We start from the raw sequence: 115343 nt of genomic DNA on the forward strand, positions 1-115343 counted from the left end.
GCTGCGCCGCCTGGCCGGCGAGCAGACCGGTTCCGCGGTGCAGTGGTTCAACTTCGACCAGCTCGACGACAAGGACGGCCAACCCGGCCTGATCGCGCGCCGCAAGGCCTTCCTGACCGATTACCAGGACGCCGCTTACGCGTCGCGCTACGAGGCGCTGGTGCAGCGCGTGCGAGCCGCCGAGTCCGCACTGGGCGACGCCGGCAAGGGTCTGCGCCTGACCAAGGCCGTCGCGCGCTATTACGCCAAGCTGCTCGCCATCAAGGACGAGTACGAGGTCGCCCGCCTCTACACCGACGGCAAGTTCGAGGCCGCGCTGAAGGCGCAGTTCGAGGACTGGGATCACTTGAGCTTCCACATGGCCCCGCCGCTGCTGTCCAAGCCGGGCGCCGACGGCCGCGCGAAGAAGGTCGAGCTCGGCTCGTGGACCTTCAAGGCGCTGAAGACGCTGGCGAAGTTCAAAGGCCTGCGCGGCGGTGCGCTCGACATCTTCGGCAAGACCGAGGAGCGCCGCATCGAGCGCCAACTGGTGCGCGACTACGAAGCGCTCGTCGACGAGCTGCTCGCGCACCTGAGCGCGGAGAAGCTCGACGTCGCCATCAAGCTCGCGCGCCTGCCCGAAGGCATCCGCGGCTACGGCCACGTGAAGCTGGCGAACGTCGTCACCGTGCGCGCGCAGTGGAAGGATCTGCTGGACCGCTTCCACGGTCGCGCGGTCGAAGCGCCCATCGCCGCCGTGCCGCTGACGAAGGCCCCCGAACGGGTGAAGGGCGTCGCCGAACTCTGAGGGCGGGCGTGCCGGCGCGTCGGCGCGTCGGCGCGTCGGCGCGTCGGCGGAACGGGGCGCTACAACTGTGAAGTAGCGCAAAGGCCACTGGACATGGCCGACATCGGGGCGGCATGCTTGTCGCATGTCTGCCCCGACCTCCGCACTCAGTCGCCGCTCGCTGCTGCTAGGCGCGACGGCCTCCGCCGCGCTCGCCGCATGCGGCGGGCTGCCCTCCGCACCTGATATTCCGATGGACGCGTCGCAGCGCCTGCGCGCGGCCAATCGCATCGGTTGGGGCGCGACGCAATCGCAGCTGGACGAGATCGAGCGCGTCGGCTGGGGCCGTTATGTCGAACGCCAGATCAAGGCCGACCCGAAGGCGACGATGCCCGCGCCCGTCCAGGCCCGCATCGATGCGATGGGCATCAGCCAGGGCAACCTGCCGTCGCGCGTGTGGGCGGCGGAATCGTTCCGGCGCAACGGCGACAACAAGGTCGCGACGGAGGAAGAACGCATCGCCGCGCGCAAGGCCTACCAGGACGCGCAGGGCCTCGCGGCGCGCGAGACCGGCGAGCGGCAGCTGCTGCGCGAGCTCTACGCCGAACAGCAGCTCCTTGAACAGCTGTCGTGGTTCTGGTTCAACCACTTCAACGTGCACCAGGGCAAGCGCGACATCCGCCTGCTGCTCGCGGACTACCAGGACCGCGCGCTGCGCCCGCACGCGCTGGGATCGTTCCGGACGATGCTGGGCGCGGTCGCGCGGCACCCGGCGATGCTGCGCTACCTGGACAACGATCAGAACGCCGTGCGCGCGCTCAACGAGAACTACGCGCGTGAGCTCCTCGAGCTCCACACCCTCGGTGTCGACGGCGGGTACACGCAGCGCGACGTGCAGGAACTGGCGCGCGTGCTGACGGGCTTCGGCGTGCGCGTCGATCCCGAGCCGGCGAAGATCGCGCCGCGCTTCGAGGCGCTCTACAAGCGCGACGGCCTGTTCGAGTTCCACCCTGCCCGTCACGACTTCGGCGACAAGCAGCTGCTGGGCCGCACGATCAAGGGCCGCGGCGCCGATGAACTCGACGAGGTGCTGGACCTGCTGGTCGCGCAACCCGCGACCGCGCGTTTCGTCTGCGGCAAGCTGGCGGTGTTCTTCCTCGGCGAGCAGCCGCCGCGCGACGTGGTCGACGCGATGGCGGCGGCCTTCCTGAGAACGAAGGGCGACCTGCCCGCGACGCTGCGTCCGATGCTGTACGCGCCGCAGTTCGCCTCGGCGGAGGCGCCAAGGTTCAAGGATCCGCACGTCTACCTGCTGTCCAGCCTGCGCGCGGGTTTCGAACAGCGCGAGCTGCAGAACGCTCAGCCCTTGCAGAACTGGCTGCGACGCCTCGGACAGGGGCTCTACGACAAGCAGACGCCGGACGGTTATCCGCTGACCGCGGATGCGTGGAACAGCCCGGGGCAGATGACCTTGAGATTCGAGGTCGCGCGTCAGATCGGCGGCGGCGCGGTGGCGCTGTACCGGCCGGAGGGCACGAACACGCCGGTGCCGCTGCCGGACTTGAAGCCGCTGCGCACGCGCGTCGAGCCGACGCTCGCACCGGCGACGCGCACGGCGCTCGCGCAGACGACGACGCCGCAGCAATGGCTGACGCTGTGGCTCTCCAGTCCTGACTTCATGTATCGCTGACCGGAACCGCAGACCATGCAACGACGCCACCTCCTGCAATCGCTCGCCGCGGCACCGTTGGCGATGTCCGGCGCGCGACTGTTCGCAGCGGGCGCGGACAGGCCGCGTTTCCTGCTTGTCTTCCTGCGCGGCGGCTACGACGCGACCAACCTGTTGATCCCCACGAGCAGCAGCTTCTACTACGAGCAGCGGCCGCGCATCGCGATCGCCAGGCCCTCGCCGACGGACAACGCCTCGGCGCTGCCGCTCACTGCCGACTGGGGCCTGCACCCGGCCCTGCGCGCGAGCCTGTTCCCGCTGGTGCAGGCGGGACAGGCGCGCTTCCTCCCGTTCGCCGGGACGGAGGACCTCTCGCGCAGCCATTTCGAGACGCAGGACAGCATCGAACTGGGCCAGCCGGTGGGTGGCTCCCGCGACTACAACTCGGGCTTCCTGAACCGGCTGGCGGCGGAGCTCGACGCGCAGCAGGCGCTGTCGTTCACCGACCAGTTGCCGATCGCGTTCCGCGGCCCGGTCCGGATCGCCAACGCCGGTTTGCGCGAGACCGCGAGACCTGCCGTGGACGCGAAGAACCGCGCCTTGATCGCGAGCATGTACCAGGGCCAGAGCCTGGGCGCGTCGGTCGAGGAAGGCCTCGCGCTGCGCGAGGAACTGGCGCGCGACCTCTCGCCCGATCGCATGAAGACGATGACCGACGCTGCCGGCCGCAATGCGATTCCCGCCAAAGGCTTCGAGCTGGAGGCACGCCGCATCGCGACGCTGATGCGCGGACGCTTCAACCTGGGCTTCATCGACGTGGGCGGCTGGGACACGCACGTCAACCAGGGCGGCGCGACCGGCCAGCTGGCCAACCGCTTCGAGGAAGTCGGCCGAGGCCTGGCGGGCATCGCGGACGAGCTCGGACCCGATCTCTGGCGACAGACCACCGTGATGGTGATCAGCGAATTCGGCCGCACCTTCCGCGAGAACGGCAACCGCGGCACCGACCACGGTCACGGCAGCGTGTACTGGCTGCTGGGCGGCGGCCTCGCGTCCGGCGGTCCGGTCGCCGGCGACCAGATCGCGCTGACGGCGACCTCGCTGTTCCAGAACCGCGACTACCCCGTCCTCAACGACTACCGCGCCGTGCTGGGCGGGCTGTGGCAACGCCAGTTCGGCTTGTCCAACGACGCCGTCGCCCGCGTCTTCCCCGGCGTCCGGCCCAAGGACCTTCGCCTGGTCTGACGCCGCTTCGCCCAAAGCCCCCAGGCACTGCAAGCGCTTGCAGACGGGAGGCTTGCAGATGAGAGCAATTCTCATCTAGGATAGTCCTCAAACGAGAAGACTCCTGCGGGTTCCGACCCCGCGCGACCAATGCAAATTGCAGAGAGGTTGCGCCGCGATCCGATTCGGCATCGTTTCGCGGCTCGACCTCTCTTTTCTTTTTGCCTTTGCGTCGGGCGCCGGTCTTGCCGGATCCCGCTTCCCGTTCCGCCACAGCAAGCGTCCCTGCCAGCCCGTGTCCGCCGGATCCACCGGTTCACGCCTCGATCGTCAGGAGTCGCCATGCCCTTGCTGCCCTCTCGCATGCCCGTGCCGCGCGGCCCGTCCGTGACCGCATCCGCCTCCGCATCGGGTCTCCCTCGCGCGGGGGAGACGCGCGCCGCGCCGATGGCAGTCGACGGGGGATGCGCCGCCGCCGATCATCCGGGCGTCGAATGCCTGCGCTGGATGGCGCTGAAGATCACCTGCGGCCTCGCGCCCGATGAGCCGGCGCTGCTGCGGCAGCATCAGCTGGCGCTGGAGCAGCTGGTCGACGCCGGCGTCCTCGCCGCGATCCCCGCCCACGAACAGGCCCTCCGGCTGCTGTACGGCGCCGCTCACAACACGCTGCTACCCTGGCATTGGCGATGTGCCTGCCTGGATCAGCTCAACCGTCCGCTCGCGGCGTTGCACCGGCTGGCCGACGCCCAGGGCGACGCCGCCCTCGTCGCGCGCCTGCAGCGCTTCCATTGGCGCCTGAGCCGCAGCCCCCTCCAGGAATGATCAGGAAAGAAGCATCCCCATGACCAAGGCCACCCGCATCGAACGCGACTCCATGGGCGAAGTCGCCGTCCCCGTCGACGCGCTGTACGGCGCGCAGACGCAACGCGCGGTCGAGAACTTCGCCATCAGCCGCCAGCCCATGCCCGAGCGCTTCGTGCGCGCGCTGGTGCTGCAGAAGGCCGCCGCGGCGCGCGCCAACATCGCGCTCGAGCAGGTGCCGGCCGACATCGGCCAGGCCATCGACCGCGCCGCGACGCAGCTGCTGCAGGACCCGGCGCTGATGAGCCACTTCCCGGTGGAGATCTTCCAGACCGGCTCGGGCACCAGCTCGAACATGAACGCGAACGAGGTGATCGCCACGGTCGCCACGCGGCTGATCGGCAGCGGCGCGGCGAACCCGGTCACGGTGAATCCCAACGACCACGTCAACGCGGGCCAGAGCAGCAACGACTCGATCCCGACGGTGCTGCACATCAGCGCCGCGCAGGCGCTGCAAGGCGAGCTGCTGCCGGCGCTGGACCTGCTGGTGCAGACGCTGCAGGACAAGATCCAGAGCGACGGGCATCACGTGAAGACCGGCCGCACCCACCTGATGGACGCGATGCCGCTGCGACTGGGACAGGAGCTCGGCGGCTGGTGCGCGCAGATCGAGGCGCGCCGCGCGCAGCTGCGCGCGCTGCTGCCGTCGGTGTGCGAGCTCGCGCAGGGCGGCACCGCGGTGGGCACCGGCATCAACGCGCATCCGGACTTCGCGCAGCGCTTCGCCGAGGAACTCTCCAAGTTGACTGGCCTGAGCTTCCGCCCGGCGCCGGACTTCTTCGCCGCGCTGTCGGCGCAGGACACGGCGGTCGCCTTGTCAGGCGCGCTGAAGGGTCTGGCGGTCGCGCTGATGAAGATCGCCAACGACCTGCGCTGGATGAACTCCGGCCCGCTGGCCGGCCTCGCGGAGATCGAGCTGCACGCGCTGCAGCCCGGCTCGTCGATCATGCCGGGCAAGGTCAATCCGGTGATCCCGGAAGCGGTGACCATGGTCTGCGCGCAGGTCATCGGCCACGACGCGGCGATCACGATCGCGGGCCAGTCGGGCAACTTCCAGCTCAACGTGATGCTGCCGCTGATCGCGACCAACCTGCTGGACAGCCTGGCGCTGCTGGCGGCGGCGACCAAGGCGCTGGCCGAGCAGGCGATCCGCGACTTCAAGGTCAACAAGGAGGGGTTGCAGCACGCGCTGGCGCGCAACCCGATCCTGGTCACCGCGCTGAACCGCGAGATCGGCTACCTGAAGGCCGCGGCGATCGCCAAGCGCGCCTATGCGGAGAAGCGGCCCATCGTCGAGGTGGCCGAGGAGATGACCGACTTCGACCGCGCCACCCTCCAGCAGATGCTGGATCCCGGGAAGCTGACCGATGGCGGACTCTGACGCGATCCCCCGCGACGACCGCACGCTGGCGCGCCGGCATCGGCTGCGCCAGGCCTTCGGCTTCGCGATCCTGCTGATCGGCGCGGTGCTGCTGTTGCAGCAGGGCTGGCTGTGGATCAGGCCGGCCGGCGGCGTCGGTCACGGCTCGGTGATCGCGATGGCGCTGCAGGCGGGCCTGCTCGCCGCGGCGGCGACGGCCTTCGGCACGCTGCCCGCGCTGGGCACGCGCAGCCTGTCCGCGCGCGGGCAGGACGCGCTGATGGGCTTCGGCGCCGGCGTGATGCTGGCGGCCTGCTCCTTCTCGCTGATCATTCCCGGTCTCGAGGCCGCGCGCGTGCATTCGACGCCCACGGGCGCCGCGACGCAGGTCGCGCTGGCCGTGCTGCTCGGCGCGTGGTCGCTGATGGCGCTCGATCGCTGGCTCCCGCACGAGCACTTCATCAAGGGCCGCGAGGGCATGGACCCCACGCGGCTGCGGCGCACGACGCTGTTCGTGATCGCGGTCACGCTGCACAACCTGCCGGAGGGCCTGGCGATCGGCGTGGCCTTCGCGGCCAACGATCCGGTGGCGGCGGCCAGCCTCAGCCTGGCCATCGCGATCCAGGACCTGCCCGAAGGCTTCGTCATCGCGGTGGCGCTGATGGCGGTGGGCTACTCGCGGCGCAAGTCGCTGCTGCTGGGCGCGGCGTCAGGGCTGGTCGAGCCGGTGGGCGCGGTGCTCGGTGCGTGGGTGGTCTCCGCATGGCCGCTGCTGCTGCCGTGGGGACTGGGCTTCGCGGCGGGCGCGATGCTGTTCGTCATCAGCCACGAGATCATTCCGGAGTCGCACCGCAAGGGCCACGAGCGCTGGGCGACGCAGGGGCTGATGCTCGGCTTCGCGTTGATGATGGTGCTGGACACGGCGCTGGGCTGAGCCGACCTGAGCGCCCGGCGCCTGCCGCACGGCGTCCGGTTTACAACTCGCCGCTTTCAAGCGGCAGCCTTTCACGCGGCCCCGGCTCGCGCGCGGAACCGGCCGCCCACAAGCGCCGCACGCCCCTTCACCATCGGTGTTCTGCCTCCTCAACCGCAGGACCCGAGCCGTGATGAAGAAGTTTTTCGCCGCGCTTGCCGCGCTCGCCGCCGCCCACGCCGTCTTCTCGACGACCGCGCACGCCGCCGGTCTGACATCGCTGGAACAGCGATGGATCGCGGGCATGACGCCGGTGCTCCAGCACGCGAAGACCTCGGGCATGCCGGTCGACGTCGTGGTCCAACCGCAGGACGCGCCCGACGCCGCACCGCTGGCGCTGGGCTTCAAGGACGGCCGCTGCAAGCTGGTGCTCAGCCTGCGCGGCAACCCCGAGGGCGAGGCGACGATGCGGCGCCTGCCGGCGGGCCTGGAAGACAGCGCGCTCGAACTGATGGCGGCGCATGAACTCGGCCATTGCCGCCGTTACCTGGACGGCGCCTGGTTCAACCTGCCGACGGGCTTCTCGGCCACGCCGGTGCCCGAAGGCCTGAGCCCGGACCTGCAGCGGGCCTACCTGTCGATGAAATCCGCGCGGCGCGAGGAGGGTTTCGGCGATCTCGTCGGGCTGGGCTGGACTGCGCAGCGCCACCCCGAACAGTACGCCGCGCTGCACGCGTGGCTGATGCAGGAACGCAGCCGCGACCTGCTGCCGGGCAGCCACCACGACACCCTGGCGTGGATCCGGCTGGCCCGCGATCCGAAAGCGCTGGGAAGCGCGCCGTCGATGTTCGAAGCCGCCGCGCCGCTCTGGGCGCAGGCGCTCGACAGCGACGAGTGATCGCTGCGCCCCGTCGGGCGCAGCGTCCACCTGGCGATCAACGCAGGTTGAATGCCTTCAGGGTCGTCAGCGTCTGCGAGCTTTCGCCCTGGGACAGCACCACCAGCACGCCCTCGCGGGTCACGCCCAGCGAGCCGCCGCTCGGCGTGCGCCACGCCACCTGCCGGGTCGTCAGGTCCAGCGCCAGCGTCTGCTTGTCGGTCGAAACGAACAGGTGACTGTCGGTCAGCACCATCTGGCGCTGCCAGTAGTTGTCGCCCGCGTCCATCGGCCAGGACCAGAGCACCGCGCCGTCGGTCATCCGACGGGCCTCCACCGCCTTGGTCAGCTGGTTGGACGCGTACACCACGCCATGCGCCGACACCGGAAGGTCCATGAACTGGCCCTCGACGTACCAGCGCTGCGCGCCGCTGGCACGCTCCACCACGGTCAGGCGATTGCCGATGGCCGAGCCCGGCAGGATGTCGCGATGGCTCAGCAGGATCGCGCTGACGCCGTCGTCGGGCAGCACCGGCGCCTGGTAGGTCGTCATCTGCGTGAAGGTGCCGTCTTCACGGGTCGGCACCTGCGCCTCGGCCAGGATGGCGCCGTCGCTCAGGCGGAGCACCCGGTACACCCCTCCCGCGTCGACGTAGACACGATCAGCCGCCGTGTCGGCGGTCGGCCCCCAGGACCGGTAGTTGACGTTGGCCACCCGGTCGGAGAGTTCCGTGGTCCAGCGCGTGACGAGGTCCGCGCTGCCGATCGCCGTCAGGTTGTTGACCTGGGGGTCGACCGGAATCAGCAGCCGGTCTCCCGCGACGGTCCAGCCCGGATCCGCGGTGGTGATGCCCAGGCTCGCGTGCTCGCCGACGACAGTGCCGCCGGTGCTCGCCGTGACCATCACACGACCGCGCGGCGTGCTCCAGAAGAGGCGGTCGCCGGCGGCGATCACCTGCGAGGGCACAGCGGGCAGCGTCGCCGACCAGACCTCCTTGCCGTCCTGCAGGTCCAGCACGGACGCGTTGGTCTGGGTGGCGTTGTCGGGCCGCAGGCCGGGCACGGCGATGCGTCCCAGGCCGAGCGTCAGGCCCTCGCCGCGCACGTCGGCCGTCTTGTAGAGCCACCGCGCCCAACGGGCGCTGAACTTCGACGCATCCAGCGTCACCGGCACGTAGCCCGTGCGCGCGGGCGTGCCGCCGAAACTCGTCCAGTCGGCCTGGCCCGGGATCGCCGCCGGCAGCGTCGTCAGCGTCGGCGTGACGCCCGTGCCGATCTCCAGTCGATAGCGGATCCTGTCCGGCACGTAGGTGGTGAAGATCTCGAGGGAGATGATGTTGATCTCGATCGTGCCGGTGTAGACGCCCGGCAGCAGCTGGGTCACGAACCCGATGCTGAGCTGCACGTCGCCGTTGGGCAGCACGTCGCGGTAGACGTGGTCGACGACGCGGAGGGTGGCATTGTTGTCCGGCACCTCGTTCCAGGTCGGCCGGATCGTGTTGACCCCGTCGTGCCGCTTCGAGGCGTAGATCTTCACGTCCGGGCACGAGGCGCCCGGCTCCGCGGGCTTGCAGTCCGCCGTGTTCTGGCTGAGCGAGTACGGAACCTTGGTCTCGTCCAGCAGATTCCCGATGGCCTTCTCGACCGCGCCGCCGCAGCCGGTCAGCATCACCGAGACCGTCAGCGCCAGGACAGGCGCGAACAGGTTTCCCATGGCAGGCAGGCGCCGCCGCATCGTCGACAACATGAGCTTCTCCCTGATCGAAGGCGGCGCCCGATGCCCCGTCGAGGGTCAGGTCTTGTCGCCAGCGGGCCGCAATCTACGTCCCCCGTCGCGCGCCGGCAAGCCATCCAAAGAGGGAGCGGGAAAACGCGAATGCCGATGCGCGTGACCTCAGGCATCCGGGAAGTTCGGTGTCGTGGACAAGCGTTCGCAGACAAACCCTCATATTCAACGATTTCATGAGGTTCGGATCACGTCGAAGGCCAGGCCGGGCAAGCGCCTCCACTGATGCCTCTCCTTCAATCCTCCGGAGCATTCCATGTTCCTCCACGCACGTTTCCTGCTCGCCGCTCTGTCGGTCGGTCTCCTGTCGTCCGCCTTGCCCGCCGCCGCCGCGTCGCAGTGGGAATACACCGGCGACAGAGGCGCCCCTCATTGGGGCGAGATCGACCCCTCGTTCGCCACGTGCGCCTCGGGCCATCGGCAGAGCCCGATCGACATCGTCAAGACGGTGAAGGCGGCCTTGCCCGCCCTTGATTTCCATTACGGCAGCGTCGCGCCGACGATCTGGAACAACGGCCACACGGTGCAGGTGAACCTGCCTGCCGGCAACACGCTGGAAGTCGGCGACCAGCGCTATGAGCTGCTGCAATTCCACTTCCATACGCCCAGCGAGGAACACCTCCAGGGCCGGTCGCTGCCGATGGTGGCGCACTTCGTCCACAGGAACGCGGCCGGGGAACTCGGCGTGGTGGCGGTGCTGATCCGCGCGGGGCGCTCGAACGCGGCGTGGGCACCGGTGTTCCAGCACCTGCCGCGCGTGGGCGAGAAGATCACCGTGGATGAGCTGTCGCTGGACCTGGCAGCCCTGTTGCCGAAGTCGCTGGGCTACTACGACTTCGCCGGCTCGCTGACCACGCCGCCGTGCTCGGAAGGCGTGCACTGGATGGTGCTGAAGGAGCCGGTGACGCTGTCGTCGCGGCAGATCGCCGCGTTCCGCAAGCTGGTCGGCAAGAACGCGCGGCCGGTGCAGGCGCTGAACGCGCGCGTGGTCCGGGAAAGCGAATAAGCCGGCACGAGCCGGCTCCTGGGCCAGCTCATGGGCCGGCTCAGACGAGCGCGCGGCCGATCAGGATCTTCTGCACTTCAGACGTGCCTTCGTAGATCTGCGTCACGCGGACGTCGCGGTAGATCCGCTCGACCGGGAAATCGCTGACGTAGCCGTAGCCGCCGTGGACCTGGATCGCGGCGGAGCAGACGCGCTCCGCCATCTCGCTGGCGAAGAGCTTGGCCATCGCCGCTTCCTTCAGGCAGGGCTGGCCGGCGTCCTTCAGCGCGGCGGCGTGCCAGATGAGCTGGCGCGCGGCCTCGATCTGCGTGGCCATGTCGGCGAGCTTGTGCTGCATCGCCTGGTGTTCAAAGATCGGCACGCCGAAGGCGACGCGCTCCTTGCTGTAGCGCAGCGCCGCCTCGAAGGCCGCACGGGCCATGCCCACCGACTGCGACGCGATGCCGATGCGGCCGCCTTCCAGCCCCGACAGCGCGATCTTCAAGCCCTGCCCTTCCTCGCCGATCCGGTTGGCGGCGGGCACGCGGCAGTTCTCGAACAGGATCTGCGCCGTGTCGCTGGCGTGCTGGCCCATCTTGTCCTCGATGCGCGCCACGACGTAGCCGGGCGTGTTCGTCGGGACCAGGAAGGCGGAGATGCCTTTCTTCCCCGCGGCCTTGTCGGTCACCGCCATCACGATGGCGACGTCGCCGTTCTTGCCGCTGGTGATGAACTGCTTGACGCCGTTGAGGACGTACGCGTCCCCGTCGAGGACCGCCGTGGTCTTCAGGCCGCCGGCCTCGGAGCCCACGTGCGGCTCGGTCAGGCAGAAGGCGCCCAGCATGTCGCCGCGCGCCAGGGGCTTGAGGAAGCGCTGCTTCTGGTCCTCGTTGCCGAAGGCCATCAGGATGCTGCACACCGGACAGTTGTTGACGCTCACCACGGTGGAGGTCGCGCCGTCGCCGGCGCCGATCTCCTCCAGGATGATCGCCAGCGCCAGGTAGTCCAGGCCCGCGCCGTCGTACTCGGTCGGCACGGCCACGCCATAGCAGCCCAGCGCGGCCAGGCCCTTGAGCTCCTCGGCGGGGAACTGGTGGGACTTGTCCCATCCGGCCGCCTTCGGCGCGATCTGGTCTTGCACGTAGGCGCGGACGGCGTCCTGCACGGCGCGGTGGTCTTCGGAAAGCAGCATGGTCAGCTCTTGGACGGAGAGGGATCGAGGGTGGATCCCGTGACGGGGGCGGCGCTCGTGGCGCCAGGGGGAATGCGGTAGCGCAGCGTGTCCTGCTCGGACACCGTCGCCCAGACGCGCGCGACGATCTCGTCGCCGTCGACGCTCAAGCGCTCGCGCAGGCGGGCGTCCATCGGTTGTCGGGCCAGCCAGGCCGAACGCTTCGAGGGCTCGACGTTGCCCGCCGCGAGCGCCATGCGGGCGGCTTCGTTGAGCAGCATCAGCGAGGCCTGTTTGCGGAAGTAGTGCGGATACATGGGCGCACTGACCGAGACCAGCATGCCGCCGATCGAGTTGCGCCATGGCACGCTCAGCACCCATTTCGACGCGGGATCCGGTTGCCAGTCGATCAGGTCCAGCAGCCCCGTGGACGCCTTCGCCTGAACTTCCAGCCATTGCGCGTCCATCAGATGCCGGGTGGCGTGAGGCATCAGCCAGAAGGCCGGCTTGCAGCGCAAGGGCTGGGTCGACGATGCCGCGCCGGAATGCACGCCCTCATCGACGCAGGTGTCCTCCTTCACCGCTTCCCGGCCGAACTGAGACTCGCTCCGGATCCAGACCGAGGCATCGAGCGCCTGCGCCGGCAGCGGTCGCAGCATGGCGCGCAGGTCCTGTCCCGCCGCCGGGTAGCGTGCCGCCAGATCGGTGACGGTGCGCCAATGCATGCGAGCCATCGCGCCGGAGACGCCGACACCGATCAGCGTGCGCGCGCCAGAGAGCATCGCGCCGGACAAGGCCTCGCCTTGCCTGGCGAAGCCCAGCATCGCAGCCTTGTCGCCCGCCTGCCCCGCCAGCGCGGCGCGGATTTCGAGCCAACGCTGGCAGTTCACCACCCCTTGCCAAGACATTCCCATGCTTGCGCGCCGGACATAGCTGTCGTTGACTGTCTTGAGTTGGTCGCGCGGCGTGATCAGCGGCTCTTCGAGCACCATGCCGGGACGGGCCACCGCCTCGCAGCGACTGCCCATGTCGACGTGCGCATCGACCAGCGCGCGCAGGCTCGTGGCCTCGCGCGTCCAGACGGCCACGCAGTCCTTTGTCTGCGCGTCGCATTGCCACGCTGCCAGGATCGGACCTAGCGCCGTCGCGGTCGGCCACCGACGGGGTGCAGCCGGTTCCGGCAGATTGATCGCGCCCGCGTCGATCGCGGCCCAGCGCTTGACGCCTTCCGCCTGCGGATCGTCGCCCGCGGCGGTCAGGCCGATCAACGCGAAGAACGCGTTGCGCTCCTGCGGCAACGTCGTCGCCGGCACGCGCAACGCCTCGGGCACGGGACGCGGCGCATCGTCGACCAGGCGGTTGTTGAACGCCGCCCAGGCCGCCGCGAGCGTGACCACGCCCAGCAGGAAGCCGCCCAGGATCTTCAGCGTCACGCGGGCCCAGCGTTTCATCACCAGGGCAGCGGGGTGCCGTCGTAGTTGAAGAAGCCGCCGTTGTCGGCCGGCTTGAGGCCGTCGAGCACCGCGCGCAGGCTGGACGCGCTGGTGGCGACGTCGATGTCGGCCTCCTGGCCGCCCATGTCGGTCTTGACCCAGCCCGGATGCAGGCTGACGCAGATCGCGCGGCCGTCGAGCGTCAGCGACAGGTCCTTCATCACCGAGTTCACCGCCGCCTTGGACGCGCGGTACACCCAGCCCGCCGAGTTCGCGCGCAGCGTCATCGATCCCATCCGCGAGGACAGGATGCCGATGCGCGCGTCCGGCGCGAGCGCGTCCAGCAGCTGCGGCAGCACGCGCATCGGACCCAGCACGTTGGTGTGCATGACGGCGTCGAAGTCGGCCGCGCTCGGCGGCTGCAGGCCGATCGTCTTCGGGCCGTAGAGGCCCGCCACGTACAGGACGCGGTTGAACTGGTAGCCGTCCAGCTGCCAGGCCAGGCCGGCGATGCTGACCACGTCGGACACCTCGAGCTTGATCGCCGTCGCGCCGAGCGCCTTCAGCTTCTCGAGGCTGGCGTCGTCGCGCGCCGTGGCGACGACGGTGTCGCCGCGGTCGCGGTGCTGCTTCACGAGCTCGAGGCCGATGCCCCGCGACGCGCCGATGATGAGGACTTGCGTCATCCGGTCCGTCCTCAGATCAGCTCGACGCCGACGGCGGTGGCTTCGCCGCCGCCGATGCACAGCGCCGCGACGCCGCGCTTCAGCCCGCGGTGCTTCAGCGCGCCCAGCAGCGTGACGAGGATGCGGGCGCCCGACGCGCCGATCGGATGACCCAGCGCCACGGCACCGCCGTTGACGTTGACGATCTCGTGCGGCAGCTTGAACTCGGCCATCGCGGCCATGGTCACCGCGGCGAAGGCCTCGTTGACTTCCCACAGGTCGACGCTCTTGGCGTCCCAGTTGTTCTTGGCCAGCAGCTTCTGGATCGCGCCGACCGGGGCCGTCGTGAACCACTCGGGCGCATTCGCATGCACCGCGGTGCCGACGATGCGGGCCACCGGCTTCACGCCCAGCTTGTTGGCAGTCGATTCGCGCATCAGCACCATCGCCGCGGCGCCGTCGGAGATCGACGACGAGGTCGCGGCCGTGATCGAGCCGTCCTTCTTGAACGCCGGCTTCAGCGTCGGGATCTTGTCGAGCTTGGCCTTGAACGGCTGCTCGTCGCGCGAGATCACCGTATCGCCGCCCTTGCCGGCGATCGTCACCGGCGCGATCTCCCACGCGAAGCTGCCGTCCTCGTTGGCGCGCTTGGCACGCTCCGTCGACGAGATCGCGAACTGGTCCTGCGCCTCGCGCGTGAAGGCGTACTTGTCGACGCACTGCTCGGCGAAGACGCCCATGGCCTTGCCGCGCTCGTACGCGTCTTCCAGGCCGTCCAGCGCCATGTGGTCGTACATCTGCGCGGCGCCGTACTTCACGCCCTTGCGCGCGAACATCAGATGCGGTGCATTGGTCATGGACTCCATGCCGCCGGCGATCAGGATGTCGGCACTCTCCGCCTTCAGCGTGTCATGCGCGAACATCGTCGCGCGCATGCCGGCGCCGCACATCTTGGACAGCGTGACCGCGCCCACCGATTGCGGCAGGCCCGCCTTCAGCACGGCCTGGCGCGCCGGGGCCTGGCCCTGGCCGGCCATCAGGCAGTTGCCGAGGAAGGCTTCCTCGATCGCGTCGGTCGGGATGCCGGCGCGCTCGACGGCCGCCTTGATGGCGACGGCGCCCAGCTCCCACGCGGCCAGACCGGCGAAGTCGCCCAGCAGGCCGCCGATCGGCGTGCGGGCGGCGGAAACGATGGCGATGGAATCGGACATGGAGGTCTCCTTCAAAGAAATCAGGGGGTTCGTCAATGAATGGGAAGTTCCCGGTCCTGCGACTCCGGCACCTTCAGGGCCGGGGCGACGTCGCGGACGTGGAAGCGCTTGTGCGGGTCGTACGGGAACACGTCCTCGACGTGCCCCGCCAGGATGCGTTCCTTGTGGGTCTGCCAGAACGCGGGGTCGAGCAGGTCGGCGTGGTGCGCCATGAAGACGTCGCGCACGCCCGGATGGCCGAGCAGGAAGGGCCCGAAGGTCTCGGGGAACACGTCGAGCCTGTTCACCGTGTACCAGACCTCGCCCGACATTTCCTCTTCCTCGTTGCGGGCCTCGGGGACCTTGCGGAAGTTGCAGTCGGTCAGGTATTCGATCTCGTCGTAGTCGTAGAACACGACCTTGCCGTGGCGCGTCACGCCGAAGTTCTTCCACAGCATGTCGCCGGGGAAGATGTTGGCCGCCACCAGGTCCTTGATCGCGTTGCCGTACTCGACCACCGCATGCGCCAGCTGCGCCGGCGACGCTTCCTGCAGGTAGATGTTGAGCGGCACCATGCGGCGCTCGATGTAGAGGTGCTTGATGACCAGGTCCTCGCCGGTCTCCTCCAGCAGCGACGGGCAGAAGTGCTTCAGCTCGGCCACGAGCTCGTCCTCGAAGCGGTGGCGCGGGAAGGCCACCCGCGTGTACTCCAGCGTGTCGGCCATGCGCCCGACGCGGTCGTGCTGCTTCACCAGCAGGTACTTGGACTGGATCTGCTCGCGCGTCGTGTCCTTCTGCGGCGGGTAGAAGTCCTTGATGACCTTGAACACGAACGGATAGGACGGCAGGTCGAAGACCAGCATCACCATGCCCTTGATGCCGGGCGCGATGCGGAACTTGTCGCTGCTGTGGCGCAGGTGGTTGAGGAAGTCGCGATAGAAGAGGTTCTTGCCCTGCTTCTGCAACCCCAGCGTCGCGTAGATCTCCGAGCGCGGCTTGCGCGGCATCAGCGAGCGCAGGAACTGCACGTAGGCGCTGGGCACTTCCATGTCGACGAGGAAATAGGCCCGCGCGAAGCTGAACAGCATCTGCAGCTCGTCCTCGCCGAAGAGCGCGGCGTCGATGTAGAGCTGGCGTTCCGCCGTCTGGTCGATCTCACCGTCGCTCGCCTCCTTGTGCAGGATGGGCAGCGCGAACGGCGTCTCCGTGAAGCCGTTGATGATCTTGCCGACGATGTACGCGCCCTTGTTGCGGAAGAACAGCGAGGACAGCACCTGCACCTGGAAATTCGTCCGCCAGCGGAAGGCGCCCAGCTCCTTGCCGACGGCTTCCAGCACCAGGTCGATGTCGCGGCCGAGGTCCTCGAACTCCAGCGCCAGCTGGAAGTTCCAGACGATGCGCATGAAGGTGTCGCGCAGCGTGTCCTGCGAGGGGTAGTAGCAGCGGTAGGTGGGCTGCGCGGCGGGTTCCTCGTTCTCGATGAACTCGGTGGAGATCGCCGGCCGGACGAAGATGAACTCGTTGTGGAAGTAGCTGTGGTGGAGGATGCGTGTCGTGACCGAATTGAAGAAGGTCTCGGCGAGCTCCGGCCGCAGGTGCTTGGTCAGCAGGCCGATGTAGTGCAGCTTGACCTGTTGCCAGACCTCGCTGGGCAGCGCGCTGGTCTTGAAGCGCTGTTCCAGCTCGAGGACGGCCTCGTCGACGCGCAGGTCGTAGAACTCGATGCGCTCGCGCTGCGCGAACTGCTGGCCGTGCCAGTCGGCCTGCTCGAAGCGCTGCTTCGCGGTCGCGGACGCCGCGCGGAACAGGCGGTAGTGCTTGTCGAAGCCTTCGAGCATCGCCTGGGCGATCTCGAAGGCGCGCGGATCGTTGAGCTCGTGAGGGAACATCGGTGGTCCTGCTCCGTCCCGGTCGTGACCGCTGGTATCCGCTCGGTGGCCGTGCGGGCTCAGCGGCCCATGGCCGCCTCGTAGCGGCGGTGCAGCGCGTCCAGCGCGCTGCGATAGGCGGGGCCGACGTCCTCGGCCTTGCCGACGGTGATGCTCAGGTCCTTCAGCAGGCCGTTGTGCAAGCCGTAGACCCAGCCGTGCACGGCGACTTCCTGACCGCGCGCCCAGGCATCCTGGACGACGGTCGTCTGGCAGGCGTTGCGGGCCTGCTCCAGCACGTTGAGCTCGCACAGCGCATTGGCGCGCTGGTCGGGGACCACCTGGTCCAGCCATTCCTGATGGTGGTTGCGCACGTCCTGGACGTGACGCAGCCAGTTGTCCACGAGGCCGACGCGCAGGTCTTCCAGCGCGGCGCGCACGCCGCCGCAGTTGCTGTGGCCCACGATGATGATGTGCTGGACCTTCAGCTGGTCCACGGCGAACTGCATGACCGACAGGCAGTTCAGGTCCGAATGGACCACGACGTTCGCCACGTTGCGGTGGACGAAGAGCTCGCCCGGCAGCAGGTCCACCAGCTCGTTGGCCGGGACGCGGCTGTCGGCGCAGCCGATCCAGAGGTATTGCGGCGTCTGCTGCTTCAGCAAGCGCGAGAAGAAGCCGGGCGACTGTTCCTCAGTCGCGGTGGCCCAGCGCTTGTTGTTGTCCAGCAGGTCTTGCAGTTCGTTCGTCGTGCTCATGACCAGCATTGTCGCGTCACATGGCGTGACAGTAGCGAATGCGGCTTTCCAACCAAGCGGCACCCATGGAACTGGCTCTGCCAGGCCATCGGGTGCGCCCCCTCGGGGGGCCGGCGAAGCCGGTAGGGGGGTCACATTGTCTCGGCGAAGAGCTCGCGGCCGATCAGCATGCGCCGGATCTCGGACGTGCCCGCGCCGATTTCGTAGAGCTTCGCGTCACGCCAGAGGCGGCCCAGCGGGTACTCGTTGATGTAGCCGTTGCCGCCGAAGATCTGGATGCCTTCGCCGGCCATCCAGGTGGCCTTCTCGGCGCACCAGAGGATGACGGAGGCGCAGTCCTTGCGCACCTGGCGGACGTGCGAGCCGTCCAGCGCGTCGAGGTTCTTGCCCACGGTGTAGCAGAACGCGCGGGCGGCCTGCAGCACGGTGTACATGTCGGCGACCTTGCCCTGGATCAGCTGGAATTCGCCGATCGACTGGCCGAACTGCTTGCGGTCGTGGATGTAGGGGACGACGTTGTCCATCACCGCCTGCATGATGCCGATGGGTCCGGCGGCCAGCACGGCGCGCTCGTAGTCCAGGCCCGACATCAGCACCTTGGTGCCGCCGCCGACCTGGCCCAGCACGTTCTCGGCCGGGACCTCGACGTCCTGGAACACCAGCTCGCCGGTGTGGCTGCCGCGCATGCCGAGCTTGTCCAGCTTCTGCGCGATCGAGAAGCCCTTCATGCCCTTCTCGATCAGGAAGGCGGTCATGCCGCGGGCGCCGAGCTCGGGTTCGGTCTTGGCGTAGACGACCAGCGTGTCCGCGTCGGGACCGTTGGTGATCCACATCTTGTTGCCGTTGAGGACGTAGTAGCCGCCCTTGTCCTCGGCACGCAGCTTCATCGACACGACGTCGGAGCCGGCGCCGGGTTCGCTCATCGCCAGCGCGCCGACGTGTTCGCCGGAGATCAGCTTGGGCAGGTACTTCTGCTTCTGCGCGTCGGTGCCGTTGCGCTTGATCTGGTTGACGCACAGGTTGGAGTGGGCGCCATAGCTCAGGCCCACCGAGGCGCTGGCGCGGCTGATCTCCTCCATGGCCACCATGTGGGCCAGGTAGCCCATCGCGGCGCCGCCGTATTCCTCGGGCACGGTGATGCCCAGGACGCCGACGTCGCCCATCTTGCGCCACAGGTCCATCGGGAACTGGTCGCTGCGATCGATCTCCGCAGCGCGGGGGGCGATCTCGGCTTGGGCGAACTCGCGCACCGCGTCGCGCAGGGCGTCGATGTCCTCGCCGAGATGGAAATTCAGACCGGGCAGGCTCATGGGTTTGTCTCCTCGACCACCTCCGCGGCCGCCTCTCCGGGCGGCCGCTGGGCAATTCGTCTTACGTTTACGTAAACGTCAATTGTAGGGCAGCTTGGGCCTCGTAGGGCCCATGGCAGAAATGCGTAAGGGTGGGCCCGAAGACCCTGGGATCACAGGAAGCGCTCGAGCAGCTTGCGCGAATGCCGATCCAGCGCGAACCGGTCCGGCACCAGGAAGTGCAGCCCGTGGGAGCTGGTGATCAGCAAGCGCCCTTCCCCGAGGCGGCGGATCTCTTCCTCGCTCTTGAGGATGAAGCCTGTGGTGCCGCGGTCGGTCTCGACGGTCCACTGGGACGGCGTCGAGAAGGTCGAGACGGCCAGCAGCTTGAGCACCGTCGGCGTCATCTCGCGGTGGGCGAGCTCGTCCTGCAGCAGCTCGCGCTGCGCCTGCGGCAGGTCCGTGAGCCGGTCGATCCAGGCGATCTCATGCCCGTCGGTGCCGACCAGCGAGAGGCCCTCATCAGGCGCGCTCAGCGGATGCGCCCGCACGGGCGTGACGTTGTCGTGGGTCTGACCGGCGTCGTCCACCAGCGTCAGCCGGCCATAGGCATTGCGCGCCAGGGTCTGGATGTTGTTCATGAAGAATCCTGGTCGCGATCAGGCCTGCGTGGCCGTGTGGACGTTGACGTTGGGCGCGACGACAACGACGTTGTCCTGCTCCTCCGCGTCGACGCGGCGGGCCTGCGCCTCCCACAGGCGCCAGTAGGCGCCCTGCTTGGCGATCAGCTCGTCGTGCGGTCCGACCTCGACGATCTCGCCGCGGTCCATCACCACCAGCCGGTCGGCCTTGCGCAGCGTCGACAGGCGGTGGGCGATGGCGATCGTCGTGCGGCCCCGCACCAGGTTGTCCAGCGCCTTCTGGATCTCCTTCTCCGTCTCCGTGTCCACGGCCGAGGTGGCCTCGTCCATGATCAGGATGCGCGGGTCGATCAGCAGCGCGCGGGCGATCGAGATCCGCTGGCGTTCGCCGCCGGACAAGCCCTGACCCCGCTCCCCGACCAGCGAGTCGTAGCCCTGCGGCAGCCGCAGGATGAATTCATGCGCATGCGCGGCGCGCGCCGCGGCGACGATCTCGTCGCGCGTCGCTTCCGGCTTGCCGTAGGCGATGTTCTCCGCGATCGTGCCGAAGAACAGGAAGGGCTCCTGCAGCACCAGCCCGATGTGACGGCGGAAGTCCGACAGCTTGAAGCGCCGCAGGTCGACGCCGTCGAGCTTGATCGCGCCCTCGGTCACGTCGTAGAACCGGCAGATCAGGTTGACCATCGTGCTCTTGCCCGAGCCGCTGTGGCCGACCAGCCCGATCATCTCGCCCGGCTTGATCACCAGGTTGAGGTCGCGGATCACCGTCCGGTTGCCGTAGCGGAAGCCAATGTCCTGCAGCGACAGCTCGCCCTCGACCTTGTCCAGCACCACCGGCTGCGTCGGCTCCGGCACGTTGGAATGGTGGTCGAGGATGTCGAAGATCCGCTTCGCGCCCGAGGCCGCCTTCTGCGTCACCGACACGATGCGGCTCATCGAATCCAGCCGCCCGTAGAAGCGTCCGATGTAGGCCAGGAACGCGGTCAGCGTACCGACCGTGATCTGCGAATGCGCGATCAGCCAGATCCCGAAGGCCCAGACGACCAGCAGGCCGATCTCGGTCAGCAGCGAGACGCTGGGCGTGAACAGGCTCCAGGTCTTGTTCAGCCGGTCGTTGACGACCAGGTTGTGCTTGTTGGCGGTGCGGAAGCGCTCGGCCTCGCGGCGCTCCTGCGCGAAGGCCTTCACCACGCGGATGCCGGGAATCGTGTCCGCCAGCACCGAGGTCACCTCGCCCCAGACCCGGTCGATCTTCTCGAAGCCGGTGCGCAGCTTGTCCCGCACCAGGTGGATCAGCCACGCGATGAAGGGCAGCGGCACCAGCGTGGCCAGCGCCAGCCACGGGTTGGTGTGGAACAGGATCGCCGTGATCATCGCCAGCATCAGGCAGTCGGTGATGAAGTCCAGCGCGTGCAGCGACAGGAAGACGCTGATCCGGTCGGTCTCCGAGCCGATGCGGCTCATCAGGTCGCCGGTGCGCTTGGAGCCGAAGTACTCCAGCGACAGGCCCAACAGGTGGTCGAAGGTCGCCGTGCGCAGGTCCGCGGCGATGCGCTCCGACACCAGCGCCAGGATGTAGGTCTTGGCCCAGCCCAGGATCCAGGACACGATCGCCGCCCCGAACAGCCCGCCCAGGTACATCACCACCAGCATGGTGTCGATCTGCTTGCCTTGCTGGAACGGGATCAGGACGTCGTCCATCAGCGGCATCGCCAGGTAGGGCGCCACCAGCGTCGCGCCGGTCGCGCCCAGCATCAGCAGGAAGCCCAGCAACAGCTGACCCCGGTAGGGTCCGGCGAAGCGCCACAGCCGCAGCAGCACCCAGGTGGACGGCGGCGTGTGCAGCTCGCGGGCGCAGGAGGGGCATTCCTCGCTGTCTTCCGGCAGGATGGCCTGGCAGCTCGGGCAGAGTTCGGGCTCCTCGTCCAGCTTGGCCTCGACCTCGTCGCGGCGGTTGAAGGCGTCCTGGAAGCGCTGGGCCTGCAGGTTGGCCCGCATCGTGAAGCGCCATTGCGCCAGCCGGCCGTCGGCGTCCACCAGCTCCAGCGCGCCCAGCCCGGCGTGGTCGGACAGCACCAGCTTCAGGTCGGGCGTCAGCGGCCATTCCCGGAAGACCGGGGCGCCGCCTTCGTCCTCGGAGGCTTCCAGGGACAGCAGCCGTTGATCCGTGAGTCGCAGACCGCCCGCCGAGAAGCGCAGACGCCCGTCGAGGTCAACCTCCAGCGAGGCCCGGACGTTTTCGCCACGCCGCAGGCGTGTTTCGAAAGCCTCGGCGGCCGGAACGCCGCCGGCACCGGCCAACGCGACAGGATGTGAATGCTGCATTTTTGATTCTTCTGGCGATCTGCGAAACGAAAGGTTTCTTCGAGACTTTTCTGCCGTTGCCCCCCAACGGGGCAAGACCCGGTCCAACCAGGTCGTGGCATCTTTCGCACAATTTTCGCTTAAGCGCACAATTGTGCTTCGCATCATTGTCCGGTGGTCCGCCGGGCGACCCTCTTCCACGTTTCCACCCCTCATGAGCCGACACGACGACATCAAGCTCCTGCGCATCAACTACCTGCGCGGCCCCAACATGTGGACCTACCGTCCGGTGCTGGAAACCTGGCTGGACCTGGGTGGCCTGGAAGAGCATCCCTCCCACCTGATCCCCGGGTTCACCGACCGCCTGTGCCAGCGTCTGCCGGCGCTGGTCGAGCACCACTGCGGCGTGGGCGAGCGCGGGGGCTTCCTGCAGCGCCTGACCGAGGGCACCTGGATGGGCCATGTGCTGGAGCACATCGTCATCGAGCTGCTCAACCTGGCCGGCATGCCGACCGGGTTCGGCCAGACGCGCTCCACCTCTCGCCACGGCGTGTACCGCATGGTGTTCCGCGCCCGCGACGAGCAGGTCGCGCGCTGCGCGCTGGAACAGGGCCACGCGCTGCTGATGGCCACGATCAACGGCGACGACTTCAATGTCGACGCGGCTGTCGTGGCGATCCGCGACAAGCTCGACGACTGCTACCTCGGCCCGTCGACCGCCGCCATCGTGGCCGCGGCGACCGACCGCCGCATCCCCCACATCCGCCTGAACGACGGCAACCTGGTGCAGCTGGGCTACGGCGCGCGCCAGCGCCGCATCTGGACGGCCGAGACCGACATGACCAGCGCGATCGCCGAAGGCATCGCCCGCGACAAGGACCTGACCAAGGAACTGCTGAAGTCGGTCGGCGTGCCGGTGCCGGCGGGCCAGGCGGTCAAGACCGCCGCCGAGGCCTGGGACGTCGCCCAGGACCTGGGCCTGCCGGTCGTCGTGAAGCCGTCCGACGGCAACCACGGCCGCGGCGTCACGCTGGACCTGCGCCATGAAGCGGACGTCGAGGCCGCCTTCCACGTCGCCGACAAGGAAGGCTCGGAAGTGCTGGTCGAGAGCTACATCCCGGGGATGGAGCACCGGCTGCTGGTCGTCGGCGGCCAGGTGGTCGCGGCCGCGCGCGGCGAGGAAGCCTGGGTCACCGGCGACGGCACGCACACCGTGATCCAGCTGATCGACCTGCAGATCAACACCGATCCGCGCCGCGGCACGACCGAGGACTTCCCGCTCAACCGCATCGACATCACTGGCGACCCAGTCGTGCTGCTGGACCTGCAGCGCCAGGGCCTGACCGGCGACGGCATCCCCGAAGCCGGCCAGCGCGTGCTGATCCAGCGCAACGGCAACGTCGCCATCGACTGCACCGCGCAGATCCATCCGGAAGTGGCGCACGCCGTCTCGCTGGCGGTGCGCACCGTCGGCCTGGACATCGCCGGCGTCGACCTGGTCTGCAGCGACATCTCCAAGCCGCTGTCCGAGACCGGCGGCGCGATCGTCGAAGTCAACGCGGGCCCCGGCCTGCTGATGCACCTGAAGCCGGCCGAGGGCATGCCCCAGCCGGTGGGCCAGGCCATCATCGACCACCTGTTCGCCGAGGACGAGAGCGGCCGCATCCCCATCGTGGGCGTGACCGGTTCGCGCGGCACCGCGCAGATCGCGCGCCTGGTCGGCTGGCTGCTGCACCTGAACGGCCGCCACGTCGGCCTGGCCTGCGGCGCCGGACTGTTCCTGGGCACCCGCCGCGTGGAGCGCAAGCCCAGCGCGACCTGGGCCGCCAGCCACCGCCTGCTGATGAACCGCGCGGTCGACGCCATCGTGGTCGAGAACGGCGCCGGCACCATCCTGGGCGACGGCCTGGCCTACGACCGTTGCCAGGTCGGCGTGGTCACCGACCTGGGCCGCGTGGACGAACTCGACAACCACGACATCCAGACCGAGGACCAGCTCTTCAAGGTGCTGCGCACGCAGGTCGACGTGGTGCTGTCCGACGGCGTCGCCGTGCTCAATGCCGACGAGGCCAAGGTGGCCGAGATGGCCGAGCTGTCCGACGGCGAAGTGATCCTCTACGCGCTGGACGCCGGCAACGCCGCGCTGACGGAACACCGCGGCAAGGAAGGCCGCGGCGTGTTCCTGCGCGGCGGCGCCGCGATGCTGGCGCAGGGCACGTCCGAGACCTCCGGCGCGAACGTCGAATCGCTGCAGGCCCGCTTCCGCGCGGTCGGCCAGGAGATCGCGACCGACGCGGTGCTGGCCGCCGTCGCGACCGGCTGGGCCATGGGCATCTCGCCCGAGCTGATCTCCGCCGGTCTGGACACCTTCGTGCCGGACCTGCCGCAATAAGCGGCCCCGCTTCACGATCGCCCTTCAAAGAACAGTCGAACCCGAAAGACGACAGATGGAAGTCTCCCGCACACGCGCCCTCCGCGGTCCCAACATGTGGAGCCGCCACACCGCCATCGAGGCGGTCGTGCACTGCAGCGACACGGAACGCACGATCGCGGACATGGCCGGCTTCGAGGCCCGCCTGCGCGAACGCTTCCCCGGCATCGGCCCGCTGCGGCCGGCCAGCAGCGCCAAGACCCCGATCACGCTGGCCCACGTGCTGGAACAGGCCGCGCTGGCGCTGCAGGCGCAGGCCGGCTGCCCGGTGACCTACAGCCACACGCACACCACGTCGGAGGACGGCACCTACCAGGTCGTCGTCGAGTACAGCGAGGAAGACGTCGGAAGGGCCGCCTTCGAGAAGGCCGTCGAGCTGATCAATGCCGCGCAGTCGGGCGGCGCCTTCGACGCCGACGCCGCCGTCAAGGCGCTGCGCGAGACGGACGAGGACATCCGCCTCGGCCCCTCGACAGGTTCCATCGTCGACGCCGCCTGCAAGCGCGGCATCCCGTTCCGGCGCCTGACGCAGGGCTCGCTGGTGCAGTTGGGCTGGGGCGTGAAGCAGCGCCGCATCTGGGCCGCCGAAGTGGACGCCACCAGCGCCGTCTCCGAATCCATCGCGCAGGACAAGGACCTCTCCAAGCGCCTGCTGCAGTCGGCCGGCGTGCCGGTGCCCATCGGTGCCCCCGTGGAGACCGTCGACGAGGCCTGGGAGCTGGCGCTCGAGATCGGCCTGCCGGTCGTGGTCAAGCCGCTGGACGGCAACCAGGGCAAGGGCGTGACGGTCAACGTCGCCTCGCGCGAGCACATGGAGATCGCCTACAAGGCCGCGGACGAGATCGGCACGGTGATGGTCGAGAAGTTCCTGCCCGGCAGCGACTACCGGCTGCTGGTCGTCGGCGACAAGCTGGTCGCCGCCGCCCGCCGCGATCCGCCCAACGTGACCGGCGACGGCGTGCACACGGTGCGCCAGCTGGTCGACAAGGTCAATGAAGACCCGCGCCGCGGCGACGGTCACGCGACCTCGCTGACCAAGATCCGCCTGGACGACATCGCGATCGCGCGCCTGGACCTGCAAGGCCTGACCCCTGAATCGGTGCCGGACAAGGGCCAGCGCGTGATCCTGCGCAACAACGCCAACCTGTCCACCGGCGGCACCGCCACCGACGTGACCGACGACGTGCACCCGGAAGTCGCCGCCCGCGCGATCGCCGCGGCGACGGTCGTCGGCCTGCATGTCTGCGGCGTCGACGTCGTGGCCGAGAGCGTGCTCAAGCCGCTCGAGGAACAGAGCGGCGGCATCGTCGAGGTCAACGCCGCGCCCGGCCTGCGCATGCACCTGAGCCCGTCCTACGGCAAGGGCCGCGACGTGGGCGAGGCCATCATCTCCAGCATCTACGGCGGCAACCGCGGCGCCGCGAGCGAGGACGGCCGCATCCCCATCGTGGCGGTGACCGGCACCAACGGCAAGACGACGACCTCGCGCCTGGTCGCTCACATGTTCGCGACGCAGGGGCTGCGCGTGGGCATGACCAACACCGACGGCGTCTACGTCGACGGCCGGCAGACCGACAGCGGCGACTGCTCCGGCCCGAAGAGCGCGCGCAACGTGCTGATGCATCCGGACGTCGAGGCGGCGGTCTTCGAGACCGCGCGCGGCGGCGTGCTGCGCGAGGGCCTGGGCTTCGACCGCTGCCAGGTGGCGGTGGTGACCAACCTCGGCGAGGGCGACCACCTCGGCATGAACTTCCTCAACACCGTCGAGGAACTGGCGCTGGTCAAGCGCGTGATCGTGCAGAACGTGGCCCCCAACGGCTACGCGGTGCTGAACGCCGCCGACCCGGTCGTGGCGAAGATGGCCGAGGTCTGCCCGGGCCAGGTGATCTTCTTCGCGAGCGACCGCCACCATCCGCTGATGGCGACGCACCGCGCGCAGGGCAAGCGCTGCGTCTATGTCGACGGCGACGCGCTGGTCGCGGCGCAGGGCGCGTGGCGCGAGTCCATCCCGCTGCGCGACATCCCCTTCACCCGAGGCGGCGCGATCCCGTTCCAGAACGAGAACGCGATGGCCTCGGTGGCGGCGGCCTGGGGCGTGGGCCTGGACTGGGACACGATCCGGCGCGGGCTGGCGAGCTTCATGAGCGATCCGGACAGCGTGCCGGGCCGCTTCAACGTGATGGACTATCGCGGCGCGACCGTCATCGCCGACTACGGCCACAACGGCGACGCGATGCGCGCGCTGGTGCAGGCGGTGCAGGCGCTGCCGGCCAACAAGCGCTCGGTGGTGATCTCCGGCGCCGGCGACCGCCGCGACGAGGACATCCGCATCCAGACGCAGATCCTGGGCGAGGCCTTCGACGAGGCCATCCTGTTCCAGGACGCCTGCCAGCGCGGCCGCGAGGACGGTGAAGTCCTGGCGCTGCTGCAGCAGGGCCTGAAGGGCGCGACGCGGACGAAACACATCGAGGAGATCCGCGGCGAGTTCGTCGCGATCGACCGCGCGCTGGAGCGTCTGCAGCCGGGCGACCTGTGCCTGGTGCTGGTCGACCAGGTCGAAGAGGCCCTGGCCCATCTGAACCAGCGCGTCCGGGAAGCCTGATGGCGGCCGGTCGCTGGCGGCACTGGCCGGCGCACTGGTGGAACGGCCTCAGCGTCGCCCTCGGGGTGATGCTGGTGCAGGTGATCGTGTCGCACGCGGCCCCGGCCGAGCTGTCGCACATCGCCTCGCAGCTGGCGATGGCCTGCGCCATCTGCGCCAGCCTGGCCGATCTGCCGGGCAGCGTCCGCCGCAACCGCAACCGCGTGCTCACCGCCGGCGGCATGACGCTGCTGGCCGTGGGGCTCGTGGCGGTCCTTCATCCGTATCACGCCGCGATGGGCACGCTCGTGGCGGTGCTCGCATTCGGCAGCGCCATGCTGCTGAGCTGGGGGCCGCGCGCGGGCCCCGTGTCCTTCGCGCCCATCCTGGCGATGGTGTTCGCGCTCGCCTGGCCGCACCAGCCGCTGCACATCGTGCTGGCGAGCGGCGCGGCGGGCATCGCGCTCTACCTCGTGTGGAGCGTGATCTCCAGCGCGGTGCTGCACCGGCGCTTCCACCGGCTGGCGCTCGCCGATGCGCTGCACGGCCTGTCGCAGCTGCTGAGCGCACGGGCCGAGCTGCTCGGCACCGGCGGCTCGGCGCATGCGATGCGCGACTGGCTGGGCAACGAAGCCCAGCTGGCGGAACTGCTGCAGACGGCGCGCGACCAGGTCTTCCCGCGCGCGAAGACCGATCCGCGCAGCGCCGCAGTGCTGCTGCACATCGTCGAGCTGCGCGACCTGATGCTGGCGAGCCGTCTGGATCTGGAACTGCTGGGCGAGGATCCGGTCGGTCAGCACATGCGCACGGCGCTGGTCAGCCGTCTGCGGGCGCTGGCCGTGCTGCTGGACGAATACCGCGATGCGCTGCTCGACGAGCGCACGCCGGCGATGAACACCGTGCGACCGACGCAATGGCCGGAGCTGCCGCCGCAGGATCCGCGCACGCGCCTGCAGCTGGTGCTGCAGGACCGGCTGTCCCATCTGGACGGCGAGGTCCTCGCGATGGGCCGCGCGCTGGACACAGCCCAGCCGCTGCCGCCGCTGGCGCTGGACGCCGGCGAACTGCGGAGCTTCGTGACGCCGGTCGGCTGGCCGATCGGCCTGCTGAAGGCGCAGATCCACCTCGACTCACCGGTGATGCGCCATGCGCTGCGCAGCGCGCTGGCGTTGTCGTCGGCCTACTTCATCGCGCTCGCGCTGCCCTGGGCCTCGCACCCGCACTGGCTGGTGCTGTCCGTCGCGGTGGTGCTGCGCGGCAGCCTGGACCAGACGCTGGAGCGTCGCAACATGCGGGTGCTCGGCACGGCGATCGGCTGCGGGCTGATGCTGGCGCTGTCGCTGATCCCCAACCAGACCTTGTGGATCATCGTGCTGCAGATCGCCGTGGGCATCGCGCATGCGTTCGTCACGCGCCGCTACCTGATCACCGCGATCGCGGCCACGATGATGGCGCTGCTGCAATCGCACCTGGCGGACCCGGCACATGGCATCGCGATCTCGGAGCGCCTGGCGGACACCGTGCTCGGCGCGATCCTGGCCTGGGCCTTCAGCTACGTGCTGCCGGCCTGGGAGCGGCGCAACCTGCCGCGCTCGCTCAAGCGGGCGCGCGGCGCGCTGCAGCAGTACGCGATGCAGGCGATGACCGCGGCGATGACGCCGGCCGGTGCGCTCACGCAGCGCATGGCACGACGCCAGGCCTACGACGCGCTGGCCGCGTTGTCCGCGGCCCTGCTGCGCAGCGCGGCCGAGCCGCGCCGCGTGCGCCCGCCGCTGCAGGAACTCAACACGGTGCTCGACCACGGCTACCGGCTGATGGCGCATCTGTCGATGATGCGGCAGAGCCTGATGCGCCGCGCCAAGGACCTCGATGCCGACTTCCTCGCGGAACTGCCGGAGTCCGCGAAACGCCTGCAACGCGCGCTCGCCGGCCAGGAGCCGGTGCCGCACGCGGTGCAGGCGCTGCAGGACTGGAGCCTGCTGCCCGACGTCGGTCCGCTGGAAGACCTTCGCCCGTGGATGCGTCGCCGCCTGCAGGTGAGCCTGGACGATGCCGCCCGCGCGGGCGAAGCAGCCGATGCGGCCTTCGCTGCGATGTCCGCACCGCCCGAGCCGGACGTGACCTTGTCCCGCCTGCAGTGACATCGCTTCACCTCTTACTCCCTCTCCCGCTTGCGGGAGAGGGTTGGGGTGAGGGCCAGCGGCGGTGGAAGTACTGAAGCCTTCCCGGTCTTCAATCAACCCAGCTTGATCTCGATCTTGCGCGGCTGCGCATGCGCGGCCTTGGGGATGCGCACGCGCAGCACGCCGTTGTTCAGTTCAGCGGCGATCTGCTCGGCGTCCAGCTCCTTGCTGAGCGTGAAAGCGCGGCGGTAGAACTGGCGCGACACCTCGACATGGCCGGCCTTCAAGCCGTCGGGCAGGTCGAGCTGCATCTCGGCCTCGATGATCAGGCGGTCCTTCTCGACACGCAGCTGAAGCTGCTCACGCGGCACGCCGGGCAGGTCGGCAAAAAGGGTCAGTCCTTGCGCGTCCTCGGTCACGTCGACGGCGGGCTGGATCGCGTAGTCATCGCGACGGCGCGCGGCCTGCGTGGTGGTGGAAGCGCTGGACTTCACCTGCTCGGCCGCGTCGGCGGCGGGGGTATGGACGGCAGTGGTCATGGTGTTCTTTCGAATCGTGATCGGTGGCGATGGACGGGCGGGAATGGCCTGGCGCGTCCGGGACTCAATGGATGTCGATGCGACGCGGCTGCGGCGCGGGGCGGCGCTTGACGCTGACGCGCAGCACGCCGTCCTTGTACGAGGCCGAGACCTGTTCCGGATCGATGTCATCGGGCAGGCTGACCACGCGGCGGAACTTGCCGGCGAAGCGCTCGCGCTGATGGACGATGGCCTTGCCGGCGGCCTTCGCGGCGGGCGCGGCGGTCTCGCCTTCAACAGCGGCAGCGGCGGTCGCTGCGGCGGCACCTTCGGTGCTGGCGGACAGCGAAGCCGCGCGCTCACCGGACAGGCTCAACACACCGCGGTCCAGGTCGACGCCGATGGAGGCGGGATCCAGGCCCGGGGCGAAGGCGTAGACCTCCACCGCTTCCGGCGACAGGCCGACGTTCAAGGCGGGATAGCCGCCGCGCGGGGTGCCGCGGTTGGCGGTGGATTCGAACAGGCCGCTCATCTCGCGCTGGAAGCGGTCGAGGTCGTTGAACAGCTCACGGGCAAACAGTTGACGGTACATGCGGGGCTCCTTGGCATCCTGCGGGTGGGTCGCGGCGGAACGTCGTCCGCCATGCATCCCAAACTAGGTGCGAGAAGCCGGGCTTCAAGATCTTGAAATCAGGGGTGGCCCGTCCCCATATGCCGCGCCCGCTGCGCGAAGCCGTCGGTCCTGAGCCGACATTCCGTGCGACTGTTCTCGCCCCGGCGATGCGTCCGGGACCTCAGCCGACGGACGCCGCGTCGGCTTCTGCTTCAGGCCAGAGCGCGGGGAAAAGGAAGCGCAACGCCGGCATCGGGATGCCGAAACGGACCCTCCCCCGGGTCGTATCGGACACCAGCAGCCCCGCCTCGACCAGCTTGCCGATGAGCGTGGCTGCCGTACGGTCACCCAAGCCGGTCATGCTGGCGAAATCCCCTCTTGCGATCTCCCCTTGCGTGGCAAAAAGGTAGTGCAAGGGCCGCAAGGCCTCCATACGGATGCCGCGTTTCACCACGTGTTCCTCGTGCGCCAGCAAGGCACCGAGTCGGTCCTGCATCTCCTGCAGGTTCAGCATCTGAGACATGAATCGAACCTGATCGATGCAGACGTCCAGGAAGAAATCGATCCATTCGATCAACATCTTCTGGCTGCGTTGCCCGCGCCCGTCGAGGTCGCCCATGCGAGCCATATCCGCATTGGACAGTCGTTGCGCGTAGCGGTCTCCGCTCCGCGCCAGTCCGCGCAAGGGCGACCACAGTCCGCAGGTCAGATCGAGCGACTGCAGCACCGCCAGCGAATGCAGCCGGGCCGTCCGGCCGTTACCGTCGAAGAACGGGTGGATCCATGTGAGGCGGTGATGGGCCGCCGCCGCCGCGACGAGTTGCATCTCTCCGCGGCGCACGCGGCCGTACGCTTGAGACCATCGCGACAGCATCGGACCGAGTGCCTGCCAGGCTGGGGCCACATGCCGCCTGACGGCGACGTCCCGCGTGCGGATCACGCCGGGCTCGACGGACACCTCCTCCGTGACTTGCCCGGAAACGTCCAGGAGCCGGACCACACGGTCCTTCGGCTCGAGTTGGGAAAAGAGATGGCGATGGATGGCCTGGACGCCCTCGACGTCGTAGAGCGCGGCCGTGTCCGGACGGGATTCGAAGAGCCAACTCTCCGTAGCGATGTGCGCGATGGCCAAGCGCTGCAGACGCGCCTTTTCAGCATCGTCGGAGAACTGGTGTGCCATCGCCTGTTCGATCTCTACGGGGCGGGTATGTTCGCCCTCGATCTTGTTCGAGTAGTACGAATTCATCGCCCGCAGCAACCAGGCAAGTTCCCGGCTGACACCCGCTTGGCAGGCGCCAGCGAGCCTCGTGGACGCGGTCCGGAGGTCGTGCGCCTTCTCAAGCACGGATTCGCAGGCCCGGTCCTGGGGGATTAACGGCTCCAACTGGTCCGGATGATCGGTTCCTGATGCAGACATTTTTGCGGATCTTTAAACCATCGCAACTGCTTGATTCAAAAAGAATAATCAGAACTTTTTCTGATTATTTTGCGGATCTTTTTGCGGATCTTTTTTCGCATGCGATTGCTGGAGTGTACGGGGTCGGTGAGGCTACTTCAAACGCAGCACTTCCTGCTCCGTCACCGCCGACGCCCTGTTCCCCCAGCTCTGCCGGATCACCGTCGCGACGGCGGCCATCTCGGCCTCGGTGAGCACCTGCCGCAGCGGCGGCATGCCGTACGGACGCGGGTGGGCGGGCGTCGTCGGCGCGTAGCCGCCGTCGGCCAGCATCTGCAGCACGTTCTGCGGTGCGTCCAGCGTCACCGCGCGATTGCCGGCCAACGGCGGATAGGCGGGCTCGCCGGCGATCTGGCGTCCCTGCCCCTGATCGCCATGGCAATCGGCGCAGTGCTTGGCGTACACCTGACGGCCGAGGTCCAGTTGCGCCGATGGCGCAGGTTTGAACTCGGCGACCGGCGAGCCCTCGCGCGGCAGGCCGCGCAGGTAGACGCTCATCACCTGCACATCGGCATCGGTCAGGTGCTGGAGACTCTCCGCAACGACGTCGGCCATGGGCCCGAGCGCCGCGCCCTTCGGCGACCAGCCGGATCGCAGCCAGGAGCGCACCTCGGCATCGGACCAGTCCTGCACCCCCGCCGCATGCGGATCGGCCAGCGAGGGCGCGATCCAGCCCTGCACGCCGACCCAGCCGCCGCGCAGCCCCGCCGCGTCGCGCAACGCGCCGAGCCGGTTGCGCGGCGCGTGGCATTCGGCGCAGTGGCCGACCGCCTGGACCAGATAGCGGCCCCGCGCGAGTGCCGCCTGACCGGCGGCATCCTGCGCCGCGCCGCCATCGCCCCCACGTTCGACGACGGTATCGTCATGCGACGGGGCATCGCCCGGCGTGAAGTACATGAGCCGCCACACGGCCAGCGCGGACTGCCAGCGGTACGGCCAGCCGAGCTGATGCGTCGGTGCCGTCTGCGTCACCGCCGGCTGCTGGCGCAGCCACGCGAAGATCGCATCAGCATCCTCGCGCGTCATCGCCGTGTAGCTCGTGTACGGAAAGGCGGGATAGAGCAGCCGGCCATCACGGCTGCGGCCGTGATGCATCGCGCGCCAGAAGTCGTCCGCCGTCCAGCGGCCGAGACCGGTCTCCGGATCCGGCGTCAGGTTGCTGCTGAACAGCGTCCCGAACGGCGTGCCGAGCGGCAGCCCGCCGGCCAGCGGCGCGCCGCCGCGCGGGCTGTGGCAGCCGGCGCAGTTGGCGATGCGGGCGAGGTAGGCCCCGCGGGCGATCAGCGCGGGACTCGTTTCCTCGGCGGCCGACTGCACAGGGCGACTCGACAGCCAGAACTCCCGTCCCCACGCGCCGGCCAGCAACAACAGCGCCATCACCGGCACTGCGATCGCCACGCCGATCAGCAGACGGACGAAGGCCCTCATCGGCGCGGCGCCGGAAGCATCCTTGGTACTCACGTCCCCGCTCATGGCGCGAGCCCTCCGCACTGGACCGGCAAGGGCGTCGTCGACGGCGGTTCCGGATGCGCGCCCGCGGGCTTCGCGGCGAGCCAGCTGGCGACGGCGGCGATGTCGTCGGTCGACAGCGCCTTGGCCACATCGGCCATGCAGTCGGGCGCATGCGCGTGGCGCAGTCCGTTGCGCCACGCGCCGAGCTGTCCGACCAGGTAGTCGCGCGGCAGCCCGAGCAGCCCCGGGATCGCCGGTTCGCGTCCCGCCATGGCCGGCCCGTGACACGCCGTGCAGGCCGGCACCTTGCGCGCCGGATCGCCCTGCGTGATCAGCCGCTCCGCGCGCGCCTGCTGCTCGGTGTTCAAGCCCGAGGGCCCTGGCGCCGGATACGGCACGTCGAGCGCGGCGAAGTAGCCGGCGATCTCGCGCAGGTAGTCGTCGCTCATGTTGCGCAGCAGACCGGCCATCAGCGCGTGATGACGGCGTCCGTCGCGGAAGCTCTGCAGCTGGTTGTAGAGGTAGCCCGACGGCTTGCCCGCCAGGCGCGGGAAGTAGCCCTGCGTCGTCGCCCGGCCCTGCGCGCCGTGGCACAGCGTGCAGGCCTGGATGCGCTCGGCGATGTCGTTGGTGAGCGGGCGCAGCGGCCGCGCAGCCGGATCCGACGGCGGTGCTGCAGCCCCTTGCGCGAACGCCGCGCCCATGTCGGAGACGGTGGAGAGTCCCAGGCCCATTACAGCGGCGATGAGGACACCCGGGAGGCATCGGGAGATCATCATCGGGCCATCATCGCCGATCGCCGCAGGGACTGCCGCCGCGGGCGCGGACCTCAGCGTCGCTGGTCCGCCCCCGGCCATCCCAGGGCCGCCCAGCCGTCGCGGCCCTGATGCTTGGCCTGATACAGCGCGCGGTCGGCGAGCGCGATCAGTTCCGCCGCCGGGACGTCGCCGTCGGCGACGCTGGCGATGCCGATGCTGGCCGTGACTGCGACGCCCGCCGGCTGCGCGGCCCGTACCGCTTCCACGATCTTGGCGGCGATCTGCTCGGCTTCCTCGGGCCGGTTCAAGCCCTCGAGCACCGCCACGAACTCGTCGCCCGCGATGCGCGCGACGTGGTCGCTCCCCCGTACGGCGCGCCGCAGCACGGTCGCGAAGTCGCGCAGCACCGTGTCACCGACGCCGTGGCCGTGCGTGTCGTTGATCGCCTTGAAGCGGTCGATGTCCAGGAACAGCAGCGCCAGCACCCGCCCCTCGCGCATGTGACGCCGCTGACGCGACAGCGCGCCTTCCAGCGCTTGATCGAACTCGCGCCGGTTCGGCAATCCCGTGAGCGCATCGGAACTGGCCAGCCGCGCCAGCTGCGCCTCCGCCTGCTTCATGACGGTGATGTCGATGGACAGCGTGAAGATCCCCAGCACGCGACCGTCCGGCCCGAGGTCGGGGGCGTAGATCGAGCGCAGGTGCCGCTGCTTGCCGAGCATGGTCGAGGTGATCTCGAACTCGACGCGCTCGCCGCCCAGCGCCAGCATCAGCTGCGCGCTGCGCTGGCTGGTGCTGGCGACGCCGAAGACGTCGTCGATGTGCAGCCCCAGCGCCGCCTGCGGATCCAGGCCGAACCAGTTCCGCAAGGTCTCGTTGACGTAGCGCAGCTTGCGCTGCGCGTCGATGTAGCAGATGAAGACCGGCAGGTTGTCGGTGATCGCCTTCATCTGGCGCTCGCTGGCGGCGATCACGGACTCGGCGCGCTTGCGCCCGGAGATGTCCATCGAGCAGGCGTAGAAGCCTTCGACACGGCCGCCGACCAGCTCGGGCACGAGGCTCTGGTGGAAGTGCAGCGTCTCGCCGTCGATGACCTGCTCGGCGTCGAAGGCGACGGCCTCGCCCTTCAGCACACGTTCGACGAAAGGCCGCATCTGCTCGGCGCTATCCGCGCCGCGCATCTGTTCCAGCGTCTTGCCGACCAGGCTGTCCGGATGGGTGTGGAAGACGCGGCCGACCTCCGCGTTGGCGAAGCGCAGGTGGCCCTTCCCGTCGTAATGGCTGATCATGGCCGGCACGTTGTCGGCGATGCCGCGCAGGCGCTTCTGGGTACGCAGCAGGTCGCGCGACCGCAGCAGCACCTGCGAGGTGGCCATGACGGTGAACAGCGCCAGCATCGCCAGGCCGGCCAGCATCAGCAGCTCGGTGTGGCCGGCCTCGCGGGACAGGCGCTCGCTGATCATGCCGCGCTCGGCGCGCAGCGACGAGGTCATCTCGCCCAGCACGTCGCGCAGTTCGTCCATGTGGTGCAGGCCCTGGTCGCCGAGCACCAGTTCCAGCGACTCCTCGTGACGACCGGAATCGTGCAGCCGGATCGTCTGGTTCATCTCGCTCATCTTGAGCTGGACCAGCTCCCGGATGCGGGCGAGCTTGGGGGCGTGCGCGGGGTCCTCGTCGCGGGCGAACAGGTCGTCCACGCGGCGGTCGAGGTTGCGGATGGCGTCCCGGTAGGGCTGCAGGTAGCTGGCGCGCTGGGTCAGCAGGTAGCCGCGCTGGCCGGTCTCGGCATTGAGCAGGTCCTCCATCAGCAGCGTCATCGCCGGCAGGGCGGTGTTGATGCGGTCGGCGCGGCGCAGGTCGTCGAGCGTCGCGCGGGCGCGCCAGGCCAGCAGCGCCACGATCACGGCCATCGCGAGCAGGGCCACGATCAGCAGGGCCACGCCGCGACCGAGGCTGCTGCGGTGGAGGGACTCGGCGGAAGAACGCATGCGACGTCTCGGCGGGTCGGGTCGGTCTCGAGGACAGGAAGGATGGCGCGACGGCGTCGCGCGGACGCGAGACGCGCGAAAGCGCGCGACCCGACGCGAACTCAACCGGCCGTGGCGGCGGCGGGGCCGGTGAGCGATGCGGCCGATTATGGGGATGGCGGTGCGATTGCCGTCAAGCCGGCATCGGCCCCGAGGGGCCGGCGGCGCCCGCATGCGACAGTCCGGGGATGCCCGCCATCCCCCTCCTGCGCCAGCCCGATCCGCACGGCCATGCCAAGGTCAGCTTCGTCGAGCTGTTCTTCGACCTCGTGTTCGTCTTCGCCGTCACCCAGCTGTCGCACACGCTGATCGGTCACTTCGCGCATGACGGCGTCACGCTGAAGGGGGCGCTGCAGACCGGCTTCCTGATGGCCGCGGTCTGGTGGGTATGGATCTTCACCTCCTGGGTCACCAACTGGCTGGACCCGGAACGCCTGCCGGTACGGATCTGCCTGTTCGCGATGATGCTGGCCGGACTGCTGATGTCGGTGTCGCTGCCACAGGCCTTCGGCGAACGCGCGCTGATGTTCGCCGCCTCGTTCACGGCGATCCAGGTCGGACGGACGCTGTTCTTCCTCTGGGCGGCGCGCGGCGCGGAGGAAGCCCTGGTGCGCAACTTCCAGCGCATCGGGGCGTGGCTGGTCGTGTCGGCGGTGCTGTGGATCGCCGGTGCCTTGAATCCGTCGCTGCGCGTGCCGCTGTGGGTAGCGGCGCTGGCGATCGAGGTCGTCGGGCCGTCGGCCGGCTTCTTCGTGCCGGGTTTGGGGCGCTCGACGACGGCGGACTGGACCATCTCCGGCGGCCACCTGGCCGAGCGCTGCGCGCTCTTCGTGATCATCGCGCTGGGCGAGTCGCTGCTGGTCACGGGCGCGACCTTCGCGGAGCAGCCCTTGACGACGATGAGCCTGCTCGCCTTCCTGGTGTCCTTCGCGGGGAGCATCGCGCTGTGGTGGCTGTACTTCGACACCACCAACGACTTCGCGACCGGCCGCATCGTCCACAGCGACGATCCGGGACGCATCGCGCGGCTGGCCTACACCTACATCCACCTGCCGATCGTGGCGGGGATCATCGTCAACGCGGCCGCGGATGAATTCGTCCTGGCGCACCCGGACGGCCACACGGACCTGAAGACGGCGCTGTGCCTGCTCGGCGGCGTAGCGATCTACGTGATCGGCGTGGGCCTGTTCAAGCGCGCGGTCGTCGGGCACTGGCCGTGGTCGCACGGCGTGGCCGTGATCGCGCTGGCGGCGGCGGGGCCGTTCGTGCACGACTGGACGCCGGTCGTGACCAGCGCGTTCGCCTGCCTCGTGCTGGTGGCGCTCGCGGCGTGGGAGCGGCACTCGCGGGCGCAGTGTCTCGTTCCCGACAGCGAGGATGTGGACGACGCGCCTAGCATCGGCCCATGAGCGCCCCCTCCTCCACCGCAGCGTCCGTCGCGTCTGTCGCGTCCACCGCATCCATGGCCTTCACGGCGGACTTCACCGCCGAGCCGCATCCGGCCGACGCCATGTTCCCCGCATCGACGCGACGGCTGTCGGTCGAGACCGAGCCCGGCGTGCGAATCCATGCGCGCGTGTGCGGCGAAGGCCCGCCGCTGCTGCTGATCCACGGTCATCCGCAGACGCTGGTCATCTGGCATCGCGTGCTGCCGGCGCTGGCGGCGCGCTTCACCGTGGTGATGCCGGACCTGCGCGGCTACGGTGATTCGTCCAAGCCTGCGGGCGATGAGGGCCACGGCAACTACAGCAAGCGCCGCATGGCGCAGGACCTGATCGCGGTGATGGCCGCGCTGGGCCATGCGCGCTTCCGCGTGCTCGCGCACGACCGGGGAGCGCGCGTCGCGCACCGCATGGCGGCGGATCATCCGGCGGCGGTCGAGCGTCTCGCGCTGCTGGACATCGCGCCGACGCTCGCGATGTACGAGCAAACGACCGAAGCCTTCGCGCGGGCGTACTGGCACTGGTTCTTCCTGATCCAGCCGGCGCCGATGCCGGAGCGGCTCATCGAGGCCGACCCGGCGGCCTACGCGCTGGATGTGATGGGTAGGCGGCACGCGGGCCTGTCGGCCTTCGATCCGCGAGCGTTCGCCGAGTACCAGCGCGCGCTGGCACTACCTGGCACCGCGCACGGCATGTGCGAGGACTACCGCGCCGCGGCAGGCATCGACCTCGAACACGACCGCGCGGACCGCGACGCCGGCGCGAAGCTCGCGATGCCGCTGCGCGTGTACTGGGGTGCGCAAGGCGTGGTGGCGAAATGCTTCGAGCCGCTGAAGGAATGGCGACGCGTCGCGGCGGACGTCGACGGCGGTCCGCTGCCCTGCGGCCACTACATCCCGGAGGAAGCGCCGGACGCGCTGCTCGCTGCGGTGATGCCGTTCCTCACCGAAGGGCTTTGAGCGAAGGGGCCGCGAGGGCCGTTAGGCTGAGCGCATTGCAGTGTCCGACGAGGACGGAGTGAAGGGATGAACAAGCTGGTCGCCCTCGGGCAGTTTCTGGGCGGCGCGGTCCTGTGGATCGCGGCGGTGGTGGCGGGCTACAACGCGATCAAGCCGCTGATCGGCGCCGCGGACGGCGCAGGCGCGCCGGCGGGAGCCGGTGGAGCGTTCGTGATCGTGCTGCTGCTGGCGGGTATCGGGACGTGGCTCATGCGCGCGGGATGGCGCCGGTTGAGGGCGCGGGCGGGTGGGCATTGCTGAGCGGCCTGTGTCGATTCACGCAGCCAGACGAGCGGCTTTTGCCTCGACTCAAGGACAGTAGAACGGAAGCGAATCAAGCAAATGTTTGTGGCCAATGCCACCGCCAGCCGAGTGGCAAAATCGACTGACAGATCGGCGGCGCTGGAAAGGTGTTGTCGTTCGACCGCATCGAGGCGCACGACCTTGAGCGACGCAAGAGAAGGAAAAGGTCACGATGCAACTCGGCTCCCAGATTCCGGATGAGCAGCGCCAATGGTGGCGCATTGCTCTCGAGCTAAGGCTTCGTCAGTGCCATGGCGATTCATTTCAGGACCTCTTCTCGGTCGTCATGGGGCATCTTCACGGCGACGACTTTGTTCGCGTACGAGCTTTCGGCAAGCTCGGCGACAAGGGCTGTGATGGCTACCTTCTATCGACGGGCCAGCTCTTTCAGTGCTATGGCGCATTGAACGGCGAGACGAAGAACGTCGCAAAGCTCGTCAAGAAGATCAAGAGCGACTTCGCAACTGCAAAGGTGAAGCTCGCCGGCATCACGAAGGAATGGCACATGGTGCTGAACCTCGTCGATGGAATTCCAGTAGAAGCGCTCGAGGCTTTGGAAGAACTGAAGATTTCGAACCCAAACATCAAGATCGGCTACATCGGCAAGGAAGGGTTTGAGGAACGCATCTTTGAATTGAGCAGCGAGCGCGTTGCCTCGTTGCTTGGTCCCGCAGCGACCCCTGCCGACGTGAAGAACCTCGACGTCGCAGCACTCCGGAAGTTGGTAGACGATCTGTCGCTTTCGTCTGCGCCCCCGCTCGAAGAAATTGATCTGAATCTCGTGCCAGTAGGCAAGCTGTCGCACAACGCTCTGCCTACACATTGGCAAATGTTTGTGCGAAGCGGCTGGGCAAATGCACCCATCGTCGCTTCGTACTTTTCCCGCCACCCAGACCCATTGAAGGGAGAGCAGGTCGGCGCCCTGCTCAACGAAAAATATCGTGCTTTGAAGGCGCAGAACCTGACGCCCGGCACCATCATGACTGCGCTGCTGGAGACGGTCACCGGCGTTGGCAGTGCTCCACCTCCAAGGTTGGTCGCGGCACAAGCGTTGCTGACACACTTCTTCGAGAGCTGCGATATCTTCGAACGCCTGCCGGTTGCGAGCCCAACATGATCCTGCCAACTAAGCACTTGCCACAAGATCGTGCCCTGCTCGGTGTAGGCGCCGAGATACTTGGACAGTTGAAGGAACCACGCTCGGTGTCAGAACTTTGGGAAGCGGTGCGCGAGGCTCGCGGCAGAAACCCCAACTCCGCCCCCCTCTCATTCGACTGGTTCGTGCTGGCGCTCAATCTTCTGTATGCCATCGCCGCCGTCGACCACAGCCACGGCATCCTTCGACGGGAGGGATCAGAATGATCCTCGATATCGAGAGCTCCCTGCCATCATTTAAGACGGTCAAGTTCCACGAAGGTCTCAACGTCCTGCTGTCGGACAAGAATCAGGAGTCAACGGACAAGAAGACTCGCAACAGCGCGGGCAAGACCAGCCTTGTAGAAATCATCCACTTCTTGCTCGGTGCTGACTGCGACAAAGATTCGTTGATGCGCGACAAGGAGCTTGTCTCGCACACATTCACCGGCCGATTCCGAATCGGTGGTGAGCTGTTCAAGGTTGAACGTGGCGGTGCTGACCCGAGCAAGATATTTCTGATTGCAGGAGGCGAGGACCGAGAAGATCTCCCGAAGAAACTCGATAAGTCAAGCGGACGCTTCTATCTGTCAAACGTCAACTGGCGCCTGTTCTTGGGCCACAGCATGTTTGGCTTGCCGCTTGATGATCGTGGCTCCGCGTTCGAAGAGTCCTACACGCCGACATTCCGGTCGATGTTCTCGTACTTCGCCCGACGGTGGGCCTCGGGTGGTTTCATTGCGGCAGAGCGGCAGGCGGAACAACAGCGCCGGTGGGACTGGCAGGTGAACCTCTCCTACCTCCTCGGACTCGATTGGCAAATTCCTTTCGAGCTCAGCAAGATTCGCTTGCGTGAAAAGACGCTTGAGGAGCTTCGCAAAGCGGTGAAGGACGGCGCGCTGGGCCAAGTGGTGGGGACAGTGGCAGAGCTGCGTCCACAAGTAGCTATCGCGGAACTCAAGGCCACCAAGCTGAAGCAGGACCTGACAGCGTTTCAGGTCCACGATAGCTACAAGGCATTGTCCCGCCGGGCAGCTCAGGCAAAGACCGAGATGCAGGCGATAGCGCGTGACACCATCTCGCTTGAAGAAGGTCTGGAGCATCTTGAAGCAGCGTTGCGGTCAGAGAAGCCACCACAACGGTCAGACATTCAACAGCTTTATGCGGCGGCGGGAATCGAGCTTCCTGGCATGGCTCTGCGCCGATTCGACGAGGTTGGGGCCTTCTATGAAGCAATGGTGTCGAACCGGCGTATTCACCTCGAAAACGAGATCGCGGACGTGAAGGCAAAACTCGCCGAGCAACAAAAAAGCGCGGCGCGCCTCGACGTGGAGAGGAGTGGCATCCTGAAGAGTCTCGAAGGTCGAGGCGCCTTGGATGATTTCCTTGATCTGCAACGTGATCTGGCCGTGGCAGAAGCGAATGCCGCAACGCTCGGCGAGCGCTTCAAAGCCGCCGAATTGCTGGAAGGAGAAACCACCAAGCTAGACATTGACCGATCGAAGGTCCAACGACGGTTGCAAGACGATCACCGGCTACGCTCCGCTGCTTTGACGGAAGCCATTGTCATCATCGCGAACGCCATCTCGCGCCTTTACGACGACCGCACAGGCCGGTTCGTAGTCGAGGCCACGGACAACGGTCCGGAATTCCATATCTCAATTGAAGGGGACCGCGGTGGTGGCATTTCCAAGGTCGAGATCTTCTGCTTCGACCTAGCGCTCTTCACGGTCGTCACGGCGCGCTTCGGGGGACCACGCTTCTTATTGCATGACAGTCATCTGTTCGACGGCGTGGATGAACGACAAATCGCTGGCGCACTTCAGCTCGGCCTTGAGGCGACCGCCGGAAAGGGCCTGCAGTACATCGTCACGATGAACTCCGATATTTTCACGAGGCTGCCACTGCCTGAAGGCTTCGATACCTCGAAGGTCGTACTTGAGACTCGGCTATCCGATGAAGGCGAAAGCGGAGGACTTTTCGGATTTCGCTTCGGCTAGTCCCCACCGGGCCCGAATAAGAAGGCTGCGGGGAGGATGTGCGAGCGGCGGCCAACCCGACATTCCGCACATTGAATGTCATCGAAAGTCCAGTCTCTCCCCAGCTTTGGACACTGCGATCCAACGCGATCCGCCTAGGCGGTCGCTGTGTGTGCGCGCCAGGGATGCCCAAGGCAGTCCGAGGTCCGCGGCCAGGTGTGCGGCCGCACGGACGACCTTGATCCGGTCCGTCCGCGCCAGCAGTTGATCGAGCACCTTCGTCCGCAAACCGCCAAGCCCTTCCATCAGGCGGCGGGTATCCGCAAGGCTCTGCGTCTTGCCCAGGTCGCTCAGCATCTCGAGCATGGCTCGCTCGGGTGAGGAGACCAGCACGCGAGGGTCGCCGGCAGGCAAGGGTTTCAGCCCTAGTGAGGCGTGGGCCTGCTTGTCAAGGATCCGCGTCGTCTGGTACCGGACGGGAAACCGCTCGGCGATCCATGCCGGTATCGCCTTGGGTCGATCGCCCCAAAGGCTAAGGGCCTCCTCAAACGCGATGTCGTGCTCCAGGCCATGCCAAGCCAGCGCCGTCTTTCCGCCCACGTGAAATCCCGGCACCTGACGCGACAGGAAAACCAGAGCGCCATCGCGCGACAGCTCATCACCTGCGACGGCATAGACACCTCGACCCAGATGATCGAGCCATCCGCTGCGTGCCCAGGCTGATGCTCGGAAGGCGGAGATGCCCTCGCGCCGCAGGACGCCCATGTCCACGGGCTCGCCACGAGGGTGCTTGCGAAGCAGCATCTTGAATGATCCTTGGTCGATAGTTGTCGCCATTCGTCAACTGCACGCTTCATTTCATTCCGTGCATCGTGGTCGGTCCAGCGACGAACGTTAGAGGCGGCGCTAGAGACAGGCCATGACCTCTTATCGTGGAGAAGGCGCAGGGGCCAACTGCAACAGGTAGCGATGATCAGTTCAGACGCGAGTCGCCCTCACGACTCACCTGGCGATCGTCGGATAGAGATCGTCCATCCACACCACCTCGTCCGCGTAGGACTGCAGGTCGGTCGACAGATTGGCCTGCAACCCACTGACCCAGACCTCTTTCTTGAGATCCGACTTGACGTAGGAGATCGCCTCTTCGAAATCGCCGTCGCCCGCCGACAGGATCAGCCGGTCGTAGACGTTCTGCACCGCGAGCTTGATCAGCAGCGTCGCGATCGCGACGTCCACGCCCTTCTGCACTTCGCGGTCGAACTGCACGCCGCAATCCGGGCATTGAAGATGCAGGTTCTTCATTTCGTACAGCTGGACCCGAATCTTCGGACCGCGCGGTGGCGCCGCCTTGAGCCACGTGTGGAACCCGCTCTGCTGATCCGTCGCCAGGTCGCGGGTGGAGTTCAGGTAGTAGCTCTCGTAGATCGGACCACCGTTGCGCTGCACGAGCTCGTTCTTGAGCTTGAGGTAATCGAACGGACGGCCGCGCCCCACATTGAACAGGTAGGCGCCATCGATGATCCAGACCGTTTTCATGCTTGCTCGCTCATGCATCGATTCTAGGCAGAGCCCCACGCACGATCGGAACGAAAAAAAGGGCGTGCACTCCTGCACGCCCAAAGGGGCACCGGTAAACCGGTCGCATATGAAAGTGCCGGGTCTTGCCCGGCGTCGGCTTTACGCCGGCGTGTTCTGCCAGCCGCCGCCCAGGGCGCGGACAAGTCCGACCGTCGCCTGGTACTGCGCGGCTTGCACCTGCAGCGCCGCGCGGCGGTTGCGCAGCTCGCTGCGGCGCGCGTCGAGCAGGTCAAGCTGGCTGACCAGCCCGTTGCGGTAGCGCGAGTCCGACAGCGCCGTCGCACGCGTCGACGACTGCACCGCCTGGCCCTGCACTTCCGCCTGCTGCGACAGGGTCTGCAGACCGACCAGCGAGTCCTCGACCTCGCGCAGCGCCTGCAGCAGCTGCTGCCGGTAGCTCGACATCGCGAGATCCAGGCCCGCCTTCGCCGACTCCACGCCCGCCTTGCGGCGGCCGCCGTCGAAGATCGGCAGCGACAGCAGCGCGTCGACCGACCACGCGCGCGCCGACCAGCGGAACACGTCGCTCAACTCCGGCGACGCGTAGCCGCCGTTGGCCGTCAGCGTCAGGCTCGGGAACCACGCAGCCTGCGCCACGCCCACCCGCGACTGCGCCGCCAGCAGGCTGCGCTGCGACGCGGCCACGTCCGGACGACGCGCCAGCACCGTGCTCGGCAGACCCGATGGAATCGAAGGCAGCGGCGCGAGCGCCGTGTCTTCCGCCACCTTGAAGCCCGAGGCGGGCTCGCCCAGCAGCACCGACAGCGCGTTCTCCAGCTCGGCACGACGGCGGTCGAGGCTGATCGCCTCGGCCTCGGTCGAAGCGACCTCCGTCTGCACGCGCGCCAGATCCAGCTCGGCGACGTCGCCCGCTTGATAACGACGCTGCGTCAGCGACAGCGTCTCGCGGTAGGCCGCGACCGTGTCGCGCACTAGTCGGCGTTCCTGGTCGGCGAAGCGCAGCGCCAGGTAGGTCTGCGCCACATCCGCTTGCACCATCAGCCGCGTCGACTGCAGCAGCGCTTCACGCGACTGCGCGTCCAGCGAAGCCGCACGCGTCGCTTCCGACAAGCGACCCGACAGGTCGACTTCCCAGCTCGCGCCCAGGCCGGCGTTGTAGATCGTCGTGGCGGCCGGGCCCTGGCCCGCTACCGTGCCGCGCGTGGCACCGGCGCTGGCGCCGACCTGCGGCAGGCGATCCGCATTCGTGCTGCGCAGCAGCGCGCGCGCTTGCGCCAGTCGCGCCGCCGCGCCTTGCAGGTCGTTGTTGTTGACCAGCGAGCGGCGGATCAGGTCATTCAGCGTCGCATCGCCGAACGCCAGCCACCAGTCGCCGCGCGGCTCGGCATCGGCGGGCGGGGCCACCGCCCAGCGCGCCTCGCCGACCGTTGCGGTCGCCTGCGACTTGAAGGCCGTCGGCGTCGCCGGCAGGCGCGACTCATCGATCGGCGGCGGTGTCGCGCAACCGGCCAGCACCAGGGCCGCCAGCAGCGTCGTCATCATCAGTTTCGTTGTCATGGCTCGAATCCTTTATTCGTGCTCGTGGCGCGGCGCGGCCGGATGCGGACGGGCGTTGCCGCCCGGGCCGAAGTCGTGACCCTCGCCCTGCGCGGGCTGCACGAAGGCCTCGACGTCATGCGGCACCTCGCCGTGCTGCTTCAGCGGCTTGTTGCCGGTCAGGCGACGCACCACCACGTAGAACACCGGCGTCAGGAACAGGCCGAAAGCCGTCACGCCGATCATCCCGGCGAACACCGCCACGCCCATCGCGTTGCGCATCTCGGCGCCCGCGCCCGTGGCCAGCACCAGCGGCAGCACCCCCATCACGAAGGCCATCGACGTCATCAGGATCGGACGCAGACGCAGCCGGCTCGCCTCGATGGCCGCCTGCAGCGGCGTCCTGCCGGCGAATTCCAGCTCCCGGGCGAACTCCACGATCAGGATCGCGTTCTTCGCCGACAAGCCGACCAGCACGATCAACCCGATCTGCGTGAAGACGTTGTTGTCCCCGTGGCTCAGCCACACGCCGGTCATCGCGGCCATCAGACCCATCGGCACGATCAGGATGATCGCCACCGGCAGCGCCAGGCTCTCGTACTGCGCGGCCAGCACCAGGAACACCAGCAGGATGGCGAGCGGGAAGACCCACACGCCGGAGTTGCCGGCCAGGATTTCCTGGTAGGTCAGCTCGGTCCACTCGTAGCTGATGCCCGGGGGCAGCGTCTCCGCGGCGATGCGTTCGACCGCGTCCTGCGCCTGGCCGGTCGAATAGCCCGGTGCGGCGCCGCCATTGATGTCGGCCGACAGGAAGCCGTTGTAGCGCATCGCGCGTTCCGGACCGAAGCTCGGCTGGACCTTCATCAGCGCCGACAGCGGCACCATCTCGCCCGACGCCGAGCGCACCTTCAGCAGACCGACGTCCTCGGCACGGGCGCGGTAGGCGGCATCCGCCTGCACACGGACCGTGTAGGTGCGGCCGAACTTGTTGAAGTCGTTGACGTACAGCGAGCCCAGGTAGATCTGCATCGTGTCGAACACGTCCGTCACCGCCACGCCCAGCTGGCGCGCCTTGGTGCGGTCGAGGTCGGCGTACAGCTGCGGCACGTTGACCTGGAAGCTGCTGAACAGACCCGCCAGTTCCGGCGCCTTCTGCGCCTTGGCCATGAAGGCCTTCACCGCCTGGTCGAGCGCCTCGTAACCCAGGCCGCCACGGTCTTCCAGCTGGAACTTGAAGCCGCCGGTCGTGCCCAGGCCCTGCACCGGAGGCGGCGGGAACATCACCACGAACGCGTCCTGCAGCTGACCGAAGTCGGCGTTCATCTTGGCGGCGATCTCGCCGGCGGACAGGCCCTTGCCGGTGCGCTCGTCGAAGGACTTCAAGGACGCGAACACGATGCCCGAGTTCGAGCTGTTGGTGAAGCCGTTGATCGACAGGCCCGGGAACGAGATGGCGTGCTCCACGCCCGGCGTCTTCATCGCGATCTCGCTCATGCGGCGGATCACGTCTTCCGTGCGGTCCAGCGTGGCGCCGTCCGGCAGCTGCGCGAAGCCGATCAGGTACTGCTTGTCCTGCCCCGGCACGAAGCCGCTCGGCACGGCCTTGAACAGGCCCACCGTCAGACCCAGCAGGCCGGCGTAGATGATCAGCATGATCACCTTGCGCGAGATCGCCTTCGTCACGCCGCCGCTGTAGGCCTTGGCGCCGCGGTTGAACAGCTTGTTGAAACCGCCGAAGAAGCGGCCCAGCACCTTGTCCATCGCGCGCGTCAGCCAGTCCTTGGGCGCATCGTGGCCCTTGAGCAGCATCGCGGCCAGCGCGGGCGACAGTGTCAGCGAGTTGACCGCCGAGATCACCGTCGACATCGCGATCGTCAGCGCGAACTGCTTGTAGAACTGCCCTGTCAGGCCGGTGATGAAGGCCAGCGGCACGAACACCGCGACCAGCACCAGCGCGATCGCGATGATGGGACCCGACACTTCGCGCATCGCGCGGTAGGTCGCTTCACGCGGACTCAGGCCCGCCTCGATGTTGCGCTCCACGTTCTCGACGACCACGATCGCATCGTCCACCACGATGCCGATCGCCAGCACGAGGCCGAACAGCGACAGCGCGTTGATCGAGAAGCCGAAGAGATGCATCACCGCGAAGGTGCCGATGATGGAGACCGGCACCGCCAGCAGCGGGATGATGGACGCGCGCCAGGTCTGCAGGAACAGGATCACGACCAGCACGACCAGCGCCACCGCTTCGAGCAGCGTGTGGACGACGGACTCGATGGACGCCCGCACGAACTGCGTCGGGTCGTAGACGATGGAGTAGTCCACGCCTTCAGGCATGGCCTTCTTCAGCTCGGCCATCGTGGCGCGCACGTTGTTCGAGATCTCGATCGCGTTGGAGCCCGGCGCCTGGAAGATCGGGATCGCCACCGCGGACTTGTTGTCCAGCAGCGAGCGCAGCGCGTATTCGGCGGCGCCCAGCTCGATGCGGCCCAGGTCGCGCAGACGCGTCACCTGGCCGTTGGCGCCGGACTTGACGATGATGTCGCCGAATTCCTGCTCGTTGTTCAGACGGCCCTGCGCGTTGATCGGCAGTTGCAGGTCGATGCCCTGCAGGCCCGGCGAAGCGCCGACGACACCGGCGGCCGCCTGCACGTTCTGCTCGCGGATCGCCTGGACGACGTCGCTGGCCGACAGGCCGTGCTCCGCCACCTTCTGCGGGTCCAGCCAGATGCGCATCGAGTAGTCCCCCGAGCCGAACAGCTGAACCTGACCCACGCCCTGGATACGCGCCAGGCGGTCCTTGACGTTCAGCACCGCGTAGTTGCGGAGGTAGGTCATGTCGTAGCGGTCGTTGGGCGACAGCAAGTGCACGACCATGGTCAGGTCGGGGCTGCTCTTGACCGTCGTCAGACCGAGTCGGCGGACCTCCTCGGGCAGGCGCGGCTCGGCTTGCGAGACGCGGTTCTGCACCAGCTGCTGGGCCTTGTCCGGGTCGGTGCCCAGCTTGAAGGTGACCGTCAGCGTCATCAGGCCGTCGGTGGTCGCCTGGCTGCCCATGTAGAGCATGCCTTCGACGCCGTTGATCGATTCCTCGAGCGGCGTGGCCACCGCTTCCGCGATGACCTTGGGGTTCGCGCCGGGGTACTGCGCGCGGACGACCACCTGCGGCGGCACGACTTCCGGGTATTCCGAGATCGGCAGCACGCGCACGGCGAGCAGCCCGGAGACGAAGATCAGCACCGACAGCACACCCGCGAAGATCGGGCGGTCGATGAAGAATTTGGAAAGATTCATGTCAGTCTTTCAAGTCGACTGGAGAAAACGGCAAAGGTCCCCCCACGGGGCGGCGTCGCGCCGCCCCGGAGGCTGTCCGTAGCCCCATGGGGACGGGTCTTGCCCGTCCCTTCGGGATCAGGTCAGGTCAGGTCTTGTCCGCCTTGGGGGCGCCGTCCTTGGCCTGGATTTCTGCCTTGGCGTTCATCGGGACGATGGTCGGAGCGACCAGGGCACCGGGGCGCACACGCTGCAGGCCGTTGACGACCACGCGCTCGTTGGCCTTCAGGCCCGACGTGACGACGCGCAGGCCGTCGACGTTGGCGCCCAGCAGGACCTCGCGGTAGCTCAGCGTGTTGTCCGCGCCGACCACCATCACGAAACGCTTGCTCTGGTCGGTGCCGACCGCGCGCTCGTTGACGAGCACCGCGGCGCGCGTCTTCGATTGACCCAGGCGGATGCGGGCGAACTGGCCCGGGATCAGCGCACCGTCCTTGTTGTCCAGCACCGCGCGCACGCGCACCGTGCCGCTGCGGGCGTCGACCTGGTTGTCGATCAGCTGCAGCTTGCCGGTGAACGGCGTGTCCGCGGTAGCGGCGGTGCCGATCTGGACCGGGATGCTCGACAGGTCACCCGAGACGGCGCCCTTGCCGCTGCCGTGCAGCTCGGTCAACGCGCGGGCGACGGTGCCTTCATCGGCATCGAAGCTGGCGTAGATCGGGCTGACCGAGACCAGCGTCGTCAGCACCGGCGCGCCCGGGCCGGCGGCCACGAGGTTGCCCTGCGTGACTTCCAGCTTGCCGACGCGACCCGCGACCGGCGCCTTCACCTGCGTGTAGCCGAGGTTCAGCTTGGCCGATTGCAGCGCGGCCTGCGCGGCGCGCAGGTTGGCGTTGGCTTCATTGGAAGCGTTGCTGCGCTCGTCGAGCTCGCGCTGCGCGATGGCGCGCTCGCTCCACAGGCGGGTGGAGCGCTCCAGCTCGCTCTTCGAGTAGCTGACGCGGGCCTGCGCGGCCAGCACCTGCGCATCGGCGCGGTCGACCTCGGCCTGGTAGGGCGCGGGATCGATGGTGATCAGCAGATCGCCGGCCTTGACCAGCGCCCCTTCCCGGAAATGCACCGACTGCACGGCGCCGGAGACGCGGGCGCGGACATCGACGCGCTCCACGGCTTCCAGGCGGCCAGAGAACTCGTCCCACGCGGCCACTTCCTGGCTCGCGACGGTGGCGACGGAGACGGGAATCGCCTGCGGCGCGCCCGACGGTTGATTCGCGACGGCCTGCTGGCTGTGCAGGCCGACGACGAGGGCGCCGACCACCGCGGCGACGGCGGTGAGCGAGGTGGCAAAGGTCTTCTTGTTCATGGTGGGTGCTCCGGTGACGGGGGTAGACGTTGGGAGTTCTGTGAGGGCTCTTGGGGTCAGGCAGGTTGCAGCCGGGATTTGCCGGCGGGTGGGATCAGGGTCAGGAAATCGGTCAGCTTCTGGCGCAGGGCGCTGGCCCAGGGCAGCTGGAGGACGGACAGCGAGGGCAGCTTCATCAGGCTGCAGGGCCAGCCGCTGGGGCCGGCGATCAGCGCCTGCTGCACGTCGACACCGGCGCGCTTCATCGCGCGGGCGTAGGCCAGGGCCTCGTCGCGCATCGGGTCGTCGTCGGCGCTGACGACCAGCGCCGGCACCAGGCCCGCGAGGCGGCCGGTGTTGGCCGGCGCGGCGTAGGGGTGGTCGCCGTCCTCGCATTCACCGAGGTAGGCGCGCCAGCCGTGCATCCAGCGGCACTCGCCGTAACCCGCGTCGGCCTGGCGCAGCGAGGCGGTGCCCATGCAGGGATTGAGCATCGGCCCGATCAGGATCTGGCCGGAGAGCTTGCGGTGACCCTGGTCGCGCGCCATCAGGGCGAGTGCCGCGGCGAGGTTGCCGCCCGCCTCTTCGCCCGCGACCACCAGCGGCGCGCCCTTGCCCGACAGCTTGGCCCGCGCCTTGTGCACGGCGGCCAGCAGCGCGTCCAGCGTCTTCAGCGCGGTGGGGAACACGGTCGCTTCGCCGGTCGGGTAGTCGACGTCGACGACCACAGCGCCCGCATCGGCCAGCAGCCGTGAGACCAGCTCGCCGCTGTCCAGGTTGCCGCCCGTGAAGGCACCGCCGTGCAGGTGCATGACGACAGGGGCGTCCTTGCGGCGGGCGGCGCTCTTGTACACGCGCACCGGCACCACGCCGTCGCCGGCGGGCAGGAGGTCGTCGTGGCAGGAGGTGAGCGGCAGCGCGTCCATGGCAGGGCCAAAGGCCTGCTCCCAACGGGGGCAGACCGGTCATGTTGCAATGCAGCGAAATTTAGACAACGGACGCCGTCCGATAAATAGCCCGGGACGCGCTTCAGCGTTTCATCGACGAAACAATCGATCGGGCAGGATGGCGACCTCGCGCGCGCGCAGACGCGCCGTTGTGTTGGAGCAGTCGCGGCGACACGCCGCACCAGTCAGGGTCAAGGGGTCACGGAATGGACAAGCTCAATGCCATGCAGGCTTTCGCGCGCGTCGTGGAAGCGGGAACGTTCACGCGGGCGGCGGAATCGCTGGACCTGCCCAAGACGGCGGTGACGCGGCTGATCCAGTCGCTGGAGGACCACCTCAAGGTCAAGCTGCTGAACCGCACGACGCGGCGCGTCAGCGTGACGCCGGACGGCGCCGCGTATTACGAGCGCGTGACGCGGCTGCTGTCGGACATCGAGGAACTCGAAGGCTCCGTGTCGCATGCGCGCGCGGCGCCGAAGGGGCGGATCCGCGTCGACGTGGCCTCATCTGTTGCGCGCCTGCTGCTGATCCCGGCACTTCCGGAGTTCTATGCAAGACATCCGGACATCCAGATCGACCTCGGCGTGTCGGACCGGCCGGTGGACCTGATCGGCGACAACGTCGATTGCGTCGTGCGTGGCGGCGAGATCACCGACCAGTCGCTGGTCGCGCGCCGCATCGGCGACTGGGGCTACGGCTGCTGCGCCTCGCCGGCCTACATCCAGCAGCACGGACTGCCGCAGCATCCGCTGGACCTGGAATCGGACCAGCACCACGTGGTCAGCTATTTCTCGACCCGCACCGGCAAGCGCTTCCCGTTCGACTACAGCAAGAACGGCCAGCGCTACGAGATCTACGGCCACTACAAGGTGTCGGTGAACGACGGCAACGCGTACATGACGGCAGGTCTGACGGGACTGGGCGTGATCCAGGCGCCCTACTTCATGATCAAGCCGCACATCGACTCGGGCGAGCTGGTGCCCTTCCTGTGCGATTGGGAATCGGACCCGCTGCCGCTGTACGTCGTGTACCCGCCGAACCGGCATCTGAGCACCAAGCTGCGCGTGTTCGTCGACTGGATCGCGGAGCTGTTCGAGCGCCATTCGGTGTGGCAGAAGCAGCTGGTCGCGAGCTGCGAGGCCAAGCGCAACGAGTCGGACGAGGCATACATCCCGCTGGAACCGAATGCGGCGAAGCAGGCGGTACTGAGCGCGGCGTGAGCCTTCACGCCCTGACGGCGCCGCTTGAGCGGAGTCACGCCCCGCACCCATAATCGCCGCCGACCTCCGGTCGCCGCCAAGCCTTCGGAAGCGTTCGCGCCTCCGGCCGCGGGGCATCCCCGCGGCGCTCTTCTTCGTTAGTCATCCGGCGCCGATACCGAGCCACGCTGCCGCGCGGACCTGTATCGGTCGAGACCGGCCAGTTGGCGGCGCATCCGGGGGTCACCTCTTGCCCCCATCGCCTATGACCGTTGCCGCGCCGTTGACCTATCCCCGCTGGATCGCGCTGGCGCTCGCCCGCGCGCTGCAGGCGGACGACGAGTCGCCGCGCGCCCGCGAGGCTGACGCCCTGCAAGCGCGTGCTGAGCAATGCCTCGGCGTCGAGTCGCGGCCCTGGTTGAAGCCGCTGTGCGTGGCGCTCGCGCGATGGACGACGCCGGTGTGGCGCGCGCATTCGATCCGCAGCTTCGCCGATGCGTTGCTGGAGATGGACGCGTTCCACGAGGGCTTCGATCTCGAACGTTTCTCTCGACCCACCGTTCGCCGCCTGCTGCTTCGACCATCGCGGATGCGGCCGTTGCCCTTCGCGCTGGAACACCTCGTGCTGCCGGACTTGGCAACGGAGGCCGACCTGGCGGCGTGGCTGGGACTGACGCTGGACGAGCTCGATCACTTCGCCGGCCCGGCACGCAGATACCGCGAGGCCGTCGCCACGCCGGAGCGACCTCACGTCGCGCCGACGCCGCACTACCGCTGCCTGCTCGTGCCGAAGCGCCGCGGAGGTCTGCGACTGGTTGAAGCGCCACTTCCGCGTTTGAAGGCCGTTCAACGGCGATTGCTCGACGGCTTGTTGAACACGCTGCCTTGCCACGAGGCAGCGCACGGATTCGTGCCCGGCCGCAACGTCGCGACGAACGCGGCCGTCCACACCGGTCAGGACTTCGTCATCCGCTTCGACCTGCGCGATTTCTTCCCCAGCATCGGACGCGCGCGGATCGCAGCCACGTTCCGGACGCTGGGGTTTTCCGACGCGGTCGTCGAGCGGCTGACGACGCTCTGCACCGCGCGCACGCCGGCGCCAGTGAGAGAGCGCCTGCGCGAGGACGGATCGATCGACTTCGACGGCGCGAAGCGGCTGGCCTCGCCGCACCTGCCGCAAGGCGCGCCGACGTCACCCGCGCTGGCCAACCTGTGCGCGTTCCCGCTCGACATGCGGCTGGACGGACTCGCCCATCGTTTCGGTGCGCGCTACACGCGGTATGCGGATGACCTCGTGTTCTCCGGCCCCGCCACGCTGCGCCGCGATCAGCGCGAGTTCCGCGCCTGGGTGCAGGCGATCGTCGAGGACGAGGGTTTCCGGCTGCGACGCGACAAGACGCGTGCAATGCCCGCCGGCGGGCGGCAGCAGGTGACCGGCGTCGTCGTCAACGAAAAGCCGAACCTCGCGCGCGAGGACTTCGATCGATTGAAGGCCGAGCTGCATCGGCTAGTCGGATCGACAGACGTAGATCCCGCGCAGCGGTCCGTGCTGCTGGGGCGACTCGCGTGGGCGCGGCAATTCCTGGCACCGATGCGGGTCGAGAAGCTGCAACGCATGTTTGATGCGATTGCCTTCGGCGCGGCCAAGAATTTGTAAGCCCGCTTCGCGTCGGAAAGCGGTCGCGCGTCTGCCCCGATACTCGGAACCCATCGCAACCTCCGTCGTCGCGCCGTGTTCACATTTCGCTGCACCCGGAAGCTCCTGGACAGGCTCAACGCGGTCCCTGACCCTGAGCCCGCTTCGTCCGATACGGTCCTTGGCGACTGGTACGCCAACCTTGTTTATGCCGGACGGACTCAGGTCGTGGTGGCTGTCGCCGCGCGAACCTTGTTGCCTGTCGTGGTGCCGGCAAAAGACAGTCGATCTTTGGTAAGGCGAATCGGTGAGGCACTGGACCCAATGCTCGCGTCCCTTGGAGTTCCAGCGGACGACGTCATCGCCGAGCGCGATGCGATGCAGCATTGGGTTCTCGGAAAGACAGCGAGTCGGAGCATCCTGGGATCGCTCAACGACTTCGCCCTTCAACTTCAAATCGGACTGACCCACTTCCCCGATCGAACGTTTCTGGAGCATTCGCTTTGGCTGGCGGAGGCCCCAATGGGGGCCATTGAATACGGATCACCGGACCGCGCCACCGTCGCAGCCTTTGCAACTGACCGCGCGCTCCGTGCAGCCAGCCGCCAATGACTGCGAAGTACTTCAGCCCTCTGCGCGCTGCTTCGGCACGCTGAACCGCACCCGCAGCCCTTGCCCCGTCGTCGCGTCGAGCAGCTCCAGCTTCCCGCGGTGCCGCTGTGCGATGTCCTCCGCGATGGCCAGGCCCAGGCCGCTGCCCGTTCCCTTGGACTCGCTGCCGCGTTCGAAGCGGCGCAGCGCGCGGTCGCGCTCCTGCGGCGGGATGCCGGGACCGTTGTCCTCGACCTCCATGCGGGACCAGTCGCCGTCGCACCCGGTGCGCACCGTGATGCGCGGATTCGGTCCGGCGTAGTTCAGGCTGTTGTGCAGCACGTTGGCCAGCAACTCCCGCAAGAGGAAACTCTGGCCCAGCACCGGCGCGCTTTCGAGCTCGAACTCCAGGTCCGCTCCCGCCTGCAGCGCGCGCGGCACCCAGTCCTCCGCCACCTGCGCCGCGATGTCGCGCAGGTCCAGCGGCTGCTCGCGGCCGCCGGGCTCGGCCTCGGCGCGCGCGATCGACAACATCTGCGTCGCCAGGCGCGCGCTGCGGTCCACCGACCCCTGCAGCCGCTTGAGCACCGGCTCCATCTGCGGATCGTGCGGTTCCAGCAGCGCCAGATCGATCTCTGTCCGCAACGAGGTCAGCGGCGTGCGCAGCTGGTGCGCCGCATTCGCCAGGAAGTCCTGCTGCGCCGACGACGCCCGTCGCAAGCGCTCGAAGAGGCGGTTGAACGCCGCGATCAGGGGTCGCAACTCGGCAGGCACCTCGTGCTGCAGCGGCTCGAGGCGCGCGAGGTCGCGCTGCTCCAGTTCCGCGCTCAGCTGCGACAGCGGTCTGAGGCCACGATAGGTCGCCCACCAGCCGGCCCCCGCGAGCAGCACGGCCATGCTGCCGATCAGCAGCCCCACGACCACCAGCAACTGCTGCTGCAGCGCGTCGCGCTTGTTCAGCGTCTCGGCGACCAGGATCTGGCAGACGTGACCGGCGCCGCAGTTGGCGCCAAGCGCCGCCGCACGCAGCGATTCGCCGTCCAGCGTCGCCAGCGTGAAGAACCATTCGTTGGGCTTGCGCTTGGGCAGCTTCAGCCGCGCGAGCTGGACGTCGCCGAGCAGCACCTCGCCCGCCGGGTCCAGCACCAGGTAGTAGACGCGGTCCGTGCGATCGAAACGCAGCGCGCGGTCGGTCGGGCCCGACACGTCGACGACCACCTGCCCGTCGCGCTCCCTCAGCAGGCTGGCCACCGCGAGCGCCGTGTCGCCCAGCGCCTGGTCCAGCCAGGAGATCGCCGTGTCATGCATGACGCGGTACAGCATGAAGCCGGCCGCGGGCACCGCGACCAGCACGGGGAACATCAGCCAGATCAGCAACCGCTGCTTGAGACTGAAGGTCCGGCCGCCGCCGGAACGCGAGCTTCCGGAGGGAGCGCTGGTGGACGTGGAGCTTGCTGAGGGGGCGCCGCCGCGCGGGGACGACTCGGTCATGCCGCGGGGGTCAGGTCTTGGCCGCCGGCGCGGACGGCATCTCTTCCAGCAGATATCCCAGGCCGCGCACGGTGCGCAGTTGCAGGCCGGCGGGCTCGATCTTGGCGCGCAGGCGCGAGACGCAGACCTCGATCGCGTTGTCGCTGACGCCCTGCTCCCAGCCGTTGCTGGCCGAGGCGATCTGCTCCTTCGCGACCACCTTGCCGGCGCGCGCCAGCAGGAAGCCCAGCACGTCCCACTCGCGGGCCGACAGCGCCAGCGGCTCCTCGGCGATGTAGGCGCGGCGCGCCTCCAGGTCCATCCGCAGCGAAGAGAGTCTCAGCTCGTTGCCGGTCCGGGCCTGGCTGCGGCGCACCAGCGCGCGGGCGCGGGCGATCAGTTCGCTCAGCGCGAAGGGCTTGACCAGGTAGTCGTCGGCGCCGCCTTCCAGGCCGCGCACGCGGTCCTCGACGGCGTCGCGCGCCGTCAGCAGCAGCACCGGTGTCGTGCTGCCCTGGGCGCGCACGCGTCGCAGCGTCTCGAAACCGTCGATGCCGGCCAGGCCGATGTCCAGGATGAGCAGGTCGTAGCGGTCCTCGCGCAAGGACAGCGGGACGGGCTCGCCGCGGGCGCTGACGTCCACGACCCAGGACTGTGAGCGCAGCGCCCGGGCGGTGGACTCCGCCAGGAACTCATCGTCTTCGACCAGGAGGATTCGCATGGAGCGTCAGCATAAGCCTAGAGCCTTGCAGCGGCCAATCCGTCACCTGTCGGAAACCTGATGGCAACGGCGCCGACAGGTTCGGGACAGGTTCGCGTCAAGTCCGCAACAGCGAGCTTGGACAGACTGCCGCCCATGCCGAACAACGTTCACAACGCCTTCCCCGCTCACCCGGACCCGCGCCCCGCCGTGCTGCTCCTGCACGGCCTGTGCGCCAACCCGCTGGAGATGATGCCGCTGGCCCGCGCCCTGCGCGACGCCGGCTACGCCGTGGAAGCGCCCGCGCTGGACGGCTACGGCGTCGTTCCCCCGGTCGCCGGGGCGCCGGTCGCCGACAAGCCTCGTCGCGCCCCGGTCCCGCCCTTCGAGCAATGGGTCGACATGGCCGCCGCGCACTTCGACGCGCTGGCCGCCAGGCACTCCCGCGTGGCCATCGGCGGCCTGTCGATGGGCTCGGTGCTGGCCTTGGCCCTCGCGCTGAAGCGGCCCGCGGCCGCCTTGATGCTGCTGTCCACCAGCCTGCATTTCGACGGCTGGAACGTCTCGCCCTGGCGCCGCCTGCTGCCGCTGGCCTACGTGCCGCCGCTGCGCCAGTGGCTGGCCTTCCGCGAGACGCCGCCCTACGGCATCAAGAACGAGCGGCTGCGCGAGTGGGTCGCGCAGGCGATGAATTCCAGCCACGTCTCCGCCGCCGGCGCGGACCGGCTGCCGGCCGCGTCGCTGTACCAGGCCTCGCGAATGATCCGCCTCGTGCGCCGCCGGCTGCACGAGATCGACGCGCCCGCCGTCGTCCTGCATGCGAGCGAGGACGACGTCAGCGGTCCGCGCTCCGTGCTGGAACTGCAGCGCCATCTGGCCACGACGCCCGAGGTGCACTGGTTCCATCACAGCTATCACATGTTGACATTGGACAACGAACGCGGCGCCGTCACCCAGGCGGCGCGCCAGTTCCTGCAACGGCTGGTGCCTGTCGGGGCACTGTCCGAACACCCCACTTCTTTGACCACGACCGAGGACCGCCGCCATGAGCAACACGCTTGATCAACTCCGTCAACTCGCCTGCCACGAGCTGGGCATGATCGACGACGAACTGAAGAACGAGGTCACCTTCGCGGAACTGGGGCTGGACTCGCTGATGCTGGTCGACTTCATGTTCGCGGTGGAGGACAAGTTCCACATCGAGATCGACCACGACACCGCGATGAAGCAGCCGACCATCGTCGGCCTGGCCGCGATCGTGGACGCGCAACTGGCCGCCAAGGCCGACGCCGGCGGCACGCCCGCGGCCGTCGCCGCCTGAGCGCCGGTGCCGGCATGAGCCCGGAAGCGGTATGGATCACCGGCATCGGCGCGTGCAGCGCGCTCGGCCCGGACGCGGACTCGCTGGCGCAGGCGCTGGCGCAGGGGCGGTCGGGGATCACGCTGCAGCCGGGAGAACCGACGAGAGGCGTGGCGCCCTTCGCGGCGGCGGCGGTGACGCTGCCGCTGGGACAGGACATGCCGCCCGCGCAGCGCAACCTGCACGACCGTCACAGCCTGATGGCGCTCCATGCGGCGCGCGAGGCCTGGACGCAGTCCGGCCTGCCGGCGACGTCCGCGACGCCGGAGCGCTCGGCGGTGGCCTGGGGCACCGGGCTGGGCGGCTCGAATGCGCTGCAGCAGTCCTACGGCGAGCACCTGACGAAGGAGACGCCGCGCATCCACCCGTACACGGTGGTGCGGGTGATGAGCAACTCGGCCGCGTCGCACCTGGCGATGAAGTACGGGCTGAAGGCGGCGATGCTGACGATCTCCAACGCCTGCGCCTCGTCGGCGCAGGCGATCGGCGAGGCGCTGATGCTGCTGCGCCAGGGCCGCGCGGACGTGGCGCTGGTCGGGGGCTCGGAGGCGATGCTGAATCCGGGCTCGGTGGCGGCGTGGCAGGCGATGGGCGTGATGGCGCCGGCGGATCCGGAAGATCCGTCGCGCAGCTGCCGTCCGTTCGACGATGCGCGCAAGGGCCTGGTGCTGGGCGAGGGCGCGGCGGCGCTGGTGCTGGAGACGGAGAGCCACGCCCGCGCACGCGGCGCGTCGGCGCTTGCCGTGCTGGCCGGTTATGGGCATAGCGTCGACGCGGTGCACCTGTCGCGGCCCGATGCGGATGGCCAGGAGCGCGCGCTGCGCGCCGCGCTGGCGGACGCGGGCATCGAGGCCTCCCAGGTCGGCTACGTGAACGCACACGGCACGGCGACGGACGTCGGCGACACGGTCGAGGCCGAATCGCTGTCGCGCGTCTTCGGCGTGCGCGGCGTGCCGGTCAGCGCGACCAAGGCGCTGCACGGTCACCTGATCGGTGCCGGTGGCGCGCTGGAACTGGTCGCCTGCGTTCAGGCGATGCGCCGCGGGGAACTCCCGCCGAGCGCACACATCGCGACGAGCGTGCTCGAGGAAGTCGCCGACGTGATCCGTGAACCCCGCGCCTTCGATCCGTCGAAGGCGATGGTCAGCAACTCGTTCGCGTTCGGCGGCAGCAACGTGTCACTGGTGATCCGGGCGGCCTGAGCCGCCCTTCACCTCGAACCGCTCCAGCATCGTCGCCAGCTCCGCCGCGGAGCGCAGACCCAGCTTCGTGAAGGCTCTCGCGCGGTGGACCTCCACCGTGCGGATCGCGATGCCGAGTTCGTCGGCGACCTGCTTGTTGAGCTTGCCGGCCGCGACCAGCACCGCGACCTCGTGTTCGCGGTCGGTCAGGCTGGCGAGCTTGCCGGCGACGTCGGCATGGGCGCGGGACTCGCGCCAGCGGTGGATGTCCGTCGCGATCGCGCGCTGCACCTTGTTGACCAGCGCCTGGTCGTTGAACGGCTTCTCGACGAAGTCGAGCGCGCCCTTCTGCATCGCGTCCACCGCCATCGGGATGTCGCCGTGGCCGCTCAGGAAGATCACCGGCAGCGGCACGCCGCGCGCGATCAGCTCGTCATGCACCTGCAGTCCGGAGAGCGGCTCCATCCGCACGTCCAGCACGATGCAGCCATGCGGATCGATCGCACGGTCGAGCGCCTCGAACAGCGCCAGACCACTCGCATGCGGCTCCACGCGCAGCCCATGCGTGCGCATCAGGAAGGCCAGCGCGTCCCGCACCGCCGCCTCGTCGTCCACCAGGTGGACCGTCGCCTGTGGGTCGCTCATCGCGCGCCCTCCTTGATTGTTTCGCTGCCGTCGCACGCGCCCTGCCCCGGGCACAGCGGCAGCGTGAAGCTGATCCTCGCGCCACCCAGAACGCTCGCGCCGGCCTCCATGCCGCCATGGTGCGCCTCGATCACCGAACGGCAGATCGCCAGCCCCATGCCCATGCCTTCGGACTTCGTCGAATAGAACGCGGTCGTCAGCTGGTCGATGCCTCGTCCTTGAAGTCCAGGACCGTTGTCATCGACATCCACCCGCACGAAGCGCTCACCGACACGTTGGGCGGCGATGCGCACCTGCGAGCCCGGCTTGCCGTGCAATTCGTCGAGCGCATTGCGGACGAGGTTGATCAGCACCTGCTCGATGAGCACGGCATCGGCCTGCACATCCGGCAGACCGGATGGCATCGCCACCTCGACGAGCACGCCGCGCAGGTCGCGCTTGAGCAGCGCCAGCACGCGCGCCGCCAGTTCCGGCACCGCGCAGCGTTCCGGCTGCGGCGCGCGCCGCGTCACGAACGCGCGGATGCGCTGCACGATGCGCCCCGCTTCCTGCGCCTGCTCGCCGAGCCGGCGCAGCGCCTCCAGCACGATCTCGTCGGCCTGGCCGGCGCGCTCCAGCGAACGCAGGGCTCCTGCGTTGTAGCCGGCGATCGCCGCCAGCGGCTGGTTCAGCTGATGCGCGAGCGCCGACGCCACCTCGCCCAGCGTGCTCAGCCGCGCCTGGTGGGCGAGCGCGTCGGTCCGACGACGATCGCGTTCCTCCGTCTGCTTGCGCGCGCTGATGTCGACGATCGAGCCCATCCAGCCGATCTGCACGCCGTTCGCATCCACCAGCGGCGCCTCGAAGATCATCACGTCCAGCACATGCCCCTCGCGGTGCATCCAGCGCGCTTCGTAGCCCTCGCGCGGCGCACCGCCGGCCATGTTGCGCTGGTGGCGGCGCAGGCTGTCCTCCATCTCGTCGGGCAGCCAGTACGGCATGGGCGGCAGGCTGCCGAGCAGCTCCTCGGCGCTGTAGCCCACCAGATCGCAGAACGCGCGGTTCAGATGCGTCAGGCGGCCGTCGAGATCGCGTCCGCGCAGGCCGACGGTCAGCGAGTCCTCGACCGCGCGACGCCACGCCGCCTCGGTGCGCGCCTCGCCTTCGGCGCGACGCACCTCCCGCATCTGCCGGCGCAGCATCCCGCTCGCCAGCGCCGACAGCAGCAGGAACACGCCCATCAGCCCCGCCGCGAGCGTGTACCACCACGGCCGATGCGGCACGCGGGTGTTGAGCTCGAGCCAGGTCTCGCGCATCGCCGGATCGACGCTGACGCGGTAGCTCTGCGTGCCGGCCAACGAGAGCGCATCGCCGGTCTGCGCCAGCGCGTCGCCGGTCTGCGCGAGCCGCTGCCCCAGTCCGTCGACCAGCCTCACGTCGTACTTCTGCGAGAGCCACCACGGCAGCGTCTGCCGCAGCAACACACTCGGCGCGAAGCGCACGACGAGCCGGCCACCCTGCGGCCGGGGCGAACTCCAATGCGCGGTCAATCCGCCCTCGTCGAGGCTCACGCCGCTGCGTTCCCTCGACGGCGCCATCGCCTGCGGCGCCTGTTGCGGCACATGCGCGATGACGCGGTTGTTGCCGTCCAGCACGGTCACGCTGACCCACAGCCGCCGCAGCCCCTCGGCGACCGCGCGATGGTTCAGCAGCATGTTGTCGTCGACGTTCCCCGGCAGCTGCTGCGCGAGCCGGTCCACCGCCGCGTGCTCCGCATTGAGCCAGTCCGAGATGCGCGCCTCCAGCGACAGCGAGTCGGCGATCAGCGTCAGCCGTTCCTCCTCCAGGTCGCGCATGTCGCTCAGCCGCAGCCACACGCCGACCGACGCGGCAAAGGCGATCGCCAGCATCAGCGGCAGGGCCCAGCTCGCGCGTTTGAGCGATTGGAAGAGACGTCGGGACACGGCCATGGCGCCAGTCTAGGCGCTGCGCAGAGCGCACGACGGGCCCGTGGCCGTACGTGTTTCCCCAATGTGGAAGTCCACAACTGGCGGCGCGGAGACCGGATTTCCACAATCCGCCACATTCCGCGACAGGTCGTCACTGCGCCTGACCGGCGGATTTCGAAGAACACCAGGAGACCGCATGTCCGCCAAATTCCCCCGCCGCCTGCTGCTGTCGGCCGCTCTCGCCGTCGCAGGTCTGGCCGCCACCGCGTCCGCCTTCGCGCAGGCCCCCATCGTCATCAAGCTGAGCCACGTCGTCGCGCCCGACACCCCCAAGGGCAAGGGCGCGCAGCGCTTCAAGGAACTCGCCGAGGAACGCAGCAAGGGCAAGCTGAAGGTCGAGGTCTATCCCAACAGCCAGCTCTACAAGGACAAGGAAGAGCTCGAAGCGCTGCAGCTCGGCTCGGTCCAGATGCTGGCCCCGTCGCTGGCCAAGTTCGGCCCGCTGGGCGTCAAGGAGTTCGAGGTCTTCGACCTGCCCTTCCTGTTCAAGGACGACGCCTCGTTCCGCAACACGACCAACACGCTGGGCATGGAGCTGTTCAAGAAGCTCGAGCCCAAGGGCATCAAGGGCCTGGCCTTCTGGGACAACGGCTTCCACATCATGAGCGCCAACAAGCCGCTGCACCATGTGGCGGACTTCAAGGGCCTGAAGATGCGCATCCAGTCCTCCAAGGTGCTGGACGCGCAGATGCGCGCGCTGGGCGCGATCCCGCAGGTGATGGCCTTCTCCGAGCTGTACCAGGCGCTGCAGTCCGGCGTGGTCGACGGCACCGAAGGCGTGCCGTCCAACTTCTACACGCAGAAGACCTACGAGGTGCAGAAGCACACGACGATCAGCAACCACGGCCATCTGGCCTACGCGCTGATCATCAACAAGAAGTTCTACGACGGCCTGCCGGCCGACCTGAAGGCCGTGGTCGACAGCAGCGTCAAGGACGCGACCACCTACGCCAACGCGATCGCGCAGACCGAGAACCAGCAGGCCTTCGAGAAGATCAAGGCCAGCGGCAAGACGACCATCTACACGCTGACCCCGGCGGAAGTGAACGAGTGGAAGCTGGCGCTGATGCCGGTCCACAAGGAGATGGAGTCGCGCGTGGGCAAGGGCACCGTTGAGGCTGCGTACAAAGCCGCCGGCTTCGTGCCCCCGACGAAGTAAGTCGCTCACCGCCCTTCCTCAGCCGCGCCCTGCTTAGGCGGCGCGGCTTTTCTTTGCCTGAAGGAGACCGCCATGTCATTGAAGTGGCTGGATCGATTGGAGGAAACGCTGATCGCGTTCCTCATGGGCGCCGCGACGCTGGTGATCGCGATGGCCGTGCTGCACCGCTTCCTGGCCGGTGTGCCGGCGGTGCAGGACTACGTCATCCGCATCGACGTCAGCTGGGCGCAGGAGCTGTGCATCTACATGTTCGTGTGGATGGCCAAGTTCGGCGCGGCCTACGGCGTTCGCGCCGGCACGCACGTGGGTGTCGACGTGGTGGTGCGCAAGCTCAAGCCCGAACACGCGAAGTACCTGGTGATCTTCAGTCTGCTGGCCGGCGCGCTCTTCACCGCGACGGTGGGCACGCTGGGGGCGACCTTCGTGTGGGAGAACGGCGCGCACTACGCGTTCACGCATGCGCTGGGCATCAACAACCCCGACCTGTTCGAAGGCCCGACCTCGCCCGACCTGGAGATCCCCACGTGGATCGCCTACTCCTGCGTGCCGCTGGGCTCCTACCTGATGTGCTTCCGCTTCCTGCAGGTGTGCCGGACCTTCATCCGCACCGGTGAAGCGCCGCACGCGGACCATGGCCACGTCGAAGGCATCGAGGACGACGTCGCCGCCGTCGCGTCGGCGAAGACCGCCGAGGAAGCTTCGAAGGGAGACCGCGCATGAACACGCTGATCATCTTCTCGCTGCTGGTGGTGCTCATGCTCACCGGCATGCCGATCTCGATCTCGCTGGGCCTGACGGTCCTGACCTACCTCTTCACGATGACGAACGTGCCGATCGAATCGGTCGCGCTCAAGCTGTTCACCGGCATCGAGAAGTTCGAGATCATGGCCGTCCCGTTCTTCATCCTGGCGGGCAATTTCCTGACCCACGGGGGGGTGGCGAAACGGATCATCCATTTCGCCACGACCATGATCGGCCACTGGTACGGCGGTCTCGGCCTGGCCGGCGTGCTGGCCTGCGCGATGTTCGCGGCGATCTCGGGCTCGTCGGTGGCGACGGTCGTCGCGGTCGGCTCCATCATCCTGCCGGCGATGACCAAGCAGGGCTATCCGAAGCAGTTCGGGGCCGGGGTGATCACGACGTCCGGGGCGCTGGGGATCCTGTTCCCGCCGTCGATCAACCTGGTGATGTTCTCGATCGCCACGGCCGGCATGTCGGCCACGGGTCCGCACGGCGAAGTCGTCGGCACCGCGTCCGTCGGCCAGCTGTTCATGGCCGGCGTCGTGCCGGGCGTGTGCCTGTCGGTGCTGCTGGGCATCACGACCTGGTACCGCGCCAAGAAGTACGACTACCCGCGCATGGTCAAGGCCACCTGGGGCGAACGCTTCAAGGCCTTCCGCGAGAGCTTCTGGGGCCTGATGCTGATCGTCGTCGTCATCGGCGGCATCTACAGCGGCAAGTTCACGCCGACCGAAGCCGCCGCCGTGGCCGCGGTGTACGCCTTCATCATCTCGGTCTTCGTCTACAAGGACATGGGCCTGAAGGACGTGCCCAAGGTGCTGCTGAAGGCCGCGGCGATGAGCTCGATGCTGCTGTACATCATCACCAACGCGGTGCTGTTCAGCTTCCTGATGGCGTCCGAGCAGATCCCGCAGACGATGGCCGCGTGGATGTCGGCGCAGGGCTTCGGACTGTTCGTCTTCCTGCTGCTGGTCAACCTGATCCTGCTGGGCGCGGGCAACTTCATGGACCCCGCCGCGATCGTGCTGATCATGGCGCCCATCCTGTTCCCGGTGGCGGCCAAGCTGGGCGTCGATCCGGTGCACCTGGGCATCCTGATGGCGGTGAACATGGAGGTAGGCCTCTGCCACCCGCCGGTGGGATTGAACCTCTACGTGGCCTCGGGGATCACGAAGATGGGGATCACCGAGCTCACCGTCGCCGTGTGGCCGTGGCTGCTCACGATGCTGGGCTTCCTGATGGTCGTCACCTACTGGCCGACGCTGTCGCTCGCGCTGCCGAGGGCCTTGGGCCTGGTAGGCTGACGACGCGCTCCTCCGCTCTCGAAGCCCCGCTGGCGCGCTCGCGCCGCGGGGCTTCTTCCATTGCGGCGTACCCGCTTGCGAGGGCCCTCGCCTCCCTCACAAGAGGTAGGCGTGTGGCGTGCCATTCGCCGGATTCGGCAACACGGGTAACGGTCGATTTCAGAGGGGCGCGATCGATTGACGCGACCAATAGCGGACCACTTTAATGCGCTGCCCTGACGCGCCCCCTGCGCGCCGGGACCGAACACGCCGGCCGCAGCGCCGAGAGGAATCCGCATGGCGCTCGCCCCCCGTCCCACCTCCGCCGAATGGCTGCGTCGATCTGCCGTCAGGTCGACCCGCGCCGCACTGGCCGCCGCGCTGCTCGCAGCGCTGAGCGCCTGCGGGGGCGGGAACGGTGATGAGGCCAGACCGCAGACCAGTCCGCCGGTCGCCACGGATCCGGGAACCGGCGGCGGCACCGGCACGGGAACGGGCGGGACAGGCACCGGAGGCAGCACGGGCGGGGATCCCACCGCCGAAGTCCCGCCGCCGCCGTCCACGCCGATGCTCCCCACCACGCCGGTGGACCCCGAACCTGCGCCGCCCGCGCCGCCTCCGACAAGCACACCGGCCTCACCCTCGCCTTCTCCGGCTCCTTCTCCAGCACCAGCACCAGCACCAGCACCGGCACCGGCACCAGCACCATCGAGCGGCCCGACCGCCTCGACGGCACTGCGGCTGCCGCTGGAGGTCCTGGGCGCCGGCCTACCGAGCGCCCCGACGATAGTCACCGCGAACCTGACGCTGGACGCCAACGGACTCGGCGCCGCCACCGAGCTGTGGCTGCGCTGCCATCGCTGCAGCTTCTTCGGTCCTCCGGAACACGAGGCGACCGGCGAGACACCGGCCGCCGTCAAGGCGAGCCTGCGCATCCTCGGCGGCACGCCGGCCGCGAGCGCCGGCGCCATCCCCTGGGTCGACATCACCGACAGCACGATGGTGCTGGCCGATGCCGAACGCGTGCAGGGCGGTCTGAAGCGCGGCGGCGGCCTCTACACGGCACGCATGACGCTGACGCTCGATGCGGCCACGAAGGCGCGTCTGGTCAGCGGCGTGAACCTCGTGCAGTTCCGCTTCAACGGCAGCGACGGCGAGTCCAACGGCTACCGCGTCATCGACCTGCAGGTCCGCAACGCCCAGGGGCAGAGCCTTGCGACCAACGCGGTGCAGCGCGCCGACATCAACGCCGAGAAGGTGGCCGGCCGCACGCTGACCGCCGACGTCGCCGCCGGCGAAAAGCTGTGGAAGGCCGAGAACACGCTGTGGAAGTCGACGCTGGTGAAGCGCCAGATCCGCGCGGCCTGCGCGTCCTGCCATGCCTCGGACGGCCGCGACCTGCAGTACTTCAACTACTCCAACAACTCGGTCGTCCAGCGCTCGCGCTTCCACGGCCTGACCGAGACGCAAGGCGGGCAGATCGCCGCCTACCTGCGCTACGCGCTGCGCGACATGGCGCACGTCGCGCAGGCCGCGCCATGGAATCCGCCGTATCAGCCGGGGCCAGGTCTTGACAGCAAGCCGGTCACGGAATGGTCCGCCGGCGCCGGGCTGGACGCGGTGCTCGACTCGCCGAGCGACGCGGTCAAGGCGCTGTTCGGCAAGCCGCTCGACGGCTCGGCGCTCGCGCTGACGCAGGCCGACGTCGACAAGGTGATGGACGCCAACGCGACCCTCAACACCCGCGAGGTGCCGCTGCCCATCCAGTTCCCCGACTGGAACTCCTACCTGCCGGCCATCCATCCGCTGGACCTCTGGCCCACGGGCGCCGACGCGGCCGGCTCGTTCGAGAAGGGCGCGACCTTCACCGCGGACAACCGGCGCCTCGATCCGATGGCCACATCGAAGAAGATCACGGCCTGGCTGGAGTCGCACCGCTCCGCCACCTTCGGCGACTGGAGCCACCTGACCCCGCAGCAGCGCAACGAGATCCAGAGCCTGCTCAAGCCGTCCGGCTTCGAGCTGTATGCCTTCCTCGGCGGCGGCCGCGGCAACCACCTGGCCAAGACCGGCCTCTACGGCGCGCAGGTCGGCGCCGCTCAACTGCAGAAGCTGGCCTCGCCGACGCGCGTCGCCGCGGAGCCCGCCGCCTTCACGACAAACGCCTTCATCGAACGCGTCGTCGGCAGCGCGCTGCAATGGAACCTCGTCCAGCAGTGGGAATGGGCGCAGCGCTACGGCATGGAAGGCGACCAGCGCTGGTTCATCGGCGACTACGACGCGACGGCCAAGAGCTGGGCCGGACGCGGCGAGAAGCGCGGCTGGCCGTTCAACACGGTCAGCGCCTTCTTCCTGGCGCCGCACATGGTGTACCAGTCCGACACCGACGCCACCGGCAAGATCACCCGCGAATGGCTGCTCGCGTGGGAGACCGGCAACAAGCTCGGCTCCTACACGCGCACCAACGCCTGGTACCAGATGCAGGTCACGCTGAATCCGGGCGCGCAAAGCGATTGGGTGAACTACTCGGTGGACTGGCCCTATCTCACCGGCTTCGACTCGCTGCTGTCGCAGACGCTGGGCGACGCCACGCCGGCCCAGTCCACCGCCGCGCTGATGAGCGACATCCGCCTGCTGCAGGCGCGCATCAAATCGGCGCAGTTCGTCAACAACAACATCCCGCTGTGGGTGCCGACGGACACGCGCTCGATCATCAACAACCGCGGACGCTTCAGCAAGGCGGCGGTGGTCAAGCACCTGAACCCGATCAACTTCATGGAGGCCGTCTCCACGCAGGCCACGCAGACCTCGCCGTTCCGCCGCCTCGACAAGCTGCAGGCCGGCCTGACACTGAAGCTGCTCAACGGCGCATTCAAGCAGTTCAACCAGCTCTACACGGTCACCGATCCAGCGATCTGGCGCCGGTGCGATCCGAACAACATGGATCTCGGCGAGGCCGAGCCCACCGCCGGCTTCTCGTTCTGCCTGGACCAGGCGAAGCAGCCGCTGACGCTCAAGTCGCCCGGCGTCTACGTCATGGCGTCCACGGACTACCGCAGCACGGCCGAACAGAAGCTGCAGTACGCGGTGTGGAAGGCGGGCACGCTCGGCGCCGATCCGGACCGCGTCAAGACGCTGAACGACTGGCTGCTGCGCGCCTGGCCTTGAGCCTGTTCAGACACCACCGCGATAGCTGCCCTGCTCGGCCGACAGGCCGGCCTTGATGCTGCGGGTCAGCTCGTCGGCGTAGACCTCGTCGCGACCGGCGGCGAGCGCGTCCAGCACCTGCTGCGCGACGTCGAGGGGATCGGCCTTCGGCGCATCCAGGCGGGCGGTCATGTCCGTGTCCATGAAGCCCACGTGCAGGCCCAGCACCGACGTGCCCTGCCCCTTCAGTTCCTGGCGCAGGCCGTTGGTCACCGACCAGGTCGCCGCCTTCGACACGCTGTAGGTCGCCGCACCCGTGAGGTTGAGCCAGCTCAGCACCGACAGCACGTTCACCACCGCGCCGCCGCCCTGCGCCTTCAGCACCGGCGCGAAGGCACGCGTGAGTTCCAGCGGGCCGACGACGTTGGTCTCGAACTCATCGCGCAGCGCCGCCAGCGCGTTGTCGGCCAGCAGCGGCGAGCCGCGCGAGACGCCCGCGTTGTTGATCAGCAGCGTGACGTCGCCGGCTGCGCGCACGGCGGCCTCGATCTGGTCCTGCTTCGTCACGTCGAGCGTCACCGGCACGACGCCGGGCAGGTCGATGGACGACGGATCGCGCGCGGCGGCGTAGATCTTCTTCACGCCGGCGGCCTGCAGCGCCTTGACGAAGCTCTTGCCCAGGCCGCGGTTGGCGCCGGTGACGAAGGCGACGGTGTTCTTGAAGTCCATGGGGTGTCCTTGGGGTGTTCTTGGGATCGGGGTGGCAAAGTGCTTGAAAGCGCAGTTTCAATGTTGCTCGACATGAATAATGTAATGTCGATCATCATCAAAACGCAGCGGGGCACCGGTCTTGCCCCTGGTGACGGAGGGGCAATAATCCCCGTCAACCCGTCGCCGGAGAACGCGTCGATGCCCAAGATGCCGCGCCACCCGTGTCTGCTCTTCCTGATCCCCACGGCGCTGCTGAGCGCCTGCGGGGACGAGCCACCGCCGGCCTGGTCCGGCTACGCGGAGGGCGACCCGATCTACGTTGCGGCGCCGGTCGCGGGACAGTTGATCGAGCTGCGGGTCCAGCGTGGCGACACCGTGAACGCCGGCGTGCCGCTGTTCAGCATCGACGTCACCCCGGTGAGCGCCGCGCGCGCCGAGGCCGACGCGCGGCTGGCCGCGGCGAAGGCCGAGCAGGCCGACGTCGCCAAGGGCCGCCGGCCCGACGAGATCGCGATGAGCCGCGCGCAACTGGCGCAGGCGCGGGCGCAATCGACGCTGGCGGACTCGGACCTGGCGCGGCAGCAGCAGTTGATCGGGCAGGGATTCATCTCCGCCTCGCGGCTGGACGACGCGCGCGCCGCGGCCGCGCAGGCCCGTCAGCGGGTGCGGGAGCTCGAGTCCTCGCTGCGCGTGGCCGAACTGCCCGCGCGCAACGACCAGCAGGCCGCCGCGCGCGCCAACACGGAAGCGGCTTCGGCGGCGCTCGCCCAGCAGCAGTGGCGCGAGTCGCAGACGCGCCAGAGCGCGCCGGCCGCCGGGCTCGTCGACGACACCTTCTACCGCGTCGGCGAATACGTGAACGCCGGCCAGCCGGTCGTGTCGCTGCTGCCGCCGGCGCAGCGCAAGGCGCGCTTCTACGTGCCGGAGCCGGAACTCGCGTCGTTGCGCCAGGGCCAGACGGTGCAACTCAGCTGCGACGGCTGCGGCGCGACCATCGCGGCGCGCGTCAGCTACATCTCGCCGCAGCCGGAGTACACGCCGCCGGTGATCTATTCCAACAGCCAGCGGTCGCGGCTGGTGTTCCTCGTCGAGGCACGACCGGACCCGGCGCAGGCGCTCCGGCTGCATCCCGGTCAGCCGCTCGAGGTCCGTCCCTCATCGCCCGCTGTGCCCGCTACGCCCGCCTTGCCCGCTTCGACATCGGGACGTCCATGAGCGAACTCGCCATCGACGTCCGCGGCCTGACCAAGCGCTACGGGCAGCGGACCGTCGTGGACCATGTCGACCTGCAGCTCGGACGCGGCCGCATCTGCGGCTTCCTCGGCCCCAACGGCAGCGGCAAGACGACGACCATCCGCATGCTCTGCGGCCTGCTCACGCCCGACGAGGGCGAAGGCACCTGTCTGGGCCTCGACATGCGCCAGCGCGCCGGTGAGATCAAGCGCCAGGTCGGCTACATGACGCAGCGCTTCGGCCTGTACGAGGACCTCTCGATCCGGCAGAACCTCGATTTCATCGGACGTCTCTTCGAACTCGACGACCGCGCGCGTCGCGTCGACCAGGCGCTGGACCGGCTCGGGCTGAAGACGCGCCAGGATCAACTGGCCGGCGCGCTGTCGGGCGGCTGGAAGCAGCGCATGGCCCTCGCCGCCTGTCTGCTGCACGACCCCAAGCTGCTGCTGCTCGACGAGCCCACCGCGGGTGTCGATCCGAAGGCGCGTCGCGACTTCTGGGACGAGATCCACCGCCTCGCGGCGGACGGCATCACGGTGCTGGTCTCCACGCATTACATGGACGAGGCCGAGCGCTGCCATGAGCTCGCCTACATCGCCTACGGCAAGCTGCTCGCGCGCGGCACGCAGCGGGAGATCATCGATCAGGCCGGGCTCACCGTCTGGGCGCTGCACGCCGAAGATCCCAAGCGTCTGGCGGAACTCTCCGCCGCGCTCAACGGCGCGGACGGCGTGCTCAGCGTCGCCGCCTTCGGCAACAGCCTGCACGTCGCCGGTCAGGACGAGGCCGCGCTGGAACGCGCGATCGCGCCGCATCGCGACGACGCCGGTCTGCGCTGGGAACACGCCCAGGCCAACCTCGAGGACGTCTTCATCAGCCTGATCAGCAAGACGCCCGACAACTTCGAGGCCGCGCGATGACCGCCAGCCGCGCCAGCCGCTTCAGCCTCGCGCGCGTGCTGGCGATCTTCATCAAGGAGGTCCAGCAGATGCTGCGCGACCGGCCGACCTTCGCGATGGCGGTGGGCGTGCCCATCCTGCAGCTGCTGCTCTTCGGCTATGCGATCAACACCGATCCGAAAGGCTTGCCCACCGCGGTCGTGACGCAGGACCGCGGGCCGATGGCGCGCAGCCTGGTCGCGGCGCTGGCGCAGAGCGGCTACTTCCGCGTCCAGGCCCGGCCGGCGTCGGAGCAGGACGGCGACCGGATGGTCGAGGACGGCGAGGTGCAGTTCCTGATCGTCATTCCGCCCGACTTCAGCCGACGCGTCCTCCGCGGCGAGCAGCCGGCGGTGCTCGTGAGCGTCGATGCGACCGATCCGTCGGCGTCGAGCAATGCGCTGGCGGCGCTCGCGCAACTCGGCGCGCAGGCGCTGCGGCGCGATCTCGTCGGCGCGGCGCGTCCGAACGCCGGCGCCTCGCCGGCCATGCCCTTCGAATGGCGCATCCATCGGCGCTACAACCCCGAGGGCCTGTCCCGCTACAACATCGTCCCGGGCCTGATCGGCACCATCCTGACGATGACGATGGTGATGCTGACGGGCCTGGCGATGACGCGCGAGCGGGAGCGCGGCACGATGGAGAACCTGCTCGCCACGCCGGTGCGTCCGCTGGAGGTCATGATCGGCAAGATCCTGCCCTACATCGTGCTGGGCTATGTGCAACTGGGCGTGATCCTGCTGGCGGCGGCGCTCCTCTTCCGGATCCCCATGGCGGGCAGCTTCATGCTGCTGCTGTCGATGATCGGCGTGTTCATGCTGGCCAACCTGGCCGTGGGATTCACCTTCTCGACGCTGGCGAAGAACCAGTTGCAGGCGCTGCAGGCCACGTTCTTCTTCTTCCTGCCGTCGATGCTGCTGTCGGGGTTCATGTTCCCGTTCCGCGGCATGCCGCGATGGGCGCAGGTCATCGGCGAGGCGCTGCCGCTCACGCACTTCCTGCGCATCGTGCGGGGAATCATGCTCAAGGGGAATTCGTTCGGGCAGCTGGTGCCGGAGCTCTGGCCGATGCTGGTCTTCCTGCTGGTCGCGGGAACGATAGCGCTGCTCAGATATCGGCAGACGCTCGACTGAAGCCAACCCTCAGGGCCTCCGTACTGCCGCCGCCGCTGGCCCTCACCCCCACCCTCTCCCGCAAGCGGGAGAGGGAGTAAGAAGAATCCCCCGGATCCCCATGGGCACGGGGGAAAGTCCTGATCCTGCCTTCAGCCGCGCTTCAGCACCCGCGCGCACCGTGAAGACACGCGGCTGGAGGTTGGAGGACAACATGGAGCGCGCCTCACGGAGGACATGGCGGAGGGTCGTCGGCGTGGCCGCGACGCTGGGCATCGCGGGCATCGCCGCTGCAGCACCGACGGCTGCGGATCCGGCGCCTTCGGCATCAGCACCGGCGGCGGCGCAGGAAGTCGGCGCGTCACCGGAGTCCGTTGAACCGGTCCGTCGGCCGCTCGCGCTGCAGGCGTCGCTCGCCGCGCTGCGGAGCCGGCTCCAGACCACCACGGCGAGCACGCAGGCGGGCTCGCGGTCCAACGTGATGCTGAATCGGGGGCTCGACATCCAGGTCGTCGAACTTCCCCGTGAGGGCGCGCCCATCGGTCCGCCGCCCAAGCGCGCGCATCACGCGGTGAGCATCGGCATGGAAGGTCCGAAGCAGATGTTGCGAGGCCTCGGTCTCGACGCCACCGAGTGCGCCGCGCGATTCCGCATGCCATCGAAGCTCAGCCGCAAGGGTGACGGATCGGCGCAGATCGACATCACTGCCCAACTGGGCATGGGCTGCAAGTTCTGAACGGCCCAGTCCTCGGTAGCAAAACCGTGGAAGTACGGTGCTGGATGGGGACGGCATGGCGTGGGGTTTCCGCGCTTGCCGCGGGGGCCCCACGCCATGGCGGCCAACGCCCCTGCAGACGCAGGTAGGCGGTCGCTCTCAGGCGTAGAGCGTTGCCCGCCCTTCGCGGACGAAGCCGGCGAGGCGCAGCCCGCAGGACTGCGCGGTGCGGATCGCCAGGTGCGTGGGTGCGCTGACCGCCGCCAGCATGGGCATGCCGGCGATCGCTGCTTTCTGGACCATCTCGAAGCTGGCGCGGCTGGTGACGGCGGCGAAGCCTTGGGACGCGTCGATGCCGGCCTTGGCCATGGCGCCGATCAGTTTGTCGAGCGCGTTGTGGCGGCCGACGTCTTCGCGCACGAGGACGACTTCGCCGTCGGGGCGGCACCAGGCGGCCGCGTGGATGCCGCCGGTGCGCTGCTGGAGCGGTTGTGCCGCGGCGAGCTCGCGCATGGCGCGCGACAGTGCGGGCACGAGCGTCTCGGCGTCGCTGAGCGCGGCGGGGAGAGAAGGCACGGGCCGCTCCGGCACGCGGAAGACCTGATCGAGGTTGTCGGTGCCGCAGAGGCCGCAGCCCGTGCGACCCGCCATGCTGCGGCGACGTTCCTTCAGCAGCGCTTCGCAGCGCGCGGTGACACGCAGCTGCAGCGCGACGCCGTTGGGCCGCGTCCGCACTTCCACGTCGAGCAGGTCGGCCGGCGAGGCCAGCAGCCCTTCGGTCAGCGAGAAGCCGAGCGCGAAGTCCTCGAGATCGAGCGGCGTCGCCAGCATCACTGCGTGCGACAGGCCGTTGTATTCGAGCGCGATCGGCACTTCCTCGGCGACGAACTCCTCGTCCGCCGCGCGCGTGGCGCCCAGGCGCTCCGGCCGCACCGCGATCAGCGCGGACGGCAGCGGCGCGTCGTCATCGTCGGGGAGCGCGCAGGCGTCGTTCATCGGATCGCTCGTGGTGCCCGTCGTTGCGTCGCTCATGGCGTCGGCTCCGCCGCGCCGTCGTCGGGGCCATCGCCTCGACCGGCCAGCGTGATCTTCGCGATCCAGCGACCGTCCTCGTCCACGTGCAGACGCACCCAGCCCGGCCCCTGCACATCGCCGACGCGCGCATCGCTCATCAAGGTGTAGAGCCTCAGCAGCACGCTCACGCGCAGTCCCGTGCGCTTGGCCAGCCGCGGCAGCGAGACGCCGTTGCCGCCGTCCAGCTCCGCCAGCGTCTCCAGCGCGAAACGCGCCTGCGCGGCCATGTCGCCGTCGTCCCCGACCTCGTCCTCGACCTCGCGGTCGTGACCGTCGTGAACGTCAGCGGCAGGCGCGTCGGCTGGGGTCATCGGCAGAGCCTCAGGCGGTCGCCCCGGCCACCGAACGGGCCTGGTCCTGCGGCAGCGGCGCGTCCTGCGTGCGCAGCGTCAGCACCACCGGAATGGACTTCGACGTGGGCGTGCCCGCGCCGATGGACACGCTGCTCAGCGGCACCAGCGAGTTGGTCTCCGGGAAGTAGCTCGCCAGGCAGCCGCGCGGGATGTCGTACTCGATCAGCACGAACTTCTCGGCGCGACGCGTGTCGCCGTCGCTGTAGACGCTGGTGATGTCGACCCACTCGCCGGCCTTCATGCCGATCGCCTTCAGGTCGTCCCTGTTGATGAACACCACGCGGCGATGGCCCCACACGCCGCGATAGCGGTCGTCGTTGCCGTAGATCGTCGTGTTGTACTGGTCGTGCGAGCGCACCGTCGCCAGGTTGAACACCACCGTCTTCTCGTCGCCGCGCAGCCGCGCGCGCGCCTGATGCAGCGGCGTGTCCGTCGGCAGCGCGTAGGTGATGAAGTTGGCCTTGCCGGTCGGCGTGTTCCAGACCCGCTCCGACGCGGTGTTGCGCAGGCGGAAGCCGCCCGGCACCTTGATCTTCTCGTTGAAGCCGGCGAAGTCGTCGAAGACCTCCTCGATCTTGTCGCGGATGCGCGAGTAGTCCTCCACCAGCCACAGCCACGGCGTCTTCGAGCGGCCCTTCAGCGTCGCGGCGGCCAGGCGCGCCACGATCATCGGCTCCGACAGCAGGTGCTCCGACGCCGGCGCGTTCATGCCGCTGGAGATGTGCACCATGCTCATCGAGTCCTCCACCGTCACGCCCTGCGGGCCGGCGGCCTGCATGTCGATCTCGGTGCGGCCCAGGCACGGCAGCACCAGCGCCTCCTTGCCGTGGATCGTGTGGCTGCGGTTGAACTTGGTCGTCACGTGGACGGTCAGGTCGGTGTTGCGCAGCGCCTTCCAGGTCGCGATCGTGTCCGGCGTCGCCGAGGCGAAGTTGCCGCCCAGCGCGAAGAACACCTTGCCCTTGCCGTCGAGCATCGCCTGGATGGATTCGACCGTGCCGTAGCCGTTCTCGCGCGGCGGCTCGAAACCGAAGACCTGGCCGAGGCGGTCCAGCAGCGTCTTGGGCGGCTTCTCGTAGATGCCCATCGTGCGGTCGCCCTGCACGTTGGAATGGCCCCGCACCGGGCAGGCGCCCGCGCCTTCGCGGCCCAGGTTGCCGCGCAGCATCAGCAGCGCCGCGATGTGCTGGATGGTCGCGACCGAGTGCTGGTGCTGGGTGATGCCCATGCCCCAGCAGATGATCACGCGCTTGGCCTGCGCGTACAGGTCGCCGGCGGCGCAGAGCTGCTCCTGCGACAGGCCGGATTCGGCTTCCAGCGCTTCCCAGGACTCGGCCCGGATGCTGGCCTCGAATGCCTCGATGCCGTGCGTGTGCTCGGCGATGAAGCCAAGGTCCAGCACGCGCTCGCCGCCCGCGGCGACGGCCGCGTCGTCGAGCTCGAAGACGCGCTTGCACAGCGCCTTCATCACGGCCATGTCGCCGCCGATGCGCAGCTGGAAGTAGTTGGTCGAGATGGGCGTGCTGCCCAGCGTCGCCATCTCCATCTTGTCCTGCGGATCGGCGAAGCGCTCCAGGCCGCGCTCGCGCAGCGGGTTGAAGCTGACGATCTTGCAGCCGCGCTTGGACGCCTCGCGCAGTTCGCCCAGCATGCGCGGGTGGTTGGTGCCAGGGTTCTGGCCCATGATGAAGATCGCGTCCGCCTTCTCGAAGTCGTGCAGCGTCACCGTGCCCTTGCCGATGCCGATGGTCGGCTTCAGGCCCTGGCCGCTGGGCTCGTGGCACATGTTCGAGCAGTCGGGGAAGTTGTTGGTGCCGAACTCGCGCACGAACAGCTGGTACAGGAACGCGGCCTCGTTGCTCGCGCGGCCCGAGGTGTAGAACATCGCCTCGTTGGGATTGCTCAGCGCGTTCAGGCGCGCGGCGATCAGCTCGAAGGCGTCGTCCCAGGCGATCGGCTTGTAGCGGTCCGTGGCGCGGTCGTAGACCAGCGGCTCGGTGATGCGACCCATGTTCTCGAGGTCGAAGTCGGACCACTCGGCCAGTTCGCTGACGGTGTGTCCGCCGAGCACGCTGGCCGTGGCGCGGTGCGCGGTCGCCTCGGCGGCGATCGCCTTGGCGCCGTTTTCGCAGAACTCGAAGGTCGAGCGGTGATCCCGGTCGGGCCAGGCGCAGCCGGGGCAGTCGAAGCCGTCCGGCTGGTTGGCCGACAGCAGCGTCTTGGCGCCCTTCATCGCGACGCCCTGCGCCTGCAGATGCTTCGCGACGCTCTTCAGCGCGCCCCAGCCGCCCGCCGGGCCCTTGTAGAAGTGGATCTTCTGGTCGCTCATCGAGTCCTCCGGAATCATTGTTCCCTGTCCGCCCCTCGCCCAACGCGAGGTCTTGAAACAGAGTCGCCCCGTGGTCGTCGTGGACGGCCGCCGGGGCGAGGGTCATGCTAGCCGGTCACGCGCTCGCGCGCTGCCGGCGGGGTTTGAGCGCCAGCTCAGCTGAAGAACTTCGCGGCGCTCAGCAGCGTGCGATAGATGCCCCATGCCAGCGGGATGCCCACGGCCAGCCAGGCCAGCGCGACCAGCACCGTCGGCGTCGCCGCACCGGCGCCCGGGCCGCTGCCCACTTCGGCGGCGGCGGCCTTCTCGTGCGCCAGCTTCTTCTCGACGGCCAGTTCGGCGTCGGTCATGAAGTGCTTGTCGGCGACCGGACGGATGGCCAGGTTGGCGATCAGGCCGATGACCAGCATGCCCACCAGGATGTACATCGTCTGGTTGTAGACCTGCTCGCGCGGGATGCCCAGGCCCAGCTGGTAGTCGCGCATGTAGTTCACGACGATGGGGCCCAGGATGCCGGCGGTCGCCCACGCGGTCAGCAGGCGGCCGTGGATCGCGCCCACCATCTGCGTGCCGAACAGGTCGCCCAGGTAGGCCGGCACGGTGGCGAAGCCGCCGCCGTACATCGACAGGATGATGCAGACCGCGCCCACGAACGCCAGCTTGTGACCGGCCGCCGCGCTGCTCGGCAGGCTGGCGTACAGCAGGCCGCCCAGCACGAAGAACACGGTGTAGGTCAGCTTGCGGCCCAGCTTGTCCGACAGCGAGGCCCACACGAAGCGGCCGCCGATGTTGAACAGGCTCAGCAGCGCGGTGAAGCCGCCGGCGATCGCGGCGATCGCGGCCAGCTGCGTCTTGTCGAGCTCGGCGAACTTGGCCGGCACGCCGATCAGGTTGCCGCCGAAGATCTCCTGCAGCATCGGGCTGGCCATGCCGATCACGCCGATGCCGGCGGACACGTTCATGCACAACACGATCCACACCAGCCAGAACTGCGGGATGCCCCAGACCTTCTTCACGTGCACGTGGCGCTGCGTGATCATGGTGTTGGCGGCCTGCGCCGGCGGCGGGGTCCAGCCTTCGGGCTTCCAGCCGGTGGGCGGCACGCGGTAGCCCAGCGCGCCGGCGACCATGAACACGAAGTACACCAGCGCCATGACGACGAAGGTCTGCATCACGCCCGCGTCGGTCGGGGTGGCGAAGCGCTTCATCAGTTCGACGGCCAGCGGCGAACCGATCATCGCGCCGCCGCCGAAGCCCATGATGGCCATGCCGGTCGCCATGCCGCGACGGTCCGGGAACCACTTGATCAGCGTCGACACGGGCGAGATGTAGCCCAGGCCCAGGCCGATGCCCCCGATCACGCCGGAGCCGAGGATCATCATCCAGAACTGGTGGGTGTGGATGCCGATCGCGGAGATCAGCATGCCGCCGCACCAGCACACGGCCGAGACCAGGCCGGCCTTGCGGGGGCCGGCGCGTTCGAGCCAGCCGCCCCAGATCGCGGCGGCGCAGCCCAGGAACACGAAGAACAGCGTGTACATCCAGCCCAGGGTCGCGACGCTCCAGTCGCACTGGGTGGTGAACAGCTGGGCGAAGAAGCCCACATCCTTGCCGCACGCGGCGCCGGTCCCGGCGGTCTGCAGCATCTTGGACAGCGGCAGCCAGAACACCGAGAAGCCGTAGGCCATCCCGATGCACAGGTGGATGGCGAGCGCGCTAGGCGGCACCAGCCAGCGGTTGAAACCAGGAGCGGCGATGGTGCGCTCCTTGTCCAGCCAGCTCCCGCTGGTGGATCCGCCGCCCTGATCGGTCAGCACAGTAGACATGGGTCCTCCTCAAACAATGGAAAGGCGGTCGCGACGCGACCCGCTGAGAACGAACGGTGCCGAACCCTCAAACGGTACCGATCGACCGCGTCCCGTGTTCCGACCTCCCCGTCCCTTTCGGCATCAAGAAACCGTTAGGAAACCGGTTTCTGGTGACGGGCTGAAAAAGTTGGGGCAGAACGCTCGCGGCGGTCGCGATCTTGACGCAAGTCAGTGACATCCCTTGACAACCCCATCTAGTGAGCGGACATCTATCGCACGAAACCGACAGCCGGCGCGGAAGAAACGCCTGGCGGTAACCGGATGTAGGCATGGGGAGTTCGGGCGATCAACGCACAACACCCCCTGGAGGAGGTGTGCTTCCTCGATGGCATGGGGGAGTGGCGGGCACCAGGGTCGATTGTTGAGGTCCCCACAACGGTGCGTTGCGCAGCGCAGCATTTATGCGATCGGGGTGAATGCCTATTGTTCGGAGGTTTCCTGTCTCCGAAGGCGTCCATCAGCGCCTTCTTCACCGGACCGCCCTTCAGGGGCCGTCCGGTTTTTTCTTGGGCGCGCGACGGGCGCGACGCAGGCGAGGGATCGCCGTTTGCCCCGATGAACACGTGGATGTATCGGGTTGAAACCTGCCGCTTGTCCTACAAACCCTCGCGACTTCAACCCACGTTCGACTCCCCGTCCACGGTCCAAAGTTGGTCCTAACCGATCTCCACCGATCGGTCCCTCAAGCCCAAAGGAGAGACCACATGAACGCAACCAAATCCCTCGTCACCGGTGCCGTCGCCCTGACCGCCTTCGCCAGCGTGCTGGGCCTGGCCTATGCGCAGGTCGAGAACTCGACCGAGGCCGCCCCGACGCAAGCCACGCAGGAACAGTACCCTGCCACGCAGACTGAACAGCAGGCACCTGCCGACCAGCAGACCATGACGCCGGCCGACCAGTCGAACCAGGCCACCACGCAGCAGCAGCAGACCACGCCTGAAGCGCAGTCGCAGCAGACCCAGCCCTCGTCCACGGACCAGTGGCAGAACCAGCAGCCGGCCACGCAAGACCCGCTGCCGGCTGAGCCGACCAGCGCCGGCACGCCGGCTCCCCGCGCCGACCGCAACTGATCGGTGAGTCCGCACCGCCACGCCCGGCACTAGCCTCTCCCTGAAAGCCCACCATGCTGCGCGCCTCCAGCGGGTACTTCTTCAGCGATCCGCCGCCACCCAAGCCTCGCAGGCCGGTGTCGGGATGGATCCCTGAACACCTGCGGGAACGCGCGGGATGGGCGGCGCAGGGACTGGCGCTGGGTCTGGCCGGCGCGCTGCTGGCCTGGCCGGCGGCGACCTTCCTGATGAAGCAACTGCGACCGGCTCCGCCCGTCGTGGCCCGACACACCCCTTCCGCACCGGTCCAGCCGGTCGCCCAGGCCACCGCACCAGTGTTGCGGACCGGCACGGCCGACTTCGGCAAGACCAAGGTTTCCAAGCAGGCTCGCCAGCTCGCCCAATGGGTGATGGCGGGCTGGGATCACAACGGACGCCCGTTCGCGATCCTCGACAAGCGCCAGGCGCAGGTCCTGGTGTTCAACGCCGACGGCAAGCTCCAGGCGACCACGCCGGTGCTGCTCGGCTACGCCGCCGGCGACGACAGCGTCGCAGGCATCGGCCTGCGACCCATCGCCGAGGTGAAGCCCTCCGAGCGCACGACGCCGGCCGGCCGTTTCGTCGCGCAGCCCGGCAAGAACTCGGGGCACGAGGACGTGCTCTGGGTCGATTACGAGGCCGCCGTGTCCATGCACCGCGTGCGCCCGACCAACCCCGCGGAACGTCGACTGGAGCGCCTGGCCTCGCCGACGCCCAAGGACAACCGCATCAGCTTCGGCTGCATCAACATGCCGGTGAAATTCTTCGAGCAGACACTCTGGCCGACCTTCGGCAAGCAAGGGGGCATCGTCTACGTGCTCCCCGAAAAGAAAACGATGGAACAGGTCTTCGCCGCGCAGATGCGCCGCGCCAAGGCCGGCCCGTCCACCTGACGCGCGGCCGATGCGCGCCCCGCGTCCGTGGTCGATGACCGCTTCCCGCTCCTCCTCCTCCTCCGTCCGGCCGGCGCTTGCGCTGGCCGTTGCCGTCGCACTCGCCGCCGGCGTCGCCACTTCCGCGCACGCGCAGGTGAGCCGCGCGACCGTGCGCGGCCTCGTCAACGCGCCGGCCGGCGTCCAGCCCGGCGGCCTGTCGATCACCGCCGTCAACAGCGCCAACGGTGCCCGCTACCGCACCAGCACCCGCGCCGACGGCCGGTACGCGCTGATCGGCCTGGCACCCGGTGAATACGTCGTCAGCGTCGCCGCGGCCGACGGCAAGCCGATCAGGACCGAACGCATCACGCTGTCCGTGGGCGAGAGCGCCTCGCTCGACCTGGGCGAGGCACCGGCCCCGGACACCGCGGGCGCGATCCAGCTCGGCACGGTGACCGTGGCCGGCAACGCCAGCCGGCAAGGCGTCAAGGATTCGCAGCTCGGCACGGTCGTGTCGCAGCGGATGATCGAAGCGCTGCCGCAGACGACGCGCAACTTCCTCAGCGCGGCGGACCTCGCGCCGGGCGTCGCGTTCTCCACCGATTCCAGCGGCCTGAGCCGCGTGCAATCGGGCGCGCAGGACTTCGACCACCTCAATGTCTTCATCGACGGCGTGGGCCAGAAGAACAACATCCTGCGCGGCGGCGTCAGCGGCCAGTCGGACACGCGCGGCAACCCGTTCCCGCAGTCGGCGATCTCCGAATACAAGGTGCTGACGCAGAACTACAAGGCCGAGTTCGATCAGGTCAGCAGCGCCGCGATCACGGCGGTGACGAAGTCCGGCACCAACGAATTCCACGGCGAGATCTACGGCGACCGCACCGGCACGAACTGGCGATCCAAGAACTCGCTCGAGAAGGAGCGCGAATCCCAGGGCATCGCGCGTCCGTCGTCCGAGAAGTACGAATACGGCGGCAGCGTCGGCGGCCCGATCGTCAAGGACAAGCTGCATTTCTTCGTCGCCTACGACGCGAAGCGCATCGAGGACTCGCGCCAGATCGCCGGACAGAACTTCGAGAAACTGCCCAACGCCGGCATCGTGCCGGACCTGCTGTCGCGGCGCGGCAGCCAGGTCGATCCGTTCCACGAGGACCTGTTCTTCGGCAAGCTCGACGCGCAGCTCAACGACGAGCACCGCCTGACCCTCAGCGCGCGGCTGCGGCGCGAGACCGACCGCATCGCGGAGGACCGCAACCTCTCGCTGCCCGGCAACGACAAGGAGCGCCGCAACGACGAGACGCGCATCGACCTGAAGCACGAGTGGTCGCGCGACGACTGGCTGAGCGAGGCGCGCATCGGCTACGAGGACTACCTGTGGAATCCGAAGTCGGCGTCGGACACGGCGCTGGTCCGCTACAAGGTCTCGACGGCCTCGCCGCAGGTGCTGACCTCGTCGCAGGACGTGATCCTCGACGGCGGCTCGCCCGATGCGCAGCGGCGCAAGCAGCGCGGCACCTTCGTCTCGGAGGAACTGACCTACACCGGATTCGACGGCCACGTGCTCAAGGGCGGCGTGAAGCTCAAGAGCATGCGCTACGACCTGAGCGGCACGGCCAACTCGGTCGACGGCGTCGACGTGCTGATCGACAACGTCACCGGCCTGCCCTACTGGGACGGCGTGAACTGCACGGGCACCAACGTCTCCAACAACGGCAGCACCAGCGACCAGTGCAACATCCGCCGCGCGGCGGCGCCCTCGGGCGCCAGCTTCAAGAACAAGCAGTGGGGGCTTTACCTCCAGGACGACTGGAGCCTGACCCGGAAGCTCGAGCTCAACCTCGGTGTCCGCTGGGACTACGAGGACAACATGCTCAACAACGCGTACGCGACGCCGGCCGACCGCATCGCGGCGCTGCTGGCGCCGGACGTGACGCGCTACGGCATCGCACCGCCGACGGGCCAGACCTACGCGCAGTCGCTGGCCAAGGGCGGCATCGACGTGTCGCAGTACATCAGCAGCGGCAACTCGCGCAAGGCGTTCAAGAACGCGATCGCGCCGCGCGTCGGCTTCTCCTACGACGTCTTCGGCAATCGGAACACGGTGGTCTTCGGCGGCTACGGCCGCAGCTACGACCGCACGATGGCGAACCACGCCCTGGACGAGCTGCAGAAGAACCAGTCGCCCGGCGGTGAGATCTGGTTGATCCGCAACGACTTGAAGATGCCCTACGCGGACCAGTTCAGCATCGGGCTGCGGCAGGCGCTGACCGCGACCTGGAACGGCGAGATCGCACTCAGCCGCGTCGAGGCGAAGAACCAGTTCGTCTGGTTCAGCGGCAACCGCGACGCCGACGGCGGTTTCGCGCAGCAGTCGTCCATCGATCCGCTGTGGGGCGGCCCGAACGGCTTCGGGCAGGTGGTGCTGGGCGACTCGATCGGGCGCACGCGCACCGACTCGGTGTTCGTGAAGGCAGAGAAGCCGTACTCGGAATCTTCCGGCTGGACGGCGACGCTCGCCTACACCTACAGCGACGCAAAGACCACCAACCTGCAGTGGAGCAACGACACCTTCGACTGGACCTACGGCCGCGCGGGCCGCGGCTGGAATCCGAGCACGCTGGTCGACAGGCACCGCCTGGTCGGCGCCTTCATGACGGACAAGCTGCTGCCGTGGGGGCTGACCTTCTCGGCCAAGGGCACGTATGCGAGCGGCTTCCCGCGACGCCTGACGAACTGCATCGGCGGCACGCCGCAGTGCTTCCTGGTCGAGGGCGATTCGCCGAGCTTCCGTCAGGTCGACATCAGCATCGGCAAGGCCTTCAAGTACGGCATCCACCAGGTCGCACTGCGGCTGGACGTGCTGAACGTGCTCGGCGCCGACAACTACGGCGGCTTCGACGACTGGATCGGCAACGCGCCGCAGGCGGGGGTCACACCCAACCGCCTGGGCGGCGACAACCTCAACCTGGACAAGCCCAACAACATCCGCGGCGACAACCGCGCGATGCGGGTGGTGTTGAACTACAAGTTCTGAGGAACCAGCGGATGCCTCAGCAGGCGTCGGCCAGACTCAGTTCCAGTCGCTTGCCCAGCGCCTTCAATGCTGCGGCGATCGTATCGATCTTCGTCGGATGACTGAGATCCGTCAGTCGACTCACGTCTTGCGGACGAACGTTCATGCGTCGGGCCAGATCCGCGTTTCGAGTGCCCTGCGCCAGCATCTCGTTCAACAGGAGCACCTTCGCACCGATGCTCGGCGGCAGGTCGATCAAGACCTGCCCCCGCTTCAACCTCGACGGTGGCGGTACCGGTCGCTTGTCTTCGAAATAGAAGTCCATCGCTGTGGCCAACGCGTCCGCCCCCATGTCGAGAGCGTCCTGGTACGTAGCACCACAAGTCGTGGCTTCCGGAATGTCCGGGAACTGGACCATGAAACCACTTCCATCGGGAGTGATTCGGGCGGGAAAGCTCAACAACATGTCTGACCTCACTTTCGCTTCAATCCGAGGTGCCTGAGGATCACGCACCTCGTTCCTTCAGGAATCTCATCCGACGGATGGCGAGAGATCACGCTCTGTCGTCCGCCAAGATAGACCTTGGTATGACGCGCACCTTCCACGAAGGTCGCACCCTGCGCCTGCAGCCACCGCCGAAACTCACTGACCTTCATCGCCCAACCCCTGAGAAGAGGTTGGCAGTCTGAAGATCCAGAGCTCGTTTGAGGCGATTCTTCCCCCCTCAAAACCGGAACGCCCCCATCGTGGGGAGCTCTGTCAGCCGAGCGACAGGAAAGCTGGGAAATACCTGGGAACACGGAAGGAGAGTAAACAAAAATGCTTACATTCACAATGACTCAAACATGGCAGCTCGAACTGCGCCAAAGGACCTTCGGCCGCGTTCCTCGTATGCTGTGAACTTCGTCGCCCAGTCGCTCTAATGCCATGACCACTGCCCTGCTCATCATCGATCTGCAACGCGCGCTCTGCGTCGGCGAATACGCCTGCCACGACGTCGACGCCGTGATCGGTCGCATCAACGGTTTGATCGCGAAGGCGCGCGACAGCGGCACGCCCGTGGTCTTCGTCCAGCACGAGGAAGACGGCTACGAGCCGCTGCGCCACGGCAGCGAGGGCTGGCAGATCGACGATCGCCTGCACGTGAAGCCGGACGACCGGCGCGTGTTCAAGACCTCGCCGGACTCGTTCCACAAGACCGATCTGGACGCGGTGCTGAAGGGCTTCGGAGTGACGCACCTCGCCATCTGCGGCGCCCAGAGCGACTTCTGCGTCGACACCTCGACGCGCCGCGCGTTGAGCTCGGGCTACGACGTCACGCTGGTCGAGGACGGCCACACGACGATCGCCTACGGCGACCTCACGGCGCCGCAGATCATCGACCACCACACGCTGATCCTGCGCAACCTCAACAGCTTCGGGCCGAAGATGGAAGCGAAGAAGGCGGCGGAGATCAGGTTCGAAAAGACCTGACCCCGACCCGGTGATCACTTCAGCGACGTCCTCGCGCTGGCCAGCTGCGACAAGGTCATGTCGCACTGATCCACCGTCGCTATGCAGTCGAGCCCGCGCGACTCGACCTCGCCCATCAGGCTCAGCCACGCGTTCAGGCCCTCAAGCGTGACCTTGGTGCGCGAGGTCCGGCTCCATCCCCGCTCGGCGAGCTGGCCCAGGTAGATCCACGTCTGCCGGCGCGACAGCCCTGACAGCTGCCCGATGCAGGCCTGCGACACCGGCAGCGCCAGGCTGTTGCCCGCCGTGCCTGCGCGCTGCGAACTGCTCAGCGCCGCCGCCAGCGTCGCGAGCACGCTGATCAGCCGCTGGAAGCCGTTGCCGGCCAGCCGCATCGTGATCTGGTCCTGCAGCCGCGACGCGGTCGCCGCGTACAGCTCGCCCGTCGCCGCATCGCGATCCGGCGCCTTCGTATCCTTCATCCGAGGCATCGGGATGTGGATGGTTGTCACATCGACCAGCGCCGTCACGTCGTAGCGCGCAGCCAGCTTGCCCAGCGGCGAATCCGCCCCGATCACGTCGCCCAGCCACAGCGCCGCCACGGCCACCCGCGTGTCCGCCGCGACCTTCGCCGCGAGGAAGGCCGCCCCGCCGCTGATCGCGATCCACTCGGCCAGCGGCGTGCCGGCCTCGATGATCTTCTGGCCGCGCCGATACGTCCGGATCTGGCCGTCTGCCAGCCAGTCGTCGCTCGTCGTGTCCGGTGCGCCGTCGTGCGTCGGCGTCCGCGTCCCTCTCGTGCTCATGATGTGTTCTGCATAAGGTCCGCCGGACAAGGCTCCGCCCTCCGCCTCGACTGCGGAACGTCGCGAATGCCATGACGGCGAATCGTGGGTTATAGAAGCGGACCGCGGACGCCGATCGATGGATAAGCCCCGTGGCGCCGGGCCGGTTTGCGCTTTGCGCTTTGCGGTTTCGGGTCGACCGCGCTGCAGTCAGCCCCGTTGACCGCGCGGCGGTCGGCGGATCACCAGATGGACAGGCTCCTCGCCAGCACGCGCTGCAGCCAGCTGCGCGACGAGGCCTCCGAGACGTCGCCCTGCGCGACGCTTTCCAGGCTCGCGTTCACGACGTCGCGCGACGACACGAGGTTGCCCAGGCGGATGTCCCGGGGATTCACGATCCCCGAGAAGCGCAGTGTGTTCACGCCCTTGTTCAGGCCCACGTTGCGCTCGCCGGCCACCAGCAGGTTGCCGTTGGGCAGCACGTTGATCACGCTCACCGCCATCTGCGTGACGAAGCTGTTGTCCGTCTCCGTCGTGCCCGAGCCCTTGAACGAATCGCTGCCCGCGGCCGTCGCGTCGATGTTGAGCAGCCGCTCCACCGCGCCGATCTTGCTCTGCCCGCCCGGCCCGTGCACCGCGAGCTTGTTGTCGCGGTTCGTGTCGGTCGTCTGCTTCTGGCTCGCCTTCAGCGTCTCCTGGATGTCCACCTTCAAGGTGTCGCCGATCGCGCTCGGGCGCCGCTCGCTCGAGAAGAGCGAGGTCGGCGACATGGTCGTCTGGTAGATCGCGCCGTTGCTGGGCCGCTCGATGTACATCGGCGCCTGCGGCGGCGTCACCATCATCGGACCGGCCACCGTGGGCGGCGTGCCGGCGCATCCGCCGAGCGCGCCCAGGGCGCCCAGCGCGACGAGTCCGATGAACACGGGCATCGTCGCCCTTGCCGGCGTTCCTGCCGCCGCCTTTGCCTGCGCGCTCGCGCGGCGGGATTCTTCTGTCGACATCACATCCCTCTCCCTCAGCTCTGGAAGCCGGTGATCAGCGCCTTCACCACCGGCGCGATCTTGTTGCGCGTCCCGGCCCAGCGGGCCAGGCCGAAGTTCTCCTCGGCGACGTAGCTGCTGGTCGACAGCAGCGTCCCGTCCGCCCGGTGCAGGCTCAGCGACGCGGCGCTGAGGTTGGCGCGGTAGCCGCTGGCCAGCGGCGGCACGCCCCATTCGATGGTCGCGACGTAGCGCAGCCACACATCGCATTGCTGCAGGCCGGTGCCGGGCTCGTACACCCGGCTCTCGACGCCCTGCCCCTTCAGCTCCGCCTGCATCGCCGGGACCAGGTCCTCCAGCGGCGCGTTGCGGTTGAACTCGATGCACAGGGTCCTCACCGGCGCGTCGCCGTGGTGGACCGTGTTGCTGGCCTTGGCCGGCGCGGCGGTCGCCAGCGCCGTCGACGTCGCGGTGCCGGCGCCCTTGAGCAGTTCCCAGGCAGGCACCGGACTCAGCGCGCAGCCGCCCAGGCCCGTCAGCGTGATGACCGCGACGGCCACGATGAGCGCCGTGAACGCCTTGCGCATGACCTGACCCTCACACGAGTTCATCGAGCACGGCGCCGCCGCCGAGCGCGGCCATCACGCCGTAGCCGATGACATTGCCGAGCACGTTGCCGACGCCGCCGGCGACGTCGCCGACCGTGTCGGTGACGACATCGGCGACGGTCTCGACGGCATCCACCGCGTCGCCCGCCAGCGCCTGCAGGCCCTTGGCGCTGATGGTGGCCGTCACGCCGAGCACGGGCCCGAGCGTCAGGCGGGGTCCGGATCCCCGCGAGGACCCTGAGGATCCGCCCGACGACGCGGCGCGGCCGCTCTCGTGCGAGCCGTCGGAGGACGTCGCCAGCGCGACCAGGCTGGACAGGAGGGGCACGCTGCTCAAGGAAGGCTCCCGGCGGCGATCAGCCGCGCGCGGCCAGCGAGGCCGTGTCGAGCGACAGCGTCGCGGGCGCTGCGGTCGACGGGGCGGCAGCCGCCGGCGTGGCGGCCATCGGTGCCGTCGTCGCGGAGGCCGGCGCAGCGGCCTTCGCGTCGTTCAGCATCCTGGTGAAATCGGGCGCGCCGCCGTTGTTGGCCTTGGCGGCCTTGGCCGGGCCTGCGGACGCGGGGGCGCCGACGTGGGCCGTCGGCGACGAAGAAGCGTTGGACTTGACGTGCATGGCGAAGCGCTCTCGTTCGTTGGGGTGAACGGATTCTTCGCCGCGGCCACCTCCCGGCATGCCGCAATGAGCGCGACCAAGGCAGCGGTCGTCGCGGACTCGGTGAACTGCATCACCGAGGAGGATCAACTGGCGGGTGTCTTCGCCGCTTCACCGGCTCAAGTTCGCGCCAGTGCGCCATGGCCCCGGGCGATCAACGCGCAGGATGGGCGAATCACGCGCCGCGGCTCTGATGCGCCATCGCCTCGGTCCATTCGTCCCAGGTGGACTCGGTGACCTCGAGGCCTTCCAGCGCGGGCGGGTCCTCGATCGGCCAGCCGGACGGGCTGAAGGGAATGCGCCGCTGCAGCAGCACCTCGGTCTGCCGCAGGATGAGCTGCATGGCCTTGCTGAAAGGGTGACCGGGTTCTCCGGCGGCTGGCGCGAATCGTTGTCGCATGGTCCTCTCCTGACGAGTTCCCACTATCAGCGGGGGTCGGCCCAAGTGCCATCCCACCATAGGGTGGACTCGGGGGGATGTCGGAGGGGGTGTGACGAAAGGCCACGGTCGACAGCCAGGCGGTCAGCGGCCTGACACCTCGGCGCCATTCATCAGATCGATCATTTCGATCTGATGAATGTGATGGCGCAGGCTCAGATCACCTGGCGCAGCAGCGCGTACAGCGCGATCGCGCCGGAGACCACCGCGCAGGCGGTCTTCATCGAACGGTTGGCCACGAAGGCGCCGATCAGGCTGCTGACCAGGATGGCGGCGAGGAGGTAGTTGGTTTTCATGGGCCGCGATTGTGGCGGCGCGCCGGAGCGCGTCCGCCGAGGTCCGCGGCGCGGATCAGACAGTCGCCCGGTCGGGGCGGTTGATCTCGACGGTCACGTGAACAAGTTCCTCGTGGACGGCCAGCAGGCGGCGGACGTCGTCAGGTATTGCCTCGGGGCTGTCGGTGACCAGGGAGACGATGCAGGCGTACTGCGCGCGACCGACGCGCCATACGTGCAGGTCGGCGATCGTCGCCGGCCACGGCGCCGCCGCGATGACCTCGCGGATCTCGTCGACGACCGGCGCGTCCATCTCGGCGTCCAGCAGCACGCGGCCGGTGTCGCGCAGCAGCCCGCGCGCCCAGACCGCCACCAGCACCGCACCGGCGATGCCCATCACGGGATCCAGCCAGTCCGCGCCCCACAGGCGGCCGCCCAGCAGCGCCACGATCGCGAGCACCGAGGTCGCCGCGTCGGCCAGCACATGCATGTAGGCGGCGCGGAGGTTCAGGTCGTCATGGCCTTGAGCCTGCGCATGCCCCTGCGCGTGACCGTGCGCGTGACCGTGTTCATGTCCATGCCCGTGACCATGACCGTGGTCGTGTCCGTGCCCATGGTCATGTCCGTGATGGTGATGCTCGCCGCGCAGCAGCCAGGCGCACGCGAGGTTCACGAGAAGACCGATCGCCGCGACCGCGATCGCCTCGTCGTAGTGGATGGGCGTCGGCGCGATCAGCCGTTCGATCGACTGCCACAGCATCAGCCCCGCGACGCCGACCAGCAGCAGCGCGCTGCTGTAGCCGCCGAGGATCTCGATCTTCCACGTGCCGAAGGCGAAGCGCCCGTCCCTGGCCCAGCGCCGCGCGGCGCCGTAGGCCAGCAGCGACACGCCCAGCGCGACCGCGTGCGAGCTCATGTGCCAGCCGTCGGCCAGCAGCGCCATCGAGTTGAAGACGTAGCCGCCGATGATCTCCGCGACCATCATCAGCGCCGTCAGCAGCACGGCCCAGCGCGTGTTGCGGGCGGCAAGCGGATTGCCCTCGTCGAAGACGTGCGTGTGTTGCCAGGGCGTGGTGGACGTCGACGAAGACATGGCGGCGGCGGGGGGTAGTGGCGATGGGGGCGGCGGTGGCGGCGGCAGGGCGGGCGATGACGCGCGGCGCGTCGCAGTATCCCCTCGGCGACCTTCGCGGCGGCCAGAGTCCCCGCGCCGGACCGGTCATCCGGCGGGGGTAGACTGCGCCGCAGTTTTCCAATCAAAACGACGGGACAGCGGGTGGACACAGAGGAGCGGTTGCCCTTGCGGGTGGTGGTGCTCGGCGGATCGGCGGGCAGCATCGATGCGCTCGGCACCGTGCTTGGTGCGCTACCGAACGAACCGGGCTTCGCGGTGCTGGTCATCACCCACCTCGACCCCAACGAGGAAACCAAGCTGCCCGAGGTCCTGCGCGACCGCACCACGCTTCCGGTGGAGCGCCTGGAACACCTCACCAAGGTCCGGCACGGCCACGTCTACGTGATGCCGGAGAACTGCGGCGTCATGGCGCTGGACGGCCACTTCCGCCTCACCCGCCGCACGCCCGGGCTGCACCTGCCGATCGACGCCTTCCTGGCCTCGCTGGCGCAGGACCCCGACCTCGACGGCGCGGTCGTCATCCTGTCGGGCACCGGCCAGGACGGCGCGGGCGGCCTCGTCGACCTGAAGGCCACCGGCGGCTTCGCGCTCGCGCAGGCGCCCAACACCGCCGCGCACGACGGCATGCCGGTCGCGGCGATCAACACCGGCCTGGTGGACGAGGTCCTGCCCCCGGAGGAGATCCCCGCCGCGCTGCTGCGCCGCTTCGGCCAGCCCCACCACGAGAGCGACCTGCCCGGCTCCGCCAGCGAAGCGCAGGATGTCGACGCGCTGGAGACCGCGCTGGCGATCGTCCAGCAGAAGGCCGGCGTCAACCTGGGCTACGTCAAGGACGTCAACCTGCGCCGCCGCTTCCTGCGCCGCGTGCTGCTGCAGAAGGACCGCGACGTCGGCGCCTACCTGCAGTTCCTGCGCACCGATCCCTACGAGGCCGCGTCGCTGCGCGACGACGTGCTGATCGGCGTCACCGCGTTCTTCCGCGACGCGGAGTTCGTCAACGTGCTGCGCCAGGTCGTGCTGCCCAAGCTGCTGGCGCTGCGCCACGACCCGATCCGCATCTGGGTGCCCGCCTGCTCCAGCGGCGAAGAGGTCTACACGATCGCGATGCTGCTCAAGGAGGCGATGAACGCCGAGGGCATCCACCGCCGCGTGCAGATCTTCGGCACCGACCTGAACGAGGCCTCGATCGAGACCGCCCGCGCCGGCCGCTACACCGCCGCGGCGCTGGAGAACGTGCCGCAGCCCTTCCGCGACACCGCCTTCGTGCCGAGCTCCGGCGGCTACCTCGTCGCCAAGGACCTGCGCGAGATGTGCGTGTTCGCGCGCCACAACCTGCTGACGCACGCGCCCTTCTCGGGCATGGGCCTGATCAGCTGCCGCAACATGCTGATCTACCTGCGCAAGGAAGCGCAGCAGCATGTCTTCGAGGTGCTGCACTACGCCTGCCGCAACGACGGCTTCATGCTGCTGGGCCGCGCGGAAGCGGCCTCGGTCGCCGACGGTTTCGAGCACGCCGGCGCGCCGCACCTGTACCGCAAGCTGCCGAACTCGCGCCGCCACCGGCCGCTGTTCCCGATCGACGCGCTTCGCCCCTGGGCCAGCGACGGCAACGCGCCGCGCGTGCCGCAGGCGCCGCCGCCGGACCTGGTCAGCGAAGCCGCCAACCGCGTCGCGCTCGCGCGCTACGTGCCGCCGGGATTCGTCGTCAGCCAGGCGGGCGAGGTGGTGCAGTTCCGCGGCGACGTCTCCGCCTTCATCGCCCCGGCCAGCGGCGAGGCCACGCTCGCGCTGCCGCGCCTGCTGGACCCGGCGCTCAACGTCCCCGTGCGCACGGCGCTGGTCGAGGCCAAGCGCACCGGGCAACCGGTGCGGCGCGAGCGCGTCGCCTTCAACGACCGCCGCTACGTGCTGGAGGTCCTGCCGCTGGAAGCCGGCGAGGCGCCGCAGCACTTCCTGGTGACGCTGGCGCCGCAACCGGATGAGCCGGCCGCCGACGCCACCTCGGCCCTGTCCACGCCGCCGTTCTCGCCCAGCGGCGCCCGCGCGCGCGTCGACGAGCTCGAGCGCACCGTCACGACCCTGTCCGATGAACTCGAGGCGACCCAGGCGCAGCTGCGCACGCTGGTCGTCGAATTCGAATCGGCCAATGAGGAACTGCGCACCGCCAACGAGGAGATGCTCAGCACCAACGAGGAACTGCAGAGCGCCAACGAAGAGCTGCAGAGCGCGAAGCAGGAGCTCGAATCGGCGAACCAGGAGCTGCTCTCGCTGAACGAGGAGCTCAAGTCGCGCAACGACGAGCTGGACCTCGCCAACGACGACCTCAGCAACCTCGTCGAGGGCATCCCGCTGCCGGTCGTGGTGCTGGACCGCCAGCTGCGGCTGCGGCATGCGTCGCCGCAGGTGGCGCAGCTGTTCGGGCTGGATCCCGCGGCGCTGGGCCAGGCGATCGGCCAGCCGGCGGTGAACGTCACCTCGCGCTTCGCCGTCGGGCAGCTGGAGCAGCTGGTGCAGACCGCCGTGCAAGGCCTGGCGCCGGTGGAGCACGAACACCAGGACACCGAGGGCCGCTGGTGGCTGATCAACGTGCGGGCCTACCGGACCGCGGACGAGCGCATCGACGGCGCGGTGATCGCCTTCCAGGACATCCACGAACTGCGCTGCGCGCTCGAATCGGCGCAGCACGCGCGCGACGACGCGGAGCGCGCCAACACCGCCAAGGACGACTTCCTCGGCATGGTCTCGCACGAGCTGCGCGCGCCGCTGAACGTGATCTCCGGCTGGGCCTCGGTGCTGAAGCAGTCCCAGGAACGCGGCACCCTCGGCGAGGCGACCGCGACGCGCGCCATCGCCACCATCCTCAAGCACTGCCAGGCGCAGGCGCAGCTGATCGACGACCTGCTGGACGTGTCGCGCATCGCGTCCGGCCACCTGACGCTGGAGATGCGCCCGCTGGACCTCTCGGCCTGCGTGCGCGCCGTCGTGGACGGACTGCAGCCCGCCGCCGAGGCCAAGGGATTGACGCTGAGCGGCACCGGCCTCCAGCAGCCGCACCGCATCCAGGGCGACCAGCGCCGGATGCAGCAGATCGTGGCCAACCTCGTCGGCAACGCCCTGAAGTTCACGCCGACTGACGGCCGCATCACCGTGTCGCTGACCCGCATCGGACCGACCATCGAGCTGGCCGTCGTCGACAACGGCATCGGCGTCGCGGTGGAGCTGCTGCCGCGCCTGTTCGACCGCTTCACGCAGGCCGACATCAGCCGCACGCGCGAATACGGCGGCCTCGGCCTGGGGCTGTCCATCGTGCGCCACCTGGTGCTGGCGCACGGCGGCACGGTCACGGCGCACAGCGACGGCGAGGGCCGCGGCACGCGCCTGACGGTGCGCTTCCCGGCGGTGGAACTGGTGTCGGACACGCCTGAGACGGCGCCGCGCGAGACCACCGTCGACGACCTAGTCGGCCTGCGCGTGCTGCTGGTGGACGACGATCCGCATGCGTTGGACGCGCTGCGGCATCTGCTGGAACTGGCCGGCGCGGAAGTGCGCGCGGCGGGGTCGGTCGAGCAGGGCTGGGAACAGGTCGCCGCGGCGTCCGAGCATCCGCCGCACGTGCTGATCAGCGACGTGGCGATGCCCGGCGCGGACGGCTATTCGCTGGTGCGCCAGCTGCGGGCGCGTGAACGGGCGCTCGGTACCTCGACGCCGATGTTTGCCGTGGCGTTGACGGGACTGGCCACGCTGCAGGACCGCGACGCGGCCATCGCCGCCGGCTTCGACGACCACCTGGCCAAGCCGGTGGATGTCGATCTGCTCATCGAGAAGGTGCTGCTCGCGCGTCCGCGCTGATCGGTACTGAGGGACGCCCTCGCGTCGATGGGGCCGCCGATGCGGCCGGGCCGATCGACCCGGCGGATCAGTCCGCGGCCTGCGTCACCATCGCCGGCATCTCGATGCTCCGGCGGCGCGCCCGCTTGACGTCGTACATGCGCTGATCGGCCAGATGCAGCGCCTGCTCGACGCTCAGCCCGGCCGGATCGAGCGCCACGACGCCGACGCTCGCGCCCGCGTACTGCAGCGCATGACCGTCGAGGTCGAAGCGTCCGACGCTGGCCAGCGCGGCGCGGTGTTCCAGCACGCGGGCGGCCTGGGCCGGTTCGCCGCGATCCACCAGCGGGCCCTGCGAGCGCGGCAGTCCGCCCAGGCTCACGCCCGGACCGACGACGATGAACTCGTCCCCGCCGACGCGGGCCAGCATGTCGGAGCCGCGCAGCTCCAGCGACAGGCGCTGCGCGATCTCGCGCAGGAACAGGTCGCCGCGATGGTGGCCGAGCTGGTCGTTGACCGACTTGAAGCCGTCCAGGTCGATGCAGCCCAGCAGCACGCAGGTGCCGTCCCGGGTCGCGCGCTGCAGCTCGCGCTGCAATTCGTCGAACAGCGCGCGGCGGTTCGGCAATCCGGTCAGCGCATCGGTCAGGGCGTAGGTCGCCAACTGCTCGTTGGCGGCGCGGAGATCGGCCACCAGCCGTTCGCGCTGCAGGAACTGGCTCACCAGCGACGAGAACAGGCGCAGCAGCGACTGCGACTCCGGACTGATCGAACGACGGTCCGCGCTCGCCGCGCACAGGGTGCCCAGCAGCTCGCCGCCGTCGTCGCGGATGGGCGCGCTCACATAGGTCTGGATGCCGAGCTGGCGCGCCGCGTCCGAATCGCCCCAGCACGCCGCCACGTCGCTGGTGGCCATGCGGCCGGCGTCGAGCGCGCGCTTGCACAGCGTGTCCGTCCACGCGACCGTCAGGCCTTCCGGGATGGTCATCGTGCCGGCGTTGCGGGCCAGCAGCACGTGCTGCTCCCCGGCCCGCAGGTCGATGGTCGTGAGGTAGGTCGATTCCAGTCCGGTGACCGTGCCCAGCATGTCCAGCAGCGGACGGGTCAGCTGTTCGAGGTTGCGGGCGACGGGGACCGTCGAGGTCAGGCGGGCGAGCAGGGCATCCAAGATCGGCAGTCGAAATCAGGGCTGAAGTCGTGGATGTTGTCACAAGTGCGAAGCACCACCGGACGCCGTCCGTCATGACACCGGTGCCGTCCGCCGGATCGCGGACGCGTCCTTCATCGGCGCGACATAGTGCCGCTCCGCCGGGCGTGGCAATTGCCGGTTTCGCAACATCGCAGACCAGGGAGAACCCGCATGCAACGCGATGGACAGTACCGAGGCGTCACCTACCGCGTCGAATCGACGCCCACCCCGGCTGGCGCCTTCGTCGGCCACTACCAGCTGCTGGATACCGGCCGGCGCCGGAGCGACGCGCCCGATCCCGGCGCGCCCGACACCCCGGCGGCCAACGATGCCTTCGGGGAGCAGCTGCCCTCGGCGCAAGATCAGCAGCGCTCGGCGGCCGGCGTCGACGATGTCGTCCATCCGGCGACCGACTCCGCCTGGGCGACGGAGAACGAGGCGCTCAACTACGCCGCTGAAGCCGCCTGCCACGCGATCGAGATCATCCAGCTCGGACGGCCGCAGGCTCAAGGCCGCGGGAGCGGGTCGAGCCGGCGGAGAACCGACTCGCTGGGGCAATGAGGGAGACCGCCCGACGTCGCCCGGCCTGGCGCGGGCACTCCACGGGGCATGGGGCGCCCCTCCAGGGACCCCAAGCCCCATTCCGGCCCCACCAGCACCCGCTGACCATGGGCCTTGGGACTTTCTGACTGCGGGTCAGGCCTCGCCCAGTGCGCGGGCCACAAGGTCAACCTGCTCCAGTTGATGGATCGCGTGCGATGACGTGGCGCCGGATCCGTTCGCGCGGCGCGCCACGCAGCGCAGCTGCACATGCCGCGGCAGGACCGCGTCCATCTGCTCGCGGATGAAGGTCCAGGCACCCTGTTGCCGATGCTCCTCCTGGACCCAGGTGATCTCGACGAGCGCCGGGTAGCGCGCGAAGAGTGCCGTCAGTTCTTCCGCGGGGAAGGGATAGAACTGCTCGACGCGGGCCAGCGCCAGGTCCGCCCTCGCCACCGAACGACGCCCGCGATCCAGGTCGTGATGCACCTTGCCGCTGCACAGCAGCAGCCGCTCGATCTGCGACGGACGTTCGACGGTGGCGTCGTCGATCACCGGCTGGAAGCTGCCCGTCGTGAGGTCCGCGATCTCCGCGTGCGACGCCTTCTCGTGATACAGCGTGCCCTTCGGCGACATCACGACCAGGGGCTTGCGCAAGGTGTCGAAGGCCTGCCGGCGCAGCAGGTGGAACCACTGCGCCGCCGTCGACGGGCAGGCCACGCGCAGGTTGTCCTCGCCGCACAGCTGCAGGAAGCGGCTGAGGTAGCCGCTCGAGTGATCGGGCCCGATACCCTCGTTGCCATGCGGCAGCAGCATCACCAGCGAGGAGGTGTCGCCCCACTTCTCCTCGCCCGAACTGATGAACTGGTCGACGAAGACCTGCGCGCCGTTGACGAAGTCGCCGAACTGCGCCTCCCACACCGTGAGCGTGCGCGTCGCGCCGACGCTGTAGCCGTATTCGAAACCGAGCACCGCTTCCTCGGACAGCGGTGAGTTGAAGATGTCGAAACGCCCGCGCCCGGCGTCACCCGGCCCGCCGCCCCGTCCACCGGTGTCATTGCCGCCGATCTGCCGCAGCGGCACGAAATCGGTGGGGACGCCCTCGCCCACCGAGCCGGCCAGCGGGGTCGTCTGTGAGGTCCACACCGCCTGCCGATGCAGGAAGGTGCCGCGTCGCACGTCCATGCCGGAGATGCGCACGTTGAGCCCGCCGCGAAGGATCGTCGCGTAGGCGAGGTTCTCGGCGAAGCACCAGTCCGCGCGCAGCGGCGGATCGGCCAGCCCCGCCATCCGCCGCCAGTGATCGGTCAGCGTGCGCACCATCGTGTGCGGCTCGAAGCCTTCGGGGAGCCGCGTCATCGGGTCGACCAGCGACTGCAGTCCGGCGACGTCCAGCGGGGGCACTTCGCCCGGACGACGCAGCGGCGAGGGCACGTCATCCGTCACCGGCATCGCCGGATCGGAGAACGCCTGGTGCGCCCGCACGCGGCTGTGCGTCACGTGCGAGGCCATGTCGGTGTCCGGCGGCAGGACGCGCTCGGCGCGCAGCGCGGCGGCGTAGCGGTCGACGATGGTCGGATGCGTCTGCATGAGCGCGTGGATGCGCGGCCGCGTGAGCGCGGGGACGTCGCTTTCCGAATGGCCGAGGCGGCGGTAGCCGATGAGATCGATGACGATGTCGGAGCCGAAGCGCGCGCGCCAGGCGAGCGCGATCGCGGCGGCGCGCAGGGCCTGCTCGGGCTCGTCCGCGTTCACGCGCAGGACCGGCGCGTCGACCATGCGCGTGACGTCGGTGCAGTAGTGCGCCGGCCAGGCGCTCATCGGGTTGGGCTCGGTGAAGCCGACCTGGTTGTTGATGATCACGTGCACCGTGCCGCCGACGGTGTAGCCCGGCTTGCCGCCTAGCATCAGGGTCTCCATCACGACGCCCTGCCCCGCGAAGGCCGCGTCGCCATGCAGCATCAGCGGGAGCACAAGGCGGCGTCCGTCCTGGTCCGCGCGCTCGCGGCTGAGCGCGTCCTGGCACGCACGCGCCAGGCCGGTGAGCACCGGATGCACGCTCTGGAGGTGCGAGGGGTTGTGCGCCAGCGTGAGCGTGAGGCGCCCCTGCGGCGTGTCGAGCTCGCGCTCGCCGCCGAGGTGGTAGATGAGGTCGGTGTGCAGCTCGGGATGCGGCGACTTCGGATCGAAGAAGTCGAGCACGCGCGCGGGCGGAAAGCCCATCAGGTTGACCAGCACGTTGACGCGGCCGCGGTGCGGCATGCCGAGGAAGATGCGCCGCACGCCGTGGCCCGCCGCTTCCTCGCAGAGCGCGTCCAGCAGCGGGATCAGGGTCTCGTTGCCTTCCAGGGAGAAGCGCTTCGCATGGGGAAAGGCCTGCGCGACGTGCTCCTCCCAGCCCTGCGCGCGGATCAGACGGTCCAGCAGCGCGAGGCGCTCGGTGGCGCCGCCCGCGCCCGGTGGCGCGGACTCCATCGCATGGTGCAGCCAGTCGCGCCGCGACGCGTCGCGCACCGCGCTGGCATCGAGCGCCAGACCGCCGCAGTAGATCGCCTTGAGCGTGCGGTCGAGATCGGCGACGGTGCGCGCGCTCCACAGCGGCGTGCCGCGCGGCGAGAGCCAGTCGCCGGGGTTCAACCCGAAGCGCTGCGGGTCAAGCAGCGTCGGATCCGCCGGGCGCGAAACGCCGAGCGGATCCAGCCGCGCGCTGCGATGGCCGTCGCGGCGATGCGCTTCGATGAAGGCGAGCACCTCGGGTCGCCAGCGCGTGGTCGACCCACCCGCAGGTGCGTCGTCGTGGATGCGGTCGTTCATTTGAAACTCCCTGGTGAGTTGCGACGACCCCGGCCCTCACCCCTGCCCTCTCCCGCAAGCGGGAGAGGGAGTCTGACCGGATCGACTCGCGGCACTGGCTCCTCTTGCTCCCTCTCCCGCTTGCGGGAGAGGGCGGGGGTGAGGGCCAGCGGCCGTCAAAGTACAAAGGCCCGCACCGCGTTGTTCAGATGCGCCGCCTCATCCTGCAGCGCCTTGGCCGATGCGGTGCTCTGCTCGACCATCGCGGCGTTCTTCTGCGTGGTGTCGTCCATCTGGATGATGGCCGCGTTGACCTGCTCGATGCCCATGCTCTGCTCGCGGCTGGAGGCGCTGATCTCCGCGACGACGCCGCTGACCTGGCGGATGCCGGAGACGACCTGCGACATCGTCTGCCCGGCCTGCTCGACCAGCCGTCCCCCGGCCCCGACCTGCTCGGTCGATTCGACGATCAGCGACTTGATCTCCTTGGCCGCGCCGGCCGAGCGCTGCGCGAGCGCGCGCACCTCCGACGCCACCACCGCGAAACCGCGGCCGTGCTCGCCGGCGCGCGCCGCCTCCACCGCCGCGTTCAACGCGAGGATGTTGGTCTGGAAGGCGATGCCGTCGATCGTGCCGATGATCTCGCCGATGCGCTGCGAGGACGCGGAGATGGCGCTCATCGTCGCGACCACCTCGCCCACCGCCTTCCCGCCGGCGCTGGCCACTTCCGATGCCGACGCGGCGCTGGCGTTGGCCTGATCGGCGTTGTCGGCGCTCATGCGGACCGCCGCGGTCAACTGCTCCATCGCGGAGGCCGTCTGTTGCAGCGCGCTGGCCTGCGCCTCGGTGCGCGCCGAGAGATCGGCGTTGCCCTGCGCGACCTCCTTCGCCGCGGCGGAAATGGTGTCCGCGCCCTGCCGGACTTCCGAGACGATGCGATGCAGGCTGCGCACCATGTGCTGCAGCGCCCCGATGAGCCGCCCGATTTCATCGGTGCTCTGCGGCATCGGACGCAGGGTGAGGTCGCCCCTGGCCACATCCTCGGCGAGCTGGATCGCACCATGGATGCGCTGCGTGATCGAGCGCGTGATGCTGATGCCGGTCACCACGCCCAGCACCACGGCGATCGCGGCCACCAGCGTCATCCACAGCTTGGACTGGCGCGCATCCTCCTTGGCCCTGACGACGTCGTCCGCCATGGCCTTGGCCTGGTAGTCGACCATCTTGTCGATCAGCGCGTAGTAGCGGACCTGCGACTGCGCCATCTCGCCCTGGTAGACGGCCATCGCCTGTTCGCGCTGTCCGGCGGCGACCAGATCGAAGAGCTTGCGCACCGCGGCACCGTAGACCTTCCGGGCTTCCGACTGCTCGGCGAAGATGGCCTTGGCCTCGTCGGTGCTGAGCATCTTCTCGAACTTCGCGAAGTTCTCCGTGTTGGCGGCGCGCACGGCGGCGTAGTCGTCCATGTAGCGCTTGGCCTGCGCGGGGTCGGTGGCCATGAGCAGGCGCCCGATCACGATCACGCCCTGGTCGCCGACATTCTTGATGTCGTCGCTGACGGCGATCTGCCCGTAGCGGTCCTCGACCACCCGGTCCATCGTCCCGCTGGTGCGGTTCAGCACCGAGACGGCGACGGCGAGCACCAGCAGCAGCATGGCGATGACGACGGCAAATGCGGCGGCCAGCCGCGTGCCGATATTGAGGTTTGACAACGTTGGCATGTTTTTTCTCCCTGAGGCCGACGGTTGGACCTCGGCGGGGCAAAAAACGGTCCGGCCCGCTTTACAGGCGCCGGTTCACGGCGACCGTACAGTGCGCGGTGTCACGCCTGCTGTGCGAACGTGGCGATGTATTGGCAGGCCACGCGATCGGCGTGGGCAACGGCCTCGTCGACGGAGGGGAATTCGTCGTCCAGCTCGTGCCAGGCGGTGATGCCGGGGCGGCCGTCTTCCTCGCCCTTGACGACGAATCGACCTCGCCAGGGCCCGGGATCGGGCCCGTGGGTATCGAGGACGTAGGTGCGGCCCTTGTGCTGGCGGACGGTCTGCGAGGTCGTCATGGTCGGCAACGGTCGAACGGACGCTGGAGTGCCGGGTCGACGGGCGCGAAGGGGGCGTGCCCGGACACGGATGTCGCGAAGCCCCGGTTGTACACCCCCGCCCGCTTCACTGGAATGAAATCCTCGCGACCGCTCGGTCAACGGACTTGATTCCGCCCTTCGCGTTTCGCGGTGTAGAGCGCGGCATCGGCCTTGGCGATGAGGCTTTCAAGCGTGCACTCGTCGCTGGGGATGCACGCGGCCACGCCCAGGCTGATCGTCACGACCGGACCGGCGGGCGAGGTCGGATGCGGCATGGCCAGCGACTCGATGCCCTCGCGGACGGACTCCGCCACCTTGAGCGCGGCGTCGCGGTCGGCGCCGGGCAGCAGCACGACGAACTCCTCGCCGCCGTAGCGGGCCGCCAGATCGCCGGCGCGGCCGATGGATGCGCCCAGCACCGCGCCCACGGCGCCCAGGCATTCGTCGCCCTTTAGATGGCCCATCTGGTCGTTGTAGCGCTTGAACGCGTCGACGTCGGCCAGGACCAGCGCCAGCGAGGTGCCGGTGCGGCGCGCGCGGCGCCACTCTTCGTCGGCGGCTTCGTTGAATCGGCGGCGATTGGGCAGCCCCGTCACCGCGTCGAGGAAGGAGAGCTGCTTCAGATGCTCGTTGGCCTGCCGGAGTTCCTCGGTGCGCTGGGCCACCAGCCGCTCCATCTCGATATGCCGCTCACGCAGCTGGCGCATCCGGAACATCACGGCGCCGGTGAAGAGTCCGATCGCCGCGACGGCGACCAGGAAGTGGAACCACCCCGTCTCATGGAAGCGCGGCTGCACGGTGACCGGCAGCGGCGTGGCCGATTCCCGCCAGCGCTGGCCGTCGCCCGACACCGCCAGTCGCAGCTTGTACTGCCCGTGCGAGAGCGCGGGGAAGGTGAGCTCGCGATCGTTGCCGACGTCGGTCCAGCCGCGCGACAGGCCTTCCATCCAGAAGCGGAAGCGCACGCGATCGGCTTCACGCAGCGTTGACGCCGCCAGGCTGACCGACAGCGCCACCGGCCCCGGCGGGAGCTCGAGCGGCTGGCCGTCGAGCGCGAGCGGCTCGCCGTCGACCTTGATCTGTTCGATGCGCACCGTCGGCGGTTCGCCGCCGCCGGGCAGGCGCTCGGGATCGACCACCACCAGCCCCGCCGACGACGGCAGCCAGACCCGGCCGCGCGTGTCGACGGCACCGGCCGCCTGCAGGTTGCCGGCGAAGCTGGTGGCCCGCAGCGTGTCGCCCGGCCCGTAGCCGATGGAACGCACCTGCTTGAGCCTGCCGTCCAGGAACGCGTCGAGGTCGTCGCGCGCGACGCGGTAAAAGCCGCGGTTGCAGGTGATCCAGAAGTGGCCCGCGCGGTCTTCGAGGAAGACCTGCGACAACCCGTCCCACAGGCCGTCCGCCGGCTTGATCGCGCCGATGCGGCCGTCCTTCAGGCGGTTGATGCCTTCGCCGTTCGTGCCGATCCAGAGCCCGCCGCGGGCGTCTTCCTTGAGCGCGATGATCCAGTCGGACAGCAGGCCGTCGGCCGTCGTGAACTGGCGCGCCTTGCCGTCGCGCCAGCGCACCAGCCCCTGCCCGGTGGTGCCGAACCAGAGCGTGCCCTCGCGGTCCTGCAGGATCGCCGCGACGCCTTCGTTGGGCAGGCCGGGCGCGGCGACGACATCGAAGCCATGGCCGTTGAAGCGCGCCAGCGCCGAGCGCGTGCCGACCCACACGGTGCCGGCGCGGTCCTCGAAGATCGAACGGACCTCGATGCCGGGCAGACCGCTGTCCGCGCCGAAGGTGTCGATGTGCCCGTCCGGCCGCCGCCGCGCGATGCCCGCGGTGTAGGTGCCGATCCAGAGCGTGCCGTCGCGCGCCTCGTGCAGCGTCGAGACCTCGTCGGTCGGCAGGCCGTCGGCCTGGCGCAGCGTCGTGATGCGGCCGTCCTTCAGCCGGTTGAGCCCGCCGCCGGAAGTCGCCGCCCAGACCGCGCCGTCGCGCGCGGCAACCACCGAGCGGACGTTGTCATGGCTGAGTCCCTCGGGCGTGCCGAGCACGGTGAAGGCGCGGTTGCGCAGCCGGTTCAGCCCGTCGACCCAGGTGCCGACCCAGACACTGCCTTCGCGATCGGCCATCAGCGACCAGATCTGGTTGCCGGCCAGACCAGTGCCCGGACCGTTGCCGGTCGAGATCGTGCTGAAGCGGCCCTCGCGGAAGCGGCTGACGCCCGCGCCCCAGCTGCCGATCCACAGGTCGCCCCGGGCGTCGCGGGTCAACGCGGTGAGGTGATCGCTGGGCAGGCCGTCGGCGGTCGTGTAGACGCGCATCGCCGGCTGCTCGACGCCCTGCATGCGCACCAGTCCGCCGCCCGCCGTGGCCGCCCAGATGCCGCCCGACGGATCGGCGATCACGAAGCGCACCTGGGCATGCGGGAAACCGCCCGCCGGATCGAAGACCTTGAACTTGCCGTCCGCCGTCATCGCGATCAGGCCGGCGCCGGTGGTGCCTATCCACAGCGTGCCGGCGGTGTCGAAGGCGACGCTGCGCAGCTTCGCGGGGGGCAGCCCGTCCGCGGCCCCGAAGACCTTGACCGCGCCGTCCTTCCATCGGACCAGCCCGCCGTCCCCGGCCGCCCAGATCGCGCCGGACTTGTCCTCGACCAGGGACCAGATCCGCCGGCCGCCCGCCTGCGCCTTGGTGATGGCCGGCGAGAAGCGGCCGTGCTCGTAGACGGCCACGCCGCTGGGATGCCCGATCCACAACCGGCCGCGCCGGTCCTCGAGCAGCGCGAACACCGGCTGCGAGGCCACGTCCGGCGCCTGCGCGGCGTCGAAGCTCACGAATCGTCTGCCGTCGAATCGGGCGAGTCCGCCGCCCGTGCCTATCCACAGACCGCCGTCGCGCGACTGGAGCAGCGCCTGGACGGTGTTGAGCGGCAGCCCTTGTTCGGTCTGCCAGAGGTCGATCTTGTACTGGCTGACCGCACGGACCGGATCGGACAGGTCGCCGATGGCGCCCAGGTCCGCGGCCGTTGCGGAGGCCGGTGAAGACGCCGTTCCAGAAGCCGGTGCGGCGGCAGCTTTCGCAGTCGACCTGGAAGCCGATGCCGCCTGCGCCGTAGGCGCGGACGCCGCCGTCGCCGCCATGACCGCCGGCGCCGCGACGCCCGCGCAGAACGCGGCGAGCAGCCAAGCCGCCACGCGACGACGCCAGGGCATCGCAGGCACGGGATCGGCGGAGGAGGTGGCGAGGGACCGGTCGAAAGTCATAGGCGGGGAATCGGCGATTGTGACCGGTCCTGAAGACGCAGCCGGACTGCCGTACGAGCGACGGGGGCGGTCCGCATGACGGCGCGTCGGGGCCTCCGTCACCGCGCCGCCGCGATGCGGTCCCAGGACAGTTCGAACTTCAGCAGGTACTTCCGGAGGCGGTCCGCGTCGTTGAGCACGCTGCGCGCCTGCCGGCTGGCATGGAAGAGTTGCCGACCCGCGTCCGACAGCGACGATGCCGCGGCGCACACGCGCAGCACGGCGACGAGCTGCAGGCGGTCGAAGAGGTCCATCGCTTCCAGCGCCGGCGGGTCGAAGAGCGCGGCGAGCAGCGCCTCGCCGGCCGCCTCGCCCTCCCCTGCGCCGTGACCCACGCCGATACCGGCGCGGCCCCGCCCGGCCGTCTCGCGCTCCCACAGCCATTCGAGCCGCGCGATCTCGGCCTCCACCAGCGGCAGGCCGATGCGGCCACCCTCGGCCAGCGTCACCAGCCGCGTCACGGATGCCGAGAGGTCGCGGAAGTTCCCGCTCCACGGCGCACGCGGTGACTGCGCGAAGCCGAGGTAACGCGCCTTCGCCTCCGCGTTGAAGCGCACCGCGCGACCGCTTTCGCGGCCGACCTGCTGCACCAGGTGATCGACGTTGGGCTCGATGTCCTCGGGCCGGTCGCGCAGCCCGGGCAGGCTGTAGGTCCAGAGATTGATCCGCGCGAAGAGGTCGTCGCGGAAGCGACCCGCGGCGACCTCGGCGCGCAGGTCGCGGTTGGTGCCGGCGATCAGTTGGAAGTCGCTGGCGACTTCGCGGTCCGCGCCCACCGGCAGGAAGCGCTTCTCCTCGATCGCCTTCAGCAGCATCGCCTGCTCGTCGAGGCCGAGTTCCCCGATCTCATCGAGGAACAGCAGCCCGCCGTCGGCGGTGCGCAGCAGGCCGGCCCGGTCCGCCATCGCGCCGGTGAACGAGCCCTTCTTGTGCCCGAACAGCGTCGACGCCGCGCCGTCGCCGCGCAGCGTCGCGCAGTTGACCTCGACGAAGGCGCCTTCGAGCTGGTGCCGCGTCTGCTTGAGTTCATACATGCGGCGCGCGAGGAAGGATTTGCCCGCGCCCGTCGGCCCCGCCAGCAGGATGGGCGCGCGCGAGTGCACGGCCACGCGCTCGATCTCCTCGATCAGCGCGTTGAAGCGACGGTTGCGCGTCGCGATGCCGCTCTTCAGGAAAGCGACGGCGTCGTGCTGCTCGGCGCGGAAGCGCTGCGCGATGCCGTCGTAGCGCGACAGGTCCAGGTCGATCAGCGTCATCGAGCCGGCGTCCCCCGCGCGCTGCTTGCGCGGCGGCGAGGTCTGCAGCAGCACGCCCGGGATGAAGCGCGCCTCCACCATCAGGAACATGCAGATCTGCGCGACGTGCGTGCCGGTGGTGATGTGGGCCCAGTACTGCTCGTGCGCGGGGTCGAAGCGGTAGCCGCGCACCCAGTCGTAGAGCGTCGCGTAGACCTCGCCGAAGTCCCACGGGTCCTCGTGCGGCATCGGGATGAGGTGGACCTCGGTCTCCGGCGACACGGTGGCGATGTCGCTGCGCAGCAGCGCCGCGAGGGTCAGGTGTTGCGGCGCATGGAAGAGCTCCAGCCGATGCACGACCACGTCCGGCTGCGACACCAGCGAGATCGTCGGGCGCCACTTCTCCCATCGGCCCGCGCCGAGGCCGCCGTCCAGCTGCGACCCCAGGTAGCCGATCACCACATTCTTCTTCGACATGTCCCGCAGTTTATCCGTGCCGCTCAGATATCTAGCTTTTTCGCTAGTTATCTAGCCATCCATCCAGTCCCGACAACGATCACGGATGAATGGAGGGTGCGAGTTTTCCGGCCATGGAAGACTTTTTTCATTGTTAATCAATGACTTACCTGATTCCAGACGAGATCTGGCAAGACCTGGCACGGGCGTTGCAATGAAGAAGGCAAGACAACACGGCGAAGCAGCAACGAGGCAGCGCCGAACAACATCCGACGACATCCGACGACGACATCCGGCAGGGAGGACAACATGGTCAACACGCAACTCTTCAAGACGACGCCCGGGAAGCTGGCGCCCGCCGCGGACGCGGCGAACCAGTCCGGCGCCCGTGCCTACGGCTACAAGACCCGGCACCACCTGGCGCAACTGGCGGCGACCGGCTGCATGACGTCGACGTTCCACGCCGACGCCCAGGCCCAGCTGGAGAACGTGCTGACGCTGGCGCAGGACGTCGACACCGCCTTCCTGGCCAAGACCGCGGTCTACGCCCGTCAGGCCGGCCACATGAAGGACATGCCGGCGCTGCTGGCCGCCGTGCTGGCGCAACGCGACATCGCGCTGCTGCAGTCCGTGTTCGGCCGCGTGATCGACAACGGCAAGATGCTGCGCAACTTCGTGCAGATCCTGCGATCGGGCCAGACCGGCCGCAAGTCGCTGGGGTCGCGTCCGAAGAAGCTGGTCCAGCAATGGCTGGCGAACGCGAGCGAGCAGCGCCTGCTGCAGGCGTCGATCGGCGCCGACCCGACGCTGGCCGACGTGGTCCGCATGGTCCACCCGAAGCCGGCGGAAGCCTGGCGCGCGGCGTGGTTCGCGTGGCTGATCGGCCGCCCGTACGACGAAGCGGCGCTGCCGCCCGCGACGCTGGCCTATGAGCGCTTCAAGCGGGCGCTGCTGTCCGGCAAGACGGAAGGCGCGACGGCGGAGGACCTGCCGCCCGTGCCCTTCCAGATGCTGACGGCGCTGCCGTTGAACGACGCGCACTGGGCGCGCATCGCGGCGCAGGGATCGTGGCAGATGGTGCGTCAGAACCTGAACGCGTTCGCGCGTCATGGCGTGTTCGAACAACCCGGCATGACCGCGCAACTGGCGACGCTGCTGCGCGATCCGGAGGCCGTGGCATCGGCCCGCGTGATGCCTTATCAGCTGATGACGGCGTTCAATGCGGCGTCCGACGTGCCGGCTGAGATCCGCGACGCATTGCAGGACGCGATGGAGGCCGCGCTGGTCAACGTGCCGGCGATCGAGGGCCGCGTCGTGGTCTGCCCGGACGTGTCGGGGTCGATGTCGTCGGCGGTGACCGGTTGGCGCGGTTCGGCGACCTCGGCGGTGCGATGCATCGACGTGGCCGCCCTGGTGGCCGCGGCGCTGGTCCGAAAGAACCCGCGCTGCCGCGTGATGCCGTTCGAGCAGCGCGTCGTGCCGGTCAAGCTGAATCCCCGCGATTCGGTGATGACCAACGCGGCGAAGCTGGCGGCGGTCGGCGGAGGCGGGACTTCGGTCAGCGCGCCGCTGCGTCAGCTCAACGAGGAGCGCGCGGACGTGGACCTGGTCGTGATCGTGTCCGACAACGAGTCGTGGATCGACGCGCGCCGTCACGGCGCGACCGAGACCATGACACAGTGGGAAGCGATCAAGGTCCGCTGCCCGACGGCCAGGCTGGTGTGCATCGACATCCAGCCCGGCGCGTCGACGCAGGCGGTGGAGCGCAAGGACGTGATGAACGTCGGCGGCTTCTCGGACGCGGTGTTCCGCATGGTCGGCGACTTCGCCGGCGGTGCGACCGAGGTCGGCCACTGGGTCCGCGAGATCGAGCGCATGGCACTCGATCCGCAGTGAATGATTGAATGAAGGCTGTCGACGGCACCGGATGCGGTTGCCGCGGCGAGCGATGAATGCCGGTGGAACTACAGCACTATTAATGCCCGTGTCGTGGGTTCGAATCCCGCCGGGGTCCTTCGGGACACCGTAGCTCAGTCTGGTAGAGCAGGAACACGTTTCACCACCCCTTGTCATCGCTCACCGCGGCAACTGCCCGGTCGAGTCCCGGCCCCCTGTTTTTGCGATGAATGCTGGCAGGACTACATCGGGAAGAGCGCCACGTCCCTTCGGGGGCGCGGAGGTCGCGGGTCCGAATCCCGCCCGGCGCAGGCCGGTAGCTCAGAAAACGTCTTGCCGATCCCTTGTCATCGCGCTTTTGAATGGAACGACTCATGAAGAACTACAACGAGATGGAAGTCGCCGGCGGCGTGCCGGTGAAGATGTGGACGCAGGGTGTGCCCGTCGAGGACGAAGCCCGCAAGCAGCTGATGAATGCGGCGAAGCTGCCGGTGGTGTTCAAGCACATCGCGGCGATGCCCGACGTGCACCTGGGCATCGGTGCGACGGTGGGATCGGTGATCCCGACGCTGAAGGCGATCATCCCGGCCGCGGTCGGGGTCGACATCGGCTGCGGGATGATGGCCTGCAAGACCACGCTGCGCGCCGAGGACCTGCCGGACAACCTGGGTCCGCTGCGTTCCGCGATCGAGGCCGCCGTGCCCCACGGCCGCAACCCCAAGGGTCGCGACGAAGGCGCGTGGGAGAACCCGCCCGACATGGTCGACGCGGCGTGGGCGACGCTCGAGACCGATTTCACCGAGATCTGCCGCGACTATCCGAAGCTGAAGAACACCAACAACCACAAGCACCTGGGTACGCTCGGGACGGGCAACCACTTCATCGAGGTCTGCCTGGATGAGGTCGGCTTCGTGTGGTTCATGCTTCATTCGGGTTCGCGCGGCGTGGGCAACGCGATCGGCACCATGTTCATCGAGCTGGCCAAGAAGGACGCGATGCAGCACCAGGCCAACCTGCCCGATGCGAACCTGGCGTACTTCGAGGAAGGCGCGAAATACTTCGGCGACTACGTCCGCGCGGTGGGCTGGGCGCAGAAGTTCGCGGAGACCAACCGCGAGGTGATGATGCGCCGCGTGATCAGCGCCGCGAAGAAGGTGATCGGCAAGAAGTTCGAGAGCCACATCGAGGCGGTGAACTGCCACCACAACTACGTGCAGAAGGAGACCCACTTCGGCCAGGACGTGTTCGTGACCCGCAAGGGCGCCGTGAGCGCGAAGAAGGGCCAGATGGGGATCATCCCCGGCAGCATGGGCGCGCGCAGCTACATCGTGCGCGGCAAGGGCAACCCGGAGAGCTTCGAGAGCTGCTCGCACGGGGCCGGCCGCACGATGAGCCGCACGGAAGCCAAGCGCCGCTTCACGCTGAAGGACCACCGCGCCGCCACCGAGGGCGTCGAGTGCCGCAAGGACAAGGACGTCATCGACGAGATCCCGATGGCCTACAAGGACATCGACGCGGTCATGGCGGCGCAGCAGGACCTGGTGGAGGTGGTGCACACGCTCAAGCAGGTGGTGTGCGTGAAGGGATGAGAGCAACAAGAAGGTGACGGGCCGTGCCGCGCGGAAGAGGAAACCGCGCGGCGCCGCTCGCAAGAGGGAATCATGGACAAGAAGAACAAGGTCATTGAACTGGACGGCTCGCACGGCGAGGGCGGCGGGCAGATCCTGCGCACGGCGCTCGCGCTGGCCATGTGCACCGGCACGCCGCTGCGCATCGAGCGCATCCGCGCCAAGCGCCCCAAGCCGGGCCTGATGCGGCAGCACCTGACCTGCGTGCTCGCCGCGCAGGAGGTCTGCGGCGCGACGGTGGTCGGTGCGGAACTCGGTTCGCAGGTGCTGGAGTTCCGTCCCGGCCAGGTGCATGCCGGCGACTACCGTTTCGCCGTCGGCACCGCCGGCAGCTGCACGCTGGTGCTCCAGACCGTGCTGCCACCGCTGATGCTGGCGGACGGGCCCAGCCGGCTGCGCCTGTCCGGCGGGACGCACAACCCGATGGCGCCGCCCTTCCATTTCCTGCAGCGCAGCTTCGCTCCGCTGATGCGCCGCGCCGGCGCGAAGCTGGATCTGACGCTGCGCCGTCACGGCTTCTACCCCGCCGGCGGCGGCGAGATCGACGCCGTGATCACGCCGGCTGAAGGCGGCCTGCGCCCGTTCGACCTGCTCGAGCGCGGCGAGCCCGTGGAAGCCTTCGCCGAAGTGCTGGCGCCCGCGCTTCCCCGCGGTGTCGCCGAGCGCGAGCTCGAGGCGCTGGAACGCCTCACCGGCTGGGACCAGCACCAGCTGCGCGTCGGCACGGCGCGTCAGAACGAAGGGCCCGGGAACGCGCTCATGATGACGCTGGCGCACGAGCACCTGAGCGAGGTGTTCATCGCCTTCGGCGAGCGCGGACTGTCCGCGGAGGAAGTGGCGAAGATGGTCTTCACGGAGATGCGCGCGTACGAAACCTCCGCCGGCGCGGCGGGTCCGCACTTGGCGGATCAACTGGCGCTGCCGCTCGCGCTGGCGGTGGCCGGCACCGGCCGTCCGGCCGCGTACACCTGCACCGAACTGACGGAGCACAGCCGCACCAACTTCGGCATCATCGAGCGCTTCCTGGACGTGCGCTTCGACTCTCGGCTGGAGGTCTCGCGCGCCGGCAACGCATGGCGCGTGGACATCCTCCCGCGCTCGTAACCACGATGAAACGCGGCGTCCGCGCGCCGCGTCACAATCCCGCACCGCGCGCCCACCCGGGCGCGTTCCCCATTCCAGAACGCGCACGCCCACCATGAGCCACGCCCTTCCGCTGCAGCAGCATCTCCCGACCGTCAGCCCGCTCGCCTATGGCTGCATGGGCCTGGGCGGCCACTGGGACGACTCCCCGTGGACCGACGCCCACGTCGACCACGCGCAGGCCGCCGTCGAGGCCGCGCTGGAGATCGGCGTCACGCTGTTCGACCACGCCGACATCTACACCCGCGGCAAGGCCGAGTCGGTCTTCGGCGAGCTGTTCCGTCGCCAGCCCTCGCTGCGCGAGCGCATCGTGCTGCAGAGCAAATGCGGCATCCGCTTCGCCGACGATCAAGGCCCGGGTCGGTACGACCTGTCCGGCGGCTACATCGTCCAGGCGGTCGAGGCCAGCCTGAAACGCCTGGGCACCGAGCGGCTGGACATCCTGCTGCTGCATCGCCCGGATCCGCTGATGCAGCCCGACGAGATCGCCGAGGCCTTCCAGCGCCTGCGCGCGGCGGGCAAGGTGAGCCACTTCGGCGTGTCCAACATGAACGTCGGCCAGATGGCCTGGCTCGGCCGCGCGCTGGATCAGCCGCTGGTCGTGAACCAGCTGGAACTCGGCCTCGGCCACCTGGAACCGCTGGATGCAGGCACCTGCTTCAACGACCGCCAGGCCGCGGCGCGCCCCGGCTCCCTGGCCTGGACCGGGACGCTGGAACACTGCCAGCAACATGGCATCCAGCTTCAGGCCTGGGCCGCGCTCGCCCGCGGCCGCTTCAGCGGAGAGACCGCTCAAGACCCCGCCGACGAAGCCGCGCGCGCGCTGGTCCACAAGCTCGCGCAACAGCACGGCGTCAGCACCGAAGGCATCCTGCTCGCGTGGCTGATGAAGCATCCGGCGCGCATCCAGCCGGTCATCGGTTCGGCCAATCCGGATCGCATCCGCGCCTGCGGCGATGCGCTCCGCGTCGAACTCAGCCGCAACGAGTGGTACGCGCTGTACGTGGCAGCGCGAGGTGCGCCATTGCCTTAACTGCGGAGGACGGGGCGTTGGCCGCGAGAGCGCAGGGCCCCGGCCGCAAGGGCCGAAACCCCGCGCCCTCCCGTCCCCAACCAGTACCGTCCTTCAACGGTTCTGCTACCGAGGACTTCGAGCGATGACGGTGAGCGTTAGAACGCGGCGCTGAGCTCGCTCACGAGCGCAGCCGCGCCGATCTCGCGCACCGCGCCGAAGTTCTGACCCGACCACAGCGGCGAGAAGTCGCCGCTGCCCTGCGCTTCCGCCTTCGCACGCAACGGCGCAATGCTGGACGTCGCCAACGGGAACTGCGGCGCCGCTTCGTTTAACGGCCCGACCTCGCGCATGTAGCGGTTCACGATGCCGCGCGCCGGACGACCGGTGAAGAGATTCGTCACCGCCGTGTGGTGATTCGCCGGATCGCGCAGCGCCGCCCGATGCGGCGCGCTCGTCGTCGCCTCCTCGCACAGCAGGAAGGCCGTGCCCAGCTGCACCACCGACGCGCCCAGCGCCAGCGCCGCTCGGATGCCGCGCACGTCGGCAATGCCGCCCGCCGCGATCACCGGGACCTTCACCGCGCGCACGATCTGCGGCAGCAGCGCCATCGTGCCGGGCTGCCGCGTGAGGTCGTCGCTGAGGAAGTGCCCGCGATGCCCGCCGGCCTCCCAGCCCTGCGCGATCACACCATCGGCGCCGTGCGCCTCCAGCCAACGCGCCTCGTCGACCGTGGTCGCGCTGCCCAGCACCAGGCTGCCCCAGCCCTTCACACGGGCGATCAGCTCGGACGACGGCAGTCCGAAATGGAAGCTCACCACCGGCGGCTTGAACGGCTCGACCAGGTCAGCGATCTCCGCGGTGAACGGCGCACGTCCTGGCCCCGCCTTGATCTGCGCGGGATCGATGCCGAACTCGGCGTAGTACGGACCGAGCCGATCGCGCCACCGGGCCTCCCGGGCGTCATCCGGCGCGGGCGGCGTATGGGCGAAGAAGTTGACGTTGAACGGCTTGTCCGTGCCGTCACGCAGTGCCTTCAATTCCTTCTGGAGCACCTCCGGCGTCAGCATCGCCGCGGGCAGCGAGCCGAGCCCGCCCGCGTTGCTCACCGCGATCGCCAGCCGGGCGTCCTGCACGCCCGCCATGGGCGCCTGGATCAGCGGCAGGCGGGTGCCGAGGAAGAACGGTGAGAACGGCGCGCTGGAGGTAGGCATGGCACGGATCCTGGACTCGACAAGACGAGCCTGGATGATCGCGCAAGGACGGTGCCCCTGTCAGGCCTTGTCCATCTCGAAGGGCGGAATGCGGCGGCCGTCGATGTCGGTGAAGCCGTACTCGGCGGCAAGGTCGCCGACGCGCAGCACCTGGCCCGTGCGATCCATGACGCGCGGATCCGCGGCCAGCGCGGTCAGCGCGCGGCCGACATACCTCGGCGACTCGGTGCCCGCCAGCTCGGGCCGTTGCTGCCAGTGGTCCTCGTCGGTGTGATGGCCGGCGAGCACGAACTCCGTCCGCATCCACCCCGGAGACACCGCCACCGAGGCCACGCCATGCGGTTGCAGATCCTGCGCCATCGCGCCCGCCAGACGGGTCATCGTCGCCTTCGCGAGGTCGTAGACGAGGTTGCCCTTCAGGAACCGGTCGCGGTCCCAGAAGGTCGTCGTGACGATGAGCCCGCCGCCGCGCGCGATCAGCATCGGCGCCGCAACGCGGCTCGCCAGCAGATGGTTGCGCACGCCGCGATCCAGCATCGCGTCCCATTCGTCCATCGAGCGCTCCCAGAACGGCGCGTCGAAGACGCCGCTGAAGACCTCGTGGCCGCCCCAGGCGTTGTTGACGAGCAGGTCCAGTCCGCCTTGTTCCGCCTGCACCCGCTCGAACAGCGCGCGCACCTGCGCCTCGTCGGTGTGATCGCAGCGCGCGGCGATGCCGCGGCCGCCGAGCCGGGTCACCTCGTCGGCGGTGTCGTCGATCGTGCCGGGGATCTGCGACATCCCGCTCAAGGCCTGGATGCGGCCGTACTGCGTCGCAGGCTGTTCGCGCGTGCTGCGACCGGTCACGTAGACCGTCGCGCCCGCGGCGCCCAGTTCCAGCGCGATGCCGCGGCCCGCGCCCCGGCTCGCGCCGGTGACCACGGCCACGCGCCCGGCCAACGGCCGGTGGAGTCCTTCGGAACTCATGTCGCTGTCTCCCGTTGAACGTGAGCAGCAACGATACGCGGCCATCGAGCGGCCGCGTGTCCGGTCCTGTCAGCAGTGCCGGCCGATGCAGACGCCTGTGGCGGCGTCTGCATCGGCGTCTGCATCGGCTTCGGCGTCGACCTCAGCGCCGCTTACTTGCAGCTGTAGCTCTTGGAATTGACTTCCTTGACGTTGCCCGCGCCGCAGGTGGCGGTGGCCTGCTCGCTCATCTTGCGGACGTCTTCCATGCGCTGGGTGGTGGCTTCCGCGGTGTTGGGCGCGATCACGCAGCCGGTGGACAGGACGGCGGCGCCGCCGGCGAGCAGCAGGGCCATGAGACGGACGGCAGGAATGGAGCGGATGGTCATGAGGCAGTTCCCTCGAAAGTTGAATTCGAGGCGAAGTCTAGGCAGCCGCGCCCGCCTCAGACGCCTCTGCGACGGACCGTCCCCCAGCGAGGATGAACTGCAGCGCGACGCGACGCGCCGGAGAACCGACCAGCCCCAGGCCCGCACCAATGCCGATGTCCCATGGAGGAGGGGCCGTGCGCATACCGCGCAATGGCCTCGTTCACACGCGCTTGACGAAGGCCCGCTAGGCTGCGCCTCTCGTCCTGCGGTCCAACAGGGCGAATCAGGAGTTGCCGTGACTGACCTTAGCTCGATCCCGCGCCCTGCGACCGCGGTGCGCGCCGTGGTCGCGGTGGCGACCCTGTGTGTGCTGATGAGCGCCTGCGGGCCGGATTCGGCGGGCCGCAAGCCCGGCATGACCGCCTTCGAACGGACCCAGCACGACCGCTGTGTCGCGCTGCTGCGCCCGATGCTGCACGGCCAGCCGGTGCGCTCGACCGCCGTCGAGCACGGTGCGCAGGGGCTGGATTACGTGTGGGTGAACGCCGAGGTCCACGACGATGACGACGATCTGGACCGGCGCGTGGCCAAGGGCGCGAGCGTCGGCGGTCACTGCCAGTTCGAGGCCGGGGGCCAGGCCGTGCATCTGCATGTCTATGCCTTGGACGACGCGACCACCCCGGCGTCGACGCCCGAGTACCGCTTCGTCGCCGCGCCCCGCGACACGGTCATGACCGCCGGCACCCCCTGACGGGCCGCGCGCCGGACCGCGCCACGGTTCGGCGGATACTTCCGCATCCCTGGCTTCGCGGGAGCGCGCTTGGTTTCCCCCTCCGACCTTCCCGATCCCACTGCCATCGCCGCACTTGCCGCCTCGCCGCCCTTCCTGTCCGGCGGCGGTGAAGCGGCGGGGCTGATCGCTGCCTTCGATTGGGGCGCCACCGCGCTGGGCCCGTTGAGCGGCTGGCCCGACCACGTCCGGCACGCGACGGCGCTGATGCTGCGGGCCCGCACGCCCATCGTGATGCTCTGGGGCGAGCCCGGCGTGATGATCTACAACGACGCCTACGGCGTGTTCGCCGGCAAGCGGCATCCGCAGCTGCTCGGCAGCAACGTGCGGGAGGGCTGGCCCGAGGTGGCCGATTTCAACGACCACGTGATGCGCGTCGGCCTGGCCGGCGGCACCCTGCATTACGAGGACCAGGAGCTGGTCCTGCACCGCCACGGCCGCGCGGAGAGCGCGTGGATGAACCTCGACTACTCGCCCTTGCTGGACGACGCGGGGCGATCGGCCGGGGTGATGGCCATCGTCGTGGAGACCACGGCGAAGGTGATGGCCGAGCGTCGCGTCCACAGCGAGCGCGAGCGCCTGACCCAGCTCTTCGAGCAGGCGCCGAGTTTCATGGCGGTGCTCGCCGGACCCGAGCACCGCTTCGAGAGCGTCAACCCGGCCTACCGGCGACTCGTCGGCGACCGCGACGTGGTGGGACGCAGCGTCGCGGAGGCGCTGCCCGACGCGGCCGCGCAAGGCTACGTGACGTTGCTGGACGCGGTCTACGCGACGGGGCGCGCGTACACGGCGCAGGCCGCGCTGTTCGTCGTCGACGCGCCGGACGGCAAGTCCAACGAACACTTCATGGACTTCGTCTACCAGCCCATCCGCGATGACCGCGGCGCGGTCACGCACATCTTCGTGGAAGGCGTCGACGTCACCGCGCGCGTGCGCGGCGAGCAGCGCGGCGCCGCGCTCGCCGGCCTGAGCGAGCGGCTGCGCGAGGTCGGCTCGCCGGCCGACATCGGCTTCGCCTCGGCGCAGATGCTGGGGATGATGCTGACCGCGACGCGGGCCGGCTACTGCACCGTCGACCACGAGGCGGAGACCGTGCGCATCGAACGCGACTGGCGGCGCGGCGGTTTCGACAGCCTCAAGGGACAGCGGCGCTTCCGCGACTACGGCAGCTTCGTGGACCAGCTCAAGCGCGACGAGGTGGTCCAGATCACCGATGTGCACGACGATCCGCGCACGCGCGAGCACATCCCTTCGTTCGACGCCATGCGGGTGCGTTCCATCGTGAACGTGCCGGTGCTGGAGCAGGGCCGGCTGGTGGCGCTGCTCTTCGTGCACGACGAGACGCCGCGCGCCTGGAGCGCCGACGACGTGTCGCTGATCCGCGAGGCGGCCCACCGCACGCGCGTCGCGGTGGAACGCGCACGCAACCAGGTCATCGCGCAGGACCGCGAGGAACGGCTGCTGCGCTCGGACCGGCGCAAGGACGAGTTCCTCGCGACGCTGGCGCATGAACTGCGCAATCCGCTGGCACCGATCCGCAACGCGGTGCACCTGCTCGACGCCGCCGATCGCGAGGGCCGCTTCACCGGCATCCGCGAACTGCTGGCGCGCCAGGTCAATCACATGGTGCGGCTGGTCGACGACCTGCTGGAGGTCTCGCGCATCAGCCGCGGGCTGATCACGCTGCGGCATGAGCCGGTGAGCCTGAGCGCCGTCATCGACGCCGCGGTCGAGAGCAGCCGCCCGCTGATCGATCGCGAGCGGCATCGCCTGACCCTGCGCTTCGACGGTCCGGCGCCGTGGGTGCAGGGCGATCTGGTGCGGCTCACGCAACTGCTGGTGAACCTGCTGAACAACGCGGCGCGCTACACCGACGCGGGCGGTCGCATCGACGTGCATGTCGCGCGCGAAGACGGCGACGCTGTCCTGACCGTGACGGACAATGGCATCGGCATCGCGCCGGAGCAGTTGCCGCAGC

At 68.9% G+C, this 115343-nt stretch carries 92 protein-coding genes (2 of these 92 cut by a window edge); 43 read left to right on the forward strand and 49 right to left on the reverse strand.

Annotation, left to right across the window (positions count from 1 at the left end):
* From ABE85_RS18420 to ABE85_RS18450, 7 genes are all read left to right on the forward strand, one after another.
* Window positions 1-787 carry the end of an indolepyruvate ferredoxin oxidoreductase family protein gene (locus ABE85_RS18420; RefSeq protein WP_067277873.1) on the forward strand. The gene continues 2801 nt to the left of window position 1, outside the view, so 787 of the gene's 3588 nt are visible here — the last part of the coding sequence; the start codon falls outside the window, past its left edge; it ends in the stop codon at window positions 785-787.
* Window positions 788-911: 124 nt separating this feature from the next.
* Complete coding sequence (locus tag ABE85_RS18425; RefSeq protein WP_067277877.1) at window positions 912-2456, forward strand: DUF1800 domain-containing protein; 1545 nt, start codon at window positions 912-914, stop codon at window positions 2454-2456.
* Window positions 2457-2471: 15 nt separating this feature from the next.
* The gene (locus ABE85_RS18430) at window positions 2472-3680 is read left to right on the forward strand and encodes a DUF1501 domain-containing protein (protein WP_067277881.1); all 1209 of its coding nucleotides are present in this window, start codon (window positions 2472-2474) and stop codon (window positions 3678-3680) included.
* Between the two features lie 321 nt (window positions 3681-4001).
* Window positions 4002-4481 (forward strand): hypothetical protein, encoded by a 480-nt coding sequence (locus tag ABE85_RS18435; RefSeq protein WP_157522605.1) that lies wholly within the window; start codon window positions 4002-4004, stop codon window positions 4479-4481.
* A 19-nt stretch (window positions 4482-4500) separates the two neighbouring features.
* Complete coding sequence (locus ABE85_RS18440; protein WP_067277886.1) at window positions 4501-5901, forward strand: lyase family protein; 1401 nt, start codon at window positions 4501-4503, stop codon at window positions 5899-5901.
* Entirely contained in the window at window positions 5888-6814 is a 927-nt protein-coding gene (locus ABE85_RS18445) for a ZIP family metal transporter (RefSeq protein ID WP_067277889.1), read from the forward strand. Before ABE85_RS18440 ends, ABE85_RS18445 begins: the two co-directional genes overlap by 14 nt.
* Window positions 6815-6986: 172 nt before the next feature.
* A complete protein-coding gene (locus ABE85_RS18450) occupies window positions 6987-7691 on the forward strand; it encodes a hypothetical protein (RefSeq protein WP_067277893.1) in 705 nt (234 codons plus the stop codon).
* A 37-nt stretch (window positions 7692-7728) separates the two neighbouring features.
* On the opposite strand, the gene ABE85_RS18455 is transcribed toward ABE85_RS18450, so the two are convergent.
* Window positions 7729-9417: a PQQ-binding-like beta-propeller repeat protein gene (locus ABE85_RS18455; RefSeq protein ID WP_067277896.1), complete on the reverse strand. Its 1689-nt coding sequence runs from the start codon at window positions 9415-9417 to the stop codon at window positions 7729-7731.
* A 295-nt stretch (window positions 9418-9712) separates the two neighbouring features.
* Here ABE85_RS18455 and ABE85_RS18460 point away from each other — a divergent pair, with 295 nt between their 5' ends.
* On the forward strand, window positions 9713-10462 hold the full coding sequence (locus ABE85_RS18460; protein ID WP_067277897.1) for a carbonic anhydrase: 750 nt from the start codon (window positions 9713-9715) through the stop codon (window positions 10460-10462).
* 40 nt (window positions 10463-10502) lie between these two features.
* On the opposite strand, the gene ABE85_RS18465 is transcribed toward ABE85_RS18460, so the two are convergent.
* The 9 genes from ABE85_RS18465 to ABE85_RS18505 form a co-directional block, all read right to left on the reverse strand.
* Complete coding sequence (locus ABE85_RS18465; protein ID WP_067277899.1) at window positions 10503-11633, reverse strand: acyl-CoA dehydrogenase family protein; 1131 nt, start codon at window positions 11631-11633, stop codon at window positions 10503-10505.
* Between the two features lie 2 nt (window positions 11634-11635).
* Entirely contained in the window at window positions 11636-13063 is a 1428-nt protein-coding gene (locus ABE85_RS18470) for a hypothetical protein (protein WP_067277901.1), read from the reverse strand.
* Window positions 13063-13731, reverse strand: coding sequence for an SDR family oxidoreductase (locus ABE85_RS18475; RefSeq protein WP_067277903.1), 669 nt, complete (start codon window positions 13729-13731; stop codon window positions 13063-13065). Before ABE85_RS18475 ends, ABE85_RS18470 begins: the two co-directional genes overlap by 1 nt.
* Before the next feature lie 11 nt (window positions 13732-13742).
* Window positions 13743-14921: an acetyl-CoA C-acyltransferase gene (locus ABE85_RS18480; RefSeq protein ID WP_067277905.1), complete on the reverse strand. Its 1179-nt coding sequence runs from the start codon at window positions 14919-14921 to the stop codon at window positions 13743-13745.
* A 32-nt stretch (window positions 14922-14953) separates the two neighbouring features.
* Entirely contained in the window at window positions 14954-16789 is a 1836-nt protein-coding gene (aceK, locus tag ABE85_RS18485) for a bifunctional isocitrate dehydrogenase kinase/phosphatase (RefSeq protein ID WP_067277906.1), read from the reverse strand.
* Between the two features lie 59 nt (window positions 16790-16848).
* Window positions 16849-17526, reverse strand: a complete 678-nt coding sequence (can, locus tag ABE85_RS18490; RefSeq protein WP_067283092.1) for a carbonate dehydratase — start codon at window positions 17524-17526, stop codon at window positions 16849-16851.
* 131 nt (window positions 17527-17657) lie between these two features.
* Window positions 17658-18836 (reverse strand): isovaleryl-CoA dehydrogenase, encoded by a 1179-nt coding sequence (locus ABE85_RS18495; RefSeq protein ID WP_067277909.1) that lies wholly within the window; start codon window positions 18834-18836, stop codon window positions 17658-17660.
* Window positions 18837-18988: 152 nt separating this feature from the next.
* Window positions 18989-19456 (reverse strand): DUF1854 domain-containing protein, encoded by a 468-nt coding sequence (locus ABE85_RS18500; RefSeq protein ID WP_067277912.1) that lies wholly within the window; start codon window positions 19454-19456, stop codon window positions 18989-18991.
* An 18-nt stretch (window positions 19457-19474) separates the two neighbouring features.
* Window positions 19475-21781: an ABC transporter transmembrane domain-containing protein gene (locus ABE85_RS18505; RefSeq protein ID WP_082938733.1), complete on the reverse strand. Its 2307-nt coding sequence runs from the start codon at window positions 21779-21781 to the stop codon at window positions 19475-19477.
* Between the two features lie 193 nt (window positions 21782-21974).
* On the opposite strand from ABE85_RS18505, the gene cphA (ABE85_RS18510) reads away from it, so the two are divergent.
* Genes cphA (ABE85_RS18510) through ABE85_RS18520 form a run of 3 tightly spaced genes read left to right on the forward strand, consistent with a single transcriptional unit; the run spans window position 21975 to window position 28913 of the window.
* The gene (gene cphA / locus ABE85_RS18510) at window positions 21975-24152 is read left to right on the forward strand and encodes a cyanophycin synthetase (protein WP_067277915.1); all 2178 of its coding nucleotides are present in this window, start codon (window positions 21975-21977) and stop codon (window positions 24150-24152) included.
* 55 nt (window positions 24153-24207) lie between these two features.
* Window positions 24208-26793: a cyanophycin synthetase gene (gene cphA / locus ABE85_RS18515; protein WP_067277919.1), complete on the forward strand. Its 2586-nt coding sequence runs from the start codon at window positions 24208-24210 to the stop codon at window positions 26791-26793.
* A complete protein-coding gene (locus tag ABE85_RS18520) occupies window positions 26793-28913 on the forward strand; it encodes an FUSC family protein (RefSeq protein ID WP_067277921.1) in 2121 nt (706 codons plus the stop codon). The genes cphA (ABE85_RS18515) and ABE85_RS18520 overlap by 1 nt, the downstream gene beginning before the upstream one ends.
* Window positions 28914-29008: 95 nt before the next feature.
* Here the strand turns inward: ABE85_RS18520 and ABE85_RS18525 are convergent, their stop codons facing one another.
* The 6 genes from ABE85_RS18525 to ABE85_RS18550 form a co-directional block, all read right to left on the reverse strand.
* A complete protein-coding gene (locus tag ABE85_RS18525; protein WP_067277924.1) occupies window positions 29009-29434 on the reverse strand; it encodes an Hsp20/alpha crystallin family protein in 426 nt (141 codons plus the stop codon).
* A gap of 64 nt (window positions 29435-29498) precedes the next feature.
* Window positions 29499-30005 carry an Hsp20/alpha crystallin family protein gene (locus tag ABE85_RS18530; RefSeq protein WP_067277928.1) on the reverse strand — a complete coding sequence of 169 codons (507 nt, stop codon included), beginning with the start codon at window positions 30003-30005 and terminating at the stop codon, window positions 29499-29501.
* Between the two features lie 202 nt (window positions 30006-30207).
* A complete protein-coding gene (locus tag ABE85_RS18535; RefSeq protein WP_067277931.1) occupies window positions 30208-31443 on the reverse strand; it encodes a Fic family protein in 1236 nt (411 codons plus the stop codon).
* 132 nt (window positions 31444-31575) lie between these two features.
* Window positions 31576-32943: a c-type cytochrome gene (locus tag ABE85_RS18540; RefSeq protein WP_231993123.1), complete on the reverse strand. Its 1368-nt coding sequence runs from the start codon at window positions 32941-32943 to the stop codon at window positions 31576-31578.
* An 8-nt stretch (window positions 32944-32951) separates the two neighbouring features.
* Window positions 32952-33710 (reverse strand): c-type cytochrome, encoded by a 759-nt coding sequence (locus tag ABE85_RS18545; RefSeq protein ID WP_067283098.1) that lies wholly within the window; start codon window positions 33708-33710, stop codon window positions 32952-32954.
* Window positions 33711-33763: 53 nt separating this feature from the next.
* Window positions 33764-35680, reverse strand: coding sequence for a diguanylate cyclase domain-containing protein (locus tag ABE85_RS18550; protein ID WP_067277934.1), 1917 nt, complete (start codon window positions 35678-35680; stop codon window positions 33764-33766).
* 227 nt (window positions 35681-35907) lie between these two features.
* Here ABE85_RS18550 and ABE85_RS18555 point away from each other — a divergent pair, with 227 nt between their 5' ends.
* The 6 genes from ABE85_RS18555 (at window position 35908) to ABE85_RS18575 (ending at window position 41596) form a co-directional block, all read left to right on the forward strand.
* Window positions 35908-37128: a low temperature requirement protein A gene (locus ABE85_RS18555; RefSeq protein ID WP_067277938.1), complete on the forward strand. Its 1221-nt coding sequence runs from the start codon at window positions 35908-35910 to the stop codon at window positions 37126-37128.
* Window positions 37129-37229: 101 nt separating this feature from the next.
* Window positions 37230-38120: an alpha/beta fold hydrolase gene (locus tag ABE85_RS18560; protein ID WP_067283100.1), complete on the forward strand. Its 891-nt coding sequence runs from the start codon at window positions 37230-37232 to the stop codon at window positions 38118-38120.
* Window positions 38121-38186: 66 nt separating this feature from the next.
* Entirely contained in the window at window positions 38187-38420 is a 234-nt protein-coding gene (locus tag ABE85_RS18565; RefSeq protein WP_067277941.1) for a hypothetical protein, read from the forward strand.
* Between the two features lie 214 nt (window positions 38421-38634).
* On the forward strand, window positions 38635-39579 hold the full coding sequence (locus ABE85_RS18570) for an ABC-three component system protein (RefSeq protein WP_067277945.1): 945 nt from the start codon (window positions 38635-38637) through the stop codon (window positions 39577-39579).
* Window positions 39576-39824 carry an ABC-three component system middle component 6 gene (locus tag ABE85_RS27040; protein WP_082938736.1) on the forward strand — a complete coding sequence of 83 codons (249 nt, stop codon included), beginning with the start codon at window positions 39576-39578 and terminating at the stop codon, window positions 39822-39824. The genes ABE85_RS18570 and ABE85_RS27040 overlap by 4 nt, the downstream gene beginning before the upstream one ends.
* Window positions 39821-41596 carry an ABC-three component system protein gene (locus tag ABE85_RS18575; RefSeq protein WP_067277947.1) on the forward strand — a complete coding sequence of 592 codons (1776 nt, stop codon included), beginning with the start codon at window positions 39821-39823 and terminating at the stop codon, window positions 41594-41596. Before ABE85_RS27040 ends, ABE85_RS18575 begins: the two co-directional genes overlap by 4 nt.
* 78 nt (window positions 41597-41674) lie before the next feature.
* Here ABE85_RS18575 and ABE85_RS18580 read toward each other — a convergent pair whose 3' ends face one another.
* The 6 genes from ABE85_RS18580 to ABE85_RS18605 all read right to left on the reverse strand — a co-directional run bounded on the left by ABE85_RS18580 (window position 41675) and on the right by ABE85_RS18605 (window position 50194).
* Window positions 41675-42379: a type IV toxin-antitoxin system AbiEi family antitoxin domain-containing protein gene (locus ABE85_RS18580; protein WP_231993125.1), complete on the reverse strand. Its 705-nt coding sequence runs from the start codon at window positions 42377-42379 to the stop codon at window positions 41675-41677.
* Window positions 42380-42577: 198 nt separating this feature from the next.
* Entirely contained in the window at window positions 42578-43111 is a 534-nt protein-coding gene (locus tag ABE85_RS18585; RefSeq protein WP_067277953.1) for an NYN domain-containing protein, read from the reverse strand.
* Between the two features lie 141 nt (window positions 43112-43252).
* On the reverse strand, window positions 43253-44671 hold the full coding sequence (locus ABE85_RS18590) for an efflux transporter outer membrane subunit (RefSeq protein ID WP_067277955.1): 1419 nt from the start codon (window positions 44669-44671) through the stop codon (window positions 43253-43255).
* A 12-nt stretch (window positions 44672-44683) separates the two neighbouring features.
* Window positions 44684-47947: an efflux RND transporter permease subunit gene (locus tag ABE85_RS18595; RefSeq protein ID WP_067277957.1), complete on the reverse strand. Its 3264-nt coding sequence runs from the start codon at window positions 47945-47947 to the stop codon at window positions 44684-44686.
* Between the two features lie 127 nt (window positions 47948-48074).
* On the reverse strand, window positions 48075-49289 hold the full coding sequence (locus ABE85_RS18600; RefSeq protein ID WP_067277961.1) for an efflux RND transporter periplasmic adaptor subunit: 1215 nt from the start codon (window positions 49287-49289) through the stop codon (window positions 48075-48077).
* A 56-nt stretch (window positions 49290-49345) separates the two neighbouring features.
* A complete protein-coding gene (locus ABE85_RS18605) occupies window positions 49346-50194 on the reverse strand; it encodes an alpha/beta hydrolase fold domain-containing protein (RefSeq protein ID WP_067277964.1) in 849 nt (282 codons plus the stop codon).
* Between the two features lie 227 nt (window positions 50195-50421).
* Here ABE85_RS18605 and ABE85_RS18610 point away from each other — a divergent pair, with 227 nt between their 5' ends.
* The 3 genes from ABE85_RS18610 (at window position 50422) to ABE85_RS18620 (ending at window position 53662) form a co-directional block, all read left to right on the forward strand.
* Window positions 50422-51435, forward strand: coding sequence for a LysR family transcriptional regulator (locus ABE85_RS18610; protein ID WP_082938737.1), 1014 nt, complete (start codon window positions 50422-50424; stop codon window positions 51433-51435).
* A gap of 244 nt (window positions 51436-51679) precedes the next feature.
* Window positions 51680-53071: a reverse transcriptase family protein gene (locus tag ABE85_RS18615; protein WP_067277967.1), complete on the forward strand. Its 1392-nt coding sequence runs from the start codon at window positions 51680-51682 to the stop codon at window positions 53069-53071.
* 75 nt (window positions 53072-53146) lie between these two features.
* Window positions 53147-53662 carry a DUF6933 domain-containing protein gene (locus ABE85_RS18620; protein ID WP_409072552.1) on the forward strand — a complete coding sequence of 172 codons (516 nt, stop codon included), beginning with the start codon at window positions 53147-53149 and terminating at the stop codon, window positions 53660-53662.
* Between the two features lie 12 nt (window positions 53663-53674).
* Here ABE85_RS18620 and ABE85_RS18625 read toward each other — a convergent pair whose 3' ends face one another.
* On the reverse strand, window positions 53675-55132 hold the full coding sequence (locus tag ABE85_RS18625) for a sensor histidine kinase (RefSeq protein WP_082938738.1): 1458 nt from the start codon (window positions 55130-55132) through the stop codon (window positions 53675-53677).
* Window positions 55133-55142: 10 nt separating this feature from the next.
* Window positions 55143-55832: a response regulator transcription factor gene (locus ABE85_RS18630; RefSeq protein ID WP_067277976.1), complete on the reverse strand. Its 690-nt coding sequence runs from the start codon at window positions 55830-55832 to the stop codon at window positions 55143-55145.
* Between the two features lie 135 nt (window positions 55833-55967).
* Here ABE85_RS18630 and ABE85_RS18635 point away from each other — a divergent pair, with 135 nt between their 5' ends.
* The 3 genes from ABE85_RS18635 to ABE85_RS18645 are packed head-to-tail and all read left to right on the forward strand — an operon-like array spanning window position 55968 to window position 58373.
* Window positions 55968-56873 (forward strand): carboxylesterase, encoded by a 906-nt coding sequence (locus tag ABE85_RS18635; RefSeq protein ID WP_067277979.1) that lies wholly within the window; start codon window positions 55968-55970, stop codon window positions 56871-56873.
* A complete protein-coding gene (locus ABE85_RS18640; protein ID WP_067277982.1) occupies window positions 56857-57132 on the forward strand; it encodes an acyl carrier protein in 276 nt (91 codons plus the stop codon). Before ABE85_RS18635 ends, ABE85_RS18640 begins: the two co-directional genes overlap by 17 nt.
* A gap of 14 nt (window positions 57133-57146) precedes the next feature.
* Entirely contained in the window at window positions 57147-58373 is a 1227-nt protein-coding gene (locus tag ABE85_RS18645; protein WP_067277985.1) for a beta-ketoacyl synthase, read from the forward strand.
* Here ABE85_RS18645 and ABE85_RS18650 read toward each other — a convergent pair.
* On the reverse strand, window positions 58350-58997 hold the full coding sequence (locus ABE85_RS18650; RefSeq protein WP_067277989.1) for a response regulator transcription factor: 648 nt from the start codon (window positions 58995-58997) through the stop codon (window positions 58350-58352). The genes ABE85_RS18645 and ABE85_RS18650 overlap by 24 nt on opposite strands.
* On the reverse strand, window positions 58994-60946 hold the full coding sequence (locus tag ABE85_RS18655) for a PAS domain S-box protein (protein WP_067277991.1): 1953 nt from the start codon (window positions 60944-60946) through the stop codon (window positions 58994-58996). The genes ABE85_RS18650 and ABE85_RS18655 overlap by 4 nt, the downstream gene beginning before the upstream one ends.
* Before the next feature lie 175 nt (window positions 60947-61121).
* Between ABE85_RS18655 and ABE85_RS18660 the strand changes: the two genes are divergently transcribed.
* The 4 genes from ABE85_RS18660 to ABE85_RS28065 all read left to right on the forward strand — a co-directional run bounded on the left by ABE85_RS18660 (window position 61122) and on the right by ABE85_RS28065 (window position 67336).
* A complete protein-coding gene (locus tag ABE85_RS18660; protein ID WP_067277993.1) occupies window positions 61122-62144 on the forward strand; it encodes a TRAP transporter substrate-binding protein in 1023 nt (340 codons plus the stop codon).
* A 78-nt stretch (window positions 62145-62222) separates the two neighbouring features.
* Entirely contained in the window at window positions 62223-62864 is a 642-nt protein-coding gene (locus ABE85_RS18665) for a TRAP transporter small permease (RefSeq protein WP_067283103.1), read from the forward strand.
* The gene (locus ABE85_RS18670; protein ID WP_067277995.1) at window positions 62861-64189 is read left to right on the forward strand and encodes a TRAP transporter large permease; all 1329 of its coding nucleotides are present in this window, start codon (window positions 62861-62863) and stop codon (window positions 64187-64189) included. Before ABE85_RS18665 ends, ABE85_RS18670 begins: the two co-directional genes overlap by 4 nt.
* Before the next feature lie 276 nt (window positions 64190-64465).
* Window positions 64466-67336 carry a hypothetical protein gene (locus ABE85_RS28065; RefSeq protein ID WP_067277997.1) on the forward strand — a complete coding sequence of 957 codons (2871 nt, stop codon included), beginning with the start codon at window positions 64466-64468 and terminating at the stop codon, window positions 67334-67336.
* A gap of 6 nt (window positions 67337-67342) precedes the next feature.
* Here ABE85_RS28065 and ABE85_RS18680 read toward each other — a convergent pair whose 3' ends face one another.
* Entirely contained in the window at window positions 67343-68044 is a 702-nt protein-coding gene (locus ABE85_RS18680; RefSeq protein ID WP_067277998.1) for an SDR family oxidoreductase, read from the reverse strand.
* 180 nt (window positions 68045-68224) lie between these two features.
* On the opposite strand from ABE85_RS18680, the gene ABE85_RS18685 reads away from it, so the two are divergent.
* The 4 genes from ABE85_RS18685 (at window position 68225) to ABE85_RS28070 (ending at window position 72045) form a co-directional block, all read left to right on the forward strand.
* The gene (locus ABE85_RS18685; protein WP_157522611.1) at window positions 68225-69241 is read left to right on the forward strand and encodes an HlyD family secretion protein; all 1017 of its coding nucleotides are present in this window, start codon (window positions 68225-68227) and stop codon (window positions 69239-69241) included.
* The gene (locus ABE85_RS18690) at window positions 69238-70179 is read left to right on the forward strand and encodes an ABC transporter ATP-binding protein (protein ID WP_067278000.1); all 942 of its coding nucleotides are present in this window, start codon (window positions 69238-69240) and stop codon (window positions 70177-70179) included. The genes ABE85_RS18685 and ABE85_RS18690 overlap by 4 nt, the downstream gene beginning before the upstream one ends.
* Window positions 70176-71330, forward strand: a complete 1155-nt coding sequence (locus ABE85_RS18695; protein WP_067278002.1) for an ABC transporter permease — start codon at window positions 70176-70178, stop codon at window positions 71328-71330. Before ABE85_RS18690 ends, ABE85_RS18695 begins: the two co-directional genes overlap by 4 nt.
* A gap of 235 nt (window positions 71331-71565) precedes the next feature.
* On the forward strand, window positions 71566-72045 hold the full coding sequence (locus ABE85_RS28070) for a hypothetical protein (RefSeq protein ID WP_067278005.1): 480 nt from the start codon (window positions 71566-71568) through the stop codon (window positions 72043-72045).
* Between the two features lie 138 nt (window positions 72046-72183).
* On the opposite strand, the gene fdhD is transcribed toward ABE85_RS28070, so the two are convergent.
* From fdhD to ABE85_RS18720, 4 genes are all read right to left on the reverse strand, one after another.
* Window positions 72184-73056, reverse strand: coding sequence for a formate dehydrogenase accessory sulfurtransferase FdhD (fdhD, locus tag ABE85_RS18705; RefSeq protein ID WP_231993126.1), 873 nt, complete (start codon window positions 73054-73056; stop codon window positions 72184-72186).
* Entirely contained in the window at window positions 73053-73409 is a 357-nt protein-coding gene (locus ABE85_RS18710) for a hypothetical protein (protein WP_231993127.1), read from the reverse strand. Before ABE85_RS18710 ends, fdhD begins: the two co-directional genes overlap by 4 nt.
* 10 nt (window positions 73410-73419) lie before the next feature.
* Complete coding sequence (locus ABE85_RS18715) at window positions 73420-75780, reverse strand: FdhF/YdeP family oxidoreductase (RefSeq protein WP_067283113.1); 2361 nt, start codon at window positions 75778-75780, stop codon at window positions 73420-73422.
* 155 nt (window positions 75781-75935) lie between these two features.
* Complete coding sequence (locus ABE85_RS18720) at window positions 75936-77606, reverse strand: OFA family MFS transporter (protein ID WP_067278007.1); 1671 nt, start codon at window positions 77604-77606, stop codon at window positions 75936-75938.
* Window positions 77607-78352: 746 nt separating this feature from the next.
* Between ABE85_RS18720 and ABE85_RS18725 the strand changes: the two genes are divergently transcribed.
* The 3 genes from ABE85_RS18725 to ABE85_RS18735 are packed head-to-tail and all read left to right on the forward strand — an operon-like array spanning window position 78353 to window position 82645.
* On the forward strand, window positions 78353-78718 hold the full coding sequence (locus tag ABE85_RS18725) for a hypothetical protein (protein ID WP_067278009.1): 366 nt from the start codon (window positions 78353-78355) through the stop codon (window positions 78716-78718).
* Between the two features lie 53 nt (window positions 78719-78771).
* Window positions 78772-79629, forward strand: coding sequence for a hypothetical protein (locus ABE85_RS18730; RefSeq protein WP_231993128.1), 858 nt, complete (start codon window positions 78772-78774; stop codon window positions 79627-79629).
* Window positions 79630-79663: 34 nt separating this feature from the next.
* On the forward strand, window positions 79664-82645 hold the full coding sequence (locus ABE85_RS18735) for a TonB-dependent receptor (RefSeq protein WP_197507069.1): 2982 nt from the start codon (window positions 79664-79666) through the stop codon (window positions 82643-82645).
* Between the two features lie 16 nt (window positions 82646-82661).
* Here the strand turns inward: ABE85_RS18735 and ABE85_RS18740 are convergent, their stop codons facing one another.
* Complete coding sequence (locus ABE85_RS18740) at window positions 82662-83087, reverse strand: type II toxin-antitoxin system HicB family antitoxin (protein ID WP_067283118.1); 426 nt, start codon at window positions 83085-83087, stop codon at window positions 82662-82664.
* Between the two features lie 465 nt (window positions 83088-83552).
* On the opposite strand from ABE85_RS18740, the gene ABE85_RS18745 reads away from it, so the two are divergent.
* Window positions 83553-84098: a cysteine hydrolase family protein gene (locus ABE85_RS18745; protein WP_067278016.1), complete on the forward strand. Its 546-nt coding sequence runs from the start codon at window positions 83553-83555 to the stop codon at window positions 84096-84098.
* 14 nt (window positions 84099-84112) lie between these two features.
* Here ABE85_RS18745 and ABE85_RS18750 read toward each other — a convergent pair whose 3' ends face one another.
* The 8 genes from ABE85_RS18750 to dmeF form a co-directional block, all read right to left on the reverse strand.
* Entirely contained in the window at window positions 84113-84883 is a 771-nt protein-coding gene (locus ABE85_RS18750; RefSeq protein WP_067278020.1) for a Crp/Fnr family transcriptional regulator, read from the reverse strand.
* A 221-nt stretch (window positions 84884-85104) separates the two neighbouring features.
* Complete coding sequence (locus tag ABE85_RS18755; RefSeq protein ID WP_231993129.1) at window positions 85105-85863, reverse strand: flagellar basal body L-ring protein FlgH; 759 nt, start codon at window positions 85861-85863, stop codon at window positions 85105-85107.
* 14 nt (window positions 85864-85877) lie between these two features.
* The gene (locus ABE85_RS18760) at window positions 85878-86429 is read right to left on the reverse strand and encodes a hypothetical protein (protein ID WP_067278023.1); all 552 of its coding nucleotides are present in this window, start codon (window positions 86427-86429) and stop codon (window positions 85878-85880) included.
* A 10-nt stretch (window positions 86430-86439) separates the two neighbouring features.
* Window positions 86440-86787, reverse strand: coding sequence for a hypothetical protein (locus ABE85_RS18765; protein WP_067278026.1), 348 nt, complete (start codon window positions 86785-86787; stop codon window positions 86440-86442).
* A 19-nt stretch (window positions 86788-86806) separates the two neighbouring features.
* A complete protein-coding gene (locus ABE85_RS18770; protein WP_067278030.1) occupies window positions 86807-87064 on the reverse strand; it encodes a hypothetical protein in 258 nt (85 codons plus the stop codon).
* A gap of 214 nt (window positions 87065-87278) precedes the next feature.
* On the reverse strand, window positions 87279-87503 hold the full coding sequence (locus ABE85_RS27695; RefSeq protein WP_157522614.1) for a hypothetical protein: 225 nt from the start codon (window positions 87501-87503) through the stop codon (window positions 87279-87281).
* Between the two features lie 194 nt (window positions 87504-87697).
* Window positions 87698-87838: a hypothetical protein gene (locus tag ABE85_RS27700; protein WP_157522617.1), complete on the reverse strand. Its 141-nt coding sequence runs from the start codon at window positions 87836-87838 to the stop codon at window positions 87698-87700.
* A 55-nt stretch (window positions 87839-87893) separates the two neighbouring features.
* Window positions 87894-88910, reverse strand: coding sequence for a CDF family Co(II)/Ni(II) efflux transporter DmeF (dmeF, locus tag ABE85_RS18775; RefSeq protein WP_067278032.1), 1017 nt, complete (start codon window positions 88908-88910; stop codon window positions 87894-87896).
* 183 nt (window positions 88911-89093) lie between these two features.
* Here dmeF and ABE85_RS27055 point away from each other — a divergent pair, with 183 nt between their 5' ends.
* The gene (locus ABE85_RS27055) at window positions 89094-92801 is read left to right on the forward strand and encodes a CheR family methyltransferase (RefSeq protein WP_082938744.1); all 3708 of its coding nucleotides are present in this window, start codon (window positions 89094-89096) and stop codon (window positions 92799-92801) included.
* Window positions 92802-92868: 67 nt separating this feature from the next.
* Here the strand turns inward: ABE85_RS27055 and ABE85_RS18785 are convergent, their stop codons facing one another.
* Complete coding sequence (locus ABE85_RS18785; RefSeq protein ID WP_067278034.1) at window positions 92869-93948, reverse strand: sensor domain-containing diguanylate cyclase; 1080 nt, start codon at window positions 93946-93948, stop codon at window positions 92869-92871.
* A 192-nt stretch (window positions 93949-94140) separates the two neighbouring features.
* Here ABE85_RS18785 and ABE85_RS18790 point away from each other — a divergent pair, with 192 nt between their 5' ends.
* A complete protein-coding gene (locus tag ABE85_RS18790; protein WP_067278037.1) occupies window positions 94141-94530 on the forward strand; it encodes a hypothetical protein in 390 nt (129 codons plus the stop codon).
* A gap of 135 nt (window positions 94531-94665) precedes the next feature.
* Here the strand turns inward: ABE85_RS18790 and ABE85_RS18795 are convergent, their stop codons facing one another.
* From ABE85_RS18795 to rtcR, 5 genes are all read right to left on the reverse strand, one after another.
* On the reverse strand, window positions 94666-97323 hold the full coding sequence (locus tag ABE85_RS18795; protein WP_067278039.1) for a 2-oxoglutarate dehydrogenase E1 component: 2658 nt from the start codon (window positions 97321-97323) through the stop codon (window positions 94666-94668).
* A gap of 155 nt (window positions 97324-97478) precedes the next feature.
* Entirely contained in the window at window positions 97479-99023 is a 1545-nt protein-coding gene (locus ABE85_RS28800) for a methyl-accepting chemotaxis protein (RefSeq protein WP_082938745.1), read from the reverse strand.
* 101 nt (window positions 99024-99124) lie between these two features.
* Window positions 99125-99361, reverse strand: coding sequence for a hypothetical protein (locus ABE85_RS18805; protein ID WP_067278048.1), 237 nt, complete (start codon window positions 99359-99361; stop codon window positions 99125-99127).
* 137 nt (window positions 99362-99498) lie between these two features.
* On the reverse strand, window positions 99499-102636 hold the full coding sequence (locus ABE85_RS18810) for a two-component regulator propeller domain-containing protein (RefSeq protein ID WP_067278051.1): 3138 nt from the start codon (window positions 102634-102636) through the stop codon (window positions 99499-99501).
* Window positions 102637-102734: 98 nt separating this feature from the next.
* Window positions 102735-104387, reverse strand: coding sequence for an RNA repair transcriptional activator RtcR (rtcR, locus tag ABE85_RS18815; protein WP_067278054.1), 1653 nt, complete (start codon window positions 104385-104387; stop codon window positions 102735-102737).
* A gap of 288 nt (window positions 104388-104675) precedes the next feature.
* On the opposite strand from rtcR, the gene ABE85_RS18820 reads away from it, so the two are divergent.
* The 4 genes from ABE85_RS18820 (at window position 104676) to ABE85_RS18835 (ending at window position 110066) form a co-directional block, all read left to right on the forward strand.
* Complete coding sequence (locus ABE85_RS18820) at window positions 104676-106262, forward strand: RNA-binding protein (RefSeq protein ID WP_067278058.1); 1587 nt, start codon at window positions 104676-104678, stop codon at window positions 106260-106262.
* A gap of 374 nt (window positions 106263-106636) precedes the next feature.
* A complete protein-coding gene (locus tag ABE85_RS18825) occupies window positions 106637-107851 on the forward strand; it encodes an RtcB family protein (protein ID WP_231993130.1) in 1215 nt (404 codons plus the stop codon).
* Window positions 107852-107923: 72 nt separating this feature from the next.
* Window positions 107924-108994 carry an RNA 3'-terminal phosphate cyclase gene (gene rtcA / locus ABE85_RS18830; RefSeq protein ID WP_067278065.1) on the forward strand — a complete coding sequence of 357 codons (1071 nt, stop codon included), beginning with the start codon at window positions 107924-107926 and terminating at the stop codon, window positions 108992-108994.
* A gap of 94 nt (window positions 108995-109088) precedes the next feature.
* Window positions 109089-110066 (forward strand): aldo/keto reductase family oxidoreductase, encoded by a 978-nt coding sequence (locus tag ABE85_RS18835; protein ID WP_067278069.1) that lies wholly within the window; start codon window positions 109089-109091, stop codon window positions 110064-110066.
* 137 nt (window positions 110067-110203) lie between these two features.
* Here ABE85_RS18835 and ABE85_RS18840 read toward each other — a convergent pair whose 3' ends face one another.
* The 3 genes from ABE85_RS18840 to ABE85_RS18850 all read right to left on the reverse strand — a co-directional run bounded on the left by ABE85_RS18840 (window position 110204) and on the right by ABE85_RS18850 (window position 112593).
* The gene (locus tag ABE85_RS18840; RefSeq protein ID WP_067278072.1) at window positions 110204-111259 is read right to left on the reverse strand and encodes a nitronate monooxygenase family protein; all 1056 of its coding nucleotides are present in this window, start codon (window positions 111257-111259) and stop codon (window positions 110204-110206) included.
* 60 nt (window positions 111260-111319) lie between these two features.
* A complete protein-coding gene (locus ABE85_RS18845) occupies window positions 111320-112225 on the reverse strand; it encodes an SDR family NAD(P)-dependent oxidoreductase (RefSeq protein WP_067278076.1) in 906 nt (301 codons plus the stop codon).
* A gap of 152 nt (window positions 112226-112377) precedes the next feature.
* Complete coding sequence (locus ABE85_RS18850) at window positions 112378-112593, reverse strand: hypothetical protein (protein WP_067278079.1); 216 nt, start codon at window positions 112591-112593, stop codon at window positions 112378-112380.
* Window positions 112594-112870: 277 nt separating this feature from the next.
* On the opposite strand from ABE85_RS18850, the gene ABE85_RS18855 reads away from it, so the two are divergent.
* Window positions 112871-113326, forward strand: a complete 456-nt coding sequence (locus ABE85_RS18855; RefSeq protein WP_157522620.1) for a hypothetical protein — start codon at window positions 112871-112873, stop codon at window positions 113324-113326.
* Window positions 113327-113395: 69 nt separating this feature from the next.
* Window positions 113396-115343, forward strand: the 5' portion of a protein-coding gene (locus ABE85_RS18860; protein ID WP_067278086.1) for an ATP-binding protein. Its footprint extends 671 nt past the window's final position; the window shows 1948 of its 2619 coding nt (coding positions 1-1948); its start codon is at window positions 113396-113398; its stop codon lies off the right edge, out of view.

It is taken from the genome of Mitsuaria sp. 7, assembly GCF_001653795.1.
Taxonomy (GTDB): domain Bacteria; phylum Pseudomonadota; class Gammaproteobacteria; order Burkholderiales; family Burkholderiaceae_C; genus Roseateles.

What these genes read in the sequence shown, in the direction of transcription:
- ABE85_RS18555 (WP_067277938.1), top strand. Translation starts at nt 35,908, where the DNA reads ATGCCCGCCATCCCCCTCCTGCGCCAGCCCGATCCGCACGGCCATGCC.
- ABE85_RS18685 (WP_157522611.1), top strand. Translation starts at nt 68,225, where the DNA reads ATGCCCAAGATGCCGCGCCACCCGTGTCTGCTCTTCCTGATCCCCACG.
- ABE85_RS18745 (WP_067278016.1), top strand. Translation starts at nt 83,553, where the DNA reads ATGACCACTGCCCTGCTCATCATCGATCTGCAACGCGCGCTCTGCGTC.
- ABE85_RS18755 (WP_231993129.1), bottom strand. Translation starts at nt 85,863, where the DNA reads ATGTCGACAGAAGAATCCCGCCGCGCGAGCGCGCAGGCAAAGGCGGCG.
- ABE85_RS18460 (WP_067277897.1), top strand. Translation starts at nt 9,713, where the DNA reads ATGTTCCTCCACGCACGTTTCCTGCTCGCCGCTCTGTCGGTCGGTCTC.
- ABE85_RS18695 (WP_067278002.1), top strand. Translation starts at nt 70,176, where the DNA reads ATGACCGCCAGCCGCGCCAGCCGCTTCAGCCTCGCGCGCGTGCTGGCG.
- ABE85_RS18640 (WP_067277982.1), top strand. Translation starts at nt 56,857, where the DNA reads ATGAGCAACACGCTTGATCAACTCCGTCAACTCGCCTGCCACGAGCTG.
- ABE85_RS18535 (WP_067277931.1), bottom strand. Translation starts at nt 31,443, where the DNA reads ATGTCTGCATCAGGAACCGATCATCCGGACCAGTTGGAGCCGTTAATC.
- ABE85_RS18790 (WP_067278037.1), top strand. Translation starts at nt 94,141, where the DNA reads ATGCAACGCGATGGACAGTACCGAGGCGTCACCTACCGCGTCGAATCG.
- ABE85_RS18730 (WP_231993128.1), top strand. Translation starts at nt 78,772, where the DNA reads ATGCTGCGCGCCTCCAGCGGGTACTTCTTCAGCGATCCGCCGCCACCC.
- ABE85_RS18725 (WP_067278009.1), top strand. Translation starts at nt 78,353, where the DNA reads ATGAACGCAACCAAATCCCTCGTCACCGGTGCCGTCGCCCTGACCGCC.
- ABE85_RS18450 (WP_067277893.1), top strand. Translation starts at nt 6,987, where the DNA reads ATGAAGAAGTTTTTCGCCGCGCTTGCCGCGCTCGCCGCCGCCCACGCC.
- aceK (WP_067277906.1), bottom strand. Translation starts at nt 16,789, where the DNA reads ATGTTCCCTCACGAGCTCAACGATCCGCGCGCCTTCGAGATCGCCCAG.
- cphA (WP_067277919.1), top strand. Translation starts at nt 24,208, where the DNA reads ATGGAAGTCTCCCGCACACGCGCCCTCCGCGGTCCCAACATGTGGAGC.
- ABE85_RS18480 (WP_067277905.1), bottom strand. Translation starts at nt 14,921, where the DNA reads ATGTCCGATTCCATCGCCATCGTTTCCGCCGCCCGCACGCCGATCGGC.
- can (WP_067283092.1), bottom strand. Translation starts at nt 17,526, where the DNA reads ATGAGCACGACGAACGAACTGCAAGACCTGCTGGACAACAACAAGCGC.
- ABE85_RS18445 (WP_067277889.1), top strand. Translation starts at nt 5,888, where the DNA reads ATGGCGGACTCTGACGCGATCCCCCGCGACGACCGCACGCTGGCGCGC.
- ABE85_RS18600 (WP_067277961.1), bottom strand. Translation starts at nt 49,289, where the DNA reads ATGAACAAGAAGACCTTTGCCACCTCGCTCACCGCCGTCGCCGCGGTG.
- ABE85_RS18835 (WP_067278069.1), top strand. Translation starts at nt 109,089, where the DNA reads ATGAGCCACGCCCTTCCGCTGCAGCAGCATCTCCCGACCGTCAGCCCG.
- ABE85_RS18425 (WP_067277877.1), top strand. Translation starts at nt 912, where the DNA reads ATGTCTGCCCCGACCTCCGCACTCAGTCGCCGCTCGCTGCTGCTAGGC.
- ABE85_RS28065 (WP_067277997.1), top strand. Translation starts at nt 64,466, where the DNA reads ATGGCGCTCGCCCCCCGTCCCACCTCCGCCGAATGGCTGCGTCGATCT.
- ABE85_RS18795 (WP_067278039.1), bottom strand. Translation starts at nt 97,323, where the DNA reads ATGAACGACCGCATCCACGACGACGCACCTGCGGGTGGGTCGACCACG.
- ABE85_RS18525 (WP_067277924.1), bottom strand. Translation starts at nt 29,434, where the DNA reads ATGACCACTGCCGTCCATACCCCCGCCGCCGACGCGGCCGAGCAGGTG.
- rtcA (WP_067278065.1), top strand. Translation starts at nt 107,924, where the DNA reads ATGGACAAGAAGAACAAGGTCATTGAACTGGACGGCTCGCACGGCGAG.
- ABE85_RS18750 (WP_067278020.1), bottom strand. Translation starts at nt 84,883, where the DNA reads ATGAGCACGAGAGGGACGCGGACGCCGACGCACGACGGCGCACCGGAC.
- ABE85_RS28800 (WP_082938745.1), bottom strand. Translation starts at nt 99,023, where the DNA reads ATGCCAACGTTGTCAAACCTCAATATCGGCACGCGGCTGGCCGCCGCA.
- ABE85_RS18770 (WP_067278030.1), bottom strand. Translation starts at nt 87,064, where the DNA reads ATGCACGTCAAGTCCAACGCTTCTTCGTCGCCGACGGCCCACGTCGGC.
- ABE85_RS18630 (WP_067277976.1), bottom strand. Translation starts at nt 55,832, where the DNA reads ATGCGAATCCTCCTGGTCGAAGACGATGAGTTCCTGGCGGAGTCCACC.
- ABE85_RS18845 (WP_067278076.1), bottom strand. Translation starts at nt 112,225, where the DNA reads ATGAGTTCCGAAGGACTCCACCGGCCGTTGGCCGGGCGCGTGGCCGTG.
- ABE85_RS18690 (WP_067278000.1), top strand. Translation starts at nt 69,238, where the DNA reads ATGAGCGAACTCGCCATCGACGTCCGCGGCCTGACCAAGCGCTACGGG.
- dmeF (WP_067278032.1), bottom strand. Translation starts at nt 88,910, where the DNA reads ATGTCTTCGTCGACGTCCACCACGCCCTGGCAACACACGCACGTCTTC.
- ABE85_RS27695 (WP_157522614.1), bottom strand. Translation starts at nt 87,503, where the DNA reads ATGCGACAACGATTCGCGCCAGCCGCCGGAGAACCCGGTCACCCTTTC.
- ABE85_RS18565 (WP_067277941.1), top strand. Translation starts at nt 38,187, where the DNA reads ATGAACAAGCTGGTCGCCCTCGGGCAGTTTCTGGGCGGCGCGGTCCTG.
- ABE85_RS18595 (WP_067277957.1), bottom strand. Translation starts at nt 47,947, where the DNA reads ATGAATCTTTCCAAATTCTTCATCGACCGCCCGATCTTCGCGGGTGTG.
- ABE85_RS18810 (WP_067278051.1), bottom strand. Translation starts at nt 102,636, where the DNA reads ATGACTTTCGACCGGTCCCTCGCCACCTCCTCCGCCGATCCCGTGCCT.
- ABE85_RS18660 (WP_067277993.1), top strand. Translation starts at nt 61,122, where the DNA reads ATGTCCGCCAAATTCCCCCGCCGCCTGCTGCTGTCGGCCGCTCTCGCC.
- ABE85_RS27700 (WP_157522617.1), bottom strand. Translation starts at nt 87,838, where the DNA reads ATGAAAACCAACTACCTCCTCGCCGCCATCCTGGTCAGCAGCCTGATC.
- ABE85_RS18605 (WP_067277964.1), bottom strand. Translation starts at nt 50,194, where the DNA reads ATGGACGCGCTGCCGCTCACCTCCTGCCACGACGACCTCCTGCCCGCC.
- ABE85_RS18840 (WP_067278072.1), bottom strand. Translation starts at nt 111,259, where the DNA reads ATGCCTACCTCCAGCGCGCCGTTCTCACCGTTCTTCCTCGGCACCCGC.
- ABE85_RS18550 (WP_067277934.1), bottom strand. Translation starts at nt 35,680, where the DNA reads ATGCGTTCTTCCGCCGAGTCCCTCCACCGCAGCAGCCTCGGTCGCGGC.
- ABE85_RS18710 (WP_231993127.1), bottom strand. Translation starts at nt 73,409, where the DNA reads ATGACCCCAGCCGACGCGCCTGCCGCTGACGTTCACGACGGTCACGAC.
- ABE85_RS18585 (WP_067277953.1), bottom strand. Translation starts at nt 43,111, where the DNA reads ATGAAAACGGTCTGGATCATCGATGGCGCCTACCTGTTCAATGTGGGG.
- fdhD (WP_231993126.1), bottom strand. Translation starts at nt 73,056, where the DNA reads ATGAGCGACGCAACGACGGGCACCACGAGCGATCCGATGAACGACGCC.
- ABE85_RS18825 (WP_231993130.1), top strand. Translation starts at nt 106,637, where the DNA reads ATGAAGAACTACAACGAGATGGAAGTCGCCGGCGGCGTGCCGGTGAAG.
- ABE85_RS18440 (WP_067277886.1), top strand. Translation starts at nt 4,501, where the DNA reads ATGACCAAGGCCACCCGCATCGAACGCGACTCCATGGGCGAAGTCGCC.
- ABE85_RS18645 (WP_067277985.1), top strand. Translation starts at nt 57,147, where the DNA reads ATGAGCCCGGAAGCGGTATGGATCACCGGCATCGGCGCGTGCAGCGCG.
- ABE85_RS18545 (WP_067283098.1), bottom strand. Translation starts at nt 33,710, where the DNA reads ATGATCTCCCGATGCCTCCCGGGTGTCCTCATCGCCGCTGTAATGGGC.
- ABE85_RS18500 (WP_067277912.1), bottom strand. Translation starts at nt 19,456, where the DNA reads ATGAACAACATCCAGACCCTGGCGCGCAATGCCTATGGCCGGCTGACG.
- cphA (WP_067277915.1), top strand. Translation starts at nt 21,975, where the DNA reads ATGAGCCGACACGACGACATCAAGCTCCTGCGCATCAACTACCTGCGC.
- ABE85_RS18520 (WP_067277921.1), top strand. Translation starts at nt 26,793, where the DNA reads ATGGCGGCCGGTCGCTGGCGGCACTGGCCGGCGCACTGGTGGAACGGC.
- ABE85_RS18655 (WP_067277991.1), bottom strand. Translation starts at nt 60,946, where the DNA reads ATGGCCGTGTCCCGACGTCTCTTCCAATCGCTCAAACGCGCGAGCTGG.
- ABE85_RS18455 (WP_067277896.1), bottom strand. Translation starts at nt 9,417, where the DNA reads ATGTTGTCGACGATGCGGCGGCGCCTGCCTGCCATGGGAAACCTGTTC.
- ABE85_RS18805 (WP_067278048.1), bottom strand. Translation starts at nt 99,361, where the DNA reads ATGACGACCTCGCAGACCGTCCGCCAGCACAAGGGCCGCACCTACGTC.
- ABE85_RS18465 (WP_067277899.1), bottom strand. Translation starts at nt 11,633, where the DNA reads ATGCTGCTTTCCGAAGACCACCGCGCCGTGCAGGACGCCGTCCGCGCC.
- ABE85_RS18575 (WP_067277947.1), top strand. Translation starts at nt 39,821, where the DNA reads ATGATCCTCGATATCGAGAGCTCCCTGCCATCATTTAAGACGGTCAAG.
- ABE85_RS18650 (WP_067277989.1), bottom strand. Translation starts at nt 58,997, where the DNA reads ATGAGCGACCCACAGGCGACGGTCCACCTGGTGGACGACGAGGCGGCG.
- ABE85_RS18590 (WP_067277955.1), bottom strand. Translation starts at nt 44,671, where the DNA reads ATGACAACGAAACTGATGATGACGACGCTGCTGGCGGCCCTGGTGCTG.
- ABE85_RS18530 (WP_067277928.1), bottom strand. Translation starts at nt 30,005, where the DNA reads ATGTACCGTCAACTGTTTGCCCGTGAGCTGTTCAACGACCTCGACCGC.
- ABE85_RS18570 (WP_067277945.1), top strand. Translation starts at nt 38,635, where the DNA reads ATGCAACTCGGCTCCCAGATTCCGGATGAGCAGCGCCAATGGTGGCGC.
- ABE85_RS18470 (WP_067277901.1), bottom strand. Translation starts at nt 13,063, where the DNA reads ATGAAACGCTGGGCCCGCGTGACGCTGAAGATCCTGGGCGGCTTCCTG.
- ABE85_RS18610 (WP_082938737.1), top strand. Translation starts at nt 50,422, where the DNA reads ATGGACAAGCTCAATGCCATGCAGGCTTTCGCGCGCGTCGTGGAAGCG.
- ABE85_RS27040 (WP_082938736.1), top strand. Translation starts at nt 39,576, where the DNA reads ATGATCCTGCCAACTAAGCACTTGCCACAAGATCGTGCCCTGCTCGGT.
- ABE85_RS18625 (WP_082938738.1), bottom strand. Translation starts at nt 55,132, where the DNA reads ATGACCGAGTCGTCCCCGCGCGGCGGCGCCCCCTCAGCAAGCTCCACG.
- ABE85_RS18720 (WP_067278007.1), bottom strand. Translation starts at nt 77,606, where the DNA reads ATGTCTACTGTGCTGACCGATCAGGGCGGCGGATCCACCAGCGGGAGC.
- ABE85_RS18505 (WP_082938733.1), bottom strand. Translation starts at nt 21,781, where the DNA reads ATGCAGCATTCACATCCTGTCGCGTTGGCCGGTGCCGGCGGCGTTCCG.
- ABE85_RS18635 (WP_067277979.1), top strand. Translation starts at nt 55,968, where the DNA reads ATGCCGAACAACGTTCACAACGCCTTCCCCGCTCACCCGGACCCGCGC.
- ABE85_RS18670 (WP_067277995.1), top strand. Translation starts at nt 62,861, where the DNA reads ATGAACACGCTGATCATCTTCTCGCTGCTGGTGGTGCTCATGCTCACC.
- ABE85_RS18760 (WP_067278023.1), bottom strand. Translation starts at nt 86,429, where the DNA reads ATGCGCAAGGCGTTCACGGCGCTCATCGTGGCCGTCGCGGTCATCACG.
- ABE85_RS18560 (WP_067283100.1), top strand. Translation starts at nt 37,230, where the DNA reads ATGTTCCCCGCATCGACGCGACGGCTGTCGGTCGAGACCGAGCCCGGC.
- ABE85_RS18435 (WP_157522605.1), top strand. Translation starts at nt 4,002, where the DNA reads ATGCCCTTGCTGCCCTCTCGCATGCCCGTGCCGCGCGGCCCGTCCGTG.
- ABE85_RS18495 (WP_067277909.1), bottom strand. Translation starts at nt 18,836, where the DNA reads ATGAGCCTGCCCGGTCTGAATTTCCATCTCGGCGAGGACATCGACGCC.
- ABE85_RS18430 (WP_067277881.1), top strand. Translation starts at nt 2,472, where the DNA reads ATGCAACGACGCCACCTCCTGCAATCGCTCGCCGCGGCACCGTTGGCG.
- ABE85_RS18715 (WP_067283113.1), bottom strand. Translation starts at nt 75,780, where the DNA reads ATGAGCGACCAGAAGATCCACTTCTACAAGGGCCCGGCGGGCGGCTGG.
- ABE85_RS18820 (WP_067278058.1), top strand. Translation starts at nt 104,676, where the DNA reads ATGGTCAACACGCAACTCTTCAAGACGACGCCCGGGAAGCTGGCGCCC.
- ABE85_RS18615 (WP_067277967.1), top strand. Translation starts at nt 51,680, where the DNA reads ATGACCGTTGCCGCGCCGTTGACCTATCCCCGCTGGATCGCGCTGGCG.
- ABE85_RS18580 (WP_231993125.1), bottom strand. Translation starts at nt 42,379, where the DNA reads ATGCTGCTTCGCAAGCACCCTCGTGGCGAGCCCGTGGACATGGGCGTC.
- rtcR (WP_067278054.1), bottom strand. Translation starts at nt 104,387, where the DNA reads ATGTCGAAGAAGAATGTGGTGATCGGCTACCTGGGGTCGCAGCTGGAC.
- ABE85_RS18850 (WP_067278079.1), bottom strand. Translation starts at nt 112,593, where the DNA reads ATGACCATCCGCTCCATTCCTGCCGTCCGTCTCATGGCCCTGCTGCTC.
- ABE85_RS18680 (WP_067277998.1), bottom strand. Translation starts at nt 68,044, where the DNA reads ATGGACTTCAAGAACACCGTCGCCTTCGTCACCGGCGCCAACCGCGGC.
- ABE85_RS18735 (WP_197507069.1), top strand. Translation starts at nt 79,664, where the DNA reads ATGACCGCTTCCCGCTCCTCCTCCTCCTCCGTCCGGCCGGCGCTTGCG.
- ABE85_RS18475 (WP_067277903.1), bottom strand. Translation starts at nt 13,731, where the DNA reads ATGACGCAAGTCCTCATCATCGGCGCGTCGCGGGGCATCGGCCTCGAG.